The 96,430-nt window shown below is 68.2% G+C and carries 86 protein-coding genes and 1 pseudogene; 51 read left to right on the top strand and 36 right to left on the bottom strand.

Annotated features, from left to right (window positions below; all coding sequences use genetic code 11):
- Nucleotides 1–295 precede the first annotated feature (295 nt).
- Entirely contained in the window at nt 296–925 is a 630-nt protein-coding gene (locus tag E3O22_RS04120; protein ID WP_134393870.1) for an RNA methyltransferase, read from the bottom strand.
- Between the two features lie 115 nt (nt 926–1,040).
- On the opposite strand from E3O22_RS04120, the gene E3O22_RS04115 reads away from it, so the two are divergent.
- The 4 genes from E3O22_RS04115 to E3O22_RS04100 all read left to right on the top strand — a co-directional run bounded on the left by E3O22_RS04115 (nt 1,041) and on the right by E3O22_RS04100 (nt 4,749).
- The gene (locus E3O22_RS04115) at nt 1,041–1,733 is read left to right on the top strand and encodes a DedA family protein (protein ID WP_134393871.1); all 693 of its coding nucleotides are present in this window, start codon (nt 1,041–1,043) and stop codon (nt 1,731–1,733) included.
- Between the two features lie 261 nt (nt 1,734–1,994).
- A complete protein-coding gene (locus E3O22_RS04110; protein ID WP_134393954.1) occupies nt 1,995–3,251 on the top strand; it encodes an Nramp family divalent metal transporter in 1,257 nt (418 codons plus the stop codon).
- Nucleotides 3,251–3,895, top strand: a complete 645-nt coding sequence (locus E3O22_RS04105; RefSeq protein ID WP_134393872.1) for a metal-dependent transcriptional regulator — start codon at nt 3,251–3,253, stop codon at nt 3,893–3,895. The genes E3O22_RS04110 and E3O22_RS04105 overlap by 1 nt, the downstream gene beginning before the upstream one ends.
- 53 nt (nt 3,896–3,948) lie before the next feature.
- Nucleotides 3,949–4,749 (top strand): HAD-IIA family hydrolase, encoded by an 801-nt coding sequence (locus tag E3O22_RS04100; protein ID WP_134393873.1) that lies wholly within the window; start codon nt 3,949–3,951, stop codon nt 4,747–4,749.
- Between the two features lie 59 nt (nt 4,750–4,808).
- On the opposite strand, the gene E3O22_RS04095 is transcribed toward E3O22_RS04100, so the two are convergent.
- From E3O22_RS04095 to E3O22_RS16550, 3 genes are all read right to left on the bottom strand, one after another.
- Nucleotides 4,809–6,533 carry a hypothetical protein gene (locus E3O22_RS04095; RefSeq protein ID WP_134397074.1) on the bottom strand — a complete coding sequence of 575 codons (1,725 nt, stop codon included), beginning with the start codon at nt 6,531–6,533 and terminating at the stop codon, nt 4,809–4,811.
- Between the two features lie 365 nt (nt 6,534–6,898).
- Nucleotides 6,899–7,447, bottom strand: a complete 549-nt coding sequence (pyrE, locus tag E3O22_RS04090) for an orotate phosphoribosyltransferase (RefSeq protein WP_104170664.1) — start codon at nt 7,445–7,447, stop codon at nt 6,899–6,901.
- A 52-nt stretch (nt 7,448–7,499) separates the two neighbouring features.
- Entirely contained in the window at nt 7,500–7,622 is a 123-nt protein-coding gene (locus tag E3O22_RS16550; protein WP_255408580.1) for a hypothetical protein, read from the bottom strand.
- Between the two features lie 137 nt (nt 7,623–7,759).
- Here E3O22_RS16550 and E3O22_RS04085 point away from each other — a divergent pair, with 137 nt between their 5' ends.
- Entirely contained in the window at nt 7,760–8,683 is a 924-nt protein-coding gene (locus E3O22_RS04085) for a LysR family transcriptional regulator (RefSeq protein WP_134393634.1), read from the top strand.
- Here E3O22_RS04085 and E3O22_RS04080 read toward each other — a convergent pair.
- The 5 genes from E3O22_RS04080 to E3O22_RS04060 form a co-directional block, all read right to left on the bottom strand.
- On the bottom strand, nt 8,680–10,179 hold the full coding sequence (locus tag E3O22_RS04080) for a CoA-acylating methylmalonate-semialdehyde dehydrogenase (RefSeq protein WP_134393635.1): 1,500 nt from the start codon (nt 10,177–10,179) through the stop codon (nt 8,680–8,682). The genes E3O22_RS04085 and E3O22_RS04080 overlap by 4 nt on opposite strands.
- A 56-nt stretch (nt 10,180–10,235) precedes the next feature.
- On the bottom strand, nt 10,236–11,570 hold the full coding sequence (locus E3O22_RS04075) for an aspartate aminotransferase family protein (protein WP_241976504.1): 1,335 nt from the start codon (nt 11,568–11,570) through the stop codon (nt 10,236–10,238).
- 106 nt (nt 11,571–11,676) lie between these two features.
- On the bottom strand, nt 11,677–12,693 hold the full coding sequence (locus E3O22_RS04070; RefSeq protein ID WP_134393636.1) for a TIGR03842 family LLM class F420-dependent oxidoreductase: 1,017 nt from the start codon (nt 12,691–12,693) through the stop codon (nt 11,677–11,679).
- A 12-nt stretch (nt 12,694–12,705) separates the two neighbouring features.
- Complete coding sequence (hydA, locus tag E3O22_RS04065; protein WP_134393699.1) at nt 12,706–14,142, bottom strand: dihydropyrimidinase; 1,437 nt, start codon at nt 14,140–14,142, stop codon at nt 12,706–12,708.
- A 10-nt stretch (nt 14,143–14,152) separates the two neighbouring features.
- Nucleotides 14,153–15,001 carry a nitrilase-related carbon-nitrogen hydrolase gene (locus E3O22_RS04060; RefSeq protein ID WP_134393637.1) on the bottom strand — a complete coding sequence of 283 codons (849 nt, stop codon included), beginning with the start codon at nt 14,999–15,001 and terminating at the stop codon, nt 14,153–14,155.
- Nucleotides 15,002–15,473: 472 nt separating this feature from the next.
- Here E3O22_RS04060 and E3O22_RS04055 point away from each other — a divergent pair, with 472 nt between their 5' ends.
- The 5 genes from E3O22_RS04055 to cofD all read left to right on the top strand — a co-directional run bounded on the left by E3O22_RS04055 (nt 15,474) and on the right by cofD (nt 20,633).
- A complete protein-coding gene (locus tag E3O22_RS04055) occupies nt 15,474–16,259 on the top strand; it encodes a (S)-acetoin forming diacetyl reductase (RefSeq protein ID WP_134393638.1) in 786 nt (261 codons plus the stop codon).
- A 321-nt stretch (nt 16,260–16,580) separates the two neighbouring features.
- Nucleotides 16,581–17,591: a putative F420-0 ABC transporter substrate-binding protein gene (locus tag E3O22_RS04050; RefSeq protein ID WP_134393639.1), complete on the top strand. Its 1,011-nt coding sequence runs from the start codon at nt 16,581–16,583 to the stop codon at nt 17,589–17,591.
- 164 nt (nt 17,592–17,755) lie between these two features.
- Nucleotides 17,756–18,778 (top strand): putative F420-0 ABC transporter permease subunit, encoded by a 1,023-nt coding sequence (locus E3O22_RS04045; protein ID WP_134393700.1) that lies wholly within the window; start codon nt 17,756–17,758, stop codon nt 18,776–18,778.
- A complete protein-coding gene (locus E3O22_RS04040) occupies nt 18,769–19,635 on the top strand; it encodes an ABC transporter ATP-binding protein (RefSeq protein WP_134393640.1) in 867 nt (288 codons plus the stop codon). Before E3O22_RS04045 ends, E3O22_RS04040 begins: the two co-directional genes overlap by 10 nt.
- Nucleotides 19,632–20,633, top strand: coding sequence for a 2-phospho-L-lactate transferase (gene cofD / locus E3O22_RS04035; RefSeq protein WP_134393641.1), 1,002 nt, complete (start codon nt 19,632–19,634; stop codon nt 20,631–20,633). Before E3O22_RS04040 ends, cofD begins: the two co-directional genes overlap by 4 nt.
- A gap of 107 nt (nt 20,634–20,740) precedes the next feature.
- On the opposite strand, the gene cofC is transcribed toward cofD, so the two are convergent.
- Genes cofC through E3O22_RS04020 form a run of 3 tightly spaced genes read right to left on the bottom strand, consistent with a single transcriptional unit; the run spans nt 20,741 to nt 23,219 of the window.
- Nucleotides 20,741–21,394, bottom strand: a complete 654-nt coding sequence (gene cofC, locus E3O22_RS04030) for a 2-phospho-L-lactate guanylyltransferase (protein WP_134393642.1) — start codon at nt 21,392–21,394, stop codon at nt 20,741–20,743.
- The gene (gene cofE, locus E3O22_RS04025; RefSeq protein WP_198410564.1) at nt 21,391–22,215 is read right to left on the bottom strand and encodes a coenzyme F420-0:L-glutamate ligase; all 825 of its coding nucleotides are present in this window, start codon (nt 22,213–22,215) and stop codon (nt 21,391–21,393) included. The genes cofC and cofE overlap by 4 nt, the downstream gene beginning before the upstream one ends.
- A gap of 2 nt (nt 22,216–22,217) precedes the next feature.
- Nucleotides 22,218–23,219, bottom strand: coding sequence for a TIGR03557 family F420-dependent LLM class oxidoreductase (locus tag E3O22_RS04020; RefSeq protein WP_134393643.1), 1,002 nt, complete (start codon nt 23,217–23,219; stop codon nt 22,218–22,220).
- Between the two features lie 151 nt (nt 23,220–23,370).
- Between E3O22_RS04020 and E3O22_RS04015 the strand changes: the two genes are divergently transcribed.
- The 3 genes from E3O22_RS04015 (at nt 23,371) to E3O22_RS04005 (ending at nt 27,329) form a co-directional block, all read left to right on the top strand.
- On the top strand, nt 23,371–24,207 hold the full coding sequence (locus tag E3O22_RS04015; RefSeq protein WP_134393644.1) for an exodeoxyribonuclease III: 837 nt from the start codon (nt 23,371–23,373) through the stop codon (nt 24,205–24,207).
- A gap of 721 nt (nt 24,208–24,928) precedes the next feature.
- A complete protein-coding gene (locus E3O22_RS04010; protein ID WP_134393702.1) occupies nt 24,929–26,296 on the top strand; it encodes a hemolysin family protein in 1,368 nt (455 codons plus the stop codon).
- The gene (locus E3O22_RS04005; protein WP_134393645.1) at nt 26,289–27,329 is read left to right on the top strand and encodes a hemolysin family protein; all 1,041 of its coding nucleotides are present in this window, start codon (nt 26,289–26,291) and stop codon (nt 27,327–27,329) included. The genes E3O22_RS04010 and E3O22_RS04005 overlap by 8 nt, the downstream gene beginning before the upstream one ends.
- 73 nt (nt 27,330–27,402) lie before the next feature.
- Here the strand turns inward: E3O22_RS04005 and E3O22_RS04000 are convergent, their stop codons facing one another.
- Entirely contained in the window at nt 27,403–28,089 is a 687-nt protein-coding gene (locus tag E3O22_RS04000; protein WP_198410562.1) for a TetR/AcrR family transcriptional regulator, read from the bottom strand.
- 113 nt (nt 28,090–28,202) lie between these two features.
- On the opposite strand from E3O22_RS04000, the gene E3O22_RS03995 reads away from it, so the two are divergent.
- Complete coding sequence (locus E3O22_RS03995; protein ID WP_134393646.1) at nt 28,203–28,904, top strand: DUF4386 domain-containing protein; 702 nt, start codon at nt 28,203–28,205, stop codon at nt 28,902–28,904.
- Nucleotides 28,905–28,952: 48 nt separating this feature from the next.
- On the opposite strand, the gene E3O22_RS03990 is transcribed toward E3O22_RS03995, so the two are convergent.
- Nucleotides 28,953–31,487: an AMP-binding protein gene (locus E3O22_RS03990; protein ID WP_166785228.1), complete on the bottom strand. Its 2,535-nt coding sequence runs from the start codon at nt 31,485–31,487 to the stop codon at nt 28,953–28,955.
- A gap of 377 nt (nt 31,488–31,864) precedes the next feature.
- Here E3O22_RS03990 and E3O22_RS03985 point away from each other — a divergent pair, with 377 nt between their 5' ends.
- The 5 genes from E3O22_RS03985 to E3O22_RS16545 all read left to right on the top strand — a co-directional run bounded on the left by E3O22_RS03985 (nt 31,865) and on the right by E3O22_RS16545 (nt 35,731).
- Entirely contained in the window at nt 31,865–32,563 is a 699-nt protein-coding gene (locus tag E3O22_RS03985; RefSeq protein WP_134393648.1) for a hypothetical protein, read from the top strand.
- Nucleotides 32,564–33,075: 512 nt separating this feature from the next.
- The gene (locus E3O22_RS03980) at nt 33,076–33,891 is read left to right on the top strand and encodes an alpha/beta fold hydrolase (protein ID WP_134393649.1); all 816 of its coding nucleotides are present in this window, start codon (nt 33,076–33,078) and stop codon (nt 33,889–33,891) included.
- A gap of 26 nt (nt 33,892–33,917) precedes the next feature.
- Nucleotides 33,918–34,457 carry a hypothetical protein gene (locus E3O22_RS03975; RefSeq protein WP_134393650.1) on the top strand — a complete coding sequence of 180 codons (540 nt, stop codon included), beginning with the start codon at nt 33,918–33,920 and terminating at the stop codon, nt 34,455–34,457.
- On the top strand, nt 34,448–35,596 hold the full coding sequence (locus tag E3O22_RS03970; RefSeq protein WP_134393651.1) for a hypothetical protein: 1,149 nt from the start codon (nt 34,448–34,450) through the stop codon (nt 35,594–35,596). The genes E3O22_RS03975 and E3O22_RS03970 overlap by 10 nt, the downstream gene beginning before the upstream one ends.
- Nucleotides 35,597–35,731, top strand: coding sequence for a hypothetical protein (locus E3O22_RS16545; RefSeq protein WP_255570039.1), 135 nt, complete (start codon nt 35,597–35,599; stop codon nt 35,729–35,731). It abuts the gene before it with no gap.
- A 117-nt stretch (nt 35,732–35,848) separates the two neighbouring features.
- Here E3O22_RS16545 and E3O22_RS03965 read toward each other — a convergent pair whose 3' ends face one another.
- The gene (locus E3O22_RS03965; RefSeq protein WP_134393652.1) at nt 35,849–36,667 is read right to left on the bottom strand and encodes a GntR family transcriptional regulator; all 819 of its coding nucleotides are present in this window, start codon (nt 36,665–36,667) and stop codon (nt 35,849–35,851) included.
- Nucleotides 36,668–36,781: 114 nt separating this feature from the next.
- Between E3O22_RS03965 and E3O22_RS03960 the strand changes: the two genes are divergently transcribed.
- Nucleotides 36,782–38,221, top strand: coding sequence for an MFS transporter (locus E3O22_RS03960; RefSeq protein ID WP_134393653.1), 1,440 nt, complete (start codon nt 36,782–36,784; stop codon nt 38,219–38,221).
- Nucleotides 38,222–38,250: 29 nt separating this feature from the next.
- Entirely contained in the window at nt 38,251–39,378 is a 1,128-nt protein-coding gene (locus E3O22_RS03955; RefSeq protein WP_134393654.1) for a nucleoside hydrolase, read from the top strand.
- A 22-nt stretch (nt 39,379–39,400) separates the two neighbouring features.
- Here E3O22_RS03955 and E3O22_RS16080 read toward each other — a convergent pair whose 3' ends face one another.
- Both E3O22_RS16080 and E3O22_RS03950 read right to left on the bottom strand, forming a co-directional pair.
- The gene (locus tag E3O22_RS16080) at nt 39,401–39,808 is read right to left on the bottom strand and encodes a CBS domain-containing protein (protein WP_370448389.1); all 408 of its coding nucleotides are present in this window, start codon (nt 39,806–39,808) and stop codon (nt 39,401–39,403) included.
- Complete coding sequence (locus E3O22_RS03950) at nt 39,699–41,075, bottom strand: chloride channel protein (RefSeq protein ID WP_206750855.1); 1,377 nt, start codon at nt 41,073–41,075, stop codon at nt 39,699–39,701. Before E3O22_RS03950 ends, E3O22_RS16080 begins: the two co-directional genes overlap by 110 nt.
- A 153-nt stretch (nt 41,076–41,228) precedes the next feature.
- Here E3O22_RS03950 and E3O22_RS03945 point away from each other — a divergent pair, with 153 nt between their 5' ends.
- The 3 genes from E3O22_RS03945 (at nt 41,229) to E3O22_RS03935 (ending at nt 46,015) form a co-directional block, all read left to right on the top strand.
- Nucleotides 41,229–41,693, top strand: coding sequence for a MarR family winged helix-turn-helix transcriptional regulator (locus E3O22_RS03945; protein WP_134393655.1), 465 nt, complete (start codon nt 41,229–41,231; stop codon nt 41,691–41,693).
- 115 nt (nt 41,694–41,808) lie between these two features.
- Nucleotides 41,809–44,307 carry a transglycosylase domain-containing protein gene (locus E3O22_RS03940; RefSeq protein WP_134393656.1) on the top strand — a complete coding sequence of 833 codons (2,499 nt, stop codon included), beginning with the start codon at nt 41,809–41,811 and terminating at the stop codon, nt 44,305–44,307.
- A 37-nt stretch (nt 44,308–44,344) separates the two neighbouring features.
- A complete protein-coding gene (locus tag E3O22_RS03935) occupies nt 44,345–46,015 on the top strand; it encodes an ABC-F family ATP-binding cassette domain-containing protein (protein ID WP_134393657.1) in 1,671 nt (556 codons plus the stop codon).
- 109 nt (nt 46,016–46,124) lie between these two features.
- Here E3O22_RS03935 and deoC read toward each other — a convergent pair whose 3' ends face one another.
- The 7 genes from deoC to E3O22_RS03905 all read right to left on the bottom strand — a co-directional run bounded on the left by deoC (nt 46,125) and on the right by E3O22_RS03905 (nt 50,964).
- Nucleotides 46,125–46,838 (bottom strand): deoxyribose-phosphate aldolase, encoded by a 714-nt coding sequence (gene deoC / locus E3O22_RS03930; RefSeq protein ID WP_134393658.1) that lies wholly within the window; start codon nt 46,836–46,838, stop codon nt 46,125–46,127.
- 177 nt (nt 46,839–47,015) lie between these two features.
- Nucleotides 47,016–47,399 (bottom strand): hypothetical protein, encoded by a 384-nt coding sequence (locus E3O22_RS03925; protein WP_241976503.1) that lies wholly within the window; start codon nt 47,397–47,399, stop codon nt 47,016–47,018.
- 367 nt (nt 47,400–47,766) lie between these two features.
- Nucleotides 47,767–47,913 carry a hypothetical protein gene (locus E3O22_RS15800; protein WP_166784545.1) on the bottom strand — a complete coding sequence of 49 codons (147 nt, stop codon included), beginning with the start codon at nt 47,911–47,913 and terminating at the stop codon, nt 47,767–47,769.
- A gap of 116 nt (nt 47,914–48,029) precedes the next feature.
- Nucleotides 48,030–48,674 carry a hypothetical protein gene (locus E3O22_RS03920; protein WP_241976502.1) on the bottom strand — a complete coding sequence of 215 codons (645 nt, stop codon included), beginning with the start codon at nt 48,672–48,674 and terminating at the stop codon, nt 48,030–48,032.
- Between the two features lie 277 nt (nt 48,675–48,951).
- A complete protein-coding gene (locus E3O22_RS03915) occupies nt 48,952–49,665 on the bottom strand; it encodes a GAF and ANTAR domain-containing protein (protein WP_134393661.1) in 714 nt (237 codons plus the stop codon).
- Entirely contained in the window at nt 49,658–50,377 is a 720-nt protein-coding gene (locus E3O22_RS03910; RefSeq protein ID WP_134393662.1) for a GAF and ANTAR domain-containing protein, read from the bottom strand. The genes E3O22_RS03915 and E3O22_RS03910 overlap by 8 nt, the downstream gene beginning before the upstream one ends.
- A 92-nt stretch (nt 50,378–50,469) precedes the next feature.
- On the bottom strand, nt 50,470–50,964 hold the full coding sequence (locus tag E3O22_RS03905; protein WP_134393663.1) for a MarR family winged helix-turn-helix transcriptional regulator: 495 nt from the start codon (nt 50,962–50,964) through the stop codon (nt 50,470–50,472).
- Between the two features lie 221 nt (nt 50,965–51,185).
- Between E3O22_RS03905 and E3O22_RS03900 the strand changes: the two genes are divergently transcribed.
- The gene (locus E3O22_RS03900; RefSeq protein ID WP_134393664.1) at nt 51,186–51,446 is read left to right on the top strand and encodes a hypothetical protein; all 261 of its coding nucleotides are present in this window, start codon (nt 51,186–51,188) and stop codon (nt 51,444–51,446) included.
- Between the two features lie 24 nt (nt 51,447–51,470).
- On the top strand, nt 51,471–51,608 hold the full coding sequence (locus E3O22_RS15795; protein ID WP_166784544.1) for a hypothetical protein: 138 nt from the start codon (nt 51,471–51,473) through the stop codon (nt 51,606–51,608).
- A 258-nt stretch (nt 51,609–51,866) separates the two neighbouring features.
- Here E3O22_RS15795 and E3O22_RS03895 read toward each other — a convergent pair whose 3' ends face one another.
- Entirely contained in the window at nt 51,867–52,397 is a 531-nt protein-coding gene (locus E3O22_RS03895; protein ID WP_134393665.1) for a pyridoxal 5'-phosphate synthase, read from the bottom strand.
- Nucleotides 52,398–52,471: 74 nt separating this feature from the next.
- Between E3O22_RS03895 and E3O22_RS03890 the strand changes: the two genes are divergently transcribed.
- Entirely contained in the window at nt 52,472–53,365 is an 894-nt protein-coding gene (locus tag E3O22_RS03890; RefSeq protein ID WP_134393666.1) for an NAD-dependent epimerase/dehydratase family protein, read from the top strand.
- A gap of 132 nt (nt 53,366–53,497) precedes the next feature.
- Here the strand turns inward: E3O22_RS03890 and rbsD are convergent, their stop codons facing one another.
- The 6 genes from rbsD to E3O22_RS03860 form a co-directional block, all read right to left on the bottom strand.
- The gene (gene rbsD / locus E3O22_RS03885) at nt 53,498–53,881 is read right to left on the bottom strand and encodes a D-ribose pyranase (protein ID WP_134393667.1); all 384 of its coding nucleotides are present in this window, start codon (nt 53,879–53,881) and stop codon (nt 53,498–53,500) included.
- On the bottom strand, nt 53,878–54,801 hold the full coding sequence (locus E3O22_RS03880; RefSeq protein ID WP_134393668.1) for a ribokinase: 924 nt from the start codon (nt 54,799–54,801) through the stop codon (nt 53,878–53,880). The genes rbsD and E3O22_RS03880 overlap by 4 nt, the downstream gene beginning before the upstream one ends.
- On the bottom strand, nt 54,798–55,742 hold the full coding sequence (locus E3O22_RS03875; protein ID WP_134393669.1) for a substrate-binding domain-containing protein: 945 nt from the start codon (nt 55,740–55,742) through the stop codon (nt 54,798–54,800). The genes E3O22_RS03880 and E3O22_RS03875 overlap by 4 nt, the downstream gene beginning before the upstream one ends.
- Before the next feature lie 71 nt (nt 55,743–55,813).
- The gene (locus E3O22_RS03870) at nt 55,814–56,785 is read right to left on the bottom strand and encodes an ABC transporter permease (protein ID WP_134393670.1); all 972 of its coding nucleotides are present in this window, start codon (nt 56,783–56,785) and stop codon (nt 55,814–55,816) included.
- Between the two features lie 11 nt (nt 56,786–56,796).
- Nucleotides 56,797–58,311, bottom strand: a complete 1,515-nt coding sequence (locus E3O22_RS03865) for a sugar ABC transporter ATP-binding protein (RefSeq protein WP_134393671.1) — start codon at nt 58,309–58,311, stop codon at nt 56,797–56,799.
- Nucleotide 58,312: 1 nt separating this feature from the next.
- Nucleotides 58,313–59,377, bottom strand: coding sequence for a LacI family DNA-binding transcriptional regulator (locus tag E3O22_RS03860; RefSeq protein WP_134393672.1), 1,065 nt, complete (start codon nt 59,375–59,377; stop codon nt 58,313–58,315).
- Nucleotides 59,378–59,985: 608 nt separating this feature from the next.
- Here E3O22_RS03860 and E3O22_RS16240 point away from each other — a divergent pair.
- Nucleotides 59,986–61,452, top strand: a pseudogene (locus E3O22_RS16240) (DUF222 domain-containing protein).
- A 103-nt stretch (nt 61,453–61,555) separates the two neighbouring features.
- On the opposite strand, the gene E3O22_RS03845 reads toward E3O22_RS16240, so the two are convergent.
- Nucleotides 61,556–62,392 (bottom strand): SDR family NAD(P)-dependent oxidoreductase, encoded by an 837-nt coding sequence (locus tag E3O22_RS03845; RefSeq protein WP_134393675.1) that lies wholly within the window; start codon nt 62,390–62,392, stop codon nt 61,556–61,558.
- A 193-nt stretch (nt 62,393–62,585) separates the two neighbouring features.
- Between E3O22_RS03845 and E3O22_RS03840 the strand changes: the two genes are divergently transcribed.
- The 6 genes from E3O22_RS03840 (at nt 62,586) to E3O22_RS03815 (ending at nt 69,293) form a co-directional block, all read left to right on the top strand.
- The gene (locus tag E3O22_RS03840; RefSeq protein WP_198410559.1) at nt 62,586–63,458 is read left to right on the top strand and encodes an ABC transporter ATP-binding protein; all 873 of its coding nucleotides are present in this window, start codon (nt 62,586–62,588) and stop codon (nt 63,456–63,458) included.
- Nucleotides 63,459–63,553: 95 nt separating this feature from the next.
- Entirely contained in the window at nt 63,554–64,612 is a 1,059-nt protein-coding gene (locus E3O22_RS03835) for an aliphatic sulfonate ABC transporter substrate-binding protein (protein ID WP_134393677.1), read from the top strand.
- A gap of 85 nt (nt 64,613–64,697) precedes the next feature.
- Nucleotides 64,698–65,585 carry an ABC transporter permease gene (locus tag E3O22_RS03830; RefSeq protein ID WP_134393678.1) on the top strand — a complete coding sequence of 296 codons (888 nt, stop codon included), beginning with the start codon at nt 64,698–64,700 and terminating at the stop codon, nt 65,583–65,585.
- Nucleotides 65,576–67,663 (top strand): acetate--CoA ligase, encoded by a 2,088-nt coding sequence (acs, locus tag E3O22_RS03825; RefSeq protein WP_241976501.1) that lies wholly within the window; start codon nt 65,576–65,578, stop codon nt 67,661–67,663. Before E3O22_RS03830 ends, acs begins: the two co-directional genes overlap by 10 nt.
- Before the next feature lie 82 nt (nt 67,664–67,745).
- The gene (locus E3O22_RS03820; protein WP_134393679.1) at nt 67,746–68,309 is read left to right on the top strand and encodes a hypothetical protein; all 564 of its coding nucleotides are present in this window, start codon (nt 67,746–67,748) and stop codon (nt 68,307–68,309) included.
- A gap of 189 nt (nt 68,310–68,498) precedes the next feature.
- Nucleotides 68,499–69,293, top strand: coding sequence for a 2,3-diphosphoglycerate-dependent phosphoglycerate mutase (locus E3O22_RS03815; protein WP_198410558.1), 795 nt, complete (start codon nt 68,499–68,501; stop codon nt 69,291–69,293).
- A gap of 66 nt (nt 69,294–69,359) precedes the next feature.
- On the opposite strand, the gene E3O22_RS03810 is transcribed toward E3O22_RS03815, so the two are convergent.
- Nucleotides 69,360–70,526 carry a glycerate kinase gene (locus E3O22_RS03810; RefSeq protein ID WP_134393680.1) on the bottom strand — a complete coding sequence of 389 codons (1,167 nt, stop codon included), beginning with the start codon at nt 70,524–70,526 and terminating at the stop codon, nt 69,360–69,362.
- A gap of 86 nt (nt 70,527–70,612) precedes the next feature.
- On the opposite strand from E3O22_RS03810, the gene E3O22_RS03805 reads away from it, so the two are divergent.
- Together E3O22_RS03805 and E3O22_RS03800 are read left to right on the top strand one after the other, a co-directional pair.
- The gene (locus tag E3O22_RS03805; RefSeq protein WP_104170709.1) at nt 70,613–71,605 is read left to right on the top strand and encodes an LLM class F420-dependent oxidoreductase; all 993 of its coding nucleotides are present in this window, start codon (nt 70,613–70,615) and stop codon (nt 71,603–71,605) included.
- 78 nt (nt 71,606–71,683) lie between these two features.
- Entirely contained in the window at nt 71,684–72,922 is a 1,239-nt protein-coding gene (locus E3O22_RS03800) for a class I SAM-dependent methyltransferase (protein WP_134393681.1), read from the top strand.
- Between the two features lie 56 nt (nt 72,923–72,978).
- Here the strand turns inward: E3O22_RS03800 and E3O22_RS03795 are convergent, their stop codons facing one another.
- Entirely contained in the window at nt 72,979–73,359 is a 381-nt protein-coding gene (locus tag E3O22_RS03795) for a DUF1622 domain-containing protein (RefSeq protein ID WP_134393682.1), read from the bottom strand.
- Between the two features lie 412 nt (nt 73,360–73,771).
- On the opposite strand from E3O22_RS03795, the gene E3O22_RS03790 reads away from it, so the two are divergent.
- The 8 genes from E3O22_RS03790 (at nt 73,772) to E3O22_RS03755 (ending at nt 83,288) form a co-directional block, all read left to right on the top strand.
- Nucleotides 73,772–75,169, top strand: a complete 1,398-nt coding sequence (locus tag E3O22_RS03790; protein ID WP_134393683.1) for a DUF6421 family protein — start codon at nt 73,772–73,774, stop codon at nt 75,167–75,169.
- Entirely contained in the window at nt 75,162–75,833 is a 672-nt protein-coding gene (locus E3O22_RS03785) for an SDR family oxidoreductase (protein ID WP_134393684.1), read from the top strand. The genes E3O22_RS03790 and E3O22_RS03785 overlap by 8 nt, the downstream gene beginning before the upstream one ends.
- A 58-nt stretch (nt 75,834–75,891) precedes the next feature.
- Nucleotides 75,892–76,776, top strand: coding sequence for an ABC transporter ATP-binding protein (locus E3O22_RS03780; protein WP_134393685.1), 885 nt, complete (start codon nt 75,892–75,894; stop codon nt 76,774–76,776).
- Nucleotides 76,773–77,930 carry an ABC transporter permease gene (locus tag E3O22_RS03775; protein ID WP_370448390.1) on the top strand — a complete coding sequence of 386 codons (1,158 nt, stop codon included), beginning with the start codon at nt 76,773–76,775 and terminating at the stop codon, nt 77,928–77,930. The genes E3O22_RS03780 and E3O22_RS03775 overlap by 4 nt, the downstream gene beginning before the upstream one ends.
- A 182-nt stretch (nt 77,931–78,112) precedes the next feature.
- Entirely contained in the window at nt 78,113–79,183 is a 1,071-nt protein-coding gene (locus tag E3O22_RS03770) for a low specificity L-threonine aldolase (RefSeq protein ID WP_241976500.1), read from the top strand.
- Nucleotides 79,180–80,871 (top strand): long-chain-fatty-acid--CoA ligase, encoded by a 1,692-nt coding sequence (locus E3O22_RS03765; protein ID WP_134393687.1) that lies wholly within the window; start codon nt 79,180–79,182, stop codon nt 80,869–80,871. The genes E3O22_RS03770 and E3O22_RS03765 overlap by 4 nt, the downstream gene beginning before the upstream one ends.
- Before the next feature lie 213 nt (nt 80,872–81,084).
- Nucleotides 81,085–81,678, top strand: a complete 594-nt coding sequence (locus tag E3O22_RS03760) for a nitroreductase family protein (RefSeq protein WP_134393688.1) — start codon at nt 81,085–81,087, stop codon at nt 81,676–81,678.
- Between the two features lie 131 nt (nt 81,679–81,809).
- The gene (locus E3O22_RS03755) at nt 81,810–83,288 is read left to right on the top strand and encodes an NAD(P)/FAD-dependent oxidoreductase (RefSeq protein ID WP_134393689.1); all 1,479 of its coding nucleotides are present in this window, start codon (nt 81,810–81,812) and stop codon (nt 83,286–83,288) included.
- Here the strand turns inward: E3O22_RS03755 and E3O22_RS03750 are convergent.
- Nucleotides 83,266–84,312 carry a zinc-dependent alcohol dehydrogenase family protein gene (locus E3O22_RS03750; RefSeq protein WP_134393690.1) on the bottom strand — a complete coding sequence of 349 codons (1,047 nt, stop codon included), beginning with the start codon at nt 84,310–84,312 and terminating at the stop codon, nt 83,266–83,268. The two genes, E3O22_RS03755 and E3O22_RS03750, sit on opposite strands and share 23 nt — an antisense overlap.
- 104 nt (nt 84,313–84,416) lie before the next feature.
- Nucleotides 84,417–86,606: an ATP-dependent Clp protease ATP-binding subunit gene (locus E3O22_RS03745; RefSeq protein ID WP_134393691.1), complete on the bottom strand. Its 2,190-nt coding sequence runs from the start codon at nt 86,604–86,606 to the stop codon at nt 84,417–84,419.
- A 241-nt stretch (nt 86,607–86,847) separates the two neighbouring features.
- On the opposite strand from E3O22_RS03745, the gene E3O22_RS03740 reads away from it, so the two are divergent.
- The 7 genes from E3O22_RS03740 to E3O22_RS03710 all read left to right on the top strand — a co-directional run bounded on the left by E3O22_RS03740 (nt 86,848) and on the right by E3O22_RS03710 (nt 96,180).
- Nucleotides 86,848–88,278: an aminobutyraldehyde dehydrogenase gene (locus E3O22_RS03740; RefSeq protein ID WP_134393692.1), complete on the top strand. Its 1,431-nt coding sequence runs from the start codon at nt 86,848–86,850 to the stop codon at nt 88,276–88,278.
- 67 nt (nt 88,279–88,345) lie between these two features.
- Nucleotides 88,346–88,534: a hypothetical protein gene (locus E3O22_RS03735; RefSeq protein WP_134393693.1), complete on the top strand. Its 189-nt coding sequence runs from the start codon at nt 88,346–88,348 to the stop codon at nt 88,532–88,534.
- A 93-nt stretch (nt 88,535–88,627) separates the two neighbouring features.
- Nucleotides 88,628–89,515 carry a universal stress protein gene (locus tag E3O22_RS03730; RefSeq protein WP_134393694.1) on the top strand — a complete coding sequence of 296 codons (888 nt, stop codon included), beginning with the start codon at nt 88,628–88,630 and terminating at the stop codon, nt 89,513–89,515.
- A 16-nt stretch (nt 89,516–89,531) separates the two neighbouring features.
- Nucleotides 89,532–91,085 (top strand): APC family permease, encoded by a 1,554-nt coding sequence (locus E3O22_RS03725; RefSeq protein WP_166784543.1) that lies wholly within the window; start codon nt 89,532–89,534, stop codon nt 91,083–91,085.
- 74 nt (nt 91,086–91,159) lie between these two features.
- The gene (locus tag E3O22_RS03720) at nt 91,160–94,465 is read left to right on the top strand and encodes a DEAD/DEAH box helicase (RefSeq protein ID WP_166784542.1); all 3,306 of its coding nucleotides are present in this window, start codon (nt 91,160–91,162) and stop codon (nt 94,463–94,465) included.
- A gap of 125 nt (nt 94,466–94,590) precedes the next feature.
- Entirely contained in the window at nt 94,591–95,472 is an 882-nt protein-coding gene (locus E3O22_RS03715) for a fructose-bisphosphatase class II family protein (protein WP_134393696.1), read from the top strand.
- Between the two features lie 96 nt (nt 95,473–95,568).
- Nucleotides 95,569–96,180 carry a histidine phosphatase family protein gene (locus tag E3O22_RS03710; protein ID WP_134393697.1) on the top strand — a complete coding sequence of 204 codons (612 nt, stop codon included), beginning with the start codon at nt 95,569–95,571 and terminating at the stop codon, nt 96,178–96,180.
- Nucleotides 96,181–96,430 lie beyond the last annotated feature (250 nt).

The following is a 96,430-nucleotide window of genomic DNA, read 5'->3' as shown; positions in this document are numbered from 1 at the left end:
GGACGGGGTGACCCCGTCGAGGATGATGTCGGCGAACACATCCGCCGTGAGCTGCGTCAGGGTGCGTTCCTCCCCCAGCCCCTGCAGGCTCAACGCCGCGAGCATCACCGCCGCCGCGTTCGCCTCGAAATACTCCCCGAGGGCCTCCTGCTCTTCGATGAATGAGGGCTTCATGACACACACGCTACGGGCACCCACCGACATTGCCCGCGGCATCCGCCCACCCACAGGCACCCTGTGGATAACCCGATCAGGCCGTGATTGTGGAGGGATCGGCGGGTGGTGAAATGCCCGCTCAGAACCGGTGCTGCAACACCCAGTTGTGCATGGTGACGGCCGCGGCGGCCGACGCGTTGAGCGAGCGGGTGGAGCCGAACTGGCTGATCTCGACGACGGCATCCGCTGCCTCGATCGCTTCGGGAGAGAGGCCGGGACCCTCCTGCCCGAACAGGAGCACGCAGCGCTCGGGGAAGCGGAACGTTTCGATGATCACGCTGCCGGGCACGTTGTCGATGGCGATGATCGGCACGGTCTCGGCGGCGGCCCACTCGACGAAGGATGCGACATCCGGGTGGTGCAGCACGTGCTGGTACCGGTCGGTGACCATGGCCCCGCGCTTGTTCCACCGCTTGCGCCCGATGATGTGCACCGTGTCGGCGGCGAACGCGTTGGCGCTGCGCACGATCGAGCCGATGTTCATGTCGTGCTGCCAGTTCTCGATGGCGACGTGAAACGGATGCCGCTTCTCGTCGAGGTCGGCGACGATCGCGGCCATGCTCCAGTAGCGGTAGCGGTCGATCACGTTGCGCGTGTCGCCACGCTCGAGCAGCTCGCGGTCGTAGAACGACTCCTCGGGCCACTCTCCGGCCCAGGGTCCGACGCCGTGGGTGGACAGTTCGGGCGTGGGGTTCTGCGGTTCTTGCACCGGTCCACCGTATCCCGCCGGGCACCGCAGGGCGTGCCGGGCATGCCGTCGGGTACTCTGGCCTGCAGGGTTCGCGTTTCGCCGGCTCGCACCCCGCCCGGAAGGAACCAGCACCATGCATCCCACGCTCTTCGGTATCGACTTTCTCGACTCGGAATGGCTGATCGGCTGGTTCGGGTCGTTCGTGCTGCTGGGCGTCGCCGGCGTCGTCTTCGTCGAGACCGGCTTCATCGTCTTGTCTTTCCTGCCCGGAGACTCGCTCCTCTTCACCGTGGGACTGCTCACCGCCACCGGGGATGTGCCGTTCCCGATCTGGGTGACCTGCCTGGTCATCTTCATCGCCGCGTTCTCCGGCGACCAGCTTGCCTATTACATCGGTCGCAAGGCCGGTCCCGCCGTCTTCGCCCGCGAACAGAACCGCCTGTTCAACCCGAAGAACGTGGAACGCACCAACGCGTTCTTCGCCAAGCACGGCGGCAAGGCCGTCATCATCGCCCGCTTCCTGCCTGTGTTCCGTGCGTTCGTGCCGGTCGCCGCCGGCGTCGGCCGGATGAAATACCGCACCTTCGTGCTCTTCAACCTGGTCGGTGCCTTCGCCTGGGGTGTCGGCCTCACCCTCGTCGGATTTCTGCTGGGCCAGATCGAGTTCGTGGCGAAGTACTCCGAATTCTTCATCATCGGCATCGTGCTGCTCTCGGGCGTGCCGATCCTGTCCGAGCTCTACAAGGCCGGCCGCGAGACGATGCGCACCCGCGGCACGAGTGCCGTGCCCATTACCACGATCCCCGAGGACCTGCGCGAGGAGTAGCGTCAGTTCAGCGTCAGCGAGGCCAGGTGGGCGATCCGGTTCCACAGGGGTGCGTTTCCGGCCCTCGTCGAGGTAGCCGCTGAGGATGGCCCGCCGCACGTAGGCCTCGGCCCCACCGACCGTGAACCCGTTTCCTCACTCTGCTTGCGTACTCAAACGCACGACCGCGCCGAAACGTTGCTGTGCCCAGCCGCCCAAACAGACGCTGATCTTTCGGCGCACCTAAATCTGCCCTATCCTTCCGGTGTGGCGAAAAACAACATGCGCACGGATGCGAGGAAGCCGGTCCCGGAGATCGCCACCGTGGCATCCTCTCACCTGCTCTGGTTGCTCGGCCCTGCCCTCGTCGCGGGCGTGGCCTACCTCGACCCCGGCAACGTCGCCAGCAACATGACGGCCGGCGCCCGCTACGGCTACCTGCTGGTCTGGGTGGTCGTGGCCGGCAACGTGATGGCCTGGCTGATCCAGTACCTCTCGGCCAAGCTCGGCATCGTGACCGGCACGAGTCTGCCGGAAATCCTCGGGCGACGCATTCGGCGCCCGCTCACCCGCCGCCTCTACTGGGTGCAGGCGGAACTGGTGGCCATGGCCACCGACCTGGCCGAGATCATCGGCGGCGCGGTCGCCCTGAACCTACTCTTCGGCCTCCCCCTGCTCGCCGGCGGCGTGATCACCGGGGTCATCTCGATGATCGTGCTCACGGTGCAGACCCGCCGCGGCCCGCGCACCTTCGAACGCGTCATCGTGGCACTGCTGCTCATCATCACCGTGGGCTTCGCGGCCGGGGTGTTCTTCGCTCCGCCGGATGCCGGCAGTGTCGTCGCCGGCCTCGTGCCGCGGTTCGAGGGCGCGAATTCGGTGCTCCTGGCCGCGTCCATCCTCGGCGCGACGATCATGCCGCACGCCATCTACGCCCACTCCGCGCTCACCCGGGACCGATTCCCCGTCGTGGCGGGCGGCCCGGCAACGCGACGCCTGCTCTGGGCCACCAAATGGGACGTCACCATCGCGATGGCCATCGCCGGCACGGTGAACCTGTCGATCCTGCTGCTTGCGGCATCCGCTCTGCAGGGCGTCGCCGGGACCGATACGCTCGAGGGCGCCCACGCCGCCCTCGAGGCAACCCTCGGGCCCGTGATTGCGACGGTGTTCGCGGTCGGGCTGCTCGCTTCCGGGCTGGCGTCCACCTCGGTCGGAGCGTACGCGGGCGCGGAGATCATGCACGGCCTGTTGCACGTGCGCGTGCCGCTGCTGGCGCGCCGCGTGGTCACCCTCATTCCCGCGCTGCTGATCCTGGGCGTGGGTTTCGACCCGACCGAGGCCCTGGTGCTCAGCCAGGTCGTCCTGTCGTTTGGCATCCCGTTCGCGCTGATCCCCCTGGTCTGGCTCACCATGCAGCGCGGAGTGCTCGGCGAACATGCCAACCGCTGGTACACGACGGTCGCCGGGGCCGTCTGCGCCCTGCTTCTGGTGGCCCTGAACGTGGTGCTGCTCGTGCTCGTGTTCACCGGGGCGTGATGAAACACCCCACACCCGCGGCCGAGGACTACCTCAAGACCATCTACGCGCACACCGAATGGCAGCCAAGTCCGATCACGCCTTCGGTGCTGGCCGCGCGGCTGGGGGTGGCGCCGTCGTCGGTCACCGAGATGGTGAAGAAGCTCGCCGCCGGAGGCCTGATCGAGCACGTCCCCTACGGGCCGCTCACCCTGAGCCGGACCGGTTTCCTGCGGGCAACCGCGGTGGTGCGCCGGCACCGGTTGGTCGAGACCCGGCTCGTGCGGGAGATGGGCTACGACTGGCACGAGGTGCACGACGAGGCGGAAGTGCTCGAGCATTCGATCTCGGACCGGCTGCTGGCGGCGATCGACGACCGGCTCGGGAATCCGTCGGCCGACCCGCACGGGGACCCGATCCCGGCCGAAGACGGCAGCCTGACCCGGCCGGACGCCATCCTGCTGGCCGAGGCCGCACCCGGCCACGTCGGGGAGGTCGTGCGCATCAGCGACCGCGACCCGGACATCCTGCGCGACCTTGCCGTGCACCGGGTCGGCCCGGGAACCCGGCTCACCGTTCTCGAACCCGGCGTGGTGCGGCTACCTGGCGGCGGAATCCGTCGGCTGTCGTCTGCGGCGGCCCGGTCGATCTGGCTCACCTCGTAACCGTCCGGAAACCTCGCGCCGCTAGGCTTGTTCCCGAACCGAGGGAGCACCCAATGACACGCCGCGAAGACATCGAATGCTGGCTCACCGATATGGATGGCGTGCTCGTGCATGAAAACAGTCCGTTGCCGGGAGCGGCGCAGCTGCTGCAGCAGTGGAGCGACGCCGGCACGCCGTTCCTGGTGCTCACGAACAACTCGATCTTCACCCCCCGGGACCTCAGTGCCCGCCTGCGCGCCTCGGGCCTGAACGTGCCCGAAGACCGCATCTGGACCTCCGCGCTGGCGACGGCCGACTTCCTCCGCTCCCAGGCACCCGGCGGCACCGCCTTCGTGATCGGTGAGGTCGGGCTCACGACCGCCCTGCACGAGGCGGGCTTCATCATGACCGAGACGAACCCGGACTACGTGGTGGTGGGCGAAACCCGCAACTACTCGTTCGAGGCCATCACCAAGGCGATCCGACTGCTCTTGAACGGTGCCCGCTTCATTTCGACGAACCCGGATGCGACCGGCCCCAGTTCGGACGGCCCCCTGCCCGCCACGGGTGCGATCTCGGCCCTGATCACCAAGGCCACCGGCATGGAGCCCTATGTGGTGGGCAAGCCGAACCCGATGATGTTCCGCTCGGCGATGAACAAGATCGGCGCGCACTCGGAGAACACGGCCATGATCGGTGATCGGATGGACACCGACATCATCGCCGGGATCGAGGCCGGGCTGCACACCATTCTCGTGATGACCGGCATCAGTGACGACGCTGAGGTGCACCGCTACCCGTTCCGCCCGGACGAGATCCTCTCCGGCGTGCACGAGCTGGTCTCCAAGGAGCCCGTGGAGTCCGACGCGATCTAGGTTCGGTCGCTCCCGTCGCAGCCGGGCGGCAGACGTCGGTGACGGATGCTCCGGAACGGTTATGCGGCGGGTCCCGGTCCGGGGCCCGCGATGCTCGCGTTCATCGGCTCGCCGGAGGCCCGGCTCACGAAGCAGTAGTAGGAGCGGCCGCCATCGGACCACTGTTCCTCGGTGATCGGGTAACTACCCTGCACCTGCACGTCGTCGTAGGCCGAGGCCGCGGCCAGGTCGATGACGCCGGTCGCGCTGCAGAGCAGGTTGATCTGCCCGGCCAGCTCGGCCTCGCCAGGGAAGGCTGTGGCGGCATCCCCGGCAAACACACCGCGGTACACGAGCTGAGCTGCATGCGGGGTGGCGCAGTCGGCGACCGTGAACTCCTCTTCCCAGGGTGTCACGTACGGCTGCAGACATTCGCCGCCGAACAGGGTGTCCCACTGGTGCACGCCGACCGGCTGCGGGCCGGTGGCCTCGGGCGGCGCCGACGGCGCCGCACTCGGGGTGGCGCTCGGGGCAGGTGTGGCGCTGGACGTGGCCACCGCAACGGGGGCAGGGTCGCCGCCGGCCAGGCTCTGCCCGAGGAAGAACAGTGCCGCCAGCGCGAGCACGAGCACCAGGCCGCCGACGCTCCAGATCAGAAGCCGGGGTCTGCCGGGGCGGCTGCCTCCGGGCGGGCGACCGGCCGAGGCAGGCCGCGCGGCACCGGCACCGGACAGCGCCGCGTCCACGGCGGAACGCCGGCCGTTCGCTCCGACCGGAGTGGCCACGCCCGACGAGGAGTTCGTGCCCGACGAGGGGCGCGGGGATACCGCGCCGAACGGACTCGTCGGGCCCGACGCGGGCCGCGGAGTGGTGGCAGCAGTACTCGCACCGGCGTGGGTACCGGCCCCCGCCCCGGCTGGTGCGGGTTCGGGGGAAGCAGTGGCGGCGGACACGGGCGCGCCGGACAGGTGGGCCGGCGGTGCGGTGGGCGCGGCGCGGGCCGCAGCCGAGGCCTGCGCCGCCGTCTCGGCCAGCCGTGTGCCTGCACGGGCGTCCGGTGCTCGGACGGCTGTCTTCGGCGCCGGGATGGCTGCCGCGGCTAACGGGGCACCCGAGGCGGCAACAACGGCCGCGGCTCCCGCCGCAACTCGTGCCTCGGCTCCAGCGATCCCGGCGGCGTCGCGGGCCTGGCCCGCGAGCGGGGCCGGAACCGACAGCGACGCGGCCAGTCGTGCGCGAAGACGGCCGCGGGCGGAGACCGGAGCCGGCAGCGCGGCCGGCTCGGGGTCGGGAGCAGGCGGCGTGCGCCCGGCCAGCAGATCGGCGGCCGCAATCTCCTCGGCGGTCAGCTCGAGCGGTGACTGCGTGACGGTGGTCCACCACGGCGCCGGTGCGAGATCGGCTTTCTCCGAACGGATGCCGCCGCTCCGGTCAGACTCGTCCGGCCCGGTCCCGCCGGGCACCGGCAGGGGCGCGGGAGCCTCGACGGGTGCCAGAGGTGCCGGTGCCGACGCGTCGGGCGCCCACGGGGTGGGCCGCGAAGCTGAGGCCGAGCGTGTTTCGGCGGGCGTCAGTTCCGAGGCCGAGTCAGCCGTGAGCGCGGCGGACGAAGCGGCCGACCTGACAGCGGCCGAGGGCGCGAACGCGGCCGGCTGGAGCTCGGAAAACGCGGCCGCAGACGAGGACGCGGCCGCAGTCGACTCGGCAGACGAAGCAGCACCGGAAGCAGCGGCACCGACTGCGGAAGCAGCACGCGCCGGGTTTGCGGGCGTCAGGACGAACAGGGCAGCGGTCGTGATCGGCACGGTTCCTGTCACATTGGCCGGCCCCGCAGACGAAGGCGTCGCTCCAGCCGAAGGCGTCGCTCCCGACGAAGGCACAGGAGCGGCCGGAGGCGCCGGAGCAGGACCAGCCGCAGCAGCGGCGGCCCGAGCCGCGGCACCCTTGGCGAGCCGAGGGTCAGGCTGGGAGGTCGGCTTGAGCCCCCAGAGGAAGACGCCGGTATGGGTCGACGGCTCGGCGGGTGCCGGTGGAACAATGCGGGAGGTTCTCGGCCACCGCGGCGACTGGCGGGGCGAATATTCATCCGGCAGGGCCGGGCGCGCACCGTCACCGAGCTGAGATGCCAGCCACTTCATTCCGTCCTCGCCGGGCACCTCGTCTGCGGGCACTAGTTCAGCCCCAGGTCCTCAAGGCCGATCGCGGCGTAGTAGGGGTAGCCCGCGGCTTCGATCACTTCGCGCGCGCCGGTGTTTCGGTCGACCACGACGGCTACGCCGGCGATGATCGCACCGACCTTGAGGAGCGCGTCGATCGCCGCCAGGGGCGAACCGCCCGTGGTGGACGTGTCCTCGAGCACGACGACGCGCTTGCCGGCGAGATCAGGTCCCTCGACCTGCTTGCCCCGGCCGTGGTCCTTGGGCTCCTTACGCACGACGAAGGCGTCATACGCGGCCCCGCGGGCCACGCCCTGGTGCAGGATGGCCGCCGCCACCGGGTCGGCGCCCATGGTCATGCCGCCGACCGCGGTGACATCCGGGATGTGCGCGATCAGGTCGAGCATGACCTGGCCGATCAGTGGGGCGACGCGGTGGTCGAGGCTGACCTTGCGCAGGTCGACGTAATACGTCGCCTTCTTGCCGCTGGTCAGGGTGAAGTCCCCGTGAAAAACGGCCTCGGCTGAGATGTGGGCGATGAGCTGCTGGCGTGTGTCCGTCACAGGACCAACTTTAGGCCATCGGCCGGTCGGTGAACCTGAAGCAGGCGTTGCTCTAGAAGATACGAACGAGCTTGCGCTCGGGAACGCGGCGGAATCCGTCCTTGTGCACGTCGACGACGACGGCAACGACGGAGGAGATGACGATGAGAACGAGAACGGCGAGAAGAACAAACACGGTCGTACCTTTCGGGAAATGGGGTTGAGTGTCGGGGAGACGGAGGCACCATTGCACGAGTTCGACGTAGATAGTTCATCATCTTTAACCTTGCAGCACAATCGCATAGTTCTGCACGGAGTGTGTAGCGTTACTACATGGATGTCCAACGACTCGAACTTCTCCGCGAACTGGCCGAACGCCACAGCATCACTGAGGTTGCCCGCGCCACGCACCGTACGCCATCCGCTGTCTCGCAGCAGCTGAAAGTGCTCGAACGCGAGGCCGGCCTGCCGCTCACCGAGCGCAGCGGTCGCGGCCTCATTCTGACGGATGCCGGCCGCGCCCTGGCCCGCAGCGCAACGGATGTCGCGGTCGCCCTCGCCCGCGCCCGAGCGGTCTGGGACGAGTTCCGCAACGACGCCACCGGCGAGGTGAGCCTGGTCACGTTTCCGACCGCGGGCGAGATGCTGCTGCCGGGCGCGGTGAAGGCCATCGCCGCCGTGCCCGGACTCGTCGTCACCTGCACCGATAAGGACCCGGAACTGAGCGACTTCCCCGCGCTCACGGCGGAGTACGACATCGTGCTCGCCTACAGCCTGCGCGGCCAGCTCCCCTGGGGCGGTCGGGGCCTGACGGTGGTCCCGCTGATGACCGAGCCGCTCGACGTCGGGGTGCCGGCCGACCACCGGCTGGCCTCCCGGTCGTGGATCACTCCGGCGGACGTCATCGGCGAGACCTGGATCGGCGCGCCGACCGGCTACCCGTTCGAGCGCATCCTGCACCAGATCGAGCAGAAGGCCGGCAGCCAGATCACCGTCGCCCAGCAGTTCGCCGACCTGCGAGTGATCGAGGCGTTCGTCGTGGCAGGCCTCGGCATCGCCCTGGTGCCCCGGTACACCTGGGGCGGCGACCAGCCGGGCCGGCTCGTGCTCAAGCCGCTGCGCGGGGTGGACGCCGAACGCCAGATCGTGGCGCTGATGCGCCCCGACCGGGCCGAGCGCCTCGCCGTGCGCACCGTTTTGGAGGTGCTCCGCACCGAGGCCGCCCGCGTGCAGGCCAAGCACGCCCTCATCCCCTAGGCGTTCTGTGGGAAGCCCAGGTTGATGCCGCCGTGGCTCGGGTCCAGCCACCGGCTCGTGATGGCCTTCTCCCGGGTGTAGAAGGCGATCCCGGCCGGGCCGTAGGCCTTGGCGTCGCCGAACAGGGAGTCCTTCCAGCCGCCGAACGAGTGGTAGGCCACGGGCACCGGGATCGGCACGTTGATGCCGACCATGCCGACCTGCACCTCGTTCTGGAACCGTCTGGCCGCACCGCCGTCGTTGGTGAAGATGGCCGTGCCGTTGCCGTAGCGGCTGCGGTTGATCAGGTCGAGCCCCTCGGCGTAGCTGGCGACCCGCACGATGGAGAGCACCGGGCCGAAGATCTCGTCGAGGTAGACGTCCGAGTCCGTGCTGACCCTGTCGAAGAGGGTCGGGCCGAGCCAGAATCCGCTCGCGTCACCGTCCACCTCGATGCCGCGGCCGTCCACGACGACCTCGGCTCCGTCGGTCTGGGCGAGGTCGATGTAGGAGGCCACCTTGTCGCGGTGTACCTTCGTGATTAGAGGTCCCATGTCGCATCCGCGCATGCCGTCGCCCACCTTGAGGCCCCTCAGCCGTGCGGTGATCTTCGCGACCAGGTCGTCAGCGACCGGTTCCACGGCCACCACCACGCTGATTGCCATGCAGCGCTCACCGGCCGAGCCGAAGCCGGCGTTGACCGCGGCATCCGCGGCCAGGTCCAGGTCCGCGTCGGGCAGCACGAGCATGTGGTTCTTCGCGCCGCCGAGGGCCTGCACGCGCTTGCCGTGGTGGGCGGCCGTCTCGTAGATGTACTGCGCGATCGGCGTGGAGCCGACGAACGAGATCGCCTGCACGTCGGGGTGCACGAGCAGGGCGTCGACGGCTTCCTTGTCGCCGTGCAGGACGTTGAGCACACCGGCGGGCAGGCCGGCCTCGGTCATCAGGGCAGCCATCCAGTTCGACGCGGACGGGTCTTTCTCGCTCGGCTTGAGCACGACCGTGTTGCCGGCGGCGATGGCGATCGGGAAGAACCAGAGGGGCACCATGGCGGGGAAGTTGAACGGGCTGATGATGCCCACCACGCCGAGCGGCTGGCGCAGCGTGTAGACGTCGACGCCCGTGGACACGTTCTCGGAGTACTCGCCCTTGCTCAGGTGCGGCATGCCGAGCGCGAACTCGACGACCTCGAGGCCGCGCGCGATCTCGCCGAGCGCATCCGAGGTGACCTTGCCGTGTTCGGCGGTGAGGATGTCGGCCAGCTCGCCTTTGCGCGCGTTCAGCAGCTCGCGGAAGTTGAACATCACGCCCTGGCGCTTGGCTTGGGATGTGTCGCGCCAGAGCGGATAGGCGGCGTGGGCGGAGGCGACGGCGGTGTCGACGTCGGTGGCACTGGCCAGGATCACGTTCTTCGCGACGGCGCCGAGGGCGGGGTTGAAGACGGGCGCGGTGCGGGTCGAGGCTCCCCGGAGGGGAGCCCCGTCGACCCAGTGGGTGATGAGGGGCAGTTCGGTCATGGGCGTTCGTCTCTCTTCATTCTCTTCATCGAGTCGGGGTGAGGGTGAGCGGGGCGTCAGCCGAGCAGGTCGAGGCTGAGGACCTCGTCATAGATAGTGAGCGCCTCGGCGACCTCGGCGTCGGTGACGACGCAGGGCGGCACCACGTGGATGCGGTTCTCGGCCAGGAACGGCAGCAGGTTGCGGGCCAGCAGCTCCGATTTGATCCGGCCCATCACGGCGCCGCTGAGCGGCTGGCGGGTCTCCCGGTCGGAGACGAGTTCCATCGCCCAGAACACGCCGACCCCGCGCACCTCTCCGATGATCGGGTGCTTGGCCGCCAGTTCGGCGAGCCCGGGCGCGAGCACGTCGCGCCCGATTCGGGCGGCGTTCTCCACGATGCCCTCGTTCTTCATGGCATCCAGGGCCGCCACGATCGACGCCATCGCCAGCGGATGTCCGCTATAGGTGAGTCCGCCGGGATAGACCGTGGTGTCGAAGTCGTGGGCGATGGGGTCGGAGATGATCACACCGCCGGTGGGCACATAACCGGAGTTGACGCCCTTCGCGAAAGCGATCAGGTCCGGCACCACGTCGAAGCCGTCGAACGCGAACCAGTTGCCGGTGCGGCCGAAGCCGGCCATCACCTCGTCGAGGATCAGCATGATGCCGTACCGGTCGCAGAGGGCCCGCACGCCGGCGAGGTAGCCGGGCGGCGGCACGAGCACGCCGGCGGTGCCGGGGATGGATTCCAGCAGCACGGCCGCGATGCCGGCGGGTCCCTCACTCTGGATCACGTGCTCGAGGTGGCGCAGGGCCCGCTCCGACTCCTGCTCGGGGCTGGTCGCCCAGAACTCGCTGCGGTAGAGGTAGGGGCCGAAGAAGTGCACGTGCCCGCGGGCGAACTCATTCGGGATGCGGCGCCAGTCGCCGGTCGCGACGATGGCCGCGCCCGTGTTGCCGTGGTACGAGCGGTAGGTGGAGAGCACCGTGTCGCGGCCCGTGTGCAGGCGCGCCATGCGGATCGCGTTCTCGATCGCATCCGCCCCGCCGTTGGTGAAGAAGACCTTGTTGAAGCCCTCCGGCGCCCGTTCGACGACGCGCTGAGCAGCCTCGCCGCGGGACAGGGTCGCCGTGGAGGGCGCCACCGTGGTGAGCCGACCGGCCTGCTCGATGATGGCCGCGGTGACGGCCGGATGCTGGTGGCCGATGTTCACGTTGACGAGCTGGCTGGAGAAGTCCAGATAGCTGCGCCCGTCATAATCCCAGACCCGGGAGCCCTGCCCGCCGGCGATCACCAGCGGTTTGAGGGCCCCCTGGGCCGACCAGGAGTGGAAGACGTGCGCCCGGTCAAGGTCGTAGGCGAGCTCGTTGCGGCTGGCCGTGGCGCTCGGGGAAGTGATGTCATTCACGAATATCGGGTTCTTTCTCTCTGCGTTGAGATGGTGAGGTCGTGGATCGCCCACCTTCAGTGTGACCTCGATCGGCTTGAAGTCTGCACCATTCACCTGGATCGGGTCATTTCTTTGCCACGATGGGCTCGGTCATCGCCGGGATCACGGTCTCCCCGTAGACGCGCATCGTTTCTTCCTTGTTGTCGTGTTGCAGGTAGCCGGCGAACTGGTCGACGCCGATGGCGCGCAGGGCCTCGAGCTTCTCGATGTGGTCCTTCGCGGTGCCGAGCAGACAGAACCGGTCGATGATCTCGTCGGGCACGAATTCGGCGTGCGCGTTTCCGGGACGGCCGTGCTCGTTGTAGTCGTAATCCTGCCGGCCAATGATGTAGTCGGTGAGGGCCTTCGGCACAGAAGATTCGGTGCCGTACTTGGCGACGATGTCAGCCACGTGATTGCCGACCATGCCGCCGAACCAGCGGCACTGGTTGCGCATGTGGCCCCAATTGTCGCCGATGTACATGGGCGCGGCCACGCAGAACTTGACCGCCATCGGGTCGCGGCCGGATTTCGCCGCGGCCTCCCGCACGGTCTTGATCATCCACTCGGCCACGTCGAGATCGGCCATCTGCAGGATGAAACCGTCGCCGACCTCGCCCGCGAGTTTGAGCGCGAGGGGCCCGTAGGCCGCCACCCACACATCGAGGGTGGAGCCGCGGCTCCACGGGAACTGCAGGGTCGCGCCGTTGTATTCGACCGACCGGGAGTTCGCGAGTTCCCGGATCACATGCACCGACTCGCGCAGCGTCTTCAGGGTCGTGGGGGTTCCGTTGATGACCCGTACCGCCGAATCCCCGCGGCCGATGCCGCAGATGGTGCGGTTGCCGTACATCTCGTTCAGCGTCGCGTAGGTGGAGGCTGTGACCGTCCAGTCGCGGGTGCCCGGGTTCGTGACCATGGGTCCGACGATGATCCTGTCCGTCTCAGCGAGGATCCGGCTGTAGATGACGTAGGGCTCCTGCCAGAGCAGATGCGAGTCGAACGTCCAGACGTGGCTGAAGCCGTGCGCCTCGGCCAGTTTGGCCAGGTGCACGGTGCGGGCGGATGGGGGGTTGGTCTGCAGCACTGCTCCGAAGTCCATCTGGGGTCCCGCCTAGATCAGGTACTGGCTCAGGCCGCGCTTGACGAACCGGCCGTCACCCGTGGAGCCGAGATAGGAGTTGTCGTCGATGATGACCTTGCCGCGGGACAGAACGGTGTCGACGTGACCGTCGATCTCGTAGCCTTCCCAGGCGGAGTGGTCCATGTTCATGTGGTGGGTCTTGCCATTCCCGTTGACGGGCAGGCCGATCGAGGTGTGGCCGTTCGGGTCGTAGATCACGATGTCGCCGTCGGCGCCCGGCTGGATGACCCCCTTTTTGCCGTACAGCCCGAACATCCGTGCCGGGGTGGTCGCGGTGATCTCCACCCAGCGTTCGAGCGAGATGCGGCCGTTGACGACGCCCTGGTAGAGCAGGTCCAGGCGGTGCTCGACCGAGCCGATGCCGTTCGGGATCTTCGAGAAGTCGCCGAGGCCCAGCTCTTTCTGCCCCTTCATACAGAACGGGCAGTGGTCGGTGGAGACCATCTGGATGTCGTTGGTGCGCAGGCTCTGCCACAGGTGGTCCTGGTGGCCCTCGGCCCGCGAGCGCAGCGGCGTGGAGCAGACCCACTTCGCGCCCTCGAACCCGGGTGCCCCGAGATTCTCCTCGAGCGACAGGTAGAGGTATTGCGGGCAGGTCTCCCCGAACACGTTCTGGCCGTGGTCCCGGGCGGCGGCGATCTGCTCCACGGCCTGCTTGGCGCTCACGTGCACCACGTAGAGCGGCGCCCCGGTGAGGTTCGCGAGCATGATCGCGCGGTGGGTGGCCTCCTCCTCCAGCTGCCAGGCGCGGGCGACGCCGTGGTAGTAGGGGTCGGTCTTGCCCTCTGCGAGCAGCTGCGTGACGAGCACGTCGATGGCCGGGCCGTTCTCGGCGTGCATCATGGTCATCAGCCCGGTCTCGGCGGACTTCTGCATGGCGCGCAGGATCTGCGCGTCATCCGAGTAGAAGACGCCGGGGTAGGCCATGAACAGTTTGAAGCTGGAGATGCCCTCGTCCAGCAGCCCGTCCATCGCCTGCAGCGAGTCCTCGTTGAGGTCGCCGATGATCTGGTGGAAGCCGTAGTCGATGGCGCAGTTGCCGGCCGCCTTCTCGTGCCAGGCCGCCAAACCGTCGAAGACCCGCTGGCCGTAGCTCTGCACCGCGAAGTCGACGATGGTGGTGGTGCCGCCCCAGGCCGCGGCCCGGGTGCCGGTCTCGAAGGTGTCGCTGGCCGCGGTGCCGCCGAACGGCAGCTGCATGTGGGTGTGCGCGTCGACGCCGCCGGGGATCACGTACTTGCCGGTGGCGTCGATCACACGGTCGACGGATGCGGCGAGGTCGTTCCCGAGGAGGGCCGAGCCCGGTGCCAGCACGGCGACGATGATCTCGCCGTCGATGAGGACATCCGCCCGCACCCGGCCGGTCGCGCTGACCACGGTGCCGTTCTGGATCAGGATCGTCACAATGCACCCCTGGCTACGGCCGGGCGATCGGGCCGTAGGAGTCAGGACGGCGGTCCCGGTAGAACTGCCACGAGTTGCGCACCTCTCGGATGACACCCAGGTCGAGGTCGCGGATGACGACCTCCTCGGTGTCGGTGGAGGCCACCTCGCCGACGTAGTTGCCGCGCGGGTCGACGAAGTAGGAGCTTCCGTAGAAGGTGACGGCGTCGGCGCCGAACTCCTCGGTCTCGGTACCGATGCGATTGTTGGCGCCGATGTAGTACTGGTTGGCGACGGCGGCGGCCGGCTGCTCGAGCTCCCAGAGCCGGTTCGAGAGGCCGGGCTTGGTGGCCGAGGGGTTGAAGACGATCTCGGCGCCGTTCAGGCCGAGCACGCGCCAGCCCTCCGGGAAGTGCCGGTCGTAGCAGATGTAGACGCCGATCTTGCCGACCATGGTGTCGAAGACGGGGTAGTCGGCGTTCCCGGGGCGGAAGTAGAACTTCTCCCAGAACTGGGGCAGGTGGGGGATGTGGTGCTTGCGGTACTTGCCGAGGTAGGTGCCGTCGGCGTCGATCACGGCGGCCGCGTTGTAGAGCACCCCGGGCTGCTCCTCCTCGTAGATGGGGAGCACGATCACCATCGTGTGCTCGGCGGCGAGCTTCTGGAACCGCTCCACGAGCGGTCCCGGCACGCTCTGCGCGTAGTCGTAGTACGTGGCGTCCTGCACAATGCCGAAGTAGGGGCCGTGGAACAGCTCCTGGAAGCAGATCACCTGCACTCCCGCTTCGGCGGCGGTGCGCACGAATCCCTCGTGCTTCTGGATCATCGACTCCTGATCGCCCGTCCACTCGGTCTGGGTGATTGCGGCCCGAACTACAGTCATCTTGTCTCCACATTCGCCAGTGACGGAACAACGTCAAGCCGAACGACAGCGTCCGGGCTTGTTATTCTTCGACGCAAACATTTGGTGCTGTTTCTCTGTGTGACCAACGCGTTTATCATCCTGTCGAGTGAATCTGCCGGTGGCAAGGATTCATGCAAACCGTTATCGTCGCGGCCCAGCACGGAGGCACTGGCCGACCGAGTATCACTCGATCGCGCCTACAATGGGGGTAATGCCTCGTCCGCTGCTGGAGTTCTCGGACAACTTCGACACAGAAAACGGGGACGTCTCAGTTCACCCCGAGAGGTTCGCCGTCGGGGCCACTCATCCGCCGCGACGACGCCGGAAATTTTCGGTGCGCGCCGCGCTGCTGGCGCCGTGCGTATCGGATCAGTAAAACTCCTGTCCTGCTTTGACATGACGTCATCGACTCGCCGGCAGGTTGTGAATAATCGAGATTGGAATCCACACCATGGCACGCACAGAAAACGGAAAAGTCGCACTCGTTACCGGTGGTGGACAGGGAATTGGTCAGGCCATTGCTGAGCGGCTCCACGCTGACGGCTTCAAGGTCGCCATCGCCGACCTGAACCGTGCGACCGCAGGCGCAGTTGCAGATTCCCTGGGAGGTAAGGAGGGCGGAGCACTCGCGCTGCACGTCGATGTCTCCGACCGAGACAGCGTGTTTGCCGCGGTCGAGCAGGCTGTCACGGAGCTCGGCGGCTTCGACGTCATCGTCAACAACGCCGGCATCGCCCCCACGTCTCCACTCGATGACATCACCCAGGAAAGCATCGCACAGATATTTTCCATCAACTTCAACGGCGTGGTGTGGGGCATTCAGGCAGCCACCAAGGCGTTCAAAGAGCTCGGCCACGGTGGCAAGATCATCAGCGCTGCGTCCCAGGCCGGTCATGTCGGGAACCCCGGCATCGCGTTGTACTCGGCCACCAAGTTCGCCATTCGTGGCCTGTCCCAGACAGCCGCCAAGGACCTGGCCCAATTCGGCATCACGGTCAACACCTTTGCTCCCGGCATCGTGAAGACGCCCCTCATGGAGGAGCTCGCGAAAAAGGTGGCAGCCGACGCGGGCCAGTCGGAAGAGTGGGGCTGGGATCAGTTCACGAACGGCATCGCCCTCGCCCGCCTGTCCGAAGCGTCCGAGGTCGCGGGGGTCGTTTCGTTCCTGGCTGGCCCCGACTCCGGCTACATCACTGGACAGTCGATTCTGGTCGACGGCGGAATGGTCTTCAACTAAGCGGAGGACGAGACTGACTCACCCCGGCCCGGCGACTGGCCGCATCGAGTATCCGGGGCGCGCCGGACATCCGTCGCCTCATGCCCCGCTCGCCCGGGATGGGCCGCGCCGGAGTTCTGGCCTAGGCTGAAAGAAGACCGCCGGTTGGCTCTGACCGGTTGAGCCGGCCCCGACTTGGGCGGCAGGTCGCCGACACATGCTCGGTCGCACCCTTCCTGCCCCGCAGTTCTCCCTGTGCTCGCCAGAGCGGGTGAATCGTCGCTGTGGCGCGCGCATACCGACGATTCACCAGCTCTCGCAACCCTGAACCGGATCGGTAACATGTCCCAATTACGTTTGTTCCGTGGTCCCCTGCTGGTGGTCGTTGCTGCGGCTGCCCTGCTGTCGAGCGGATGCGCTGCGGCGAGTCCCGCCGCCGCGCCCAGTGCCGCGCCGGGCGCGAGCGCCGGCACGCGTGGGGGCTACCCGATCACGATCGACAACTGCGGCACCGACGTGACCGTGGAAGCCGCACCCGAACGGATCGTGACGATCAAGTCGTCCACGACAGAGCTGCTGCTCGCACTGGACCTCGGCGATCGCATCGTGGGCTCGGCGTTCCTCGACGGCCCGCTGCCGGCATCCCTCGCAAAGGCTGGCGGCGATCTGAACGTGGTCAGCGACTTCGTGCCCGGCCAGGAGGCCGTGCTCGGACTCACGCCCGACTTCGTCTACGGCGGCTGGGAGTCCAACTTCTCAGCCGAGGGCGTGGGCGAACGCCAGAGCCTCACCGACCTCGGCATCGGCAGCTACGTATCCCCCGCCGCCTGCAAGGGTGAGGGCTACATGCCTGACCCTCTCACTTTCGACTCCGTGTTCGCCGAGATCACCGAGGCCGGCGCGATCTTCGGCGCCGAAAAGGCCGCGGCCGACCTGGTCGCCGACCAGCAGAAGACCCTCGCGGCCCTTGACCCCGCCGCCGCGGACACCACCGCGCTCTGGTATTCCAGCGGCACCGACACGCCCTACGTGGGCGCCGGCATCGGCTCACCCAACATGATCATGGCGGCCGCAGGCCTGACCAATGTGTTCGCCGACGTGCAGGACACCTGGACCTCGGTCGGGTGGGAGTCGGTCATCGAGGCGAACCCGGGCGTGATCGTGCTCGTCGACGCCATATGGAACACCGCGGAGTCGAAGATCGCGAACCTCGAGACGAACCCGGCCACGCAGCAACTCGACGCCGTGAAGAACCAGCGCTACATCGTGCTGCCGTTCGCGGCCACCGAGGCCGGCATCCGCAACGTCGACGCCGCCGCGTCAACCATCGAACAGCTCGACGCGCTCGAGTAGACGACGGCCGGCTAGCGACCGGCGCCAGAGCAGGACGCACGACGCACGACGCACGACAGGACAGCACCACCAGGACAGACACGACGGAACAGGCGAGGCAGGTGGATCGGGTGGATCGGGTGGAGCTGCAGCAGCCGGAACGCACGGCGGCCCAGAGCCGTCGCGTGGCCGGGCGCGCGCGCTACCTGGGCTGGCTCGCCCTGTCGGTCCTGGCCCTCGTGCTCACGGCGGGGCTGGCCGTGACCATCGGTCCGGCCGACGTGAGCCTGACGGATGTCGCCGCGAGCCTCGCCCGGCACCTCGGCCTGCCGGGCGCCGCCGGGGTGGCGCCGCTGACCGACTCGATCGTGTGGCAGCTGCGCCTGCCGCGCGTGCTGACGGCGGCCGCGGTCGGCGCGGGGCTCGCGCTCTGCGGCGCGGTGATGCAGTCGGTGACTCGCAACCCGCTGGCGGACCCCTACCTGCTCGGGCTGTCGAGCGGGGCCTCTCTCGGCGCGGTCTGTGTGATCGTTCTCGGCGTCGCGGTGGCGCTGCCGGCCGCGGCGTTCCTCGGCGCGTTGGCAGCCCTCGTCGCCACGCTCAGCATCGCGCGGGTCGGCAATACGATCACGCCCGGGCGGGCGGTGCTCTCGGGCCTGGCCATTGCGCAACTGGGTGCGGCCGGCACGTCCTTCATCATCTTCTGGGCAGCCAAGGGCGACTCCTACCGGGAGATCCTCAACTGGCTGCTGGGCTCGCTGGCCGGCAGCTCGTGGTCGAGCGTCGTCATCTCGGGCACCGCCCTCGTGGTGGTCGGCGCCGGGATCGTGCTCTCGGCCACCCGTCTGGACGCATTCACCTTCGGGGACATCGCCGCGGCATCCCTCGGCATCAACGTCAACGGCACCCGGTGGATGCTGCTCGGCGCGGTGGCGCTGCTGACCGGCGCCATGGTGGCCGTGAGCGGGGCCATCGGCTTCGTCGGCCTGATCCTGCCGCACCTGGTGCGCGGCCTGAGCGGGCCCGGCCACCGCCGCCTGCTGCCGCTGACCGTGGTGCTCGGCGCCCTGTTCCTGATCGTGGCCGACACGGTCGCCCGCACGGTGTTCGACCCGCGCGAGCTGCCCGTGGGCATCATCACCGCGCTGATCGGCGTGCCCGTCTTCATCGTGCTGATCAAGAGCAGAAGGGCCGCAGCATGGTCGTGATCCTCGACCGGGTGTCGTTCCAGGTCGACGGCACCCCGATTCTGACCGATGTGTCGGCGGTCGTGCCCACGGGCGCGGTGACCGGCCTGCTCGGACCCAACGGGGCCGGCAAGTCCACCCTGTTGCGCCTGATCGCAGGGCTGGAGACGCCGGATGCCGGCGGCGTCGAACTCGACGGAGCGCGCTCCGGCAGAGGGTCCGGTCTGTCGCGGCGCGAGACCGCCCGGCGGGTGGCGCTGCTCGAGCAGAACGCCGCGCCCAGCGTCGACCTCACGGTGCGCGAGGTCGTGCTCCTCGGCCGGATCCCGCACCGCAGCCGGGTGCTCGGCAGCTTCGGCGACGACGACGACCACCGGGTGGCCGAGGAATCACTCGCCGTGGTCGGCGGCAGCGACCTCGCCGATCGGGCGTGGCATACGCTCAGCGGCGGCGAGCAGCAGCGCGCGCAGATCGCCCGAGCGTTGGCGCAGCGGCCGAGTCTGCTGCTGCTGGACGAGCCGAACAACCACCTCGATGTGAGCGCCCAGCTCGGACTGCTCGGGCAGGTGCGCGGGCTCTGCGCGGGCGCGGCCGGCACGGGCCTGACCGCGATCATGGCCCTGCACGACCTGAATCTGGCCGCCGCGTTCTGCGACCAGATCCTGCTGCTGCACCACGGGCGACTGGTCGCGGCCGGAACCCCCAAGGCGGTGTTGCGGCCGGCGACCATCGCGGAGGTCTACGGCGTGGACTGCGACGTGATCCCCCATCCGCGCGGCGGGCATCCGGTGATCGTGTTCTCTCCATCCACGCCGATTCCGGCCTTCCCGCCTCCCCGTGAACCCGAAGTCACCCAGCACGAAAGAGCGCACCGATGACGACCATCACTGTTCTGGCCGGCGGCATCGGCGGCGCCCGGTTCACCCGCGGGCTGCTGAAGCACCTGGCGGCAACCGAGCCGGAGGCGACGGTGACGGTGATCGTGAACACGGGCGATGACATGTGGCTGGACGGGCTGCGCATCTGCCCAGACCTCGACACCGTGATGTACACCCTCGGCGGAGGCATCAACGAGGAACAGGGCTGGGGGCGGCCCGAGGAGTCCCGCCGCGCCTCCGCTGAGATCGCCGCCTACGGGCGTGGCTGGTCCTGGTTCACGCTCGGCGACCTGGATCTGGCCACCCACATCGTGCGCAGCGACCTGCTCCGGAACGGCTCCACGCTGAGCGAGGCCACCGAGTTCCTCTGCCGCCGCTGGCAGCCCGGGGCGCGCCTGCTGCCGATGAGCGACATCCCCGTCGAGACACATGCCCGACTGGCTATGGATGCCGATGAGCACCGGGCCGGCGAGCTGATCCACTTCGAGGAGTGGTGGGTGCGCTATCGCGCCGGCGTCCCGGTGACCGAGTTCGTGCAGGTCGGACGTGAGGCCGCCGTGCCCGCGCCGGGCGTCGTCGACGCCATCCTGACGGCCGACCTGGTGATCCTGCCGCCGTCGAACCCGGTCGTCTCGGTCGGTACGATCCTCGCCGTACCGGGTATCCGGGACGCCCTGCGTTCCAGCGCCGCCGCGGTGGTCGGCGTCTCGCCGATCATCGCGGGCGCGGCCGTGCGCGGCATGGCCGACGCCTGCCTGCACACCATCGGCGTCGAGACTTCGGCCGAGGCCGTGGGCCTGCACTACGGCTCCCGCGCCGCGGGCGGCGTGCTCGACGGGTGGCTGGTGGACGAGACGGATGCCGGTGCGCTGCCGGCGCTGGCGGCCGCCGGCATCTATTCGGTCGCCGTGCCGCTCTGGATGCGGGATGCCGCGACAACCATGCGGCTAGCGGCGGACGCGGTCGCCCTCGCTCGCGGCACCTTCTCCTTCGTCTGAGCGGCAGTGGGCGGACACGTAGCCTCGAAGATTTTCGTGACACGCCGTTCGCGGCGCCCGCTCACCCGGCGTTGTGCGAAAAATCTCCGACTGTAGCGACGCGCCGATCAGCGGGCGGCGGCCGACCCCGGGGCCTCGACGACCCGGAGGGTGTGCGGCCCGACGCCGAGCCGCTGCGCCACCGCAAGGTCGGCGGCGGTATCGACGTCGTGACGGATTGAAACGGATGCCGCCAGCAGGAGCGGCACATGGCCGGCGGCCTCATGGGCCGCCCGAGACCCAACCCCGAACCGAGGCTCGATCAGGATTCCGGCGAGCGCGAGCAGAGTCGTGGTTCCGGTTCCGGCCGCGTCGGGCACCAAACTGCGATCGTGCGCGGCGGCGAGGTGCAGAGTGCGCTCGACATCCGCGGGCGTCAGCGCCGGCAGATCGCCGGTCAGCACGGCCAGGTTCGCCTCCGGAAATGCCCCGCGGGCAACCATCAGCCCCTGCCGGATTGCCGCGTTCAACGGGTCCGCGGGCAGGATCGATTCGCGCGCCGGGGCCTCGCGCACGATGTCGACCCCGAGCTCGGCCAGCCGACCCGACAGTTCACCGTCGCCCGTGACGACCAGCACCCGGTCGACACCATTCGCCGCCAGCAGGGCCGCGACGGTGTCGAGAGCGAAGGCATCCGCCAGCCCGGCCCGATCGGGCCGCTTGCCCAGCCGGCTCTTCGCCCCGGGGTTGCCCTTGACGGGCACGATCGCCACCCAGCTCATTCGGTGACGGACACGACGGATGCCGCGTCGACGGCGGCAGCGGCCAGCCCCGCCGCGTACCCTTCCGAGAAACCCTCGGCGTGCGCCTCGGCGCTCCCCAGCCGGAACATGTCGTTCTCGCTCGGCCGCAGCAGCCGGGTCGCTCCGCGCGCATCCGCTTCGTCGGGCTCGCCCACGAGGCGACGGAGCCCGCGCACGACAGCGACCGGGTTGCCGCTGGTCTTGCCCTTCACCAAATCGGCCGCGCCGGCGATCTCATCGGCGACCGCGGCGACGGTCACGTCGAGGCGCCGACCGGTCGCATCGGTCGTGCCGCGCAGGTCGTCGAGAACCGTGACTCCGGCGGCGCCGATCGCGATGTCGGTCTGGCCCTCACGCCACGGGCGCCCGACGGTGTCGGTGATCAGCACGCCGAGCCGCAGGCTGGTGCGTTCGTGGAGGGCTGTGCAGAGGGCGCGCGCGGAAGCATCCGGATCGACGGGAAGGAGCAGCACGAACCCGTCGGGGGTGTTGCTCGCGTCGACGCCGGCCGCGGCCATCACCAGGCCCTGGCGGTTCTCGACGATCCGCGTCATCCCGCCGGGAAAGGCGCGGGTCGCGACGACCCGCACCGTCTCGTCGGTGATCGCCTGCTCCCGATCGGCCGCCCGCATCTGGCGGCCCTCGGCCTTTGACACGATCTTGCTTGTCACCGCGAGAATGTCGCCGTCGCGCAGGCGGTTGCCTGCCGCGTCGGCGATGAGCGCAGCGAGGTCTGCGCCGGCCTCGACCTCACCGATGCCCTCCAGCACGAAAACGTGCAGGCCGGTTGGTTCTGGCACCACTAGCGCACGAGCTTCGGCAGCACGGATGCGCCGAAAACGTCGATCCACTGGCGCTGGTTGCGGCCCACGTTGTGCAGATAGATGCGGTCGAAGCCGAGGTCGACGAACTTCTGGATGTAGGCCCGGTGGTCGTCGGGGTCGGCCGAGATGATCATGCGGCCCTCGAAGTCCTCGGGGCGAACGAGTTTGGCGATCTGCTCGAATTCGAACGGTGAACGGATATCCCCCTTCGGGAACTTCATCCCACCGTTCGGCCACTCGATCAGGGCGTTCCGCATGGCCTCCTCGTCGGTTTCGGCCCAGCTCATGTGCAGCTGCAGCACCTTGGGCATAGCGGCCGGGTCCTTGCCGCCATCCCGGGCGCCGTCGTCGAACTTGCCGAACAGCATCGAGATCTTTTCCAGCGGGGCTCCGACCGTGATCAGGCCGTCGGCGTGACGCCCGGCGCGCTTGGCCGTGACCGGGCCGGCGGTGGCGACGAGAATCTCCGGGGCCACCTCGGGCATGGTCCAGAGCCGGGTCGACTCGAGCTTGTAGAACTGGCCGGAGTGCTTGACGTCCTTGCCTGCGATGGAGGCGGTGAACAGCTTGGAGATGATCTCAATGGCCTCGAACATGCGGTTGATGCGCTCGGGGGCTTCCGGCCAATACTGGCCGACGATGTGCTCGTTCAGTGCTTCGCCGGAGCCGAGGCCGAGCCAGTGCCGGCCGGGGTACATCGAGGCGAGCGTCGCGGAGGCCTGCGCCACCATCGCCGGATGCCACCGGAAGGTGGGCGCGGTGACGCCGGGGCCGAGGTCCCCCTTCGTGCGCTCACCGATCGCCGCGAGCACGCTCCAGACGAACGAGGACTCACCCTGGGCGGGCACCCACGGTTGGAAGTGGTCGGCCGCCATCACCCCGGTGAACCCGTGTTCCTCGGCGTAGGCCGACAGGGCCACCGCCTCCGCGGGAGCGAACTGCTCCAGCATCGCCGCGTAGCCGATCTGCAAATCCGTCATGGGTACCGCCCTGTCTTTCGTTGTGGTTCGATCCTGTCACTCCCGGCTCCGAGAACTCCCCTCCCCACCCGGAAACGCCCGAGCGGCATCCGTCAGGGGGCATCCGTCAGGGGGCATCCGTCACCGGGCATCCGTCAAATAGGCTGGAAGCATGCGCATCGCCACTTGGAACGTCAACTCCATCCGTGCCCGAGTCGGCCGGGTCGTCGACTGGATGGTGCGCGAAGACATCGACGTGCTCGCGATGCAGGAGATCAAGTGCAAGCCCGAGCAGTTCCCGGCGCAGGCGTTCGAGGACGCCGGCTACGAGCTGGCCGTCCACGGCCTCAGCCAGTGGAACGGCGTCGCGTTCGCCAGTCGCCACGAGATGACGGATGTCGCCACCGGCTTCCCCGGCATGCCCGGCTTTCTGAAGGGCCAGGAGGGTCCCGGCCTCCCGCTCGAGGCCCGGGCGCTCGGCGTCACGGTGGAGGACCTGAGGTTGTGGAGCCTGTACGTTCCGAACGGACGCGGCATCGACGACCCGCACTTCGCCTACAAGCTGGACTGGCTGGAGCGCCTGCGCGCGCACGCCCGGGACGAACTGGCTCGCGACCCGCACCTGGCCCTCGCACTGATGGGCGACTGGAACGTGGCCCCGTTCGAGCGTGACATGGGTGACCCGAGCTTCGTTCCCGGCGAATCCACTCACATCTCCGAGCCCGAGCGAACCGCGTTCCGCGCGTTCGAGGCAGAGGGCATCCTCGATGTGGTGCGCCCGCTGGCTCCGGAGGGTTACACCTTCTGGGATTACAAACAGCTGCGGTTCCCCCGCAACGAGGGCATGCGGATCGACTTCATCCTCGGCTCCCCTGCGTTCGCGGAACTGGTGACCGCGGCGAGCATCCACCGCAATGAGCGCAAGGGTGATGCGCCGAGCGACCACGTTCCCGTGGTCGTGGAGCTGGCCCTCGAGGGCGAGGACGACGACCGCCCGATGATCTTCTAACCGGCGCACCGAGCCGGAAACGTGCCGGCGACGGCGCGGGCGAGCGCGGCGGCGATACTCGCACAATGCCTTCCGTACCCCGGGGGGGCGCCACAGGATCGCCACACGCGCGCCCAGCGACCTCCGGCACCGTCTCCCGCCGCATCGAGCCGACCGCACCGAGTGGCCTCGGTTCATCGACGGCGGAACGAGGCGCAGGGCCTCGGACTCAGCTCGGCCGGCCTTCCCTCGCTTTGTGCTCCGGAGCCGTGTTCGGCTTCGAGCGATCGATGTCGTGCTCGGCCATCGGCCGGCCGGCCGCTAGATCGGGGCAAGCAGCGCCGCGACGGCCACCACCGCGAACAGCTCCACGTTCGCGCCCCGAACCCGCCTCGTGCAGGCGCTCCCCGTGCAACGCCATACCGAACGCCCGGAGCAGCCGCAGCCGGCACGGTTTCAGCCATCGGAGCGTGAAAGGACACCCGGTTGATGGCCAGCCCGGCGCCAACGCCGATGGTGCCGCGGAGCTCGGCGAGATAACCTACGAAGATCACGAATCGGATGATGGAGAAGCCGACCAGAACACCGCCTATTCGACGAGCTTGGGGCGGCCGGAACCGACAGTTTCCCAGCCACAACCGGGCACCGCCCGATAGTCTTGCTCTCCTCATGGACCCCGATAAACCCTCGCCCATCCAGCCACACCTCGACATCCTGCGCCCGAATCTGAGGGGGCCACATGCTGTTTGAGTGGGCGATGGTGGGGGTCGGGCTTCTCCTCACCGTCGGAACGGGCATCTTCGTCGCCGCCGAATTCTCCCTGGTCACCCTGAACCGCAACGAGCTCGAGGCCCGGCAGGAACGCGGCGAGAAACGCCTCGGCCCGACCATCAGGGCCCTGAAGATCACCTCCACGCACCTGTCCAGCGCGCAGCTCGGCATCACGCTGACCACCCTGCTGACCGGGTTCACCTTCGAGCCCGCCATCAGCTCGCTGTTGACCGGGCCGCTCACGGGCGCCGGCGTGCCCGAAGGACTCGTGCCGCTGCTCGGCACCATCACCGCCATTTCGCTGGCCACCCTGTTCTCCATGGTGATCGGCGAGCTCGTGCCGAAGAACTTCGCCCTGGCCGTGCCGCTGGCCACGGCAAAGATCGTGGTGCCCCCGCAGGCCCTGTTCACCGCCGTGTTCAAGCCCGTCATCCTGCTGTTCAACAACACCGCCAACGCTCTGATCCGCCTGGTCGGCATCGAGCCGAAAGAGGAACTCTCGGGTGCCCGAAGCGCCGAAGAACTCAGCTTCCTCGTGCGCCGGTCGGCGACGGAAGGCGTGCTCGACAACGACCACGCAGCCATGCTGCACCGCACCCTGCGCTTTGCCGACCACACGGTCGACGACGTCATGACGCCCCGGGTACGGATGTCCTCGGTCAAGGTCACAGACTCTGCCGAGAGCATCCTGGCCCTGTCCACGGCCACCGGCTACTCCCGCTTCCCCGTGATCGACAGGGATTCCGACGACATCGTCGGGGTGCTCCACGTCAAGGCGGCCTTCGCCGTCGAGCTGACGCAACGCGACCGGGTCACCGCCGACGAGCTGAAGGTGGAGGCACTGCGTGTGCCCGAGTCGATGGCCGTCGACACGCTCCTGGGCCTGCTGCGCAGGCAGGGCTTCCAGATCGCGGTCGTCGCGGACGAATACGGCGGAACGGCGGGCATCGTCACTCTCGAGGACCTCGTCGAAGAACTTGTGGGCGAGCTGGAAGACGAGCATGACCGGGCGAAAGCCGGCGTCATACGTTCGGGGCGTTCCGTGGTGTTCGACGCCGGCTGGCGGCCGGACGAGCTGTTCGATCGTACGGGCGTCACGGTGCCCGAGGACGGCGACTACGAGACCGTCGCGGGCTTCATCGCCGATCAGCTCGACCGCATTCCCGAACTCGGCGACGAGGTCCCCGTCGACGGGGGCATCCTGCGGATCGACCGAGTCGATGGCGTGCAGGTTCAGCGCGTGCGCTACACCCCGGAAGACCCCGAGCACGATCCGAGCCTGGCCACCAGACACGACCGCATCGTCACGCGAATCCAGAAGGACCTGGCCCATGAGTGAGTACTGGCCGGGCCTGATCTGGCTCGTCGTGTTGTTGACCGTCAACGCGTTCTTCGTGGGCGCCGAGTTCGCCGTGATCTCGGCCCGCCGGTCCCAGATCGAGCCGCTCGCCGCCCGCGGCAACAAGGCGGCGAAGACCACCCTCTGGGCGATGGAACACGCGACCCTGATGCTGGCGACCAGCCAGTTGGGCATCACCGTGTGTTCGCTGCTGATCCTGAACGTGTCCGAGCCGGCCATCCACGGCCTGTTGGAGTACCCGCTGGCCCTGACCGGACTCTCTGAGGGCGCGATCAGCGTGATCGCCTTCGCTATCGCACTCGCGCTCGTGACGTTCCTGCACGTGGTGTTCGGCGAGATGGTGCCCAAGAACATCTCCTTCTCCGTGCCCGACCGCGCCGCGCTCATCCTGGCGCCGCCGCTCGTCCTCGTCGCCCGCATCTTCAGCCCGGTGATCGTCAGCCTGAACTGGCTGGCGAACGGCATGCTGCGCCTGTTCAAGGTGCAGCCGAAGAATGAGGCGACCAGCGCGTTCACCCTCGACGAGGTGGCCGGCATCGTGGAGCAGTCCACCCGAGAGGGCCTGCTGACGGATGCTTCGGGCACCCTCTCCGCCGCGTTCGAGTTCACCTTGAAGCGAGTCTCCGACGTGGAGGTGCCGATCGGCGCAATAGTCTGCCTGCCGGCATCCGCGTCACCCGCCGACATCCAGCAGGCCGTCGCCCAGCACGGCTACTCCCGGTACATCCTCACTGACGTCGACGGGCAGCCCACGGGCTACCTGCATCTGAAAGACGTGATGGACCTCACCTCCGGGAGCACGTTCACGGAGCCGGTGCCGGCCAAACGCATCCGTCGCCTGGCCTCCGTGTTCCGGGGCAGCGAGCTCGAAGATGCCCTGGCGTCGATGCGGCGCCTCGGCGCGCATGTCGCCACATCGTTCGACGCTGACGGAGTCGCCACGGGCGTTCTGTTCCTCGAGGACATCATCGAGGAGCTCGTCGGCCAGGTCGATGACGCCACCACCGTGTAGGTGACGGCCGGGGCGCGGATGCCGCGTGGAATGTCGATGGGTGCCCGTCACGTGTGTCTGATGACGCCCTCATTCATTCACAGGCCGAGTCGGTGTCTCGCAGAGTCTCGAGTCCGTCGAGTATGAGGTCGAGCCCGACCAGGAATTCATCTCCATAGGAGTATCCGGGCTTCAAGACGTGGTCGGCCGTGAGCTCAGCCAGGTACGGGTACTCGCTTGTGGGCAGCTGCGCCAGCATGATCGCGGCCATCGCTGCCGTCTCGTCCGGCGTGGTGAAGGGCAGGCTCTTCTCCTGCATCGCGAACCCGTAGATATAGCTGTCGACAGCGGAGAACGCGTGGGCCGTCTTCTCAACCGAGAAACCGCCGTTGCGGAAGGTTCCGATCACCCGGTCGTGGTGGCGGAGGGTGCCCGGTCCCGGGTTCGTTCCGGAGTCACGAACGGTCGTAGCCCAGGCATGACGGGCGAGGACATCCCGGAATGAGATCGAGCGCTTTCGGATTGCCGGCTTCCACTCATCGCTGTGTGACGGCAATTCGATCTCGCCGAAGATCGCATCGGCCATGGCGTTGATGAGGTCATCCTTGTTGGCCACGTGGTTATAGATCGACATGGCCTTCACGTTCAGATCCTCGCCCAGACGCCGCATCGTGAGGGCTTCAAGCCCCTCCGTGTCGGCAAGGCGAACGGCGGTGGCGATCACCCGCTCGCGGTTCAAACGAGCTCGAGGTGCGGGTGCTGCTTCACGTGCTGCTGCCAAGTCTCTCTCCTGCACTCATATTCGTTGACAAACCTTACCACGTACATATATTTTACTTACATAATAAACATACGTCGTAAGTTCTAGCCACAGATACAGTAAGGATACGAGCCATGACCACTCACCTCCACCCCGCCCCCAGCGCCACGGCGCCGGCTGCCACCCTCAACCCCTTCCGCTGGTCACAGCGGACCGGAGCGCTCGTAACGGGCACCGCCCTCACGGCCATGGTGTTCCTCTCGATCTTTGGTTATTTCATCGCCGTCAACAGCCTCGTGACCGCCGGTGATGCGGAAAAGACGACCGATGCCATTTCCGCCTCGCCGGCGCTGTGGCTCGCCGGGATCGGCGCGCTGTGTGTCGTCGTCGTGCTGGACGTCGTCGCCGCCGCCGGCACCTACGCGCTCTTCAAGCCCGTCAGCAGTGTCGTCTCCGCTGGTGCCGGGTTGATCAGAATCGCTTTCGCCGGGTGGTTCATGGTCGCCCTCAGCCGGCTCGTGGTCGCCTTCACCAACCTCGACACCCCGGAAGCCGCGCTGGCCGACATCGAGTCGTTCTCGTCGATCTGGACCACCGCCCTGGGCCTGTTCGGGGTGCATCTCCTCCTGATCGCCTACCTGTCGATCCGCTCGGGCTTCATGCCGAAGGTCTTTGGAATCCTGATCGGTCTCGCCGGCATCGGTTACATTGCCGACCTCATCGGCCTGGTGGTGGCACCCGCCTTCACCCCGACCTTCGGCCTGTTCGGCTTCGTGGGCGAGACCGCCATGATCTTCTGGCTGCTCATCGGGGGACGGCGTCTCCCGCGTTCCTAACCGCACCCGACCTCACCCCGAACTATGCCCCACTCATCCAGCCCAACCTCACCGCCGGCGACCGGCCGACGTTCTTGTCGCGAATACATTGGCCACAAGCGTGCGGGTTGCGACCGCGGGATGACGGGTCCACCAAGCGCTCAGTGCGGAATATCCTCGCCAGGCGAGGATACCCACCGCGAAGGAGGCAAGGGTGGCGAGCAGCGGTACGTCGTCCCCGAAAAGCGGGAAGACCTGCCAATGGACGAGATATACGAACAACGATGCCGAGGCCGTGACGCTCAGCACCGACACCAGAATCCGCGGGACGGGGACGGCCGGAATCCAGAGGAGAAGAAGCAGTCCCGCAATCGTGATCGCCTCGCGGGCCGGGTCGCCGAAGAAGCCCGGAACGGAGAGCACGACGAGCGCAGAGCTCAGCACCCGCCGAGTGACGTCCGTGGAACGCGCGATGAGCCAGCCGAGAGCGATGAGCCAGAGCACGAACGGCAGCGAATAACGTTCGGTCGGCCCTGCCTCGACCCCTCCGGTCAGCAGCAGACGAAGCAGAAGCGCCCCCGCAAAGAAGGACGCCGCGAAGACGAAGGGGTATCGGCGCTCGATCCGGTCGAGCTGGGGCACGCAGAAGAGAAGCGCAAGGCCAAGGATCGTCCACACGACGGATTCCAGGAACCAGTACTGCCATTGCACCGTCCAGCGTTCGTCGCCGCCGAGCAGGTTGTGCAGCATGAAGACCGTCGCGGGTTCGTACATCCCTCCGATCAGGGCAACTCCACCGATCCACAGCACGGCCGGGACGAAGATCTGGACGGCGCTGCGCAGAAGCTTCCCGAGCCGTACCGGCCGAGGTATATCGGCGAACTGGAATCGGGCCAGGTTATAGCCCAGGATTCCGAGCAGCAGGTGAGCACCGCCCTGCATCTGGAAGAGGTTGGCGTGCGTCCCCGTGATGAGCGCGATGGCGATAGCCCGCAGCACTACGGATGTCTCCATGCGCGCCAGCGACCGTCGGGGTCGCGCCCCGGACGGTGCGGTTCGGCGGCTCGCCAACTCCCGGGCCGATTTCGCGGGCCAGTCCCTGGGGAGCGTGCCGAGCATCTGCTCGAGCCGCACCGAGACCTCGACGTAGCTGAGCGAGTCGCCGTGCAGCGCGACGAAGCTGTCGTCCAGGACCGCGTCCGGACGGTCAAGGAGGGTTGAGTAGAGCGCCCGAATATTTTCCGCCGTTACGGTCCCTCTGCGATCCACCAGCGGGACTTCTCGCTCGAGGTCCGCCGCCTCCCGAAGCAGGCTCGCGGTGTCCGGCTTGCCGCTGGACGTCAGGGGGAACTCCTCGACAAGGTGCACCCGGACGATGTGATCGGGCAAGCCAAGCGCCTCCGCGACGATCGGCGCGACGAGCCCGAGGGCCCACCGCTCTCGCACGAAAACCACAAGGCGTTCCTCAAGGTTCACCGCCCTCGCTTCGACACCGTCGTCGTCAAGGAGCCGTTCGACCCGGTCGAGGTCGATCCGCAGGCCGTATATCTTGACGAAGCGACTGCTCCGCCCGACGATTTCGAAGAGTCCGTCGTCGTGCTGGCGGGCTAGATCGCCGGTGCGCAGATCCCCCACTGTCGGTCCAGCGGCGAGTTCCTCCGGGCTCTCCGCGTATCCCATCATGACGTTCGGCCCGGTGTACACGAGGTTACCGACCGAGTGCTCGTCGGCGTCGTCGATGCGGAACTGCCCGCCCGGTATCGGGATTCCGATGGATTCAGGCCGGGTCGCCGCCAACTCCGGCGGCAGGTAGGCCATCCGTGCGGTCGCCTCTGTCTGTCCGTACATGACGACGAAGTCGAATCCACGTTCTTGCCCCAGCCGGGCGTAATCGCGCACCCGGTCGGGGCCGAGCCGGCCGCCGGCCTGAGTGATGTAGCGCAGGCTCGAATGTTGGCGCCCAGCGAATCCGGTCGAATCGAGAAGGTCGAAGGTGTAGGGAACGCCGGCGAAGGAGGTGGCCCCTGCCGCGTCGAACTCGTTCCAGAATGCAGACTCGACCACAGAACGCTCGGTGAGGAGCAGGCTCGCCCCGGAGATCAGGTGGCTGTTCACGACTGAGAGGCCGTAGCAGTAGTGCATCGGCAGGGTTGTGGCCGCCCGGTCCTGCTCGGTCAGGGCGAGGTAGTCGGCGATGCTTCTCGCGTTGCTGCGCACATTCTCGCGTGACAGCCGAACGAGTTTCGGCGATCCTGTCGAGCCCGAGGTGCTGAGCAGCAGTGCCAGCTCAGGGTGCAACGTGTGCCGGCTTCCCTCGCGTCGCTCATCCAGACGCCATTCGCCGCCGACGGGCGCCAAAACCACGTCGGGGTCGTAACGCTCAAGGAGCCCGTTCCTGTTCCGCTCCTGGCTCGGCTCGTCCCCGTCGCCTGCGACGAGGAGAACTGGATGCCCCGCCGCGAGCGCGGCGAGATAAGTCACCAGGGGCTCCAGGGCGTTCGCGCACGACACCATGACGAGTCGGCGGCGGTCTCCCAATAATTCACGCCGGTCACGGACAAGTTCGTCCAGTTCGGCGTAGTTTATGGTTCCATTCGCGGTCACGAGGGCAGTCGCGGACGGATCGCCGGAGAGGAGTCGGAGGGCCTCAAAACCGCCCACCGGGTCGCGTCGGGTGCTCCTCAGTGGTTCTACCGCGCATATCCTTGCGGGCGGGAATGCATCGTATGTTTTGTCGGTGCGCACGGCTGTCTCTGGTCGAAGTTTGCCCCCGCAGTCACACTGAGGCAAGGCTAACCTTAGTTCACGAACCCTGTGGATGGACCGGCAAACCTGCGACGAGGAAGTCGTCTCTCCGAGACCGAATCGGATGACCGACACGCACCCGGCCTTGTCTACATGACCAAACCTCATTACTGTCCGCTCCGAACCACCAATGATCAACGGGAATTCCTCGTTGACCGCTGACCAAGGAGTAAATCGTGAAACGACATTCCATCGGGATTCTCGGAGTTTCGACTGTTGCGTTGTTCGCCGCAGCCGTACTCGGATCCGGAGCAGCTCAAGCGCAGACCACGCAATCCGAACGCACCCCCAAAACGGTGACGTTGACCGCGAACCTCACGGAACTCAACGGATCCGGGGCATCCGGAACTGCAACCGCGACAGTTCGCAACCAGAAGATCAAGCACATTGAAGTGCACGCCTCCGGGCTGATGCCAGATGCCCCGCACGCTCAGCACATTCACTACGGCAACCAGGCGATGCAAGAGTGCCCCACCATCGCTCTGGACAGCAACGGTGATGGTCGCCTGAACACCGTGGAAGGGATTCCCGCCTACGGACCGGTCGTCGTCTCACTGACGACGACAGGGGACACCTCACCGGCCAGCTTGCTGGACGTCACCCGGTTCCCGGTGTCTGAGGGCGGCAGCTACCACTACAGCCGCGACAATCTCCACATCACCAAGGTGGGGGGAACCGGATACCCCGGCCCCAGCGGAACAGGAACGGCGAAAGAGATCGCTGATTCCATCCGCGAGGGCGAAGGCGTCGTCGTGATCCATGGCGTCGACTACAACGGCAACGGCGAGTATGACTTCAGCCGAGGTGCAAGCGAACTCGACCCGAACCTGCCGGCAGAAGCAACGGATCCGGCCGCCTGCGGCATCCTGGGATAGACAGCACCCTCAGCACGACTCTGGGTTGAAAGAGCCTATGGCCCATCCTGCCGGATGGGCCATAGGCATACCGAAATCACCGTCGCGGGGAGAGGTGGTCGTGATGTACGCGTTCATGGTGTTCCTCGTATTTTTCGGCCACGCGAAGCGAGCAGGAGTTCGCGGGGCAACCCGGACACACGAGTCCTCGGACTTGCCCGCTCAGTCCCGGCGCAGGTGACGGGGCATTGGTGGGGGCGTCGCGCGACTCTGGGGCGATCGCCATGGGGTTGATCCACTGGTCCCAGGTCGTGGGTCCAATTCAGGGGGCCACGTCGTGGCCCAGAACGGCAGACAACCAACTAACCGATCGGCGTCGATATATCGAATGTGACTCTTGCCCCGATGGATGTCAATCTGTCCACCTGCATACCCGTCACCCGGGTTGGGGTCGCCGGTATTCAGCGGTCACAGATTCGTGCGCTCACGGTAATTCCCTTGCCGCGGCGCCCGCCGCACGCCTACGCTGAATCATGCCTCACCTCACCGTTCCGGGCGCGTCGCTCTACTACGAGACAGCCGGCCACGTATCGGCACCGGCACTCCTCTTGCTGCACGCCGGCATCGCCAATCTGCGCATGTGGGACCCGCAGATCGACGCGCTGGCTGCCGGCCACTTCGTCATCCGTTTCGATAGCCGCGGATGCGGCCAGACGACCACCGAGAACGTGGAGTTCTCGCCGCGTGCGGACGCCCTCGCGGTTCTCGACCATCTCGGGGTGGCGTCGGCCACGCTGATCGGGTGCTCGCGCGGAGGCGGGACCGCCATCGACCTGGCCACGGAAAGTCCCGACCGCGTGGACGGCCTGGTGACCGTGGGAGCCGGGCCCAGCGGATTCCCCGAAGTTGAACTGACCGATCTCGAGGACTCCCGGTTCGACGAACTGGATGCCGCGTTCGACGCCCAGGACTGGCACCGTCTGGCGCGACTCGAGGTGGCGCTCTGGGCGTTCGGCCCACTGCGCACCGAGGCCGACCTCGACCCCGAATTCGTGGCCACGGCCTACGCGCTGGGCCGTGTCAACGCCGTGCATGCGGAAGAGTCCCCGACGCCGATTCCGCTTGAGCCGCCCACTTTCAACCAGGTCAGCGACATCGAGGTACCCGCGTTCGTCTCGGTTGGTGAATTCGACATCACCCCGCATCTCGCCGAATATGAGTACCTTCTGTCGACGCTCCCTGACGTCACCGGCTTCACCTTCCGCGACACCGCCCACCTGCCGAGCGTCGAACGCCCGGCGGATTTCAATCGGGTGCTCGTGGATTGGCTGGCGGAGCACCGGCTCTAGTCCGGCGCGGCAGTGTTTTCCCCCGGTTGACCGCGCACGCACCCGTTAGGCCGGCCGACCAGTACCCTTGCGCCATCGGAATCTGGCTGCGGCTGCACGGCAATTCCGGCACCGCACGGATCGAGCGTGTCGTGGCCCTCGGCGCAGCCGCACCAACGCTGCTCGCGCTGATCTGGTCCGTGCGGCAGACGACGGATGCCCCCGCGCCCGTCGACGGCATCGCCGTCGCGACCGCGGCATCACTCGTCTGCGCCCTCGGCCTCGTACTCGACACGGTGGGGGCACGTGACACGGCTGCGAACGCCCAGGGGCGGACGGACCGGCTCGCCCTCGAGGCCGGCGCGGGCCTGATTCTGGTTCCCGGCACGCTCCTGACCCTCGCCGCCGGGAGCCCGTTCGCCGGCATGCTGCTGGTCCTGGCCGTGCTGATCCGCCGGTTCGGCCGCACCCCTCGGGCTGCAGCGGCAAGCCCGGCCGCGGCGCTGCTCACCCTGGCCGGCCTGCTCGTGGCTATCGTGCCGCTGGCGCTCGCCTCGGGCTCCTGGCCACCAGCATCGTGCAGCTGATGCGCGTGCTCGGCTCACCCGGCGCACCCGATGCACGGCTCGAATGCTGGTTGTTCCCGCTCGCTGCCGCGGCGGCGGGGGCGTTCCTGATCGGCGCCCGCACCGACCCGGCGACCCTCCGTCCGCGCACCATCGCGAGCATCACGCTGCTCGTGCTGACGCTGGCGACCGTGACGACGGCCGAGATCGCCGCCTTCACCGGGGCCGATATGACCGATGACGCCACCGTGACCGCGGTGCGTGCATCCGTTCTCGTGCTCGCCGTCGGGGTCGTGCACGTGCTGGCCGCGTGGCGGTTGCGCGCGCCCGTGACCCTGGCCGTCGGCTGGATTGCGGCGGGGCTGGCCGGGTTCGCCCTGGTGAGCGCCGTGGGGACGCAAGCCACCGAACCGTTCGAGCTCGTCACCGTGCCGCTCGGCCTCGCTATCGTCGTCGGCCAGGTGCTCGCCGTGCGGGCTCGCTGGATCGCGGCCGGACTGGCCCTGGCCCTGCTGCCCGGCGCGGTGGTCGGCGGCACGAATGACCTCCTCCGCCCCGTGCTGGCCCTGACCATCGGCGGTGCGTTCGCCGTCAGCGGGGCGCTCCTCCTGGTCCGGCCGCGCTGGGCATCCCTCGCCTGGCCGGCCCTCGGCGTCGGCGCGCTCACGGTTGTGCTCACGGCCTCATCCCGCATCCAGCCGCTGCTCGAGCTCGCGCCGAACGGCCCCGACACCCGGCTCGAGGCATGGCTGCTGCCCTCGGCGCTGATCCTGGCGGCCGTCGGCACAGGTCTCGTCACCGTCACCCGGCGCACCGATGAGGGTACCGCCCCCGGCCGCGGCGAAGCGACGGATGCCCCCGCGCTGCACCTCGGTTACGTCCTGTTAGTCCTGGCCATCATCGGGGTTTTCGCGGCCGAGGTGGTCGCACTCGGCTACGAGCCGCTGGCGGTCATCCGGGTGATCCTGCTCGTCTGGACTTTCTCCGCGCTGCACCTGGCGGCGTTCTGGTACGACGACAGCCGACCGGGCCGGATGGTCGCCTGGGTGGCAATCGGGGCCGGCGGCGGCGCCGTGGTCGCCGGGTCCGCGTACGCGGCGCCGGCCACGGTGGAGATCGTGAGCATTCCTCTGGCCATTGCCCTGCTGGCGACCGGTTAGTTGCACCTCGACGTCACGCCGGCCGTGCGCAAGTTGCAGGCTCCGTTCGTGATCGGCGCGATCGTGCTGCTGCTGCACGCGGTCGCGCAGCTCTGGCCCTGGATCTCGCTGGCCTACGGCGCGGTGCCGTGGTAGCTGCAGCTGGGCGTGGGCGGCGTCATCCTGATCGTGCTCGCGGCCCGCTACGAACAGCGGATCGCGAACTTCAAGGCGATCTCGATGACTATCTCGGCGCTGCGGTAGCGGCCCCGCTCAGGACTGCACCGCGTGGCTGATCGTCAGCTGCACGAAGTCGGTGTTGATCAGGGCCTTCGAGAGATAGAACGGGCGCCCGTCGTGGTCGAGAGTCTGGGTGAGGATGAGCACCGGGCTGCTGGCCGGCAGCCCGAGCAGCTTGCCGCGTGTGGCACCGGGAACACCGAGCGTGATGTCCGTTTCGCCGGGCCCGAAGATCGAACCGAGCACCGCGATCAGCGCGGCGAGCGCACTGCGTCCCGCAGCTCCCGCGTCACCCTGGGCGTTCGCGTCGACGCCTGCCTCGGACACGGCCGCCACCGCCGCCTCGCCGAACCGGCTCAGGCGGTCTCCCGGCACGTGCTCCTGGATCAGGGCGATGGGTGCACCCTCCCGGGTGATGACGCTCTCGAGAAACCATGAGGCCTCGTCGGTGCGAATGCCGATGGCGTCCGCAGTGAACGCGGGCGACGCGGACTGCAGCGCAGTCTGGGTGCGGCGAACGTGCACGGTCGGTCCGGTCTCACTGAGAAGCTCCTCGATCGGACGGATCTTCTGCAGCCCGAGGTGAGGCAGCCGGTCGGCGACGAAGCGCCCGATGCCCCGGCGCGAGCGCACGAAGCGGTCCTCCTCGAGAAGTATGAGGGCCTCCCGCACGACCGTGCGGCTGACGCCCATCGCCGTGCCGAGCTCGGACTCCGATGGGAGCAGGGAGGCGATCGGCAGGGATCCGTTGCGGATCGCTTCGGTGATGCGCGAGTACACCGCCACCCGCAGCGGCAGACTTCCATTGGTCTCGAGCGGACCTGCCAGGGCCGCCTCCGTGCGTCGATCCATTCGTTCTCCCCTGGTCGGTGAGTCGAGCCTAGCGTGTGATCTCACGCACTTGTATAACAAGCATGTACACTGAGCGTGTCGATCTTGTCGTTGCTCCAATGAAGGAGGCTTGTCATGCTCGTGCTTTCCTCCGAAGCCGCTCCCGTAATGGGGCGCGCCCGCGCTCCCCGGGCTCCCCGGGCTCCTCGGGCTCCCGGGGTGTTGATCGGCACGCTGGTCCTGGCGATCCTGACGTTCCAGCTGAATGCCACCCTCCTCTCCGCCGCCTTGCCAGCCGTCGGCGCCCAGTTGGGCGAGAGCATGCAGGATGTCGCCCGGGTGCAGTCGGTGTTTTTTCTTTCCGGCGCCGTTTTCGGCATGGTCTTTTCCCGCTGGAGCGATTTCCTCGGCCGCAAGCGCAGCCTCGTGATCGTACTGACGCTGCTGCTGATCGGCACCGTCATCTGCGCCCTCGCACCGAGCCTCCCACTGCTGCTGCTCGGCCGGGTGCTGCAGGGCGCGTCCAACGCCACCTTCACGATCTCCTTCCTCCTGCTCTCTGAGCGCCTGAACAGCCGCCTGTTCGGCATCTCGGTCGGCATCATCACCTCGGTCAACGGCGGCCTGTTCGGCGTCGACGGCTTCCTCGGCGGCTACGTGACCGACACCATCGGCTGGCGGTTCCTCTTCGTGATCACCCTCGGCCTCGGGCTGGTCGCGATCAGTTGCGTCGCACTCTTCATTCCGCAGGATGAGCCGCGCACCCAGGACGGGTCAATGGACTGGTGGGGTGCCGGCATCCTGTCCCTGTTTCTGGTGCTGCTCACGAGCCTGATCTCGCAGGCGTCGGCGTCAGGCTGGGCCGACCCGCTCACGCTGGGTTACCTCGTCTGGGCGGTCGTCAGCGCGGTCGTCTTCGTGCTCGTTGAGAGGCGCACCCGACGGCCGCTCATTCCCATCCACGCGTTGCGTTCCCGCCAGGTGTGGCCGCTCCTGCTGTCCACGGTGCTCACCCTGGCCGGGGTCTTCTCCGCGCTCAACTTCACCGTGGTCTTGCTCAGCCAGAACAATCAGGTGGGTTACGGGCTCTCCGCCTCGATGTCGGCGCTGCTCTACCTCACCCCGACCGCGTTTGTCGGCGTCACCGCGGCGATCTTCTCCGGCTGGATCGCCGTGCGGATCGGTTGGATCACCGCGCTGCGGCTGAGCAGCGGCGTCATCACCCTGATCACGGTCGGCCTGGCCGTGTTCGCGATGGACCGCTGGCTGGTTTTCAGCCTGCTCATCGTGATGGGCGTCTTCTACCTCGGCCTGTTCCAGAGTTCGGTCAACGGCATCTCCGTGCTCAACTCGCCGCCCGAGGCCCGCGGGGCCCTGCCCGGCCTGAACGGCGCCTGCTTCGGCATCGGCATCGGCATCGGCATCGCCATCGTCGCCCCGGTCGTGGCCGCGGGCACGGTCGCCGGCTTCCAGACGGCCCTGTGGATCTCCGCGGGCCTCACCCTGGCATCCTTCCTGGCCTCCCTGATTCTGCGCCCCGCCGCAGAAACACCCGCACCACTTCTGAACCCCTGAAACAGCACGATGAGAACGGATGGTCAACGATGACTCACACGACGGCTCCCCACCCCCGCCCGATCTACCTCGACTGCGACACCGGGATCGACGATGCGATGGCGCTTGCGTTCCTGCTGGCGACACCGGGCATCCGTCTGGTCGGGATCGGCACGGTGAGCGGATGCGTCAACCCGGCCGTCGCCGCGGCGAACACCCTGAGCCTGCTCGCGACCGCCCGGCGTGACGATATCCCGGTCGCGGTCGGCGTCTGGGAGCCCGTCAGCGGGATCTCCCGGCGTGGGACCGCACACATGCACGGCCGCAACGGGATCGGAGACGTGCTGCTGCCCCGCTCGCGGCGGCACCCAGTCGACGAAAGCGCCACGGAGTTGCTGATCCGGCTGGCGCACGAGTATCCCGGCGAACTGGAGGTCATCGCGATCGGCCCGCTGACGAACCTGGCCGAGGCCCTCTGCCTCGACCCGGAACTTCCCCGGCTCGTGCGTCGCGTCACCATCATGGGCGGCGCCGTCTTCGCGCCCGGCAACGTCGGCAAATTCGCCGAGGGCAACATCGCCGCCGACCCCACGGCCGCCGCGGACGTCTTCGCGGCCAGCTGGCCGGTGACCGTGGTCCCGCTCGACGCAACGGTGCCGCACACCTTCGACGAGACCCACCGGCGGGCACTCGCCTCGGCCTCGGGGCTGACCCAGCAGGCACTGTCCGCCATGCTCGGCACCTGCCTGACGCAGTGCGGCACGCAGTTCAGCACGCGGCGCTTCGCCCTGCACAACTCCATCGCCGCGGCCTTCGCGACCGGCGCTCTTGAGGCCGAGCGGGCGCCAACCCTGCGCGTCCGCGTGGACATGAGCGCCGGTCCGCGCCATGGCCAGACCCACTTCGCCAAGGTGGAGGCGGCGGTCGGGGTGCCTGCCACCGCGGGGCCTGTCACCGCGGGGCCTGTCACTGCGGGGCCTGCCGGGCAGAACCCGCACGAGGCCCGGGTGGTGCTGTCTCTCCGGCGCAACGCCGCGACGCTGCTCCTGGAACGCATCCTCACCCTCGCGCCCGCCGCGACTCCGGTGCCGGTGCCGGCTAGAGCTCTGGCTGCGACCGGAGCCCGCGCACTCTCGCCCGCTCGGGCCCGGAGGCAGGCGGAACCGGTACCCGTCTGAGACGGCCGTCGGCATCCGTCGGTCAGCGGGTGCCACGGGGCGGGCTCGTAACGACCCCCGAACCCGGCCCGTGCCCGATGGTCACCGCACGAAGCACGGCGTCGAGGGTGAGCCACCCCCGGAGCAGCCCGTCTGAGTCGACAACGGGCAGGCCGTCGCTCTCGCTGGCGGCCAGCACCACATCCAAAACCTTGTCCAGGGTGTCGTCGGGATTGGCCACCGCGGGCGTCTCGATCAACGCGCCGAGGGTGATCGTGGCGCTGTCGTCGTCGTTGCCCAGTGAGTCAGAGACGGCAGCGACTGTCACGATTCCGATGAACTCACCCCCACGATGAAGTACCGGCAGGGCGCGCCTGCCTGACCCGAGCAACATCCGGGCCCCTTCCGCCGGAGTGAGCCGGGAGCTCACCGCGTCGGGTGCCTCGGTCATGACCTCCCGCACAAGCGTCGAATGCAGCAGGATGCCGCCGGGGCCGCCGCCGGGGCCGCCGTCGACGCTCACCCCCGCGGCGGCGAAGCTTGAGGGTGTAAATCGTGTCCTCACTGAGGACACGCGAGACTCCGGTCGCGATCACGATGGCCAGCAGCAGAGGCAGGATGATCGAGTATTCCCCGGTCAATTCGAACAGGATGATGGCGGCGGTGATCGGTGCTCGCCCAGCGCCTGCGAAGACCGCACCCATCCCGACCAGGGCAAAGGTACCGGTCTGACCCGCGAACACGGGGAACATCGCCCCGGAGACCTGGCCGAACCCGGCACCGAGCATCGCGCCGATGAACAGCGACGGTGCGAAAACGCCGCCGGAACCGCCGATGCCGATGGTGAGGCTCGTGGCCACGATCTTTCCGACGAGGAGCAGCGCCACGAACCCGAGGGCATAGCCGCCCTCGACACCCTTTTCCAGCACCGGGTAGCCCACCCCATACAGTTGCGGCAGGGCGAAGAGCAGGAGGCCGAGGAGGAGCCCGCCGGCCACCGGCCGCAGCCATTCCGACTTGCCCCGCCAGGCCCAGTCGCAGGCGTCTTCCACGGCGTGGAGGGTTTTGGTGAACCCGACCGCAACGAGACCGGCCGCGAGTCCGAGCACCGCGAAAAGAGCGAATTGCGCGGAATTGACGATCGTGCACGTCGGCAGGGTGAGGAACGGATGATCGCCCAGGATCGACCGGCCGACGATGGAGGCGGTGACCGAGGACAGCACAACGATGCCGAACGAACGAGCCGCGAAATCGCGCAGCAGGAGCTCGAGGGCGAAGAAGACGCCGGCTATGGGAGCGTTGAAGGTTGCGGCGATCGCACCGGCAGCACCGCAGGCGACCAAAGTCCGCAGCTGCGATTCCGGCATCCGCACCGCTCGCCCGAGGGTCGAGCCCAGTGCGGAGCCGATCTGCACAATCGGCCCCTCGCGGCCGACGGAACCACCGGAACCACTGGAACCGATGGTTATGGCCGAGGCGAGCGACTTGACAATCGCCACCTTGCCCGGAATCCGCCCGCCGCGCTTCGTGACGGCGTACATGACCTCCGGCACACCGTGGCCTCGGGCCTCCGGCGCGAACCTGTTCACCAGGGGGCCGTAGAGAAGACCGCCGACGACCGGCGCGAAGATGACGAACGCACCGCCGAGCCAGGGAAGCCAGGGGTGGGCAGGATGTCCCTGCGTCGCGGCGTAGTCGGCGGTCCCCGTGAAGATCACGGTCGCCGCGGCCAACGGCTCGCGAGCGTCCTCAGGCTCAGGGCGGGCTGGGACATCAGGGCTCCTTCCTGTGTAGACTCAGCGTGCGCAATCGCAACTATTGCTTTTATGCAATAAAAGCTTTATCACTTGTACCGAACAAGGGAGCCCCGCATGGATGCGCTCACTACGGCTGCGGCCGACGCCACCCTCGCCGCCTCTCGCGCCCTGCTCGGCGTGGTTGCCCGGTCTGTCACGGCGGCCCTGGACGTCGTGACGCTGCCGCAGTTCCGTGTGCTGGTCGTGCTCAGCTCGGCCGGGCCCACGCGCATGAGCACCCTGGCGGAGCGGATGGGGGCCAACCCGTCCACCTTCAGCCGGTCGATAGACCGCATGGTTGCCGGAGGCTGGGTTGCACGGGGCCCAAGCCCCGAGAGCCGCCGCGAAGTGCTGATCACGCTCACCTCGGCCGGCCGAGAACTCGTCGACGATGTCACGGAGCGTCGCCGGCAGGGCATCGCCGCGATCCTCTCGCCCCTGACTTCGGAGCAGCAGAAGGCCGTACGCGACGCATTGCAGCTGTTCGCCGACGCCGCCGGCGAAACCTCGGCGTCGGATCTTCTCACCCTAGGCATCTGACTGCCCCCGTACGGCACTACCCCTGGCCCTGGACTGCACGGCCACGAGTTCGACCCGGAGCGATCACATCTTCTCTACGACCACCATCTCTTCCCACCACCGCACGTTTGGCGGGGTGCTCGGAGGGCTTCTCGGCTTTGTCGCAACCAGCGCCCTCGCCGGCATCCTCGCCGCGGCCGCGGTCACACCGGTGCTGGCCCTGTCGAGCGTGGCGGCCACGAACGCGATAAACGTTTTTGAGAATCTGCCCAGCTACCTCGCGATTGACCAGCTCTCGCAGAAGAGCAACATCTACGCCACTCAGACCGACGGCACCAACGTGCTGTTGGCCTCCTTTTACGACCAGAACCGGGTCGAGGTGGAGTGGGATGCGATCAGCCAATTCGTCAAGGACGCCGCCGTTGCCGGCGAGGACCCGCGCTTTTACGACCATGGCGGAGTCGACCTTCAGGGCACCGTCCGTGCCGTGCTGAGAACGGCCAGCGGCAGCGCCACCCAGGGTGGGTCGTCGATCACCCAGCAGTACGTCAAGAATGTGCTCGTTCAGAAGTGCGAGGTCCTCCAGGACAAGACCGATCAGAACGTCTGCTACCTGGCCGCAACCGAAACCACACCGGATCGCAAGCTCAAGGAAATGCGAATGGCGATCGGCCTGGAGAAGAAGTACACCAAGAACGACATTCTCCGCCAGTACCTCAATATCACCGGCTTCGGCGGCACGGTGTACGGCATCGAAGCGGCCGCGAACTACTACTACGCCACGACCGCCGCGACGCTGACCCTTCCGGAGTCGGCGAGCCTGGTCGCGATCGTGAACAACCCCGGCAAGTTCCAGCTCGACCACCCGGCCAGCGACACGAACGGAGGGGCGAATGGCTATGCCGCCAACAAGAGCCGCCGAGACTACATCCTCGGCGAGATGCTCACCCACGGCAAGATCAGCCAGGAACAGCACGACTCGGCCGTCGCCACTCCCATTGAGCCGACCATTGCGCAGCCCAGCACCGGCTGCAAGACGGCCGGCTCCAACGCCTTCTTCTGTGCCTACGTCACCAAACAGCTTCTGCACGACCCGGCCTTCGGGAAGAACCAGGACAGCCGTCAGCTCAATTTCCGCCGCGGCGGCTACAGCGTCTACACCTCCCTCGACCTCGACCTGCAAAACGCGGCCGTGGCCACTCTGGCCGCGAACGTCCCCTCCACCTATCCCGGCTGGGACGTCGGCGGAGTGGTCACCAGTGTGGAGGTCGGCACCGGGCGGGTGCTCGCAATGGCCCAGAACAAGGACTACAGCCAGGATCCGGCCGTGCAATCGACCGGCGCCAACTACACCGCCATCAACTACAACACCGATTTCGACCAGGGTGGGTCCAGCGGCTTCCAGCCGGGCTCAACCTACAAGGTGTTCACGCTGGGCGAGTGGCTGGCGGAGGGGCACTCGCTCAACGAGCGGGTCGACTCCCGGCGCAAATCCGACTGGGGCGTCTTCAAGGACAGCTGCAACGGCAACGCGAGCTACGTCTTCAACCCGAAGAACGATGACAACGAGTCCGGCAGCAACTACAGCGCCCTCCAGTCGACGATCGGCTCCATCAACACCGGTTACATCGGCATGGCGAAGAAACTCGACCTGTGCGGCATCCGTAAAACCGCCGAAGCCTTCGGGGTGCATCGCGCCACCCTCGGCCCGCTGGCACAGGGACCGTCCTCCGTGCTCGGCACGAACGAGATCGCACCCCTCACGATGGCCGCCGCCTTCGCCGGAATCGCCAACGACGGCACGACCTGCACCCCCGTCGGCATCGACAGCGTCACCGGCCCGGGCGGCGCCGAGATCCCGATTTCCCAGTCCGATTGCACCCAATCGGTTTCGTCGGCGGTGGCCGCGGGGATGACATACGCGATGCACCGGGTCATGACCGAAGGCACCGCCAACCAGTCCTATCGAAACACCTCCCCGCGCGTTGCCATGATCGGCAAGACCGGAACCACCGACGGAAACAAGGACACCTGGATGAGCGGGGCCAGCTCCCGGGTCGCGACCGTCGCGGGCGTGGTCAGCGTCACCGGGTCGGACAACCAACGCCGGATCTACTTCGACAGCGGGCAGGCCGCGACCGCCCGGCATCGGATGTGGCCTGACGTCATGTCGATCGCCAACGCCAAATACGGGGGGGAAGCCTTCACCGAAGCATCAGCCAAGACGGTTCACGGTGAGCCGGTCGCCGTACCGGACGTGCGTGGCCAATCACTCGCGAAGGCGCAGGCCGCCCTCGAGTCTGCCGGATTCACCGTCGTGGACGGCGGTGCCACAGCCTCCGAATTGCCCTCGGGCACGGTGGCCCGTTCGGCTCCGGCCGGCGGCACAACGGCCAGCCCCGATTCGACGGTCACCGTCTACACCAGCGACGCCACCCTGAAACTTCTGCCCGATGTCATCGGACTCAGTGAAAGCGTCGCTCGGGCCAGGCTCACCGGCTACTCCGTGGTCACGGTTGCCGAGATCATGACCGACCCGGAACAGGTCGGTAAGGTCAACGCAATGACGCCCCGTTCGGGATCCCTCGCGCGGGCTGGGGACACTGTCACCCTCACCGTGGGCGCACTCGGCTGACGCCCCGACGCGGTTGCAACAATGAGAAAATAGATGGATGAGCGCAACACTCGTGGCCAAGGGCCTGGCCGGCGGGTATGCACACCGCACCCTCTTCGACTCGCTCGACCTCACCGTCGCGCCTGGCGACGTCGTGGGCGTCATCGGCGTGAACGGATCGGGCAAGTCCACCCTGCTGAGCCTGCTCGCCGGCCTCGCCGAGCCCCAGTCCGGCACCGTCAGACTCGCCCCGGCCGATGCCTTCGTCGGCTGGCTGCCGCAGGAGCACGAGCGCCTGCCCGGTGAGACCGTCGCCGGCTACATCGCCCGGCGCACCGGCTGCGCCCAGGCGACCCTCGAGATGGACGACACGGCATCCGCTCTCGGCGATGCCTCACCGAGCCCGCGACCCGACGGCCTCGACCCAGCCGACGCGTACTCGGCCGCCCTCGAGCACTGGCTGGCCAGCGGCGCCGCCGATCTCGATGAACGGATGCCCGTGGTGCTCGCCGGCCTCGGCCTCACTTTCGGCACCGAGCTCGCCGAGCACACCCTGATGACGTCCCTGTCCGGCGGGCAGGCCGCGCGGGTCGGACTGGCCGCCCTTCTGCTGTCGCGCTTCGACATCGTGCTGCTCGACGAGCCCACCAACGACCTCGACCTCGACGGCCTGGAACGCCTGGAGTCCTTCGTCACCGGCCTCCGCGGCGGCGTCGTGCTCGTCAGCCACGACCGCGAGTTTCTGGCCCGTTGCGTGACGCGCGTGCTCGAACTCGACCTCGCCCAGGGCGCGAACCGGGTCTTCGGCGGCGGCTACGACTCCTACCTGGAGGAGCGCGAGACCTCCCGCCGGCACAAGCGCGAACACTACGACGAGTTCGCCGAGAGGAAGGCCGACCTCGTGGGCCGGGCCCGCACCCAGCGCGAATGGTCGAGCCAGGGCGTGCGGAACGCCATGAAGAAGGCGCCCGACAACGACAAGATCCGACGCAAGGCATCCGCCGAGTCCAGCGAGAAGCAGGCGCAGAAGGTGCGGCAGCTGGAGAGCCGCATCGCGCGCCTCGAGGAGGTCGACGAGCCGCGCAAGGAGTGGCAGCTCGACTTTGCGATCGGGTCCGCGCCCCGCTCGAGTTCGGTGGTGTCCACGCTGAGCAACGCGGTGCTCCACCAGGGCGATTTCACCCTCGGCCCGGTGTCGCTGCAGGTCAACGCGGGTGAGCGCATCGGCATCACCGGGCCGAACGGGGCCGGCAAGTCCACGCTGCTGCGCGCGCTGCTGGGGCATCAGGTTCCGGATGCCGGCACGGCCAGCCTCGGTACCAGCGTCAGTATTGGCGAAATCGATCAGGCCCGGGCCCAACTCGATGGCACCCGACCCCTCGCCACCAGCTTCGAGGAACTCGTGCCCGATCTGTCCACGGCCGAGGTGCGCACCCTGCTCGCAAAATTCGGCCTCAAGGCCGACCACGTCAACCGTCCGGCCGCGGACCTCTCCCCCGGCGAGCGCACCCGTGCCGGCCTGGCGCTGCTGCAGGCGCACGGCAACAACCTACTGGTGCTCGACGAGCCCACCAACCACCTCGACCTGGCCGCCATCGAGCAGCTCGAGCAGGCCCTCGAGTCCTATGCGGGCACGCTGCTGCTGGTCACCCACGACCGACGGATGCTGGCCAACGTGCACACGGATCGGCACTGGCGGGTGGACAACGGCCAGGTGACCGAGGCGTAGGTGAGTGGCCCCTATCCGATTGGTGGAGTCGCTGCCAGGCCTCGCGGACGACCGCCGCGAACCCAAATCCGTGATCCCTCACGGCTGTCAGGCGCCTCTCATCACGGACTCAGTAGCCGTCGGCCGGTCCTACCGGGGTGGCCCCAGCGAGCAGTGCGGCACTGCCGGAGACGCCGAGTCGGGTCGCGCCGGCAGCGATCATGGCCAGGGCGTCATCGAAGCTGCGCACCCCGCCCGACGCCTTCACCTGGGCCCGATCGCCCACGGTCTGCTTCATCAGGCGCACCGCGTGCAGGGTCGCCCCGCCGGCCGGGTGGAAACCGGTGGAGGTCTTGATGAAGTCGGCACCCGCGTCGACGGCGGCCTGGCACGCGGCGACGATCTCGGCATCGGTCAGGGCCGCGGATTCGATGATCACCTTGAGCACCCCGGGGGCGGGAATACTGGCCCGCACAGCCGCGATGTCGGCCTGCACATCGGCGAACCGGCCGGCCTTGGCAGCACCGATGTCGATGACCATGTCGATCTCGTCGGCTCCCTGCTCGATGGCGAGGGCGGCCTCAGCCTCCTTGATGGCGCTGTGGTGGTCTCCGCTGGGGAAACCGCAGACGACCGCGACCTTGAGCTCGGCGCCGGCGGGGATGCGCAGCGGCAGCATCGACGGGGAGACACAGACCGAGTAGGCGCCGAGCTCGATTGCCTCGGCAATGAGCGCGGTCACGTCACCGGCGGTGGCCTCGGGCTTGAGAAGGGTGTGGTCGATGAAACGGGCGACGCTCGCGGCGTCAAGGGAAATGGTGGGCGTGGAACGGGTGGTGGTCATGGTGGTGCGTCCTTAAATGGTGACGAGTCTCGCGGGACCTCGGGCCTGCTGCCCGATCCGCCAAACGCCTCGATGTGCACTACGCGTCCCCTGCTGACAGGCCCCGGTGGTCGACGTGTCGTCCCCGCTCAATGGGCGATTTCGACACGCTCGATCACCGGCAGCCCGGCCTGTCGGCTAGCGGGAGTGTGGTGCGAATCGCGCCATCCACCCGGCGATCGGTCGCTGCTGCTCACCCTGTTGCGCGGCGAGCACGATCAGGATCGCCGTGAGAGCGGGCGTCACCCACTGCAACACCCGCTGCTGCCGCTGCGCCGATTCGAGTTCCTCAGGCACACCGGGACCGGCTTCTGTGATTCCGGCGGTGGGCTCCCCCGCATGATCGCTCATCTTCTTGCCGAGAATCTCCGAGTACAGCGTCGTGCCCGCGGCCACACCGGTGAGGGCGAGTTTCACGATCGTGTTGATGCGGCCTTCCGGCTGGCCGGCCAGTCGCGCCTGGTTCCCGAGAATCAGGCCCACGCCGCCCACGCCGTGGGCTACGAGAGCTGCGACCTGCACCGGCGCCCACCTCTTCCACCCCTCACTCGCCAGAACCAGGCGTTCTCGGGGATCTTTCGCAGTCGAAGCGCTCCCATTCAGCCCGACAGCGCCCATCAAGGCGCCCCCAGCCCACAGCGCCAACCCCACATCATGCAGGCTTCGAACAACGGTATTGCGTCCAGTCACGGAGTACTCCTCTTGGTTCGATTCGTCTTCCCGTACGGGTGCGTACAGGGATAGGTGCTATCTGTGACGGTTGCCGAGACCGATATCTCATGCTCCAGTGCCGACCACTGTGGACTGTCTCAGCTACTTCCCAGTTTTAGGCATCGTCAGCGGCGTCGGCCAGGTGCAGGGCCGGTGCTCGCGGCCCAGACGGATTTCTTCAGTATCCCGGGCGGGTTCTGCCGGCGTTCTTCGGCCTGCGGCGCGACGAGCGAACCTTCTGCATCGCGGCCTTCCCCTGCGGGCTGCGCAGGTACTTGGTGACCAGGGTCAGGATTACGGGGATGTACTTGAGCAGGCGCGCCATGGCGTTCTCATTTCTGTTCGAAAAAGTTTGGTACGAGAGTGCGGTAGCGGCTGGGCAGACCTGCGCCCGCCCAGCCGCCCCGTGCAGGTTGGCGGACGGGTGTTAGGTGCTCGGAGTCAGCGGCCGAGTGCTTCGCGGTCGACGCGGCGGTGGAACCGCATTCCGGCGAGTCCGCCGACGATTGCGCCGACGAGGCTGATCAGGACGATGACGATCGCGGTGACGATGCTGCCTGCCGTGAGGCCTTCCGGATTGAGCGGGATGCTGGGCAAGCTGTTCAGGTTCCCCAGAATGTTGAGTTCACCGCCGGCAATGACCCCGAGGATCCCGGCGACGGCAGCGATCACGATCGCCCAGACCCAGACCGCGATTCCCTGCTTGATTCCGTTGAAGCGGGCCATCCGACCGGCGACGTAGCCGCCGCAGAAATAGGACACGAGTACCACAACCGCGAGCACAATCGCTCCGACCAGTGCGATGGTGCCGGCGTTCTCGGCAGCAGTTCCGGCAGCTTGATCCGTGGAATCGGCCCCGCCCAAGCCGACTGCGGCTCCAACCGCAGCGAACAGGGCGGTGAGGATCACCGCGGTCCCGGTGGCGGTGAGCCAGCCGAAGAAGGCCGATCCCCACTTGATCCCGCCGAAGCGGGCCTCGTCGCGGCCGACAGCCTTGTCACGGCCGGCGACCTCGTGGCGGTTGGTCGCCCCATCGCCCGCGGATACCGCGGCGTCGGAGCCGTGGTCGTCGATGTTTCGCTTCATGTTTGAACCGGATGAGTCGTATGTTGCCATGTCGATATCTCCTCTACTGATACAGGTATGAAACTCAGAGAGTCAGGACGACTGCGCTCAACCGCGTCACAGGAGAATCGATGAAGCGGACGCGATCGGAGCGTGTCCCGCCGAGGCAGAATCTGTCCACAACGAGGATCTCTTAACATGTAGTCGTATTTCGGAGGGTGTTCGTCACAGAAATCAGACAGGCAATTTCGCGCTCCTGGCGGATTCAGTCGCTCCGAGAGGCGCGGGGGTCTCCCGGCTAGATGACAAGGGTCTGGTCGACCAGCCCCTGTGCAACCTGGGACAACAACAAGTGGTTACCGCGAGCGTGATTCCGCAGCAACGCGAATGCGTCCTCCATCGAGACTCCGCGGGAATGCGAGATCACGCCTTTGGCCTGCTCGATGAGGACTCGGGAGTTCAACGCAATCGTCAATTGCTCCCGCACCGAGTTGCTTTCTCGGAGCGTGCGTTCCTGCAGAATCCCGATCGTGGCCACAGCAGCCAACGCCTGGGCCGCGCGAACATCCTGTTGACGCAGGGCGCCGGGAACAGTGGACAACAGGTTGAGGGCGCCGATGGTCGTCTCACGCAGCCGCAACGGAATCGCATGGACCGCAGCGAAACCCTGCTCCCTGGCGCTGTCCCGAAACCGCCGCCACGCGGGCGGGCTGTCCTCCACGTCCGGCAGGGACACGACCGACCCGGTAATGAAACACTCGACACACGGGCCCGCCCGAGCGCTCAGTTGCATCACCTCGACAAGCCTGCTGGCTTCGCTGGTGGAAGCGACAACTTCGAGCTCTCCGTTTTCGTCGGCCAGGAGAATACCTGCCGCCGCAATATCGAAGAGCCCGGCGCAACTCTCCACCAGTGTCTGGAGGAGCTCCACCACGTCATAACCGGCAACCAGGGTGTCAGCGAGGGTCGCGAACGTTTCGATCAGGCGGTCTTCTCTCGTTTCATCAATCATGAGACCCTTCGATCTGGTTTTCATTCACCGCAAAAGTCAATTGCCGGTCGATGATCTCCTCCGCTATCTCCTGCACAGATCGGCCGACGGCGAAGGCATGGCCCTGGATGATCAGACGGGCATCCAGGGCAGAGATCCCCAGTTGGGCCAGCACCATGCCTGTGGCCTGATGCACCTCACGTCGGGAGAATTGTTTGCGCGTGCCAGTTTCACCCTGAATGTCGCTCTGGGACAGCCGGATGGCTCGAGCGAGAACGAGACGGCTGACGACGGTCGCGAGGGCTGCAGTGCGCTGGATATTCAGATCACTGAGATGACTGGGCCGACTCGTGTACAGGTCGATCGCCCCGATGCGCAACGGCCCCAGCGACAAAGGAAAAGCGAAAAGCGCGCCCAGATCATCGGCGATGATTGCCTCCGAGAACGCCGGCCAAACCCGGTTCGGCCGTTCGCGAATGTTCGGCTCGAAAACCGGCGCCCCGGTTTCTAGAGCATCCCAACACGGACCCTCACCCAGATCGAATTGCAGCTCGTCCAGCCGAAACGATTGGGCGTCGCTCGCCGAGATTGTCTCATCAGGGAGAAAGTCACCGAACGTCGAGATTGACACCCCATCCACTGGCAGTGCCCCGAGGAACGGTTCGAACAGGCGGGACTCGCTACCTGCCAAAGCGGACAATGCCTTTTCGGCAACTGCAAATTGATCACGCATGGCAATCCCTCCTGCGATTCTCTCTGCTGCTCCCTGTCAGACGTGGCCAAGTCATCTTCCGAACGTACTCCGCCACGTCCGGAGCAGGAGGCTCAAGAAGCCTTCACAACCGATATTTGAGTTCCAGCTAGTCCTTCTTCCAGGTCGTAGCCAAGCGCCGCAGCGATATTCAGCAGCTGCGCCTCGAGAAGTTCCTGTTCAGGACTCGACATTTTTCTCTGAGCTTCGGCGATCCGTGCACGAAAATCACCGTAGATGCTATCCATCAACGTCTCGCCCGTCGCAGTCAGCTCCAGGAACAGGCTCCGCCGGTCATCCGGGTTGGCAACTCGGCGTACGACATCCCGGGCGACCAACCGGTCAGAGATCGCGGTGACCGCACCCATCGAGAGATCTGTGGAACCGGCCAAAATCTTCGGTGTCACCCGGCCCGCTTCCGAAATTCGAAAAAGAACCCGTATCTCAGAACCCGTGAAGCCATCCTTAGCCGCCATCCCGGCACGCGTCTTGTCCAGCGCCCGAAGCAGAACGACCACCGCAGCAGCAACACCCTCGAGAACCTGGACGGAGCCATTTTCCTTGAACATGGTTTCCTCCCGACATCAACGAAAAGTACTCAACTGGAACTGCGGCACATTTCCGCCTCCACCCTATCGACGACGTGCATCATCTTCCAACATAAAATAGTTTGAAATCCAAACTGATCGCTATATATTACGTTCCGACGCCAATTCTTAGGGCATCGTCCGATCTCTGCTGAACCACCACGTGGCGCTTCAGGGTCCGCTGAGAGACAGGGTCTATTTCCATGAACGAGTACCGTCTGACCGTGAATGGCGACCGTTACGTTGTCGACACCGACGATGACCTGGCAGCATGGAAAACCTCCGTGGCCGACGCGGTACAGCGCGGTGGCGGATTCATCAATGTGATCAATTCCGCCGGGTTCTTGACTACGCTTCTGATCACCCCGAACTCGACCGTCACCCTGCAACGAGTCCGCTCCCAACGACCGGAACCGTGGACGCAGCTTCTCGCCGAGGAGGCCTTCACCTACGAGGACTTCTAGCTACCCGACCTGGTATCTCCTGCTGTGGACCTGCTGGTCGCGCGGCAACCTGTCCCCGGCAAGTCGAACGCGCTGATCTCAGCACGGACCCACGTGACCACGCCCTATCTGATCACGGTCGACGCGGACACGCTGCTGCATCGGAAGACCCGGCGCCAGTGATCTCCCGGCTTCGATCCGCCCCGGCAGACGCTGCGCCGTTCACGGAGGTGCCGGCGACCATCCCTCGGAATCGGCGCTTGTTCCAGAGCCGCCGGGTCTTCGGTCCTCTCGGCCTGGTAGTGCGGCGCATCGGTTCGGCTACCTGGCCTAGCTGCTCGGATACCCGGTGCCGTGCTCCTACGCGTCACTGGTCGGCGATATGCAGTTCCTTGCCTGGCCGCCCGCCGCTGGAAGTAGTCGCTCTCAGCCCCAGCGCGCTCAGCCCTCTGCGGGAATCAGGTAGCGGTGGCGCACGTGCCGGCGGCTGGGGTCGGCCTGCCAGAATTCGACCTCGACCGGGCGCAGGGCATACAGCTGCCAGGTGGGGTTCTCTGATCCGTCGGCGCCGGGCCGTTCGGACCAGTCGGCCGCCGAGGCATCCGTCGACAACTCGGTGACCGGGCCGACCACGCGCACCTGGCGGCCCAGCGCCGACCAGAAGAAATTCATCGCGGCCAACGGATGCTCCGTCAGCTCCCGGCCCTTGCGCGACGCCCGCGAGGTGGCGAAGTGCCAGCCCTCGGCGTCGAGATTCTTGAGGATGAGCATGCGCGACGACGGCATGCCCTCGGCGCCGACGGTCGCCAGGCTGAAGGCGTGCGGCTGGGAAACCCCGGCCGCGAGGGCCTCATCAAGCCAGGACCGGAACAGTACAGCCGGGTCGAGTGGAGCCGACGCCGGGTCGAAAATCGGTAGATCGACGGGGAAATCCGGCAGGGAACGCAGCATGCTGCGGAATGATTCGCTCACCCACCGAGCCTACTGCGCCGACTGTCAGCGTTCAGAGAGTGCCGCTAGCGTTGGAAGCAGACAAGAGGAGCGAGATGACGGTACTCATTGCAGGATGCGGGGACCTCGGCACGGAGGTGGGCCTGCGTTTCGCGGCGCTCGGGCACCGGGTGGTGGGGTTGCGCCGCAACGCGGCCGTTCTCCCCGCCAGTATTGAGGGCCAGTCCGTCGACCTCAGCGCGCACCAGCCGGTCGTGCCGGCCGACACCGAGATCGTGATCGTGGCGATCGCCGCGGGCGACCCCAGCCCCGCGGTCTACCGGGCGGCCTACGTCGACGGTCTGCAGAACCTCCTCGACGCGCTCGACGAGGCCGGCGTCACGCCCCGCCGCGTGCTGCTGGTGTCGTCGACCGCCGTCTACGACGTGTCCGACGAGAGCTGGGTCGACGAGCAGACGCCCGCCAACCCGAGGCCGGGCACCGACGCCATTCTGCTCGAGGCCGAACAGATGCTGCACGCCCGCATCCCCGCGGCCGTCGTCTTCCGCCTGTCGGGCATCTACGGCCCCGGCCGGGAGCGCCTGATCACCCAGGTGCGGAGCGGCCGCACCACCGCGTCGGCCTCGGCCCGCCACACGAACCGCATCCACCGGGATGATGCCGCGGCCGCGATCGTGCACCTGATGCTGCGGGAGGAAGCACCGGCGCCCCTCTATCTCGGCGTCGACAGCGCACCGGTGCGCGGCGGTGAGGTGCTGGCGTTCCTTGCCGAGGAGCTTGGACTGCCGGCCCCTATGCCCGAGGCACCCGGCGCTCCCGGCGCAACGACGGCCGCGCCCACTCGGCCCGTCCTGCGGGACAGCCAGCGCGGAGGCGACAAACGCCTTCGCAACCAACTGCTGCTGGGCACGGGTTTCACGTTCAGCTATCCGACCTACCGCGAGGGCTACCGGGCCGTGCTGGCCGGCCGGGGCATCCGTCACCCGTAGCTTGACCGGGTTCAGTGTGAACCAATTCGACGGAGATTTTCGTTTAGAACGGCCTTTTCGTGGGCTCACGGCCGATCTGACCAAAATCTCCGTCGAATTCGTTCAGGAACGAGGCGCCGCGGAACGAGGCGTCTAGAACGAGACGCCGCAGACCAGCGCCGCGTTCGCGAACGGCGTCGCCTCCCCCGAACGGATGAAGAGCTTCGCCGAGGCCGACAGGTCCTTCAACTCGGCGTGGCTGATGTATTCGATCGCGTCGAACCGGTCGGCCAGCCAGGCCCCGGCAGGGGCGGTTTTCGCCTCCTCCGCGACCACGCAGCGCTGGAACACCATCTCCTCGAGCAGGGCATCGAGCACCTGCTCGAAGCGCGGCACACCATGCACGAGCGCCAGGTCGATCACGGGAACGCCGGCCGGGATCGGCATGCCGCAGTCCGCGAGGAGAACGACATCCGTGTGCCCGAGGCGGGCCAGGGCGCCGGAGAGGTCGGCGTTCAGGATGCCGCGGCGCTTCATGCGCGCACCAGCGGCAGCTCGTCGGCCAGGGACGGATACGACGTCTGCGTGCCGCGCGACTGCACCGCGAAGGCACCCACGCGCACGGCCCGCCGCACGGACTCGGACAGGCTCGACCCGGCCGCGAGCTGCGCGCTGAGGGCGCCGACGAATGCGTCGCCGGCGCCCGAGCTGTCCACGGCAACGACCCGTGGCGACGCCAGACTGTGGGTGCCGTCCCGGTCGGCGCAGATCGCGCCCTTCGCACCGCGGGTGAGCACGACCGAGGGAACGCCCCAGTCGAGGAGCCGGGCGACGAGCTCGGCGTCCTCGGTGGGGATGACCATTTTCGGGGCGAGCTGCGCGAGCACGAGGGCAGCCTCGTGCTCGTTGACGACCAGCGGGTCGGCCCGACGGATGCTCGCGGCATCCAGTTCGATCACGGGCGCCAGGTTCAGCACCACCCGGCCGGTGGCCAGCCGCATTGCCGCCATGATGCCCGCCGCGGGGATCTCACCCTGGAGCACCACCACGGCGGCCTCCGCGATGACGGTCGCGCTGGCTTCGACGGCCTCCGCGCCCAGCAGTGCGTTGGCGCCGGGGATGATCACGATGGTGTTTTCGCCGTCGGCGGCAACGGTGACGAGTGCCAGGCCGGTCGGGCCGTCCACCGCGCGCACATTCGACAGGTCCACTCCGGAGCGGGTCAGGATCGCGGTGGCGACCTCGGCCTGCGGGTCCCGGCCCACGAGGCCGACCATGCGCACCGTGGCGCCCAGTTGGGCTGCCGCGACGGCCTGGTTGGCGCCTTTCCCTCCGGGGAGGAACTCCATCGACGTTCCGATGAGGGTCTCACCGGGCAGCGGGTGGCGTTCGATGGTGATCAGCTGGTCGACGTTGATCGACCCGACGACGACGACCGTGCTGGTGGAGTTGCTCACTTGGTGAAGTCGCCGACATTCGTCTTCGTGACGGAGACGACCTCGACCGGGACGGTCTTCTCGATCGTGTCGCCGGCGATGGCCTTGATGGCGAGTTCAACGGCGAGCTTGCCGAGTTCGGCCGGCTGCTGCGCGATGGTGGCGACCAGGGTGCCGGCCTCGATGGCGGCGAGTCCGTCGGCTGTGCCGTCGAAGCCGACGACCGCGACCTCGGTGCCGGCACGCGAGCCGAGCGCCTGGATGGCGCCGAGGGCCATTTCGTCGTTCTCGGCGAAGAGGCCGGTCACACCGGGGTTGGCCTGCAGCAGGTTCGTGGTCACGTCGAGCGCGGCGGCGCGGTCGAAGTTGGCGGTCTGCTTGGCGACCACGGTGATGTTCGGGTAGGCCTTGATGCCCTCTTCGAAGCCCTGGCCACGGTCGCGGCTGGCCGAGGTGCCGGAGACACCCTGCAGGTGGATGACGCTGCCCTTTTCGCCCATGGCCTTGGCGAGGGCGTCGGCGGCCTGACGGCCTCCGGCCACGTTGTCGCTCGCGACGAGCGAGTTCAGGTCGGCGCCGTTGACGGTGCGGTCGACCCCGATGACGGGGATGTCGGCGCTGAGCAGCTCGTTCACGGAGGAGGAGGAAGCGTCGGAGTCGACCGGGTTCACGATGACGGCCTTGGTGCCGCCCGAGGCGGCGGTGGCGAGCTGGTTGGCCTGCGTGGCCGAGTCGTTCTGCGCGTCGACGATGTTCAGCTGCACGCCGGCTTCGTCGGCGGCAGCTTGGGCGCCGTCGCGCAGTTCCACGAAGAACGGGTTGTTCAGGGTGGAGAGGGCCATCACGATCTTCGTGCCGGACGCCTCGTCCCCGCCGCCGCGGCCGCAGGCCGTGGTGCCCACCAGGATCAGGGCGGCGGTGGCGGTCAGTGCCGCGATTTTGCGAAATGAGGAGGACTTCATTGTGTATTCCTTTGGGGTGTTGATGGATGGGGTGAGAGGTGACGGGTAACGGATGCCGGGCGTCGGCCAGGTCAGCTGCTACGGGTCTTGCGGCGTAGCACGTCCACGCCCACGGCGAGGGCGATCACGAGGCCGATCACGACTTGCTGCCAGAACGACGTCACGTTGAGCAGGTTCAGGCCGTTGCGGATGACGACGAGCACGAGGGCGCCGACGAAGGTGCCCGAGATTTTGCCGAGGCCGCCGGCGAGCGAGGCGCCGCCGATCACGACGGCCGCGATGGCGTCGAGTTCGTAGCCGGCCGCGGCCTGCGGCTGCGCGGAGTCGAGGCGCCCGGCGAGCAACAGCCCGGCGAGGGCGGCGAAAAGTCCGGCCAGGGCGAAGACGGTGACGAGGATGCGCTTGACCGGCAGTCCCGACAGCCGGGCGGCTTCGGCGTTGCCACCGACCGCGTACATCGAGCGGCCGATCACGGTGCGGTTGAGCAGGAAGGAGGCGGCCAGGGCGGCCAGCACCAAGATGATGATGGGCATCGGGACCGGACCCAGGTTGCCGCCGAGGAAGGAGACCTCGGCCGGCATCTTGATCGGGCGGCCGTCGGAGATGACCAGGGTCAGCCCGCGGGCCACGCTGAGCATGGCGAGCGTGGCAATGAAGGAGGGCAGTTTGCCGTAGGCGTTGGCCAGACCGTTGATGGTGCCGGCCAGGGCCCCGATGAAGAGGCCACCGAGGAGGGCGATCCAGCCGGGGAGGCCGGCGCTGGCGAACATCCAGCCCGACGACATGGCCGACAGGGCCGCCACGGCACCCACCGAGAGGTCGATCCCGCCGGCCACGATGACGAAGGTCATCCCGAAGGCCAGCACGGCCACCGTGGATACCTGGATGCCGATGTTGAGCAGGTTCTGCGCGGTCAGGAAGTCGGGAGTAGCGATGAACAGGGCGAGGCAGAGAACGACGAGGCCGACGAGGGCGCCGTTGTTGGCGAGGAATTTCTTGTAGTCGAAGCTGCGGTGCTTCGCCGGCACGGTTGTGGTGGACATGGCGTGGTTCCCTATCTCTGTTCGTGATTCTCGTCGACATCGCGGGCGGCGAGTGTCATGACTGCGTCTTGGGCGGCCTCGGCGGCGCTGAGCTCGCCGGCGATCCGGCCGTCGCGCATCACGAGGATGCGGTCGCTCATGCCGAGGATCTCCGGCAGCTCGCTGGAGACCATCAGAATCGCTCCCCCGGCCGCCGTGATCGCGTTCATCAGTTCGTAGATCTCGACCTTGGCCCCCACATCGACGCCGCGGGTGGGCTCGTCGAGCAGCAGCACCGTGGAGGCGGCGATGATCCAGCGGCCGAACACGGCCTTCTGCTGGTTGCCTCCGGAGAGTGCGCCGATCGGCTGGTCGATGGTGTGCATTCGGATGCGAAGTTTCTTCGCCACGTCGCCGGCCCGGCGGCGCTGGCCGGCGAAGTCGACCAGGCCGAGCTTCGCGGTGGCGGCGAGCGTGGCGTAGCCGAGGTTGTCGTTGACGGATGCGTCGAGCACCAGCCCCTGCCCCTTGCGGTCTTCGGGCACGTGCCCGATGCCCGCGGCGATTGCCGCCGGGATACTGCCGTTCGGCAGCTGCCGGCCGCGCACGGCGACCGTGCCGGAGGTGTACCGGTCGGCGCCGGCGATCGCCCGGATCAGTTCGGTGCGTCCGGCGCCGACCAGGCCGGCGATGCCGAGCACCTCGCCGGCCTTCACGGTGAAGCTGATATCGCTGAACGAGCCGGTCGAGGTGAGGTTCTCGACCGTCAGGATCTCGGGTGCCTGGCTGACGTCGCCGGTCACCCGCGGGAACTGGTCTTCGATGTTGCGGCCGACCATCAGCTTCACGAGGTCGTCTTCGGGGGTGGAGGCCGGCACCTCGGCGATGAACTCGCCGTCGCGCAGCACGGTGACGGTATCGCCGACCTCGGCGATCTCGTCGAGGTGGTGGCTGATGAACAGCATGCCCACCCCACGGCGGCGCAGGTCGGTCATCACGGCGAACAGGCTCTCGGTCTCGTGGCGGGTCAGCGCCGCGGTGGGCTCGTCCAGGATCAGGATGCGGGCGTTGATGCTCAGCGCCTTGGCGATCTCGACCAGCTGCTGCCGGGCGATGCCGAGGTCGCCGACCAGGGTGTCCACGTCGACGTCGAGGCCGATCAGGGCGAGGGCGGCACGCGCCCGATTGCGCAGGGCGCTGCGGTCGACCAGGCCGTGCTTGGTGGGCATCCGCCCCAGCATCACGTTCTCGGCGATGCTCATGGTGGGAACGAGGTTCAGTTCCTGGTGGATCGTGGCGATGCCGAGTTCCTCGGCCGCGCGGGTGGTGGGCAGGGTGACTGTCTGCCCGTCCACCACGATGTGACCGGCGTCCGGCTGGTACACCCCCGCCATCATCTTGATCAGGGTGGACTTGCCGGCGCCGTTCTCGCCCAGCAGTACCTGCACCTTGCCGGCGTAGACGCTGACGGTGACGTCTTTGATGACCGTCACCGGTCCGAAGGTCTTGCCCACGTTCTGCAGGGTGACCAGTGGTTGTTGACTCATGTCAGTTCTTCCTCGGGCTCGGCCCGGATGCGGGTGAAACGGCTGCGGGTGAATCGGGCATGCCTGAGATGGGCGCCGAGGACGACGCCCGGATGATCAGTTCGCTGGGCAGCACCACCGATCCGGGGGTGCCTCCGCCAATGACCTCGAGCAGCATCTTCACGGCGATCCGGCCCATGTCCTCGACACTGTGTGAGATGACGCTGAGCGCCGGGTCGAGCAGGGCGAACCACTCGATGTCGTCGAACGCGATCAGGGCCACGTCCCGGCCGATGCGCAGCCCGCGCTTGTGAAGAATGGCGATCGCGCCCACGGCCATCGGGCTGTCGGCGGCGAGCAGGGCGGTGGGCGGCTGGCGCAGTTCGAGCAGCGCGTGCACGCCGGCCGAGCCACTGGCGGCCTGGAAGTCGCCGAAGTAGACCAGCTCGGGGTCCTGGCTGAGGCCGAACTCGGCCACCGCCCGGGTGAAGGCGGCGAACCGGTCCCGGCCTGTCGAGGTGGCCTGTGGGCCCGAGATGTAGCCGATGCGGGTGTGGCCGGCCGCGGCCAGGTGTGCCACAGCCTGGCGGATGCCGGTTTCGCTGTCCGTGGTCACGCTCGGCACATCGAGGCCCTCCACGGTGCGGTCCACGAAGACGGTCGGGATCTTGCGTTCGATCAGCGAACGGATGCTGCCGCTGCCGTCCCCGAGCGGTGCCACGACGATGCCGTCCACTCGCCTGGAGATCAGGGTGTCCAGGTACCGGTCCTGCTGTTCTTTGCGCTCGTTCGCGTTGCCGAGCAGCGTGACGTAGCCGGCAGCCAGGGCGGCCTGTTCGACCGTGTGGGCGAGGTCGGCGAAGAAGGGGTTGCGCACATCCGACACCAGCAGGCCGATGGACTCGGTGTGGGTGCTGCGCAGGGCCCGCGCCTGGGCGTTGGGCCGGTAGTCGAGCTGGGCGGCCGCCGCCGCTACGCCGGCGCGGGCCTCGGGCGACGTGGCCGGACTGCCGGAGAGAACCCGGGAGGCCGTGGCCACGGACACGCCGGCCAGGGCGGCGACATCCTTGATCGTGATGGCAACCATGTTCACCTCTTCGTGTTCGTGCGGGTACCGATGTAGTCGTGGAATCGTTTCCATGGAAACGATTCCATACTAGGTCCCTGCGTGGGCCGCTGTCAACGAGCCCGGAGAAACAGTGCAGCGAAGTAGCATGCCCGGTACGGCGCGGAGGAGACCATGGAGATTCAGCGAGATACCTACAGAGACGGCACCCTTCTGGGTCTGCTAGAACTCGGACGGATCCATCCAAAAGTCACAGACCTGCCGGTAGCGGACCTGTCGGCGGGGCGACCCGCGTCAGTCCTGGGCCTGGGCCTGTCTGCGCCTCGAAGTCGCGGCCCCGTCGGCGGTCAAGCCCGTCGAGAACCGGCGAGTCAGTCATCAGGGTTCCCGTGCCACACCGCACCTCCCGGCACGCGTTCGGTAAAGCGGGCGCACGTGAGAGGATCCGCCGTCGTCCCCAACCTGCGCCACGGCACCGAACGTTGCTGCCGGGCAGGCCGCCGGCTCAGCGCTGACTCGGTGGCGCCGCGCGGCCAAACAGCCGTGCTGCTGAACAAAGATACGAAACTGCTATCCACAAAAGGTGAGTGACACTCGCCTACGTGTGCTCCTTAAAGTATCCTCATAACATGACGAACCTCGCGGATGACCTCAGGCAGGCGGCCGACGCCGTCGCCCTGCTGGGCTCCTCGAGCGCCGACCTCGCGGCTCTTCCCGACGCCGAGGCTTTGGCCGGCCAGAAGCGGATCGCCCGCGCGCGCCGCCTGCTCGACACCTATGCCGCGTTGATGGCCGCAACCATCGCCCGCCGGTCCCGCCCGGAACTCGGCCACTCGGGGCTGGCCGCGCAGCAGGGGTTCCTCTCGCCCGAGGCCCTGATCCAGAACTGGACCGGCTCATCCAAAGGTGACGCGTACAAGCTGGTCGCGGTCGGCACGATGATGGCCGACACCGAGGCGGCCGACAAGCTGGTCGAAGAGGCGCTCTCGACGCTCTCGACGCCCGACGCCGACGCCGACGCCGACGCCGATGCTGTCGACGTCGCGGCGTTCGCCGCGAAGGTGCCCTGGCAGGCGCCGATCGCCCGGGCCGTCACCGCCGGCACGCTCTCGGTTGACGCGGCCGAGGCGATCCGGGCCGGGCTCGGCCAGATCGACGCGGCAGTTACCGCGGAGAAGCTCCGGGTGGCCCTCGCGGCGCTCCTCACCGAGGCACCGTCACTGAATGCCGACGAGGTTTTTAAACGGGCGAGACGGATGCGCGACCGGCTCGATCAGGCCGGCATCGCCGCCCGGGAGAAGCAGGCCCACGACGACCGCTACCTGAAGGTCTACCGGCTGAGCAACGGCAACGTGCGCCTGAACGGGCTCTTCGCCCCCGAAGACGGCGAGTTCGTGCTCTCCACCTTCGACTCCATCACCAGCCCCCGCCGCGGCGGAGTGCGGTTCGTCGACCCGGAACGCGCCGCCTGGGCCTAAAAAATGCAGGACGACCCGCGCAGCACCGAGCAGATCAACGCGGACTCCCTCGTGCAACTGCTGACGATCGCCGGCGAAGCCGACCCCGGCCGGGTCTTCGGCGGACGCCGCCCGGCGGTGCGCGTGATCGTGACCGAGAAAGCCCTCACAGCCGAACCCGGCGAGCCGGGTGCCGCCGAACCCGCCGCTCACGGGCAGATCGAAGGCAACCCGGTCCCCATCTCGCAGGAAACCATCGACCGGTTGCTCTGCGACACCGGCACCCGCGGCATCAAGTTCGACGACATCGGCCAAATCATCAACGTCGGCCGTGACGAACGACTCTTCACCGAGAAACAACGCGCCGCGATGGGAGTGCGCGACGGCGGATGCCGGTGGGTCGACTGCGACAGATCACCGGCCTGGAGCGAAGCCCACCACATCAACGAATGGCTCACAGACAGCGGAGACACCAACCTCGCCGACGGAGTACTGCTCTGCCACCCGCACCACATACTGCTACACAACCAGCACTGGAAGATCACCCGTACCGGAACGCAATACTGGCTCCGGCCACCGGTGGAGAACGACCCGGAACAGACACTGATCGCACTGCCGAGCAAGCGGGTGGGGCTGTAGGGCGTGGCTCTCGTCCCGGGTCTTGACAGGCTCGAACAGCGTCGTGGGAACCTCGGGAGGGCGGGTCGCCGCGTCTCGACAGGCTCGACCACCGGGGCTCGATTCAGGGGCGGCCGGTGAACTCGTCCATGGAGCCGTAGACGCCGAAGACGCGGCCGGCCACCACGTCCCAGAGGGGCAAAGGCAGCACTCCGCGGACAACCTTTGAGAGCTCGACCGTCCACGGCATGGTGAGCATGGGCTTGCCCGCGAGCATCGCCCGCCAAACCCGCTCGACCACATATTCCGGCGTCATGACGGGCGTCAGCAGCGGACCGCGGGCACCCTCGAACATCCCTGTCGAGATGTAGCTGGGGCAGACGGTCGTGACCTTGACGTGCCCGAACCGTTGTTGCTTGAGCTCCAGACGCAGCGAGTCACCCCACCCGATCAGGGCCGCCTTCGACGCCGCATAGACGCTCATCCGGGGGTTCGAGAGCATCCCGGCCGCCGACGCGATGTTCACGATGCGCGACGCACGACCGCGATTCGCCATCATCGCCGGAAGGAACTCCCGGGCGATGTACATCGGGGCGAGCGCGTTGATCTGCATGGTCGGCCGCGTGTCCGCGCCGTTGTCGTGCTCCCAGAAGAAGGCTCCGCGCACGATGCCGGCATTGTTGATCACGATGTCCGGGTCGCCGACCTCCGTGCGCACCCGCTGGGCGGTCTGAGCGATCGCGCCGAGGTCGGCGATGTCCACGACATACGGGACAATGAGCGTGCCCTCGCCGGCCCGATCGCCGAGGATGCCGACCACACGGGTCAGCGCCCCGGCGTCCCGGTCCCAGAGGATCACGGCCTTCGCGCCCTCGGCGACGGCCCGCTCGGCATAGAGGCGGCCCATGCCGCTGGCGGCACCGGTAATGAGCACACGGGCTCCGGAAACGGTTCGAGTCATGGCCCCATCATCCCAAGAAGAAGCGCCGCGTGTTACGTCGGGTTGCGGCCGGCCCAGCAGCATCCGTCTGCCCTCGGCTAACGTCAAGCAACTCTTCCCCTCCCGCGACCGAAAGCCGCCCATGCCGCACCGCGCCGCATCACACGAGACGTCCGCCGATCCGGCGTCCGTGCGCGGCGCGGCGTCCAGAACCATGGCCAGAACCACGACCACGACCACGACCGGAAACTCGGCCTTCACGGTCGAGTTCGAGGCGATCGGCCGCACGTTCGCCCCCGCCACGACCCGCGGGGCCACCGCCCTACCCCCGGTGCTCCGCGACGTTTCCCTCACGGTGGGGCCCGGCGAGGTGCTGGCGATCCTGGGCACGAGCGGATGCGGCAAGTCCACTTTGCTCCGCATCGCGGGCGGCCTCGACTCCCCGACCACCGGCCAGGTGAGAATCGACGGCTCGCCCGTCGCCGGCATCGACCCACGCTGCGCGGTCGGATTTCAGGAGCCGCGCCTGCTGCCCTGGCGCACCGTCACCGAGAACGTCGCACTGGGACTGCCCCGCGGCACCCCGCGGGCCGCCGCCCGCGCCCGCGTCGCCGAGCTGATCGAGCTGGTCGGTCTGGCCGCGTTCGCCGGCCACCGCCCCCAGGCCATCTCCGGTGGGATGGCCCAGCGTGCCTCCCTCGCCCGGGCGTTGGCCCGCAACCCGGGCGTTCTACTGCTCGACGAACCGTTCGGTGCTCTCGACGCGCTCACCCGCCTGAAGATGCAGGACCTTCTGCTCGACGTGCACGCCCAGGCGCCGACGACGGTCCTCCTGGTCACGCACGATGTCGACGAGGCGCTGCAATTGGCCGACCGGATCATCCTGCTCGGCCGGTCCGGCAACGACACCCGCGCCGGCGCGACCATCGTGCAGGAACTCACCGTTCCCGGGGCCCGCCCCCGCGACCGCGGCTCGGCGGAACTCGCCGAACTGCGCGGACGACTGCTCGCCGGGCTCGGCATCGACCGCCACGGCGAGGCACGCGGGCTCGCCGCGACCTCTACCATCCCGGCCTTCCCCTACTGACTTTTCTGCCTCACCACTGCACCGCCGCACTGCTTTCACCACCGCTACCCCACTCCGGGCGCCGCATCCGCTGCCCAATCAACTGAGAGATCCCGATGACACAGCACCGCTCCACCACACGAATCGCGCTCCTTGCCGTCGCAACCGCCGCCGCCCTGCTGCTCACCGGCTGCGTCGCGGGTGAAAACCAGCCGGTCGCCAAGCCGGCCGAGGCCGCCGCAGCGGGTGAGACCACCGTCACCACCGGCGGCACCCTCAACATCGACTTCGCCACCTACAACCCGCTCAGCCTGGTGATCAAGGACCAGGGTTGGCTCGAGGATGCCCTCAGCGACCAGGACATCGCCGTGAACTGGGTGCAGTCGGCCGGCTCCAACAAGGCCAACGAGGCACTGCGCGCCAATGCCATCGACGTGGGTTCCACCGCCGGCTCGGCCGCGCTGCTGTTCCGCTCGAACGGCTCGCCGATCCAGGTCATCGACATCTTCTCGCAGCCCGAGTGGGCGGCCCTCGTCGTTCCCGGCGACTCCGCGATCACCGGCGTCGCCGATCTCAAGGGCAAGCAGATCGCCGCGACCAAGGGCACCGACCCCTACTTCTTCCTGCTCCAGTCCCTGGAGGAGGCCGGGCTCACCCTCGAGGACGTGACCGTGCAGAACCTGCAGCACGCCGACGGCTGGGCTGCCCTCCAGAACGGCTCGGTCGACGCCTGGGCCGGACTCGACCCGATCATGGCCGGTGCCGAGGCTGCCGGCGCGGAGCTGCTCTACCGCAACGTCGACTTCAACAGCTACGGGTTCCTCAACGCCACCGAAAGCTTTCTGACCGAGAAGCCCGATGTGGCCCAGACCGTCGTCGACGTCTACGAGCACGCCCGCGCCTGGGCGCTGGAAAACCCCAACCAGACCGCCGAGATCCTGGCCGGCGTCTCGGGCCTCGACCTCGCCGTGGCCACCACGGTGATCACCGAGCGCTCCAACCTCGACGTGGACAACGTGCCCGGCAAGGCCCAGCTCACGGTGCTGAAAAAGATCGGCCCGACCTTCGTCGCCGCCGGTGACGTGGCAGCGCAGAGCCAGATCGACGCCGCCCTCGACACGATCGTCAATGACAGCTTCGCCACGAAGGCCGACCCGTCGGTCGTCACGGAGTAGTCAGGAAACACCGTAGCGCCGTCCGGGGCGGGCAACCGCCCCGGACACCCGCACCACCAGCACCACCCCCCGAGAGGACGCGACCATGACCGAGACTGTGCCCCGCACGCTGCCCCGCACGTCGGCCCGGACCGTGCCCGACGCCACCGCCGCTGCCGCTGCATCCGCTGCATCCGCCACCGCCGCCGGTACGGCGCGTGCGCCGCGCCGGCCGCTCGCCTCGCGCGGCTGGATCGCCCTCGGCGGCGGAGCGGTCTTGCCGGTCCTGATCCTCGCGGCCTGGCAGCTCACCACCGCGCTCGGCGTGTTCACGATGGCCCAACTGCCCTCCCCCGTGATGGTCTGGCAGGCGGGCGTCGACCTGTTCGCGAGCGGGCTGCTCGGCCAATACGCGGCGATCTCCACCCAGCGGGTGCTCATCGGTTTCGCCGTCGGCGCGGCCCTGGGCATCGCCCTGGGAGCCCTGGTCGGTCTGTCCCGGGCCGCCGATGCACTGTTCGCCCCTACCCTCGGCGCCATCCGGGCGGTGCCGTCGCTCGCCTGGGTTCCCCTGCTCATCCTCTGGCTGAAGATCGGCGAGGAGTCCAAGCTCACCCTGATCGCCATCGGCGCCTTCTTCCCCGTTTACACGACCGTGTCGGCGGCGCTGCGGCACGTCGACCGTCAGCTCGTGGAGGCGGGCCGCGCGTTCGGCCTGCACGGGGTGCGACTGTTCACGGCCGTGCAGCTGCCCGCGGTGATCCCCGCCGTGGTCTCCGGGCTGCGGCTGGCTCTGGCCCAGGCCTGGCTGTTCCTCGTGGCCGCCGAGCTGATCGCTTCCTCGATGGGGCTGGGCTTCCTGCTGATCGACTCGCAGAACAACGGCCGCATCGACCGCATCCTGCTCGCGATCATCCTGCTCGCCATCCTCGGCAAGCTGACGGATGCCGCCGTTGGCCTCTTCGAGCGCTGGGCGAACCGCAAATGGGCCTGACGCCGATGCCGGCCCCGCTCGATCCGGCGAGCGCCACCATCCGTAATCTCCTGACCGAAACCCGGCGCTACCCGGCCCCGGCCGCCTTCGCGGCGCAGGCCAACGTCGACGCCACCTGGTGGGACCGGGCCGCCGCCGATCCGATCGCGTTCTGGGCTGAGCAGGCCAACCGCCTCGACTGGGCCGAGCCGTGGCATACCGACCACACCTGGCAGCCGGCCAGGGCGGACGCCGACGGCGTGCTCTCCATTCCCCGCGCCGAGTGGTTCGCGGGCGGCAAGCTCAACGTGGCCGTCAACTGCGTCGACCGGCACGTGGCCGCCGGCAAAGGCGACAAGGTCGCCTTCCACTTCGAGGGAGAGCCCGGCGACCGCCGAACGATCACCTATGCCGAACTCGAACGCGCGGTGAACCGCGCCGCCAACACGCTTACCGACCTCGGCATCGTGCCTGGCGACCGGGTCGTGCTCTACCTGCCGGTGATCCTCGAAACCATCATCATCACCCTCGCCATCGCGCGCCTCGGCGCCGTGCACTCGCTCGTCTTCGGCGGCTTCTCTGCCGAGGCGCTGCGGTTCCGGATCGAGGACACCGGCGCGAAGCTGCTCGTGACCACCGACGGCCAGTTCCGCCGGGGTCAGGCCGTGCCGGTCAAGGCCGCGGCCGACGAGGCCGTCGCGGGCGTGGACTCGATCGAGCACGTGCTCGTGGTGCGCCGCACCGGCGACCTGACCCCCGACATCCCCTTCACGCCGGGCCGGGATGTCTGGTGGCACGACAGCGTCGACCTCGCCTCCCCCGTGCACGAACCCGCGTACTTCGACGCGGAGACCCCGCTGTTCATCATCTACACGTCGGGCACGACGGGTACTCCGAAGGGGCTCGTGCACACCAGCGGCGGGTACCTCACGCACACCTCCTGGAGCCACTGGGCCGTCTTCGACGTCAAGGACGACGACGTGCACTGGTGCACGGCCGACCTGGCCTGGGTCACCGCTCACAGCTATGTGCACTACGGGCCGCTCTCCAACGGCACCACCTCGGTGATCTACGAGGGAACGCCGAATACCCCGCATCCGGGCCGGCACCTCGAGATCATCGAGCGCTACGGGGTGACCACCTATTACACGGCGCCGACACTCATCCGCACGTTGATGACGTGGTTCCCGGAGGGGCTGCCGAGCGAGTTCGACCTGTCCAGCATCCGTCTGCTCGGGTCGGTCGGCGAGGCCATCAACCCGGAGGCCTGGGTGTGGTTCCGCGAGAACATCGGCGCCGGCAGCGCCCCCATTGTGGACACCTGGTGGCAGTCTGAGACCGGCGCCGCCGTGATGGCGCCGCTACCGGGCGTCAGCACGCTCAAGCCCGGATCAGCCCTGCGCGCCCTGCCGGGCCTTACGACCCACATCGTCGACGACCACGGCCGGCCGGTGCCGTTCGGCTCCGGCGGCTACCTCGTGATCGAGGGCACCTGGCCAGGCATGGCCCGCACCGTCTGGGGCGACCCCGAGCGCTACCGCGACTCCTACTGGGCCCGGTTCGCGAAGCAGGGCTTCTTCTTCAGCGGCGACGGCGCGAAATACGACGACGACGGTGACATCTGGCTCCTCGGCCGCGTCGACGACGTCATCAACGTGTCCGGGCACCGCTTGTCGACGATCGAGATAGAGTCGGCGCTCGTCGCACATCCGCTGGTCGGCGAGGCCGGCGTCGTCGGCGTGACGGATGCGAGAACGGGCGAGGCCATCGCGGCCTTCGTGATCCCGGCCGCGGCACCGCACCCCACCAGCGGTTCCGGCGAGTGCGGCAACCTGGGCGACCCCGCGGTCTGGCTGGCCGCCCGGGATACTCTCGAGCCGCTGCTGCGCGCGCACGTCACGCAGGCCATCGGGGTCGTCGCCCGGCCGCAGGAGGTGTTCGTTGTGCCTGACCTGCCCAAGACCCGCTCGGGCAAGATCATGCGCCGCCTCCTCGGCGATATCGTGGCCGGTCGTGCGCTCGGCGACGTGACTGCGCTCCAGGACGACTCGGTTCCGGGCCGCATCGCCGTGATCGTGGCGGCCGCGCGGCAGCGCTGAGCGCACGGTTCCAGCACCTACCCAGCGACGGGTGGAATCGTAAGGACCAACGCCCCAGACCACCGAGCCAGAGGAGCACACCATGGGATTCTTCGACCGCCTCTTCGGAACCGAGCCCCAGCAGCCGGAACAGCAGCGACGCGCGGCCGCACCGCAGCGCACCGACGACGAGATCGCCGTCGATCGCTATCAGTACCTACTGCGCACGGCACCGCCCGAGACGATCGAGCAGGTGCACGCGGAGGCCTTCAGCAAACTGAACGATGAGCAACGCGACCTGCTGTTCCGCCAGCTAAGCGAGAACGCCGACGCCAGCGAGCGCCCGGCGAACGCCGAACCGGCAACACTGGCCCAGGCGGCCACCCGGGCGGAGCTGCGCCAGCCCGGCACCCTCACCCGCGCCTTCGGCAACCAGGGTCAGGGCGGGCAGGGTCAGGGCGGTCAGGGCCAGGGCGGGCCGAGCTTCGGCAGCATGGTCGGCAGCTCCCTGCTCGGCACCGTGGCGGGCTACGTCATCGCGTCGACGCTGATGAGCGCCTTCCTGCCCATGGACTCCGGCGGCGCGGATGCCTCGGGCGACTCGGGCGCTGATTCCGGCGGCGACGCGGGTTCCGGCGGTGACTTCGGCGGCGACTTCGGCTTCTAGGCCGTCCCACTGCCGCGCGTGCGCCCAATCTGCCCCCTTGGCGCCGCCGCAGAGACACATTGAGCGCACGCGCGGCTGGGTTTCACCGGCGGCGGGACTGTAACCTGAGGGGTGTCGGCGGACGACGCCGTGACTCCCGGGCTGCGGCATCCGTCGCCGGGTAGGCGAGATCGAACAGGGCTGGTTACCGTGCGTGAAGCGGGGGTGTTGATCGTGCTGCGGCACGGCGAGAGCACCGCGAACGCCGCCGGGCTGTTCACGGGCGTACTGGATGCGCCGCTGTCGGAGCAGGGAATCCGCGAAGCCTCTGGGGCCACCGCCCTGCTGAACGCGGCACTGCCCCTCGACGTGCCGCGGGTCGACGCGCTGCCCCACCTCGCAGCATCTGTCACCCTGTTCACCTCGACCCTGGCGCGCGCCCGGCAGACCGCCGCGATCGTCGCCGCCGGTCTGGCCCGCCCGCCGGTCGGCTGCGACGCCGATTGGCGATTGAACGAACGCAATTACGGCGCGCTGACCGGCCGTTCCAAAGACGATGTGCGCGCCGAGTTCGGCGAGGAACAGTTCGTGGCCTGGCGCCGCTCGGTCGCCGAGGCCCCGCCCGCCATGGGCGACCTGCTCTACGACGAGTTCGCCGGCACCGCCCTGTTCCGCGCGCTGCCGACGGCCGCACTGACCCGCACCGAGGCGCTCAGCGACGTCATCACCCGAGTGGATGCCTTCCTCACCGAGCGCGTCGACCCGCTTCTCGCCCGCGGCGAGACCGTGCTCGTGGTGGCCCACGGCAACTCCCTGCGGGCTCTGTGCGCGGTGATCGACGGCCTGTCCGACGGGCAGATCCGCGACCTGAACCTGCCCACCGGACAGCCGTTGGTCTACCGTTTCGACGCCCGGGGGCGTTCCGTGCCGTTCGGCGGCCGCTACCTCGACTCCGTCACCGCGCTGGCGGCCGCCCTCACCCTCGCGAATGAGGGCGGTACCTGACGATCTCGGGCGCGTGATCTCGGGCGTGTGGTCTCGAGCCGGTCGTGACGTTCCGGCGCCCCTCCCCTAGCTTGTCTGCGCCCCGCGGGCCGCCCCGGCCGACAGCCCGAGGGCAAGGACACGGCACACCGTGGCGGCGGCCCGTTCGAGGTTCGCCGGGCCATCCGTCAGTGCCTGCGGGAGGTCGCTGACCTCCTGAACGATCGGTACCAGCGCGGCGAAGCCCTGGTCATAGAGCACCTCGGACCCGGGCCCGACCCGGCCCGCGAACGCGATCACGGGCACACCGTTGCGCGCGGCAGCCTCGGCCACGCCGAGCGGGGTCTTGCCGTGCAGGGTCTGCCCGTCGATGCTGCCCTCACCGGTGAAAACGAAGTCGGCCCCGCTCAGGCGACGCTCGAGGAGAGCGGCCTCCATGACCACCTCGACGCCGCGCCGCATGCGGGAGTCGAAGCAGGCGAGGAAGGCCGCGCCGAGCCCGCCGGCCGCGCCGGCGCCGGGCAGCTCCGCCACGGAACGCCCGGAATCCGCGGTCAGCACCCGCGCGAAGACCGTGAGGGCCTCCTCGAGGTCCCGCACGGCCTGCGGATCGGCGCCTTTCTGCGGGCCGAAGACGGCGGTGGCGCCCCCCGGACCGAGCAGCGGATTGGCGACATCGCTCGCGATCTCGAACGACGCGGACCGCGCCCGCGGGTCGAATCCTTCCAGGTCGATCCGGCAGAGCCGCGCAAGCGCCGCTCCCCCGCAGTCCAGGTCACGTTCGGCGGAATCGAACAGACGAGCGCCAAGGGCGTGGAGCATGCCAGCCCCTCCGTCGTTGGTCACCGAGCCACCCAGCCCGATCACGAACCGGCTCGCACCGCGGTCCAGCGCGTCGGTGATGAGCTGCCCGACGCCGAACGTGCTGGCGGTGCGCGCGTCCCGGTCGGCTGCGGCGACGAGATGGATGCCGGCCGCCGCCGCAACCTCGATGATCGCCAGCTGCTCGGCGGCCACATAGCCGTAGGCGGCCCGCACCGGGCGTCCGCGGGCATCCTGAACTTCGGTCTCCACGATCTCTCCGCCACAGGCGGCAACCATCGCGTTCACGGTGCCCTCGCCGCCGTCGGCCATCGGCACCCGCACGCACTCGGCGCCGGGGAAGACGGAACGGATGCCGCGCTCCAGGGCCGTGGCGGCCTCGGCGGCCGACATGGATTCCTTGAACGAGTCGGGGGCCAGAACGAACTTCATGGTGTTGATCTTCCCGGTCCCGGGCACCAGCTGCAACTGCAGGGCGCAGGACGCAGCATCCGCTGCCCCCGCGTAGGCTCGAAACCATGCGATTCGGACTCTTCATACCTCAAGGCTGGCGTCACGACCTGGTCGACATCGATCCCGTCGAACAGTGGGCGACCATGAGCGGCCTCGCCGCGCACGCCGACGCCGGCGAGTGGGAGTCGATCTGGGTGTACGACCACTTCCACACCGTGCCGGTGCCGAGCGAGGAGGCCACCCACGAAGCCTGGACGCTGATGAGCGCGTTCGCCGCCACCACGACGCGGGTGCGCCTCGGCCAGATGTGCACCTGCATCAGCTACCGCAACCCGGCCTACCTCGCGAAGGTCGCCTCGACCATCGACATCATCTCCGGCGGACGCGTCGAAATGGGCATCGGCGCCGGCTGGTACGAGCACGAATGGCGTGCTTACGGCTATGGCTTCCCGCGTGCCGGCGAGCGCCTCGCACGCCTCGACGAGGGCGTGCAGATCATGCGCCAGGCCTGGGCCACCGGAAAGGCCACCCTTGACGGGCAGCACTACCAGGTGGACGGCGCCATCGTGCGGCCGCTACCGCTGCAGGACGGAGGCATCCCGGTCTGGATCGCCGGCGGCGGCGAGAAGGTCACCCTCAAGATCGCGGCGAAGTACGCGAACTACACGAACTTCGACGGCTCCCCCGAGGGTTTCTCGCACAAGAGCGAGCTGCTCGAGGCGCACTGCATGGCGGAAGGCACCGATTTCGGCGCGATCACCCGCTCGGCGAACTACAACACCGTGATCGCGGCGACGGAGGCCGAGGTCGCCGACCGTCTCGACGCCATCGAGGCCCGGGTCACCCCCTACCTCGGATCGGAGGGCGCGGCGGCATTCATGGCCGAGTATCGCAGCGGCGAGGCGCAGGGCGTCGGCACGCCGGAACAGGTCGTCGAGCGCCTGAACGGCATGAAGGCACGCGGCCTCGGCTACGCCATCCACTACTTCCCGGAGGCCGCCTACGACCGCTCGGGTCTGGAACTCTTCGAACGCGAGGTCATGCCCGCGTTGCGCTGATCGGGCGGCACCCCACGCTCTCCCGCCGGCCCCGGCGCGCCCACCCCACCCCACCCCACCCGCGCAAGGATGGTACCCATGACCAGCACGAACACGGCGACCGCGCCCGCCCGCATCACCTGGGCGGAGGCCGGGCGGACCCGGTCGGCCCTCTGGCACTCGGAGAGCGGTTGGGCGCCGCCGGAACGCGTCGTCATCGCCGACGACACAATGACCGCGGATGCCGCCTACCGGCACGCGAAGGCCGGCACCGGCATGCTCTGGCGCGGAGACTTCCTGGGCGCCCGCCAGTTGCTCAGCGCCCTCGCCCGCCGCATCGACCACGCCCGGCACGCGCCCGCCACCGACCTGGCCGCCGCTTTCCGGCACTACCGCTCCGAGGCGCTGCGCCGCTCCCGGCTGCTCGGTCTGGTGCTCGTGCCGCTCGACGCCGACTACACCGTTCCGCTCCGCCGCGCGCCCGACGTGCGGCGCGCCTGCACCGAGACCTACGGCCCGGCGACGGATGCCTCGGTCACCGCCCTGCGCGAGCTCCTCGGCGTCATCGGGGCGCACGAGTGGCGCACGACCGGCGTCGACGTGCCCGCGCTCGGCGCCCGCATCCACCCGCACTACGGGGTGTTCTCGCCCGTGCGCGGCGAATACCTCGACCTGGTGAACACGGCCCCGCTGCCGGCAGCGTGGGCCGGAGGTTCTGCGGCTGAGGCCGGCTCGATCGCCGGGGCCGCCACCGCGTTCGACATCGGCACGGGCACCGGGGTGCTCGCTGCGGTGCTGGCGCGGCGCGGCATCCGTCACGTGGTCGGCACCGACCAGGAGCCACGGGCGCTGGCCTGCGCGCGCGCGAACATCGGGCGGCTCGGGCTGGCCGGTGCGGTCGAGATCATCAAGGCCGACCTGTTCCCCGGCGGCCGCGCCGACCTCGTGGTCTGCAACCCGCCGTGGATTCCCGCGTCCGCCGTCACCGCCACCGACTTCGCCGTCTACGACCCCGACAGCCGGATGCTGCGGGGCTTCCTGGCCGGGCTGGCCGACCACCTCGAGGCGACCGGGGAGGGCTGGCTCGTGCTCTCCGACATCGCCGAGCACCTCGGGTTGCGCTCCCGCGGCGAACTCCTCGACCTGATCGAGGACGCGGGCCTCGAGGTCGTCGCCCGCCTGGACGCCAAACCCGTGCACGGCCGCGCCGCCGACGCATCCGATCCCCTGCACGCCGCGCGGTCGAAGGAAGTGACCTCGCTTTGGCGGTTGCGGGCCGTCTCGCCGCCGGCCCAGTCGACTGCCGACGCCCCCGAAGCGTCTGACGCCGTTCGGTGAACCGTCAGGTTTGAGAGGTGCGCGGCGGCCCGCCCTCGAACGTGTCGTTTCGAGCGCTACTCGAGGTTCGGCGTACCGCCCCTGTTCGTGGCGAGGCGCCAGCGGGACCAGGGCCAGATGCCGTCCATCTCCACCTCAAGCGAGAAGCTGAGCAGCACCCGGATGACCACGATCGCGCCGAGCACCAGCACGCTCTGCGGGGTCGGATCCACCAGAATCGTTCGGATGATATCCGCGATGATCAGTACTTCGAGCCCGAGCAGGATGGCCCGGCCCAGATTGCGGCGCAACTTCTCATAGGCCCGCTGCCGGGTGTCGGCCCGCAGCGCGGTCGGCACCGCAGCGATCATCGCGGCCGCTCCGCCGAGCACCATGATGGCTGCACCGGCCGCCTCGACGACCCGCACGACCGCCGAGATCACCTCGTCAAAGCTCATCGGCGGCGCTCCTCGCTGCATGGTTGCTGCATGGTCGCCTCGACGATAGCGCAGGCCACCCCCCGCGGTCGAGCCATCCGGTGGTCGCGCCAGCTGGCGCTCGCGCACCGCCCTCTCGCGCCGCTGAGACCGAAAGCGCCGTATGTGCTCACAATCACCGGCGGAAGGGGGCACGCGGCACAATGGGCGATTCTCGGAGAGTGACCGGAACAACGCTTACTCTCAACGGGAACGGGGGGTTTCGACGACCGGAGGGCCGGAACACGGCGATTCGTTGCGAGATATGGCAAGAAAACGCCCGCACCCTCCCGCTACTCTGGATCGTGGCGCCGAATGGCACCACCGGCACCACCCAGCACCACCACGTACGACCCCGCCGCGACCGCGGCACTCACGAAGAACGGAGGTTCCCATGTCGAATTACGTTGCACACGCTGCACTGGTCGGTGAGCCCGAGGTTCTCGAGGACGCCGTCGCCGCCGCCGACCCGGCCACAAGCCCGGCCTGGCTCCGGCTCAAGTCCGCGGCCACCGCGCTGCAGGCCAGCCAAGCGCAGGACGGCTCCATCCCCGTCGCCGCCGTCCACGCGGATGCCGCGGCGCACGTCGACGTGATCGCCGCCGCTATCGATGAGCTCGCCCCGCTGTTCCCGCACGACGCCGCCTACCTCGCGGCCGTCAACCGGGACTTCACCCGCTGGAGCACCGAGGGCTTCGGCGTGCCGGACTTCTTCGACTCCCTGGTGGCGTTCCAGCCGCAGCAGCAGCGGGCCGACGGCATCCGTCACCTGGTCGTGTTCCCGATGTACACGCAGAACGGCAGCGCGAACCGCTTCGTCGAGGCCGTGCTGATCGAGGTGATCTGGCCGGAATTCATCGACGAGCTCGAGCAGGAGTACACGAACAAGCTGTTCGTGCCGATCCGCTTCCTCGATTTCACGCCCGGCTACGACACCAACTCGGCCGTTTTGTTCCCCGAGACCGTCGCCATGCGCCAGATCCCCACCTTCACCTGGGGTGCGATCTTCGCCGACCGCGAAGCTGCCCGGTTCCGCCGGGTCGTGCGCGCGGCCGCCGAGATCACCCGTCTCGAACTGCCCGCCGATGCGGCGGCGCTGCTCGACGACCAGCACCTGACCGAGGAAACCTTCGTCATGTGGGACCTCATCCACGACCGCACGCACATGCGCGGCGACCTTCCGTTCGACCCGTTCATGATCAAGCAGCGGATGCCGTTCTTCCTTTACTCCCTGGAGGAACTGCGCTGCGACCTGACCGCGTTCCGCGAATCGGTCACGATCGAACGCGACGAGAACGCCAGCCCGGAAGCACGCCGGCACGCGAAACTCGTGCAGTACGCCGTGATCTTCGACCGGATCTTCCGATTCTCGATCAGCGGTACCCGGGTGCGCAACTACGACGGGCTGGGCGGGCAGCTGCTCTTCGCATGGATGCACCAGCACCACGTGCTGCACTGGACCGACACCCGGCTCACCTTCGACTGGGAAGCCGTGCCCGACGTGGTCATCGCGCTGGGCAAGCGAATCGACGACCTCTACTGGGCGTCGATCGACCGGCCGAAGAAGGCCCACTGGCTGGCCGCCTACGACATGATCGCGGAGACGCTCACGCCGAACCCGGCGTCGCAGTGGGCTCGCGGCCTGCCGCTGGACGTACTTGCCGGCGCACCGAAGGGCTACACCGACCTCGTCCTGGACGACGAGTTCCCGCTGTCGATGTTCTTCGAGGCGCTCGACAAGAAGATGAAGCCCGTGATCGAGTCGACGGCCGGGCTCACCGGGCGTGACTGATACCGCAGGCAGGACCGTCGCTGGTCGCACCGTTCTCATCGCCGGTGCGACCAGCGCGGCCGGCCGCGCCGTGGCCACCGCGCTGACGGATGCCGGCGCGCACGTGATCGCGGTCGGCACCAACGCCGAGCGCCTGCACGGCTTCCGCGCCGAGGTTCCCGGTGCCGCAACCTACGTCTGCGACCTCGGCGACTTCGCCCAGGTCACGGCCCTGGCCGACGCCGTGCACGGCGAGCACGGTCCGATCGACGGCCTGATCCACCTGGTCGGCGGCTGGCGCGGCGGCGGTGGACTGGCCGGCCAGTCCGACGGGGACTGGGATTTCCTGCACGCGCACGTCGTCGCCACACTGCGCAACACCACCCGCGCGTTCAACGACGACCTGCTGGCGTCTTCGGCCGGGCGTCTGGCGATCGTGTCGTCGGTGTCGGTCGACAAGCCGGCCCCGGGCGGCGCGAACTACGCCGCCGCGAAGGCCGCCGCCGAAACCTGGACCCGCGCGGTCGGCCAGGGCTTTGCGAAGGCAGGCACGGATGCCGCGGCGGTCATTTTTGTCGTGCGTGCCCTCGCTGGGCTGGAAACCGAACTTGCGAGCGCGGTGGTCGGTCTGTGGGACGCGTCGGCGGCATCCGTCAACTCTTCTCGCGTGCTTTTAGCCCCCTGAACCCGACGGCGGCATCCCGCGGCGCGCTAGCGTGGAACCAGGCTACGGAGGGGTGGGCATGCTCGACATCAGGACCATAAACAAGCGTTATGGCACCCGGCAGGTGCTGACCGACGTGAGTTTCGTCGTCGAGAGCGGACGCCTGACCGGCTTCGTCGGCGCGAACGGCGCCGGCAAGACGACCACCATGCGGATCATCCTGGGGGTGCTGTCGGCCGACTCCGGCACCGTGCTGCAAGACGGCGTTCCGCTGACCAGCGACGACCGCCGCCGCGTCGGCTACATGCCGGAGGAGCGCGGACTCTACCCGAAGATGAAGGTGGGCGAGCATCTCGTCTACCTGGCCCGCCTGCACGGGTTGAGCCCGTCATCCGCCCGCCGCAACACCGCCGAGTTGCTCGGCCGGCTCGGCCTCGGCGAGCGGGCCGGTGACCTGGTGCAGTCTCTCTCGCTCGGTAACCAGCAGCGCGCCCAGATCGCGGCCGCGCTCGTGCACGACCCGGAGTTCCTCGTGCTCGACGAACCGTTCTCCGGCCTTGACCCGCTCGCGGTGGAAGTGGTCATGAGCGTGCTCTCCGACTTCGCCGCCCAGGGCGCGCCGGTGCTGTTCTCCTCGCACCAGCTCGACATCGTCGAGCGCCTCTGCGACGACGTCGTCATCATCGCCGACGGTGAGATCCGGGCCAACGGCCCCCGAGAGCGGCTGCGCGAGCAGCACAGCAGCCCCCGGTTCGAACTACGCACCGCCGCCGACGCGGAGTGGATCCACGCCGTGCCCGGCATCTCCGTGCTCGACCTCTCCGAGGGTGTCGCCGTGTTCGAGGCCGAAACGGATGCCGCCAGCCAGGCCGTTCTGCGCCAGGCCCTCACCCGGGCCCCGGTGACACAGTTCAGCCAGCAGCGGCCCAGCCTCGCCACCATCTTCAAGGAAATCGTGCAGTGAGCACCATCGGGAACGACCGCGCCGGCACGCCACACATCGAACGCCCGCAGGTTCGCCCCCGGTATCCGGCGCCGAGCTTCGCCCGGAGTGTGTGGCTTGTCGCGACCCGCGAGATCATGGCCCGGCTGCGCAGCAAGGCCTTCCTGATCTCGACCGGCATCCTGTTGCTCATCTCGATCGGTTCCGTCGTCGCCGGCAGCATTGCGAGTCAGAACCTGACCATGCCGAAGGTGGCCGTCGTGGGTTCCGCCGCTCAGGTCGTCGAGCAGACCGAGTCGTTCACGATGGTGAAGGCCGACGACGTCGGCGCTGCCGAGTCCCTGGTGCGGAACGGCACCGTCTCCGCGGCGGTCGTTCCGTCCACAAGGGCGGATGCCCTGCTCGGCGTGCGCGTCATCGCCCTCGACTCCCCGCCGGTGGGTGTGCTCGCGGCCCTGAGCGTCACCCCCGCGGTGAGCCTGCTCGAGCCGACTTCGCGGCAGAGCGGTGGCCTGGTCTACCTCGTCTCCCTGGGCTTCGGGCTGGTCTTCTTCATGTCGGCGATCACGTTCGGCTCGACCATCGCGCAGAGCGTCGTCGAGGAGAAGCAGACCCGGGTCGTCGAGATCCTGATGACCACCATCCCGGTGCGCGCCCTGCTCGGCGGCAAGGTGGTGGGCAACAGCATCATGGCCTTCGGGCAGATCGTGGCGATCGGCCTGCTGGTCGCGATCGGCATGGCCACGACCGGCCAGTTCGGGTTGCTGGGCACCGTGGGGCCGTCGATCGTCTGGTTCGCCGTGTTCTTCGCGTTCGGCTTCGTCATGCTTGCGGCGCTGTTCGCCGCGACCGCGTCGATGGTCTCCCGCCAGGAAGACGTGGGCTCGGCCACCTCGCCCGTGCTGTTCCTCGTGATGATTCCCTATTTTCTGGTGATCTTCTTCAACGACAACCCCACCGTGCTCGCCGTCATGTCCTACATCCCGTTCTCGGCCCCGGTCGGCATGCCGATGCGCATCTTCCTCGGCACGGCCGCCTGGTGGGAGCCGCTTCTCTCGCTGGCCATCCTGCTCGCCTCGACGGCCGTGGTGATCCTGCTGGGCTCCCGCATCTACTCGAACTCCCTGCTGCGGATGGGCGCCCGCGTCACGTTGCGCCAGGCCCTGCGTGGCTGACCTGCCGCCCCGCCAGCCCGATCCCGGCCCCGAACCTGAACCCTGCCCCGAACCAATTCGACGGTGATTTTGCTCCCACGGGCCGGTTTCGACCCGAAATCGCCGTTACAACGCAAAATCTCCGTCGAATTCGCACACCGAGCGCACAGAAGCGGAGCAGACGGATGCGCGAAGATGGAGGGGTGACTCAACTCCATGACCTTTCTTCGCGCGGGTTCGCCTCCGACAACTACTCCGGGGTGCACCCCGAGATTCTCGAGGCGATCGTCGCCGCCAACGGCGCGCACCAGATCGCCTACGGCGAAGACGTCTATACCGCCCGGCTGCAGCAGGTCTTCACCGAACACTTCGGCGCGGGCGTCGAGGCCTTCCCGGTCTTCAACGGCACCGGCGCCAATGTGATCGGCCTGCAGTCGATGCTGCCGCGCTGGGGCGCCGTGATCTGTGCATCCACCGCTCATATCAACACGGATGAGGCGGGCGCCCCCGAAAAGGTGGCCGGCATCAAGCTCCTCACCGTCGACACCCCCGATGGCAAACTCACCCCCGCACTGATCGACCAGCAGGCCTGGGGCTGGGGCGACGAACACCGCGCCCAGCCGCTCGTGGTGTCGATCACCCAGACCACCGAGCTCGGCACCGCGTACACGGTCGACGAGGTGCGGGCCATCGCCGACCACGCACACGCCCACGGCATGAAGCTGCACATGGACGGCGCCCGCCTGTCCAACGCCGCCACCTCGCTGGGCCTGCCATTCCGCACCTTCACCCGTGACGCCGGCGTCGACGTGCTCAGCTTCGGCGGCACCAAGAACGGCATGATGTACGGCGAGTGCGTCGTGGTCCTGAACCCTGAGGCATCCGCGGGACTGCTCTACCTGCGCAAACTGAACATGCAGCTGGCCTCGAAGATGCGCTTCATCTCGGCCCAGCTGATCGCGCTGCTCGGCGGCGACCTCTGGCAGCGAAACGCCGGCCACGCCAACGCCATGGCCACACGGATGCGCCACGCCCTTGAGACCGGTATCGCCGCCGGCGAGATCGAGGGCTTGTCGTTCACCCAGAACACCCAGGCCAACGCGATCTTCGCGATCCTGCCCCCCGGGGCGGCCGATCGCCTGCGCGGACACTTCCGGTTCTACGATTGGGACCCCGCGACCAACGAGGTGCGCTGGATGTGCGGCTTCGACACCGAGGAGGCCGACATCGACGCATTCGTCGCGGCCCTGATCAGAGAGCTGGCCGCCCGATGAACGTCTTCGAGAATAAACCCTGGCTCGGCTCCTACGCCCCCGGCGTTCCGAGTACCATCCAGGAACCGACCGACACGCTCTGCGACATGATCGAGACCTCGGCGCGCCGGTTCGGCTCCAGCGTGGCCCTCGACTTCTTCGGCGCCACCACCACCTACGCCGAGCTCGGCGAGCAGATCTCTCGGGCCGCAAACGGCCTCCTGCGCCTCGGGGTCAAACCCGGCGACCGGGTGGCCCTTGTGCTGCCGAACTGCCCCCAGCACGTGGTGGCCTTCTACGCCGTGCTGCGCCTGGGCGCGATCGTCGTCGAGCACAACCCGCTCTACACCGAACGCGAACTCCGGCACCAGTTCGAAGACCACGGCGCCCGCGTCGCCATCGTCTGGGACAAGATCTACCAAACCGTCACCGATTTCCCCGCCGATTTGGGCCTGCGCACCGTGATCGCGGTGAACCTGACGGAGGCGATGCCGCTCGCCAAACGGCTCCTGCTCAAGCTGCCGGTCGCCAAAGCCCGCGAGTCGCGAGACGCCCTGACCTCGGGCCCGCTGGGCAAGGATGCCTTCACCTGGTCCGGCATCGTCGGCTCACGCAAGCTGCGCCCCGGCCACCCGCGCCCGAAGGTCACCGACACCGCCGCGCTCCAATACACCAGCGGCACCACCGGCACCCCGAAGGGTGCGATCCTCAGCCACTTCAACCTGCGCTCGAACGCCCTGCAGGGCGAGGCCTGGGTGCAGGGGCTGCGGCCCGGCGAGGAGGTCTTCTACGCGGTCCTGCCCATGTTCCACGCCTACGGCCTGACCCTCTGCCTGACGTTCGCGATGGCCACCGGCGCCCGGCTCGTGCTGTTCCCCAAGTTCGACGAGGGACTGCTGCTCGATGCGGCCCGACGCACCCCACCCACATTCATGCCGGCCGTGCCGCCGATCTACGACCGGCTCGTGAAGGCGGCGGCGGCGAAGAATGTAAGCCTGCGCAGCATCCGTTACGCCATCTCGGGCGCGATGAGCCTGCCGGTGTCGATCGTGGAACGCTGGGAGGCCGCCACCGGCGGGCTGTTGGTCGAGGGCTACGGCATGACCGAGGCCTCGCCGATCGCCGTCGGCAACCCGATGGGCCCGAGCCGGCGCCCCGGCACGGTGGGCGTGCCGTTCCCGAGTACCGAGATCCGCGTGGTGGACCCGGACGACCCGACCGTGAACCGCGGTATCGAAGAGGAAGGTGAGCTACTCATCCGTGGCCCCCAGGTCTTCTCCGGCTACTGGGACCAGCCGACCGAGACCGCCAAGACGCTTCTCGACGGAGGCTGGCTTCGCACCGGCGACATCGTCCGCGTCTCCTCCGACGGCTTCGTGACGGTCGTCGACCGTATCAAAGAACTCATCATCACCGGCGGCTTCAATGTGGCGCCCTCCGAGGTCGAGGCCGCTCTCTTGTCGCATCCGGATGTCGCCGACGCCGCCGTCGTCGGGCTGCCGAGCGCAAACGGCGGCGAAGACGTCGCCGCCGCGGTCGTGTTGGCGGCGGGGGCCACCCTGGACGTCGACGCCATCCGCACGTATTGCCGCACCCGGCTCTCCGCCTACAAGGTGCCCCGCACCATCGTGGAGGTCGACGAGCTGCCCCGGTCGCTGATCGGCAAGGTGCTGCGCCGCGAGGTGCGAGCCGGCTTGATCAAGGAGTAGCGCCCGGACGGTCGCCCTGCTGCTCGAGCAGCCGACCTCCAGTTCGCCCGTGCGCGCGAATCGTCGCTATGTACGCGTCATACCGACGATTCACCCGCACTCGCGAGACGTGGTGGCGAGGATGCAGCGGAATAGTGTGCCGCCGCCCGCGTTGGAGTGGATGGGTCAGTGTTGCCCCGCCATCCCAGCCAGACTCCAGCGAAAGACGGGATCATGAACCTCATCACCGACACCCTCAGCCGCGCCGCCCACACGACGTCGCCCCTCCTACCCGTGCTCGCCGGGCGCTGGAGCCCCCGCGGCTTCGACCCGACGGCCCTCGTCGACGAAGCCACTCTGACCACCGTGCTCGAGGCCGCCCGTTGGGCTCCCTCGGCCAGCAATATGCAGCCTGCCCGCTTCATCGTCGCCCGCCGCGGCTCGGACAGCTTCGCGAAGATCCATGAGTCGCTGATGGGCTTCAACAAGGCGTGGGCGGATGCCGCCTCCGTGCTGATCGTCAACGTCGCCACCCTGCCGATCGACGCGACCCGCGAGAACCCGTGGGCCCGCTACGACCTGGGTCAGGCCGTTGCCCATCTGACGATCCAGGCCCAGCACGAGGGACTGCACACCCATCAGCTCGGCGGTTTCGACGGCACCGCCCTCGCCCTGGCCTTCGGCCTCGCCGAGGACCAGGCCACCGTCTCCATCACTGCCCTCGGCGTGCTCGGCGACGTCTCCCTGCTCTCCCCCGAGCTACTCGAACGCGAGTCCGCCCCGCGCACCCGCAAGCCCCTCGTCGAGCTCCTCCTGGTCAACGACTAGTCAACGACCAGCAGCACGAGTCCGACCCGACACAGTAACTCCACAGCCCCGTCAGGTAAAAACGTTATCCGACTATTTTTCCCGGCAACGCGCCCGGGTGCTTCCAGCAGTGAACACCGGTGGAGACCACGATGACCGAAAACATCCCTAATCACTTCGACGTCGTCGTCATCGGCGCGGGGCCGGCGGGAACGGCCGCTGCGCTCCGTGCCGCCGAACTGGGAGCCCGGGTCGCCGTGGCGGAGGCCGACCAGCTCGGCGGGACATGCGTGAACACGGGGTGCGTGCCGACGAGGGTGCTCGCCAAGGCAGCGCGCCTGATGCGCGAGGTGCGCGCGGCAGATACCTACGGAATCGTAGTCAACGACCCGCGCATCGACTGGGCCACCATGGGAGATCGGGTGCAGTCGCGAGTGAACAAGGTGCGCTCGATCAAGAGCGAGGCCGAGAGGTTCGCGGCCGCCGGCGTTGAGCTGATGCTGGAAGGTCGGGCGCGCTTCACCGACCCACACTCCGTGGTTCTGGACAGCGGCCGCATCCTCACCGCCGCCACGTTCCTGGTCTGCGTCGGCGGGCATTCTCGGCGACTCGCCGTGCCGGGGGCGCACTTGGCGACGGTCCCGGAAGACATTCTGACGCTGCCGTCGCTGCCCCGACGGGTGGCCGTGATCGGCGCCGGAAACACCGGCGCCCAGTTGGTCACGGTGTTCAGCTCCTTCGGCTCCGACGTGACCGTGCTCGATGTGGCACCGCGCATCCTGATGGCGTCGGATTCCGACATCTCCGCCACGGTCTCCGGGGCGTTCCGCGAGCAGGGCGTGGCCGTGCACACGGGCATTGAAGCGGTGACGGCGATCGAGCAGGACGCCAACGGAACCCTCACCCTGTCCTGGCGCGAAAACGGAACGGAACAGTCTTCCGGCTTCGACGCCGTCATCATGTCCACCGGTTGGCCGGCGGATGTCGACGACCTCGGGCTCGACCGGGCCGGCATCACCATCGAACGTTCCGCCATCCCGGTGGACCAGTACTTCCGGAGTGTCGTGCCCCATATTTTTGCGGTCGGCGACGCGAACGGTCGGGACATGCTCGTACAGGCAGCCCAATTTGAGGGCGAGGCCGCGGCCGAGAACGCGGTGCTGGGCGCCAATCGCAGAACGCCGCACCACCTGCTCCCGGCCGGCGGTTTCACCGACCCCGACTACGCGGGCGTGGGGTTCACCGAGGAGGAGGCCCGGGCTCGCGACCCGCACTGCGTCGTCGCGACAGTTCCCTACGCCGAGCTCGACCGCGCTGTGATCGACGGGCGGGAACCCGGCTTCCTCAAGCTGATCGCCGACCGGCGGCGGGAGCTGATCCTCGGCGCCCATGCCACCGGGGAGAACGCGGTCGAAGTGATCCAATCCGTGACGACGGCGATGGCCGCCGGCGTCGACGTCGCCACTCTGGCCCGGGTGCGCTTCGCCTACCCCACCTACAGTGCCGTCATCGGCCTCACGGCCCGTCGACTACTGCTGGAAGCGCCGAAGCCGGCCGCGGTGATCCTGCCCGTCGAGATCCCCCTCCCGACACCTGCGATCTCCGTACCTACGGGAGTAGCATCACCTTGATGGCGCGGCGCTCGTCCATGGCGGCGTAGGCCTCGGCGACCTCGGCCAGCGGCAGCTGCAGGTCGAACACGCGGCCGGGGTTGATAGCGCCCGAGAGCACTTCCGGCAGCAACTCTTCGACGTAGCCGCGCACGGACGCGACGCCGCCGTTCAGGCCCACGTTCCGCCCGAACAGCGGGCGAACCTCGATCGGTCCGCCGGTGGGCACGCCCACGTAGCCGACCATTCCGCCGGGACGGGCCGACGCGATGGCCTGCTCCATCGACTCCTTGGTGCCGACGCACTCGAGCACGCAGTCCGCGCCGATGCCGTCGAACAGCTCACGGATGCGGGCCACGCCGGCCTCGCCGCGCTCCTCGACGATCTCGGTCGCGCCGAACTCGCGGGCCACGAGCTGCCGTTCGGGGTGACGCGACATGGCCACGATGCGGGAGGCCCCGAGCCGCTTGGCCGCGATGATGGCGCAGAGGCCGACCGCGCCGTCGCCGACGACGACGACCGTGCTGCCCGCGGTCACACCGGCGGAGACCGCGGCGTGGTGGCCGGTGCCCATGACGTCGGCGAGGGTCAGGAGGCCGGGAACCTGGGCATCGGTGGGCAGGGTCGGCGTCGCAACGAGCGACCCGTCGGCGTGCGGCACGCGCACCTTCTCGCCCTGGGCGCCGTCGGCGAATCCGCCGAGCTGGTCGTCCGAGCCCCACCAGCCACCGTTCAGGCAGGAGGTGCTGGTGCCGTTCTGGCAGTTGATGCAGGTGTTATCGCAGTCATAGAACGGCGCGATGACGAAGTCGCCGACCTTGACCCGGCTGACGTCGGCGCCGATTTCCTCGACGATGCCGACGAACTCGTGGCCGATTCGTTTCGGCTCCTCGGTGGGCTGGACGCCGCGGTAGGGCCAGAGATCTGAGCCGCAGACGCAGGCTGCGACGACGCGCACGATGGCGTCACCGCCGGTGGAGAGAATCGGATCGGATACTTCTTCGAGGCGGACGTCCCGTTCCCCGTAAATCACTGTTGCACGCATGCTTCGACCCTATGCCAGCCCACTGACCGTCACCGGGGCAGGGGGCCCGTTCCGGCGTATTCCCGCCGAATTCCGCTGGACGCGAAATCCGGCGACGGACAGAGCTACAGCAGCGCGTCGTCGTCGAGGTCGGCCGGGTCCACGACCAGCAACGGGGCGGATGCGACGCTGAGCGATTCCCCGTCCGGCGCCAGATCCACCCGCACCGTCTCGCCGTCCCGCACGGCGCCCGACAGGATCGCGGTCGCCAACCTGTCGTCGATCTCGGTCTGCATCAGCCGCCTCAGCGGGCGCGCACCGTAGATCGGGTCGTAGCCGCGTTCCGCCAGCCACGTGCGGGCATCCGGGGTCACGCCCAGCTCGAGCCGGCGCTCGATCAGCCGCTTCTCCAGCCGGTCGACAAGCAGCCCCACGATCTGGCCGAGGTCCTCCATCGACAATGATTCGAACACGACGATGTCGTCGAGACGGTTGACGAACTCGGGCTTGAACGTCTTGCGCACGAGTGCCTGCACGGCCGCCTCCTTCTCGTCCCGGCTGAGCAGCGGGTCGATCAGGAACGCCGACCCGAGGTTCGAGGTCAGCACCAGGATCGTGTTGCGGAAGTCCACGGTGCGGCCCTGGCCATCCGTGAGCCGGCCGTCGTCGAGCACCTGCAGCAAGACGTCGAAGACCTCCGGATGCGCCTTCTCCACCTCGTCGAACAAAATCACCGAATACGGGCGGCGGCGCACGGCCTCGGTCAGCTGCCCGCCCTGCTCGTAGCCGATATAGCCGGGAGGAGCCCCGACCAGACGGGACACAGAGAACTTTTCCCCGTACTCGCTCATGTCGATGCGCACCATCGCCTTTTCGTCGTCGAAGAGGAACTCGGCGAGCGCCTTCGCCAGCTCCGTCTTGCCCACGCCGGTCGGCCCGAGGAAGAGGAACGAACCGGTCGGCCGGTCCGGGTCGGAGATGCCGGCCCGGCTGCGGCGCACGGCGTCGGCGACCGCGCGCACGGCCTGCCTCTGCCCGACCAGGCGGTGCCCGAGCTCACCCTCGAGGTTCAGCAGCTTCTCCGTCTCGCCCTGCAGCAGCCGCCCTACCGGAATGCCGGTCCACATCGCGACCACGGCGGCGATGTCCTCCGCGGTGACCTGGTCACCGACCATCCGCGGCCCATCCTGCTCGGTCTGCTCCGCCTCGGCGAGTTCCCGATCGATCACCGGAATCTCGCCGTAGAGCAGCCTGGACGCTTTCTCCAGGTTGCCTTCGCGCTCGGCCACCTCGGCCTGGCTGCGGGTGCTCACCAGGCGCTTCCTCAGATCGCCGATGCGGTTGAGCGAGGAACGCTCCTTGTCCCAGCGGTCCTGCAGTTCAGCAAGGGCCACCGTGTATTCGGCAAGGTCAGCACGCAATTTCCCCAGGCGAGCCTTAGAGGCGTCGTCCTTCTCCTTTTTCAGCGCGAGCTCTTCCAACTCCAGCCTCTGCACTCTGCGACGCAGCTCGTCGATTTCCACGGGAGCGGAGTCGATCTCCATCCGCAGTCGGCTGGCCGCCTCGTCGATCAGGTCGATGGCCTTGTCCGGCAGCTGGCGGGCAGTGATGTACCGGTTGGAGAGGGATGCCGCGGCCACCAGCGCCGAGTCCGCGATCGACACCTTATGGTGGGCCTCGTAGCGCTCCTTGAGCCCGCGCAGGATGGCCACGGTGTCTTCCACACTGGGCTCGTCGACCAGCACCGGTTGGAACCGGCGCTCGAGGGCGGCATCCTTCTCGATGAATTCGCGGTACTCGTTGAGCGTGGTCGCACCGATCAGGCGCAGCTCGCCGCGGGCGAGCATGGGCTTGAGCATGTTGGAGGCCGCCACGGACCCTTCGCCGCCGCCGGCACCCATCAGGGTGTGCAGCTCGTCGACGAAGGTAATGATCTGCCCCTGCGCGTCGTTTATCTCCTTGAGCACGGCCTTGAGCCGCTCCTCGAACTCGCCGCGGTACTTGGCCCCCGCCACCAGGGCCGCCAGGTCGAGGGAGACCAGCTGCTTGCCCTTGAGGGAGTCGGCCACATCGCCGGCCACGATGCGCTGGGCCAGCCCCTCCACAACGGCGGTCTTGCCCACTCCCGGTTCACCGATCAGCACCGGGTTGTTCTTGGTGCGGCGGGTGAGCACCTGACTGACCCGCCGAATCTCCGCGTCCCGCCCGATCACCGGGTCAAGCTTGCCGCTCTGGGCGATCTCGGTGAGGTTGACGCCGTACTGCTCCAGCGCCGTCTTCGCTTCTTCCTGGGGAGGTTGCTGACCTGCTTGCATCGGAAGATCCTCTCTCGGGCCCGCCGCTCTCGCCGCAGGTCGATAAAAAGCTGAGCCTGTTGGACTCAAGTTTACGGGACATTGAGAAAACGCGCCAGCGGTCCGGGGACAACTCGGTGGTGCTGCGGCGGCGGTATCAACACGACCCAGTTCTGGTCCGGGGTATCCGAATTCCTCCGTCGGATGCCATACTTACCGAACAAAAGACCCGTTTCTACACTCAGCGCAGAGGATCAGGCCCGTGGCCACGCCCACCCTTAATAACTTCATCAACGGCCGCTTCGTCACTCCCGCCGGCACCGAGCTGCTCGACATCGTCGATCCCACAACGGGACGCCGGGTCGCCCGGGCCCCGGTCTCCACCGCGGCCGACGTCGACGACGCGATGACCGCCGCAAAGACCGCCTTCCGCACCTGGGGCCGCACCACTCCCGCCGAGCGGCAGCGCGCGCTGCTACGCCTCGCCGACGCGATCGACGCCGAGAGTGACGCCATCGTGGAGGCCCAGCACCGCAATACGGGCCAGCCCCGCGCCACGATCGCCGTCGACGAGGTCGCGGCCGGCGCCGATCAGCTGCGCTTCTTCGCCGGTGCCGCCCGACTGCTCGAGGGCAAGTCCGCCGGTGAATATCTACCCGGCATGACCTCCTGGGTACGCCGCGAACCGATCGGCGTGATCGGGCAGGTCACCCCGTGGAACTTCCCCTTCCTGATGGCCATCTGGAAGATCGGCCCCGCGCTGGCGGCCGGCAACACCCTCGTGCTGAAGCCCAGCGACACCACCCCGGAGTCGACCCTCGAACTCGCCCGGATCAGCCAAGGCATCCTCCCCGACGGCGTGATGAACATCGTGCTCGGCAACGGCGGCACCGGGGCCGCGATCGTCGAGCATCCGGTGCCCGGCCTGGTCTCGATCACCGGCAGCGTGCGGGCCGGTATGGCCGTCGCCGCCGGCGCCGCGAAGACGCTCAAGCGGGCACATCTCGAGCTCGGCGGCAAGGCGCCGGCCCTGGTCTTCGCCGGCGTCGACGTCAGCAAGACCGCCGCCGCCATCGCCGACTTCTCCTTCTATAACGCCGGGCAGGACTGCACGGCCATCACGCGAGTGCTCGTGCACGAGTCCATCCATGACGAGTTCGTCGACGCACTCGTCGCCGAGGCGCGCAGCCGCACTACCGGGTCGGCCGACGACGCCGACAACTACTTCGGGCCGCTCAACAACGTCAACCACTTCGGCGACGTCGCGCGCAAGGTCGCGGCCCTGCCCGACCACGCTGTCATTGCCACCGGCGGACACCAGGTCGGCACCGAGGGCTTTTTTTTCGAGCCCACGGTCGTCACGCAGGTGCGCCAAACGGATGCGATCGTGCAGGAGGAAACGTTCGGCCCGGTGATCACGGTGCAGCCCTTCACGTCGGAGGAGCACGCGGTCACGCTCGCGAACGATGTCAACTACGCACTCGCCTCCAGCGTGTGGACCCTCGACCACGCCACGGCCATGCGGGTCTCCCGCGACCTAGACTTCGGCGCGGTGTGGATCAACACCCACCTCCTGCTGACCGCCGAGATGCCACACGGCGGTTTCAAGCAGTCCGGATACGGCAAAGACCTGTCGATGTACGGTGTCGAGGACTACACCCGGATCAAGCACGTGATGAGCGCGCTGGAATAAACACGGGTCTCGACAGGCTCGAGCACCGCCAGGCTCGACCACCGCCTACGAGAACAGAGGCCCCTCGATGACTTTCCATCCGCTCGACCCGCTCTCCGCCACTGAGTTCACCTCGATCGAGCTGGTCGAGCCGCCCCGGAGCGCCCCGCTCGACATCGGGCAGCCCGACGGCCCGAGCTTCACGCTCGACGGCAACCTGGTCGAGTGGCAGAGCTGGTCGCTCCGGGTGTGCGCCGGGCGAGCACGCCGGGCATGACCATGAACATGACCAGCCCGCCCGCCCGCCCATAATCCACACCACCATGACCACTGAGTGCGACACCCGTCGCGAACCGAGGGAGAAACCAGCGTGACCCGAGTAGCCAACTACGTCGTCGCATACGAAGCGACCGAACGGGGCAATGACACCGTCGAGCTGGGTGTCGCGCTGGCGCGCCTGACCCGCTCCGAGCTGCGTCTGTGCCTCGTGCTGCCACATCATTCATCCACCGTCCCGGCCCGGGTCGGTGCGTCCACTTCCCCCGACTACCAGGCTCTGCTCGAGGAGCAGGCCCTCGAGTGGCTGGAACAGGGCAAGGCCCTGGTTCCCGATGACGTGGTCGCCACCACGCATCTCCTCTACGCCGACTCCACCACGGAAGGCTTGCTCCAGGCCGCTCGCGCGTTCGACTCGGACCGCATCGTCGTCGGGGCCTCACGCCGCGGCCTGATGAACCGATTCACGATCGGCAGCGTGGCCAACGCGCTCCTGCACGCCTCGCCGGCGCCCGTCGCCCTCGCGCCCCGCGGCTACAAGGCTCCCGCGCAGCTGACCCGGATCACCTGCGCCATCGGTACCCGGCCGGGCTGGAAGACGCTGCTCGACTCACTGGTGGCCTTCTCGGAGGACCTCACGGTCGACCTGCGTTTCGTCACGCTCGTGGAGGTCGACGCCGGTCGTCGGCACCCGGTCGACGAGAGCGAGAGCCAGGCCCACCTCGACGGCGTCCTGGAGTACTTCCAGAGTCGGTCGAAGGCGCGCGGCACCATCACCACCGAGGTCGCGTCCGGGCACACCGTGGAGGCCGCGGTCGAGGCCCTCGACTGGCAGCCGTCCGAAATCGCCTTCGTCGGCTCCAGTCGGCTGGCTCAGCCCACCACGATTTTTCTCGGCATCACCGCGCACCGCATGCTGCACGCGCTCCCCGTTCCCCTCATCGTGGTTCCCACCGGCACTGACGCCCGTAAGCCGCACTGACCCTAAGGACAGTCCATTGACTAGCCAATCTCCCTCCTCGGGCTCCACGCCCGGCACCTCCACCCTCACCGGCGGCCTTTCCGAGAAGGGTCTCAGCGCCGGCTCCATCGGGCTTCTCGGCGCCACGGTCATCGGCATCTCGTGCATCGCACCGGCGTACACCCTGACGGCCTCCCTCGGCCCGACGGTCGCGGCCGTCGGCACCCAGATGCCGGGCATCTTCCTGGTCGGGTTCATCCCCATGCTGCTGGTGGCGCTCGGCTACCGCGAGCTCAACAACGCCATGCCGGATGCCGGCACCTCCTTCACGTGGGCCACCCGCGCCTTCGGGCCGTGGCTCGGCTGGATGGGCGGCTGGGGTCTGATCGTCGCTACGGTGGTCGTGCTCTCCAACCTCGCCGGGGTCGCCGTCGACTTCTTCTATCTGATGCTCGCCCAGCTTCTCGGCAACCCGAGCCTCGCCGACCTGACCAACAATGTTGTGATCAACGTGCTCACCTGTCTGGTGTTCATGGTGGCGGCCTGTTATGTCTCGTACCGCGGCATGGAGACGACGAAGGCCGTGCAGTACGTGCTCGTGGCCTTCCAGCTGATCGTGCTGGTCTGGTTCAGCGTCGCCGCCCTGCTGCAGGTCGCAGAAGGCACCGCCTTCGATGCCCTTGCGTTCAGCGCCGACTGGTTCAACCCGTTCCTCGCCCCGTCGTTCTCGGCCTTCGCGGCCGGGGTCTCGCTCTCGATCTTCATCTTCTGGGGCTGGGACGTCACCCTGACCATGAACGAGGAGACCAAGAACCCGAAGACAACCCCCGGGCGTGCGGCGACGTTGACCGTGGGCATCATCTTCGCGCTCTACATCCTCGTGGCGGTCGCCGCCCTGATGTTCTCCGGCATCGGCGCCGGCGAATTCGGGCTCGGCAATGAGGAGATCCAGGGAAATGTGTTCGCCGCCCTCGCCGGACCGGTGATGGGTCCCTTCGCCATCCTGATGTCGCTGGCCGTGTTGTCCAGCTCGGCCGCGTCGCTGCAGTCGACCTTCGTCGGGCCGGCACGCACCATGCTCTCGATGGGCCACTACAAAGCGTTCCCGAAGCGGTTCGCCTCAATCAGCCCGCGCTACAAATCCCCGGCCTTCGCCACCGTGATGGCAGGAATCGTGGCCTGGGGCTTCTACGCGATCATGCGCGTACTCAGCACCGATGTGCTCACCGACACGATCCTGACCCTGGGCATGATGATCTGCTTCTACTACGGGGTCACCGCGTTTGCCTGCGTCTGGTACTTCCGCGACTCGCTGAGCGGGCCCCGTGCCATCCTGCTCAAATTCCTGGCGCCGCTGATCGGCGGGGTCATCCTGCTGGTCATCTTCGCAACCACGCTCTACGACAGCATGAACCCCGACTACGGCAGCGGATCGAACATCGGTGGGGTCGGGCTCGTTTTCATCCTCGCGATGGTGCTGTTCATCGGCGGCATCGTGCTGATGCTGATCCAGCGCAGCGTCAACCCGGCCTTCTTCCAGGGAAAGACGTTGACGAAGGGGTCCTCGAAGGAACACGGGCACGTCGAGTAGCCCCCTGATGCGCCCGGCCGGGCCTGCCACGGCCGGGCACGGCAGTGCCGGACCGTGGAAGAATGGTTCCCGCCATGGCCCACACGTTCAGCTCCCACGACATCGCGCTCCTTGTGGGCAGCCAGGCGTTCTCACGCGGCGAACGCTACGCCCGCAACGGCCACGTTGAGGCCGAGACCTGGTTCGGCTCGAACACCCAGCTCTTCGGCATGGTGCGCGGTTCTCACCCGACGCCGTATTCGGTAACCGTCTCGTTCACCCTTGATTCCACCGGCGCCGCGGTGCGGGCATCCGGCGTCTGCACCTGCCCGATGAAGCGCAACTGCAAGCATGTCGCCGCGCTGCTGATCGAGAGCCAGGGCGGCGCCGTGGGCCGCAGCCTCGGCGGAATGCCGGGTGCCCCCGCCACCACCCTGGGCCGCGAGCCCGGCTCGGCCGTCGGCACCGCCGAGTTCTCCGCACGGCAAGCGTGGCGAAGTGCGCTGGCTCCTCTGGCGCGACCGGATGCCGCGCCGTCCGCAGACACCCGCCTCGCCCTCCAGTTCCAGCTTCTCGCTCCCGAGCACGGGCGTTTCGCCAGTCAGCCGGGGCTGCGCCGGCTGGCGGCGCGGCCCGTGATGATGGGCAAGCAGGGCAAGTGGATCCGGGGCAGCGTCACCTGGGAGAACCTGACCACCGACGGGTCGCTCGATCGTGGCCAGCTGCGGGTGCTCTCGGCGCTCTACGCGCTGCAGTTCGCGGCGCGCCCGTACTACGCCACCTCCACCCAGTGGATTCCGGTCGACGCTTTCCCCGACCGAGCGCTCTGGGATCTGCTCGACGACGCGGCGAACGCCGGGCTCCGCCTGGTCTCCGCCACGGCGCAGCAGGATCCCGTGCTCGTCTCGCCCGTTCCTGCGTGCCTCGAGCTGGACATCCGTCGTGTGTCCGACGGCCTCACCCTGCGTCCCCTCCTGCTGCTGGGCGACGAGCCGCAGGCGCGCGGCACATTCGGGTTCATCGGCAACCCCGCCCACGGCGTCTACACCTGGGCGGGCCGGTCTGGCAGTGACTCCCCGCAGATCACCCTCGCCCCGCTGTCAGGCGAGATCAGCCGGGAGCTGCGGGCCATGGCGGCCTCCGACACCATCGCGGTGCCCGGCGCGGACGAGGCCGACTTCCTGGCCGAGTTCTACCCGTTCCTTCGACACCGGGTCACCATGACCAGCCGGGACGAGTCGTTCGCCCTGCCCGAGACCCCGCAGCCCGTGCTGGCCCTGACCGTCACGCACCAGATGGATGCCCGCATCACCCTGCACTGGGCGTGGCACTACCCGGAATACCACCAGCCACTCCGCCCGGTGCCGGACGATGGCAGGTTTCGCGACGGCACCCGGGAGGGGCGGATCCTTCAGGACGTGCAGGCGCTCCTCACCTCCGTGCCGGCCCTGGTAGGGCAGCAGAGCGGCCTGCCGGTACTCATCGAGCGCGCCACCCTCGCCGGCACCGCCATGCTCGGCTTCCTCGACTCCGTGGTGCCGACCCTGGCGGCCGCAGACCACGTCACCGTGCTGATCGCCGGCGATGCCCCCGACTACCGCCAGGCCGACGAGGCGCCGGTGATCACCGTGGGCACCATCGAACGCCCGGATGACCGGGACTGGTTCGACCTGCAGGTAGCCGTCAGCATCGACGGCGAGGAGATCCCGTTCGACAGCCTGTTCCGGGCCTTGGCGGTCGGTCAGCAGCTGATGATCCTGCCCAGCGGCACCTGGTTCAACCTCGACCGCCCCGAACTGTACACGCTCCGCCGGCTGATCGAGGAGGCCCGAGGGCTGCAGGACGTCGGCGCCGGGTCCCTGGGGATCAGCCCGTTCCAGGCCGACCTCTGGGAGGAGCTGCAGTCCCTCGGGGTCGTCGCCGGCCAGGCGACCGCGTGGCGCGACACCGTGTCCGGGCTCACCGACGTCGCCCAGATTCCGGAACAGCCTCTGCCGGCCGGGGTCGACGCCACCCTGCGCGGCTACCAGCAGGCCGGTTTCGAGTGGTTGAGCTTTCTCTACGACCATCAACTGGGCGGCATCCTCGCCGACGACATGGGCCTCGGCAAGACCCTGCAGGCCATCGCCCTGATGGAACGCGTGCGGGAGCAGCCGGGGCAGAGCGCGCCGTTCCTGGTCGTGGCACCCACCAGCGTGGTCTCCAACTGGGCGGCCGAGTGCGCCCGGTTCGCGCCCGGCCTGCGGGTGGCCGCGATCACCGAGACCTCCGGCAAGCGCAGCAGCACCCTGGCCTCGCTGCACGGCGGCGCGGACGTCGTCGTCACCTCGTACACGCTTTTCCGGCTGGACTTCGGCGACTACGAGGCCCTGGCCTGGTCCGGGCTACTGCTCGACGAAGCCCAGTTCGTCAAGAACCGCAAGTCCCGCGCCCACCAGTGCGCCCGCCGCCTGGCCACCCCGTTCAAGCTCGCGATCACGGGCACGCCGCTGGAGAACAACCTGATGGAGTTCTGGTCGCTGCTCTCGATCACGGCACCGGGACTGTTCCCCAGCCCCGGCCGCTTCGGCGACTACTACCAGAAACCGATCGAGAAGGATGCCGACGGCGACCGGCTCGACCAGCTGCGCCGCCGCATCCGCCCGTTCATGCTGCGCCGCACGAAGGAGCAGGTGGCCGGCGACCTGCCCACCAAGCAGGAGCAGGTGCTTGAGCTGACGCTGCACCCGAAGCACCGCGCGGTCTACGACACCCACCTGCAGCGGGAACGGCAGAAGGTGCTCGGCCTGATCGACGACATGAACTCCAACCGGTTCGAGATCTTCCGCTCGCTCACCATGCTGCGCCAACTCAGCCTCGATGCCAGCCTCTACGATACGAAGTACGACGGCATCCCGTCGACCAAGCTCGACGTGCTCCTCGAACTGCTGGAGGACGTCGCCGCCGGCGGGCACCGCACCCTCATCTTCAGCCAGTTCACAAAGTACCTGGGCAAGGCCCGCGCACGCCTCGACGACGCGGGCATCAGCTATTCCTACCTCGACGGCAAGACCCGCAACCGGGCGCAGGTAATCGAGAGCTTCAAGACCGGCGACAATTCGGTCTTCCTGATCAGCCTCAAGGCCGGCGGGTTCGGCCTGAACCTGACCGAGGCCGACTACGCCATCCTGCTCGACCCGTGGTGGAACCCGGCCACCGAGGCGCAGGCCGTGGATCGCATGCACCGGATCGGCCAGACGAAAAACGTCTTCGTCTACCGCCTGGTCTCCCGGGACACGATCGAGGAAAAGGTGATGGCCCTCAAGGCCACGAAGGCCCGCCTCTTCGAGAGCGTGATGACGGATGGCGCCGCGCGCGGGACCGCCCTGACGGCCGCCGACATCCGTGAGCTGCTCGCTTAGCCCTCGCACCGGTACCCGCCCGCTGAGTCGCCCACGCTGGCGCCCGCACGAGTGCCCGCCCCGGGCACGCGAGTAGGCTTTCAGCTGCCGGTCACGAGACCGCCGTCCCAAGCAAGAGGTAACCGATGCCGCAGCACCGCCCGTTCGCTCCCGCCGAATCCACCGTGATCGGAGCCGAGGGCTGGCCGGCCGGGCTGGTCGCCGCCGTGCGCGCGTCGACCGAGGCGGCGGCACGCGCCACCCGCCCTTGGGTGGGTCGCGGGGACAAGTTCGCCGCCGACCAGGCGGCCGTCGCCGCCATGCGTGCCGTTCTCCTGGTCGCACCTTTTCGCGGAACCGTCGTGATCGGCGAGGGAGAGAAGGACCAGGCCCCCATGCTTGCCAACGGGGAGCAACTCGGCACGGGGAACGGACCGGACTGCGACATCGCAGTCGATCCGCTCGACGGCACGACCCTCGCCGCCCGGAACCTGCCCGGGGCGGTGTGCGTGATCGCCATCTCCCCCCGAGGCACGATGTTCGATCCCGCCGGTGTCTTCTACATGGAGAAACTCATCTCCGGCCCAGCCGGCCATGGCGTGCTCGACCTGCACGCCTCCGCCACCCGCAACCTCCGTGCGTTCTCGCTCGCCAGCGGCATCCCCGAGACCGCGCTCACCGTCGCTGTGCTCGACAAACCGCGCCACGGCGAACTCATCCGCGAACTCGAGTGCGCCGGAGCGCGCGTGCTCCGCACGGCCGAGGGTGACGTCTCCACGGCCATCGCCGCCGCATCGACGGATGCCACGGTCGACCTCTCGATGGGTATCGGCGGTACCCCGGAAGGCGTCATCGCGGCCTGCGCCGTGCGCGCCCTCGGCGGCGTGATGCTCGGGCGGATGGCCCCGCAGAGCGAGCCCGAAGAGCGCGGCGCCCGGGCTGCGGGCCTCGACCTCGCCCGCATCTACGACGCAGCAGACCTGGTGGCGAGCAAGCACGTGCTTTTCGCGTCGTCCCCGGTCACCTGAGCCACCGCGCTCTGTTCCACAAGTCGAGCCGCCCGAGATTCGACCCGGTCGAGACCCGATTCATCTCACGACCTCGGCCCGAGGCAGAATAGAACGGTGAGTGCCACAACTACCTTCGCCCTGATCCGCCACGGCCAGACCGACTGGAATGCCGCTTTGCGTATCCAGGGTCACTCCGACATCCCGCTCAATGACACCGGGCGTGGCCAGGCAGCGGATGCCGTCGGCCACCTGGCCGCAGAGGAGTGGGACTTCGTTGTCTCCTCACCGCTCAGCCGCGCAGCCGAGACGGCCGATCTCATCGCCGAGGGCCTCGGCCTGACCGTCACCGGTCGCATCCCTGGGATCGTGGAACGCAACTACGGTCCCGCCGAGGGACTGGGCGCAGGCCCCGAGCTGGACGCGCTCCGCGTCCCCGGCGGTCCCACCGGAATCGGCGGCTTCCACGGCGCCGAAACCGAGGCCAGCGTCGCCGACCGCGGGGTCGAGGCCCTGCAACTGCTCGCCCGCGACCACCCGGGTGCTCGCATCATCGTCGTCAGCCACGGGACGCTGATCCGACTGACGCTGATGCGGGCGCTCGAGAAGCCCGTCGACACGATCAGGAACGCCTCCCTCAACGTCGTCGTCCATGACCAGGTCAGCTGGACCCTCGACATCCTCAACGGCGAGCCCGTCCCCTCCGACAACCTCCTCCCCACCAACTAGCAGCCGCCGGGCCCGCAGCCCGCATGACTGCTCCCGGAACGGGTCCACTCACCCGCGCTTGACGACGGCAGGCCCCCTCGCGGGGTGGCCCTCTGTCGTTGGTGCAGGTGTGCACCCTCGCACCAGGACCCGTGTCCCGGCGCGGCCTGGTTGGATTTCCTGAGTTGGCCACGACCGCTACCGGATGGTGTGCCCCGCCGGGTGGGTGGGGCGGGGTGGTGGTTAACGCACAATGGCCACCCGTGAGGGT

Source organism: Cryobacterium sp. TMT2-18-2, assembly GCF_004402245.1.
GTDB lineage: Bacteria > Actinomycetota > Actinomycetes > Actinomycetales > Microbacteriaceae > Cryobacterium > Cryobacterium sandaracinum.
This window is presented reverse-complemented; position numbering and strand designations above follow the sequence as displayed.

Coding starts and splice junctions, on each gene's coding strand:
- E3O22_RS04115 (WP_134393871.1), top strand. CDS start 1,041: ATGCATCCCACGCTCTTCGGTATCGACTTTCTCGACTCGGAATGGCTG.
- E3O22_RS04110 (WP_134393954.1), top strand. CDS start 1,995: ATGCGCACGGATGCGAGGAAGCCGGTCCCGGAGATCGCCACCGTGGCA.
- E3O22_RS04105 (WP_134393872.1), top strand. CDS start 3,251: ATGAAACACCCCACACCCGCGGCCGAGGACTACCTCAAGACCATCTAC.
- E3O22_RS04100 (WP_134393873.1), top strand. CDS start 3,949: ATGACACGCCGCGAAGACATCGAATGCTGGCTCACCGATATGGATGGC.
- E3O22_RS04085 (WP_134393634.1), top strand. CDS start 7,760: ATGGATGTCCAACGACTCGAACTTCTCCGCGAACTGGCCGAACGCCAC.
- E3O22_RS04080 (WP_134393635.1), bottom strand. CDS start 10,179: ATGACCGAACTGCCCCTCATCACCCACTGGGTCGACGGGGCTCCCCTC.
- E3O22_RS04070 (WP_134393636.1), bottom strand. CDS start 12,693: ATGGACTTCGGAGCAGTGCTGCAGACCAACCCCCCATCCGCCCGCACC.
- E3O22_RS04060 (WP_134393637.1), bottom strand. CDS start 15,001: ATGACTGTAGTTCGGGCCGCAATCACCCAGACCGAGTGGACGGGCGAT.
- E3O22_RS04055 (WP_134393638.1), top strand. CDS start 15,474: ATGGCACGCACAGAAAACGGAAAAGTCGCACTCGTTACCGGTGGTGGA.
- E3O22_RS04050 (WP_134393639.1), top strand. CDS start 16,581: ATGTCCCAATTACGTTTGTTCCGTGGTCCCCTGCTGGTGGTCGTTGCT.
- E3O22_RS04040 (WP_134393640.1), top strand. CDS start 18,769: ATGGTCGTGATCCTCGACCGGGTGTCGTTCCAGGTCGACGGCACCCCG.
- cofD (WP_134393641.1), top strand. CDS start 19,632: ATGACGACCATCACTGTTCTGGCCGGCGGCATCGGCGGCGCCCGGTTC.
- cofC (WP_134393642.1), bottom strand. CDS start 21,394: ATGAGCTGGGTGGCGATCGTGCCCGTCAAGGGCAACCCCGGGGCGAAG.
- E3O22_RS04020 (WP_134393643.1), bottom strand. CDS start 23,219: ATGACGGATTTGCAGATCGGCTACGCGGCGATGCTGGAGCAGTTCGCT.
- E3O22_RS04015 (WP_134393644.1), top strand. CDS start 23,371: ATGCGCATCGCCACTTGGAACGTCAACTCCATCCGTGCCCGAGTCGGC.
- E3O22_RS04005 (WP_134393645.1), top strand. CDS start 26,289: ATGAGTGAGTACTGGCCGGGCCTGATCTGGCTCGTCGTGTTGTTGACC.
- E3O22_RS03995 (WP_134393646.1), top strand. CDS start 28,203: ATGACCACTCACCTCCACCCCGCCCCCAGCGCCACGGCGCCGGCTGCC.
- E3O22_RS03980 (WP_134393649.1), top strand. CDS start 33,076: ATGCCTCACCTCACCGTTCCGGGCGCGTCGCTCTACTACGAGACAGCC.
- E3O22_RS03965 (WP_134393652.1), bottom strand. CDS start 36,667: ATGGATCGACGCACGGAGGCGGCCCTGGCAGGTCCGCTCGAGACCAAT.
- E3O22_RS03960 (WP_134393653.1), top strand. CDS start 36,782: ATGCTCGTGCTTTCCTCCGAAGCCGCTCCCGTAATGGGGCGCGCCCGC.
- E3O22_RS03955 (WP_134393654.1), top strand. CDS start 38,251: ATGACTCACACGACGGCTCCCCACCCCCGCCCGATCTACCTCGACTGC.
- E3O22_RS16080 (WP_370448389.1), bottom strand. CDS start 39,808: ATGACCGAGGCACCCGACGCGGTGAGCTCCCGGCTCACTCCGGCGGAA.
- E3O22_RS03945 (WP_134393655.1), top strand. CDS start 41,229: ATGGATGCGCTCACTACGGCTGCGGCCGACGCCACCCTCGCCGCCTCT.
- E3O22_RS03935 (WP_134393657.1), top strand. CDS start 44,345: ATGAGCGCAACACTCGTGGCCAAGGGCCTGGCCGGCGGGTATGCACAC.
- deoC (WP_134393658.1), bottom strand. CDS start 46,838: ATGACCACCACCCGTTCCACGCCCACCATTTCCCTTGACGCCGCGAGC.
- E3O22_RS15800 (WP_166784545.1), bottom strand. CDS start 47,913: ATGGCGCGCCTGCTCAAGTACATCCCCGTAATCCTGACCCTGGTCACC.
- E3O22_RS03920 (WP_241976502.1), bottom strand. CDS start 48,674: ATGAAGCGAAACATCGACGACCACGGCTCCGACGCCGCGGTATCCGCG.
- E3O22_RS03915 (WP_134393661.1), bottom strand. CDS start 49,665: ATGATTGATGAAACGAGAGAAGACCGCCTGATCGAAACGTTCGCGACC.
- E3O22_RS03910 (WP_134393662.1), bottom strand. CDS start 50,377: ATGCGTGATCAATTTGCAGTTGCCGAAAAGGCATTGTCCGCTTTGGCA.
- E3O22_RS03905 (WP_134393663.1), bottom strand. CDS start 50,964: ATGTTCAAGGAAAATGGCTCCGTCCAGGTTCTCGAGGGTGTTGCTGCT.
- E3O22_RS03900 (WP_134393664.1), top strand. CDS start 51,186: ATGAACGAGTACCGTCTGACCGTGAATGGCGACCGTTACGTTGTCGAC.
- E3O22_RS03890 (WP_134393666.1), top strand. CDS start 52,472: ATGACGGTACTCATTGCAGGATGCGGGGACCTCGGCACGGAGGTGGGC.
- rbsD (WP_134393667.1), bottom strand. CDS start 53,881: ATGAAGCGCCGCGGCATCCTGAACGCCGACCTCTCCGGCGCCCTGGCC.
- E3O22_RS03875 (WP_134393669.1), bottom strand. CDS start 55,742: ATGAAGTCCTCCTCATTTCGCAAAATCGCGGCACTGACCGCCACCGCC.
- E3O22_RS03870 (WP_134393670.1), bottom strand. CDS start 56,785: ATGTCCACCACAACCGTGCCGGCGAAGCACCGCAGCTTCGACTACAAG.
- E3O22_RS03865 (WP_134393671.1), bottom strand. CDS start 58,311: ATGAGTCAACAACCACTGGTCACCCTGCAGAACGTGGGCAAGACCTTC.
- E3O22_RS03860 (WP_134393672.1), bottom strand. CDS start 59,377: ATGGTTGCCATCACGATCAAGGATGTCGCCGCCCTGGCCGGCGTGTCC.
- E3O22_RS03845 (WP_134393675.1), bottom strand. CDS start 62,392: ATGACTCGAACCGTTTCCGGAGCCCGTGTGCTCATTACCGGTGCCGCC.
- E3O22_RS03840 (WP_198410559.1), top strand. CDS start 62,586: ATGGCCAGAACCACGACCACGACCACGACCGGAAACTCGGCCTTCACG.
- E3O22_RS03835 (WP_134393677.1), top strand. CDS start 63,554: ATGACACAGCACCGCTCCACCACACGAATCGCGCTCCTTGCCGTCGCA.
- E3O22_RS03830 (WP_134393678.1), top strand. CDS start 64,698: ATGACCGAGACTGTGCCCCGCACGCTGCCCCGCACGTCGGCCCGGACC.
- acs (WP_241976501.1), top strand. CDS start 65,576: ATGGGCCTGACGCCGATGCCGGCCCCGCTCGATCCGGCGAGCGCCACC.
- E3O22_RS03820 (WP_134393679.1), top strand. CDS start 67,746: ATGGGATTCTTCGACCGCCTCTTCGGAACCGAGCCCCAGCAGCCGGAA.
- E3O22_RS03810 (WP_134393680.1), bottom strand. CDS start 70,526: ATGAAGTTCGTTCTGGCCCCCGACTCGTTCAAGGAATCCATGTCGGCC.
- E3O22_RS03805 (WP_104170709.1), top strand. CDS start 70,613: ATGCGATTCGGACTCTTCATACCTCAAGGCTGGCGTCACGACCTGGTC.
- E3O22_RS03800 (WP_134393681.1), top strand. CDS start 71,684: ATGACCAGCACGAACACGGCGACCGCGCCCGCCCGCATCACCTGGGCG.
- E3O22_RS03795 (WP_134393682.1), bottom strand. CDS start 73,359: ATGAGCTTTGACGAGGTGATCTCGGCGGTCGTGCGGGTCGTCGAGGCG.
- E3O22_RS03790 (WP_134393683.1), top strand. CDS start 73,772: ATGTCGAATTACGTTGCACACGCTGCACTGGTCGGTGAGCCCGAGGTT.
- E3O22_RS03780 (WP_134393685.1), top strand. CDS start 75,892: ATGCTCGACATCAGGACCATAAACAAGCGTTATGGCACCCGGCAGGTG.
- E3O22_RS03765 (WP_134393687.1), top strand. CDS start 79,180: ATGAACGTCTTCGAGAATAAACCCTGGCTCGGCTCCTACGCCCCCGGC.
- E3O22_RS03760 (WP_134393688.1), top strand. CDS start 81,085: ATGAACCTCATCACCGACACCCTCAGCCGCGCCGCCCACACGACGTCG.
- E3O22_RS03755 (WP_134393689.1), top strand. CDS start 81,810: ATGACCGAAAACATCCCTAATCACTTCGACGTCGTCGTCATCGGCGCG.
- E3O22_RS03750 (WP_134393690.1), bottom strand. CDS start 84,312: ATGCGTGCAACAGTGATTTACGGGGAACGGGACGTCCGCCTCGAAGAA.
- E3O22_RS03745 (WP_134393691.1), bottom strand. CDS start 86,606: ATGCAAGCAGGTCAGCAACCTCCCCAGGAAGAAGCGAAGACGGCGCTG.
- E3O22_RS03735 (WP_134393693.1), top strand. CDS start 88,346: ATGACTTTCCATCCGCTCGACCCGCTCTCCGCCACTGAGTTCACCTCG.
- E3O22_RS03720 (WP_166784542.1), top strand. CDS start 91,160: ATGGCCCACACGTTCAGCTCCCACGACATCGCGCTCCTTGTGGGCAGC.
- E3O22_RS03715 (WP_134393696.1), top strand. CDS start 94,591: ATGCCGCAGCACCGCCCGTTCGCTCCCGCCGAATCCACCGTGATCGGA.